The sequence below is a fragment of the Paludibacillus litoralis genome (genome assembly GCF_037646705.1).
Classification (GTDB): domain Bacteria; phylum Pseudomonadota; class Alphaproteobacteria; order Rhodobacterales; family Rhodobacteraceae; genus Pikeienuella; species Pikeienuella litoralis.
In genome coordinates, this window is sequence record NZ_JBBHER010000007.1 from 247,685 (window position 1) to 332,342 (window position 84,658).

Sequence of the window (84,658 nt, forward strand, 5' to 3'; positions counted from 1 at the left end):
CGGGACCAGATTCACTTCAGCCGGGTGACGGCGTCGAATCTGCTGCTGCTGGACGCCAACGACCCGGATGTGATGAAGGGGCCCGACGCGCCCGACCCCACGGCGTGGGGGCTCCATGGCGCGCTTCATCGGCGGGTGCCGCACGCGCGCGTCGCGCTGCATGTTCATCCCAAATACGCCACCGTTCTCGCCAGTCTCGCGGATAGTTCGATGCCGCCGATCGATCAGAACACCGCGACGTTCTTCGATCGGGTGGTGATCGACGACGGCTACGCCGGACTGGCCTTCGAGGAGGAGGGCGAGCGCTGCGCGGCGCTGTTCGATGATCCGAAGAAGAAGGTCATGGTCATGGGCAACCATGGCGTCATGGTGATCGGCGACACGGTGCCCGACGCCTTCAACCGGCTCTACTATTTCGAGCGGGCGGCGGAGACCCTGATCACCGCCTACATGACTCAGCGTCCGCTGCGCCTGATGTCCGACGAGGTGGCCGCCGCCGTCGCGCGGGAGGTCGACGCCTATCCGGGGCAGTCGACCCGTCATTTCAATGAGATCAAACTGCTTCTCGACAGGGATGAGCCCGACTACGCGTCCTGACTGTGGCCGCGGTCCGTCGCGTCTATCCGGCGGGCCGCGGGCGGAAGAAGGCGAGCCATACGGTCATCACCGCCCAGACCAGGGCCAGCGCGCCCCATGTGACCGCATAATTGAAATGGTTGTTGGTGATGTTGACGGCCTTGATCGGCAGCGGGATCGGCCAGTCTCCGACCGCGGTTGAGGTCTCTGCGACGATCAGGACCGGCTCGGCGTCAAAAAGCCGCGCCATCACCGGAAGATCTCGCGCGGTCCATACATTGTCGTTTTCACCATATGGCTTCCCGCCGGCCTCCTCGTCCGGCCAACGGAGCGCGCCGACCAGAGTCACCGGCTCCTCCGGCGCGGGCGTGGGGCGGCTGGCGGCCCCGCGCTCGTTTTTCGCGGTGAGCGGGACGTAGCCCCGGTCGACCATCACGCGGCGATCATCGGAGGTCAGGAACGGCTGGATCACGCGATAGCCCGGCCCGAGCCCGGGGAGCGAGACCAGAAGCGGCGCGTCCGCGTATCCATGCGCGCCGACCGCGCCGTCGAAACTTCCGGTGACGCGGACGCGGGTGAACTCCTGCGAGGGCGGGTCGAAAACCGCAGGCAGCGGCGTCGGCGCCGTGGCGAGGCGCGCTTCGAGCGTGGCGATCACGCCCTCTTTCCATTCGAGCCGTTGAATCTGCCAGACGCAGAGTCCGCTCAGGACGGCCACGCCAAGGACCCCGGTGGCGATGGCGCCAAGCCGGCCCGAATGAGAAGGGCGGCTCCCGCCGCCCTTTGTCTTCGTTCCCCGCGTCATCGTCCGTCAGCTGCCCCAGACATAGATGACGAAGAAGAGGAACAGCCAGACGACGTCGACGAAGTGCCAGTACCAGACAGCCGCCTCGAAGCCGACATGCCTCTCCGGCGTGAAATGGCCCTTCAGCGCGCGGAAGAAGCACACGCCGAGGAAGATGGTGCCGATCACGACATGAAAGCCATGGAACCCGGTCGCCATGAAGAAGTTCGCGCCATAGATGTTGCCGCTGAACCCGAACGCGGCGTGCCCGTATTCATAGGCTTGGGTGATGGTGAAGAGGATGCCGAGGAGCGTCGCGATCAGCAGGCCCCATTTCAGGCCGTCGCGGTCGTTCTCCTGCACCGCGTGATGCGCCCATGTGGCGGCGCAGCCCGACGTCAACAGGATCAGCGTATTGATGAGAGGCAGGTGCCAGGGATCGAATGTCTCGATTCCCTCGGGCGGCCAGGGCGCGGGCAGGACCTCGACACCCTCGATCACGCCCATGGGGAAGAGCGCGTGGCTGAAGAAGGACCAGAACCATGCGGAGAAGAACATCACCTCGGAGGCGATGAACAGGATCATTCCATAGCGCAGGCCGATCAGGATCACGGGCGTGTGCTCGCCCGCCTGGGCCTCGGCGACGACATCGGACCACCAGGAAAACATCGTGTAGAGAACGCCGAGCAGGCCGATGTAGAAGACGTAATTCGTAATGTCCTTGAACATCAACACTGCGCCGAACAGCATGATGAAGCCGCTCACCGCGCCGACGAACGGCCAGATGCTGGGTGCAAGGATGTGATAATCGTGATTTTTTTCGTGAGCCATATTCTTCCCCTTGGCGGTCCGCGCCTTGTTCACCCGGCCGGGTCGGTTTCGTCAACGAGATCCAACGACGCGGCGTCTTTCGGCAGTTCAGTTTCGTGAAACGTGTAAGAGAGCGTGATCGTGTGGACCAGGCTCGCCTCGCTGTCGTCCACGATTTCGGGATCGACGTAGAAGGTGACCGGCATCTGCACCGTCTCGCCCGGTTGCAGGACCTGCTCGGTGAAGCAGAAGCAATCGATCTTGGTGAAATAGCCGCCGACCGAGAATGGCGCGACATTGTAGCTGGCGGTGCCGGCGACCACGCGGTCCGTCGGATTCGTCGCTTCGAAAAAGGCGAGGCCGGTCTCACCGATCCTCAGCGTCATCGTATTCTGCACCGGCTTGAACCGCCACGGCATGTCGCGGTCGAGCGAGGCGTCGAAACGGACGATGACATCGCGATCCAGAATGGTGTCGGAGCCCTCCGTCGCCTCCGCGGTCGTGCCGGAATAGCCGGTGACCCGGCAGAAAAGATCGTAAAGCGGCACAGCCGCGAAACTCATGCCGAGCATGAAGACCGAGAGCCCGGCCAGCCCGAGAACCACGGCGCCGTTTCGTCCGAGTCGCCTCATTCCGATTCGCTCCAACTCATCTCAGGCTTGATCACGTTCGCCCCGAGTTTGACGATGGTGACTCCGAACAGCAGCAGGACGAACGCGAGCAATATCGCCCCGAGGGCGAGATTCCGGCCGCGGCGTCGGTGGTGAAGCTCATGTTCCTTGCGCCCGATCATGAGAATGCGCCGGGCGCGGCGATGGAGAGATCGGCGGCTCTCAAGCCGGCCTCGAGCGCCAGCACGCTGAAGATGAGAAACAGCCAGAGGATCGAAAACTTGAAAAGTCTCTTTTCGGCGCGGTGGCCATCCGCCTGCGCGGCGGCCTCGCTGCGGAAGCCGACGATCGTCGCAAGGCGCAGAAACTCGAGCGAGAGCGCGCTGGCGGCGATCAGATAGACCAGCCCGCCGATCGATGTGAAAGCCGGCGCGATGGCGACCGCGACGAGAAGCAGCGCATACCAGAACACCTGCCGCCGCGTCGCCTGAGGCCCGGCGACGACCGTCATCATCGGCACCGCGGCGCGCTCATAGTCGACGTTCCGATACAGCGCGAGCGCCCAGAAGTGCGGCGGAGTCCAGAAGAAGATGATCGCGAACATGAGCAGCGATTCGATCGAAACGCCGCCCGTCGCCACCGCCCAGCCGACCATCGGCGGAAAGGCGCCGGCGGCGCCGCCGATAACGATGTTCTGCGGAGTCGAACGCTTCAGCCACATCGAGTAGATCACGGCGTAGAAGAAGATCGTGAAGGCGAGGATCCCGGCGGCCAGCCAGTTCGCGAAGAGGCCGAGCATCGGAATCGCCAGAAGGGAAAGCCCGAGCCCAAGCGCCAGCGCCTCGCCCGCCTCGATCCGGCCGGTGGGGATGGGCCGGTTCCGGGTGCGGGCCATCTTCACGTCGATATCGGCGTCCCACCACATGTTGAGAGCGCCGGACGCGCCCGCTCCGACCGCGATGCAAAGAATCGACGCGAAGGCGACCAGCGGATGAACCGGGACCGGCGCGACCACCAGCCCGACCAGCGCGGTGAAGATCACCAGCGACATGACCCGCGGCTTCAGAAGCTCGAAATAGTCGCGGAACTCGGCGTCGCCGGGGATCGCCCTTCTGTCGATGTCAAGCGCGTTGGCCATGAGCGGGGATCACCTCTTTCCTTGGCGTCACTCGGCGGCGGCGATCTTGATGTCGGCGCGCGGCGGCAGGCCCTGAGCGAGGCGGGTCGTCTCCAGCCACGCCTGGTAATCCTCGGCGCTGACCACTTTCACGGTGATGGGCATGTAGGCGTGGTTCTCGCCGCAAAGTTCGGAGCACTGTCCGAAATAGGTGCCGATCGTGTCCGCGTTGAACCAGAACTCGTTGAGGCGGCCCGGCACCGCGTCCATCTTGACGCCGAAGGCCGGCATCGCCCAGGAGTGAATCACGTCGGAAGCGGTCACCAGAACATGAACGTTGGTGTCGACCGGCACGACCACGGCGGTATCGGCGGCCAGAAGGTACTCGTCGGCGGCGTATCCGTTCTCTTCGAGCTCGTCCTTCTGCAACATCAGCGCGTCGAAGCTGATTTCCTCGTCCGGATAGTCGTAGGACCAATACCACTGGTTGCCCGTCGCCTTGAGGGTGACTTCAGCGTCCGGAATCGTCAGCTGGTTGTAGAGAACCGGCAGGGAAAACGCGCCGATCACCATCAGAATGGCGATCGGGATGCCGGTCCAGGCGATCTCCAGCGCCGCATGATGCGTGAATCGCGCCGGCACCGGATTCCGCTTCGCGCTGAACCGGAAGATCACGATGGCCAGCAGCGTGACGACCAGGATCACGATCCCGCCGATGATCCAGTTCACGAGCGAATCGAGAAAGTGCACGTCCCGCGCGAGGCTCGTCGCCGCTGGCTGGAGCGCCATCCCGCCGTGAATCGGCTTGCCGATGCTCTCCGCGAGGGCGGGCGCGGCGAAAAAGGCCGCGGCGGCGGCGGCGGAAATAAAGGGCGTGATCTTGTTCGACATGGACATCCGCTGAAGCTCCCGACGTTGATCGGCGTGACGACGGTGTCGCTTTCCCCGACTTTTCAACTATCGTCCAGTCTCTTTCCACAGCGCTCGGCGAAGGGCAAGCTGGACGCTTGCGTCATTCAGCCGCTAAACGTTCCTTCCGCGCCGGCTTCGGAGACCTGACTTGACCGATGAGATGACCGAGGATGAGACGCCGTTTCGCCCGTTCGAGACCGATCTGGACCGGGCGGACGCCCTCTCCACCCTTCGGGCCGCGGTCGCGAAGGCGGATGATGGCGAGCTGTTTCTGGAGCGCAGGCGCTCCGAATCGCTGACTTTCGACGACGGCCGGCTGCGTGGCGCCGGATATGACAGCGCGAAGGGATTCGGGCTTCGCGCCGTCGCCGGACCTGTCGCGGGTTACGGACATTCGACGGAGCTGACCGCGGCGGCGCTTCGCCGGGCTGCGGAGACGGCGCGCCTCGCCGCCGCGGAGACCGCGCCCCGCCCCGCCGCCGCGCCGGCGCCGACGAACCAGCGGCTTTATCCGCAGGAGAGCCCGCTCACGGCGTTGAGCTTCTCCGCGAAGGTCGATCTTCTGCGGGAGATCGACGATTTTCTCCGCGCTCGGGATCGGCGCGTCGTTCAGGTTTCGGCCAGCCTTTCAGGCGAATTGCAGGAAGTGGAGATCCTTCGCCCCGAAGGCGAATCGGTCGCGGAAGCGCGGCCGCTGGCGCGGCTGTCGGTCTCGGTGATCGTCGAGAAGGACGGGCGCCGGGAAAGCGGCTCCGCCGGGGGCGGCGGGCGCATGGGATACGAGACGCTGATCGCGCCCGCCGCGTGGAAGGCGACGGCGGTGGAGGCGCTCCGCATCGCGCTGGTCAATCTCGAGGCGCGCGAGGCGCCCGCCGGCGTGATGGAGGTCGCGCTCGGCGCGGGGTGGCCCGGCATTCTGCTTCATGAGGCGATCGGCCATGGGCTGGAAGGCGATTTCAACCGGAAGAAAACCTCGGCCTTTTCCGGGCTGATGGGGAAGCGCGTCGCGGCGCCGGGCGTCACCGTCGTTGACGACGGGACGATTCCGGGGCGGCGCGGCTCGCTCTCCTTCGACGATGAAGGGACGCCGACCGGGCGCACCGTGCTGATCGAGGACGGCATTCTCACCGGCTATATGCAGGACCGGCAGAACGCGCGGCTGATGGGGATGCGCCCGACCGGAAACGGCCGCCGCCAGAGCTTCGCGCACATGCCGATGCCGCGGATGACCAATACGGTGATGCTCGGAGGCGACGCCGATCCCGGCGATGTGCTGGCGGCGGTCAGGGACGGGATCTACGCGGTCGGGTTCGGCGGCGGGCAGGTCGATATCGTCAACGGCAAGTTCGTGTTTTCCTGCACCGAGGCGTATCGCGTGAAGAATGGGAAGGTGCTGCATCCGGTGAAAGGCGCGACGCTGATCGGCGACGGCCCGACCGCGCTCGGCCGGGTCCGGATGATCGGGAACGACATGGCGCTCGATCCCGGCGTCGGCACATGCGGCAAGAACGGACAAGGCGTGCCGGTCGGCGTCGGCCAGCCGACCCTTCTGATCGACGGGCTCACGGTTGGGGGCGTCGCGGCCTGACGGCCGGACGCGTCGGGTTGGACCATCCCGGGCCGCCTGTGTTAACCTTGAATTTATAATCGGGCCAGCGGCCGGGGCGTATATCAAGGGATTGGAAAGATGGCGGATTTTTCGAATATTCCGCTTCTCGAAGGGTTGCCTGCCGACCTCGCCGCGCGGACGGCGCCTCGGTGTCGGTGGAAAACCTTCGAAGCGCACGAACTGATCGTCGACTACGGCGATGAATCGAACGACGTGATCTTCATCATCTCGGGCGAGGTGCGGGTGCTGATGTCGTCGGCCTATGGACGCCATGTGATTCTCACCCATTTGGACAAGGGCGAGTTTTTCGGCGAAATGTCGGCGATCGACGGGCGAAGCCGCTCCGCTTCGGTGATCGCGCTCTATAATTCCGAAGTCTGCGTCATGCCCGGGGACGTGTTCATGGAGATCGTGACGGGAACGCCCGTCATCGCGCGCCGCACGCTGGAGATGCTGACGAAGCGGGTCCGGACGATCAACGAGCGCCTCGCCGAACAGGCGTTTCTGACCGCGCGCCAGCGCCTGTGCGCGGAACTCCTCCGCCAGTCCCGGCCGCGTTCGGGGCATCCGGGGCAGCGAATCGTCTCGCCGCCTCCGATTCAGGAGGATCTGGCGAACCTCATCTCTTCGCGCCGCGAGGTCGTCAGCCGGGAGATGTCCGCGTTGAGCCGGGACGGCGTTCTGGAGCGGAGCCGCGGCGGCCTGATCCTGACCGATGTGGATGAGCTCAGCCGGCGGGTGGAGGAGGCGATGGGGCCGATCCGGTCCTGAGCGCTCCGGCGCGCGCCGGAAGTGATTCTCTGGCGGCGTTCCGGAAACCGTGGAAACCGGGCGGAGAAGCCGCCGATCGGGCCAGATCAACGGCGATTCCGGCGCGCGAAATTTTCAATGTGAACGCTGTTTCCGAAGACGCGCGAAAAACATTACGATTCAACGCGCATTAAGGCGGGAATGCGGCGTGCGTTGAAATGGTAGGAACACGAAACAATTCTTGGTGTGACACCGCCGCCGCCGGCCCTATCTTGGGTTGTGCGGCGCGTTCACACTCACGCGTCGCCACCCTGTCGGCCGCGCGTTCCGGTCGAGACACACTGGCGGGCGGCGTACTCGCCCGCACTCCGAGGAGGACGTGTAGGCCCCCACCACACGCCTTCCGAGACCCTCTTCGGCGAATCCCCCTTGCCGGAGAGGGTTTTTCATCTCGGCGTGGATGGCCTCAGGCTCATCATCGGGCTAAGCATTCGCAAGGCTCCGGTCGAGACAGGGAGGATCCGCGGATGACGAAAACGGCGCTGATCATCATCGATGTGCAGAACGACTTCTGTCCGGGAGGCGCGCTGGCGGTCGCGGATGGGGACGCCGTCATCGCGCCGGCGAACGCGCTGGCGTCGAAATACCCGGTTCGCGTGCTCACCCAGGACTGGCACCCCGCCGACCATTTTTCCTTCGCCGACAATCATCCGGGCGCCGCGCCGTTTTCGGCGATCGAAGCCGCCTACGGCCCGCAGGTGCTCTGGCCGCGCCATTGCGTGCAGGAAACGGCGGGCGCCGCGTTTCGCGACGGCCTCAGAACGGACGCCGATCTCATCCTCCGCAAGGGGTTCCGGCCCGATATCGACAGCTATTCGGCCTTTTTCGAGAATGACCATGTGACGCCCACCGGCCTCGCCGGGTATTTGCGCGAACGCGGCGTCGGCGCGGTTGTTCTCTGCGGGCTCGCCACGGATTTCTGCGTTCGGTTCTCCGCTGTGGACGCCATCAGGCAAGGATTTGCGGCGACCGTGGCGGAGGACGCCTGCCGCGCGATCGATCTCGACGGCTCGCTGGCGGCGGCGTGGGCGGAGATGGACGCGAGCGGGGTCCGCCGCGCAAGCGTCGCGGAACTTGGCTGATGGTCGACATCGCCACCCGCGTCCACGACCACAACTGGAAGATCGACCCGGTCGTCCGCTCGCTCCTCGATACGGATTTCTACAAGATCCTGATGGCGCAGACCGTGTTTCGGCGGCACCGGGACGTCGTGGTGGAGTTCAGTCTGATCAACCGCTCGGCGGATGTGCCGATGGCGCGGCTGATCGACGAGGGGGAGCTCCGCGAGCAGCTCGATCATATCCGTTCGCTCTCGCTTTCGCGGGGGGAGAGCACCTGGCTTCGCGGCAACACCTTCTACGGCAAGCGCTGGATGTTCGACCCGGAATTCATGCGCTGGTTCGAGAAGCTGCGCCTGCCGCCCTATCATCTGGAGAGGCGCGGCGACCAATATGAGCTGCGCTTCGAGGGCTCCTGGCCCGAGGTGATGATGTGGGAAGTGCCCGCGCTCGCGGTGCTGATGGAGCTTCGCGGCCGCGCGGTCCTGCGCGGAATGGGGCGGTTCGAGCTGCAGGTGCTCTACGCCCGCGCCATGGCCCGGGTCTGGGAGAAGATCGAGCGGTTGCGGCGGCTGGACCATCTCGCCATCGCCGATTTCGGGACCCGGCGCCGGCATTCCTTCCTCTGGCAGGACTGGTGCGTGCAGGCGATGATCGAGGGGTTGGGCGATCGCTTCACCGGCACCTCCAATTGCCTGATCGCGCTCCGCCGCGAAGTGGAGGCGATCGGGACCAACGCGCATGAGCTGCCGATGGTCTACGCGGCGCTGGCCGGGCGTGGCGGGGATGACGACGCGCTTCGCGACGCTCCCTATCGGGTGCTGGAGGACTGGAGCCGCGATTACGACGGCAACCTGCTGATCGCCCTGCCGGACACGTTCTCCTCCAAGAGCTTCTATGAGCGCGCGCCCGACTGGCTCGCCGGCTGGACCGGCGTGCGCATCGACAGCGGAGATCCGTTTGTTCAGGCGGAGGCCGTGATCGACTGGTGGCGCCGGCGCGGCGAGGACCCGAAGAAGAAACTGGTGATCTTCTCCGACGGGCTCGATGTGAACGAGATCGAGAAGCTTCACGCCGCTTTCGCCGGCCGCGTCCAGATCGGCTTCGGCTGGGGCACGAATCTCACCAACGATTTCCGGGGACTCGCGGGGGAGCGGCTGGCGCCCTTCTCCCTGGTCTGCAAGGCGGTCAGCGCCGGCGGGGAGCCGACGGTGAAGCTTTCGGACAATCCGATGAAGGCGATGGGTCCGGAAAGCGAGATCGAGCGGTATCGGCGGGTTTTCGATGTCGGCGCGCAGGTCCCGCGGGCGGTGTCGGTCTGACGAAAAAAAGGCGCGCCCGGTTTTGGGCGCGCCAGTATCACGTTAACGCGGGACAGTGAGCGGCACGTTGGGGACGGTTTTCGGCCTCTTCATGGCCGGAATTGGGCGAAACCAAGAAGATGCGGGAGGCCGGGCCCCGCGCGGCCGGCCCGAGCTTTTCCCAACGGCCGCGCCTCAACGCCGGTCTCTCCGGGCAAGCCGCGCGGCCGGGAACGGTCGGTCTGTTCGAATGGCGAAGCACGAGGATCCACTGACGCGCCATCATCGGATCGGGCGACGGGGCGCGTCGGCGCCGCTTCCCTTCCGGCTTCGCCGCGAGAGCGCCCTCCTCTGTTGAGGCGGGCGCCCGCTCATGCATGGGGGGCGGATCAGGGAGCCAGCGTGAACGCAACCAACATGGGGGTTCCGCCGACCTCGTAGCGCGCTTCGATCTGATGGTTCGGCGAGGCCCGGTGCAATTTGCCGAGCGAGCCGAGCGAGATCACCATGCCCGGCGCGAGGTCGACCCCGTCCTGCCGGACGAGCCAGAGCACCACGTCCAGCGGGTGGCCGAGCAGCATGTCGCCGACGCCGGAGCCGACGATGGCGCCATCCGAGATCAGGTCCACCGTAAGGGCGCCGAGATTGGCCACAGGATCGGGAAGATCGGCGATCCGGATCCCGTCGCCCATGACGCCGCGCCAGGGAATCACGCCATAAGCGGTCATCAACGCGCCGGTGGGTTTGATCCCGTCGGCGAAGGCGAGGTCGGGCAACTCGACGAACGGGCGAACCTCGTCCAGCGCGGCGGCGGCCTCTTCGCGGGTCGTCGCCCGCATGATCGCGGCGTCGCCGACGGTGACGATCAGGTCAGCCTCGAAGAACGGCGTCCGGGCGTCCGCCAGCGAAACCTCGGCGCCGTTTCTCAGCAGCATCGGCGCGAAGAGCGCGCCCGCGACCGGGCCCGGCACGCCGAACGCCTCCTGCGCAGGCTTCGAGGTGAAACCGACCTTGAACCCGACCGGCGGGCCGAGCGCTTCGGTCAGCGCCGCGCGGTATTCGGCGTAGGCGCAAACGGCGTCCTCCGGGCCGGCGAGGCCGGGATCGGGCAGGCGCGCGCCCTGAAGCCAGCCGGACGCGGCGGCCTGCATCGTTTCGGGCGAGGGACAGGCGGCCATTGCGGGCGCCGCCAGCATGACGGCGGCGAGCGCGGCGGCGGCGCGTGCGAGATGGAGGCGGGACATTGGCGACCCTTCCGGAAGCTGGCTGGCGAGCCGGATGAGCTTGGACCTCCGGCGGCCCGATTCGCAACAGGTTCGCGGCCGGGCCCTATTCGGCGGGGCGCAGGCGCTTCATGATCGCGGCGTGAAGCGCCGTCGGGCCGACCACGACGCCGGGCATGCGCGGATCCGGCGCGTTATAGACCCAGGGCGCGCCCTCCGCGGTGGTGACCGCCGCCCCGGCCTCGGCGGCGATCAGCGCGCCGGCGGCCACGTCCCATTCCCATGCGGGCCGGAGGGTGAAGGCGAGGTCGAACCGCCCCGAGGCCGTCAGGCAATGCCGCCAGACCAGCGAATTCAGGAACTGCCGCCGGACCGGCGGCGCCCCGCCGGGCCAGCTCTCCGGCTTCATCTGGCCCGCGCCCGCGAGAGCGGCGGCGCCGTCGAGCTCCATCCGCGTGGAGGCGCGGAGCGGCGCGCCGTCGAGAAAGGCGCCGCCGCCCTTCACCGCCCAGTACATTTCGTCCCGGATCGGGAAATAGGCGCAGGCGACGGTGATCTCCCCTCGCTCGGCGATGGCGAGCGCATGGCAAAAGCCCTCTTCGCCGCGCATGAAGGCGCGGGTGCCGTCGATCGGGTCGACGATGAACACTTTCTCATGCTTCGTGCGGGCGGGGGTGTCCTCGGTCTCCTCCGACAGCCAGCCGAAATCCGGGCGCGCGCGGGTCAGATCCGCCTTCAGCATCCGATCGATGGCGATGTCGGCTTCGGTCACCGGCCCCGCGCCGCCCGCCTTCTCCCATGTCGCGATATCGGCGCGGTGGTGCCGGCGCGCGATCTCGCCGGCGGCGCGCGCCTCATCGAGCAGCAGCGCGAGATCGGCCGCGCGGTCCGGGTCAGGCGGAGGCAATGGTCAATCCCTCCACCAGCAGGCTGGGAACGATCAGCGCCTTGCTGTGGTCGGCGTCGTTCGCCGCCCGCATCCGGCGCATGAAATCGGGGAGCGAGCCCGCGATGGTCAGCTCGTTCACCGGCCAGGCGATCGCGCCGCCCTCCACCCAGAAGCCGGAGGCCCCGCGGCTGTACGCGCCCGTCGTCGGCGAGACGGAGGAGCCGATCAGCGACGTGACGAGCAGGCCCTCGCCCATCTCCGCGAGCAGCGCCTCGACCGAGTCCCCGCCTTCGCTCAACGCCAGATTCGAGGTTCCCGGCGCCGGCGGGCCGCCCACCCCGCGCCGCGCGCCGCCGGGCGCGGGAAGGCCGAGCCGCCGCGCCGAGGCGCTGTCCAGCGTCCAGCCGCGAAGCACGCCGTCCTCGACGAGCCTGCGGGGCGAAAGCGCCATCCCCTCCCCGTCGAACGGGCGCGAGCCCGGGCCGCGGCGCCGGTGCGGATCGTCGTCGAGCGCGAAGCCCGCCGGCAGGACCGGCTCGTCCATCCGGTCCTTCAGCCAGCTCGCGCCGCGGGCGACGGCGGCGCCGTTGATCGCGCCGAGAAGGTGGCCGACCAGCGAGCCCGCGACGCGGCGGTCGAACATCACCGGCCAGGCGCCGGATTTCGCCCGGCGAGGATTCAACCGCGCCGCCGCGCGCGCGCCGGCGGTCGCGCCAATCTCCTCCGGGGCCGGCAGATCGGCGAGATGGGTGCGGGAGGCGAAATCGTAATCCGTCTCCATCTTCAGCCCGTCGCCCGCGACGGCGGAAACCGAAAGCGATACGCCGGTGCGGGAATAGGCGCCGGCGAAGCCGTTGGTCGCGGCGTAGGCGATGACGGAGCGCCGCCGCCCGGCGCCGGCGCTCTCGACCTGCGAGACGCCTTCTTGCGCCAGCGCGGCGGCCTCCGCGCGCTCGGCCATCTCGCGGAGCGCGGCGGGCGCCGGCGCGGGCGCCGGATCATCCAGATCGAGCGCGGGAAGCGCCGCAGGATCGGCGAGAAGCCCTGGCTCCGGCAGGCCGCACCACGGGTCCTCCGGCGCGGCGCGGGCCATGGCGACCGCGCGCGCCGCAAGCTCCGCCAGCACGTCCGGCGCGGGGTCCGAGGCGGAGACGGTGGCCTGCCTCCGGCCGATCAGGACGCGGAGGCCGTAATCGAGGCTCTCCGCGCTCTCGGCCTCTTCCAGCGCGCCCTCCCGGACTGAAACCGAGACATCGCGGCTTTTGACCGCCAGGGCGTCGGCGGTTTCCGCGCCGGCGTTTCGGGCGGCGTCGATCAGCGCGGCGGCGAGCGTATCGGGCGCCATCAGAAGATCCGCCCGGCGGCGAGGATGAGAAGCCCGATCGCGAGGATGATCATCGTCAGCAGAGTCGCGCCCATGCCGGCGCCCCGGAAGGCGGCGGGCGCGCGGCCGGTGAAGTGCAGTCCGTGGAGGAGCCGCCCGCCCGTCAGCGCGATCCCGAGGATATGGAGCGCCAGCGCCGGCGCGCCGAGCATTTCGGTCAACACCAGAAGGATCAGCGCGATCGGGATCGTCTCCACCGCGTTGCCATGGCCGCGAATCGCGCGATTCAACGCCTCGTCGCCGCCGTCGCCGAGGCCGACCCCGCTTCTGCGGCGCTGGTTGATCACCTCGATCGCAAGCCAGATCAGGATCAGCGCGTTCAGGCCGGCGTAAAAGGCGGCGATGGCGGGTGGCGACATGAAAGGTTCTCCGGCGATTTGGTCTTCGAACCCTAAACCGCCGGACGGGAGGCGCAAGCCCGGGCGCCGCGGGCCTCTCGCGCCGCGCCCGGCTCCATGCTAGCAGGCGCCCGATTGAGACGAGGAGCATGTATGGAGTTTCGGGACGATCTCGAATGGATCGACTATGATCCGATAGGGTTCAACATTCATGTCGGGCCGTTTTTCATCGCGTCGGTCGGCGGGGGCGTCTACCGCATGCATCTGATGATCGAGCCGCGGCATCTCAACCAGGGCGGCGTCGTGCATGGCGGCGTGTCGATGACGCTGGCCGACAACGCGATGGGCATGTCGGCGCGTTTCGAAGCGGGCGGGACGCCGGCGTCGACCATCGAATTCGGGATGAAGTTCATCGCCGCGGCGAAGGCGGGCGGCCCGCTCTACGGCGCCGCGCGGGTCGAGCGGCGGACGCCGGATGTCTGTTTCATGACGGGGGAGCTCTGGTCCGACGGCCGCAAGACCGCGACCGCCTCGGGCGTCTGGAAATATCTCAAGTCTAACGTGGCCTGAGAGGCGGCGGCGCCGGCCCGATCAGCCGCGGGCGGAGGCCTCCAGCGCCGGATAGCGAAGCCCGAGGGTGACGCCGCGCGCCGCGAAGAAAAACAGGAACGCCGCCCAGAGCCCCGGCGCGCCGAAGAGCGGCGCGAGGGTGAAGATCAGGACGAGATAGAGCGCGAGCGAGACGGCCATCGCGTTCCGCATGTCCCGGGTGCGCGTCGCTCCGATGAATATCCCGTCGAGCATGAAGGCCGGCATCCCGATCAGCGGCGCCGCGATCAGCCATGGCAGGAGCGCCTCCGCCGCCGCCCGGATTTCGGGCGCCGTGGTCATCAACGCGATGATCGACGGCCCGAAGACGATGAAAATGACGGCGACGACGAGAACCAGGGTCCCCGCCCACTGGCTGGAGAGGATCGCGGCGCGGCGCAGCGCGGCCGGCGCGCGGGCGCCCATCGCCCGCCCGACCAGCGCCTCCGCGGCGAAGGCGAACCCGTCGAGCACATAACTGGCGATCATGACGAATTGCAAAAGCACCTGGTTCGCGGCCAGCCCCACATCGCCAAGCGCGGCGGAGCGGAAGACGAAAACGGCCATGCCGATCTCCAGCAGGATCGAGCGGATCATGATGTCGCCGTTGACCAGCGCCATCCGGCGGAGCCGGTCCGCCTGGAGGATCAGCGCCGGCGTTCGCCAGGCCGCGCCATGGAACGCCTTTCGGCAGATCCAGAGCCCGAGCGCCGCGCCGGACCATTCGGCGATGATCGTCGCCACCGCGACTCCTTCGACGCCCCAGCCGAGGCCGAGCACGAACCAGAGGTCGAGCGCGATGTTCAGCCCGTTGATCCAGAGCTGCAGGAAGAGGACGGCGCGCGTGCGCTCCGCCGCGATCAGCCAGCCGGTGACGGCGTAGGCGGCGATGGCGGCGGGGGCGCCAAAGGCGCGGATCGCGAGATAATCGCGCGTCAGCGTCTCGACATCGGGCGAGGCGGGCGCGAATTGGAGCGCGAGCGCGAAAAGCGGGGCGCGGAGCAGAATGATCACGGCGCCCGCCGCGGCGGCGATCAGAAGGCCGCGGATCAACAGCGCGACCGCCTCCCGGTCGTCGCCGGCGCCGAGCGCCTGCGCGGTCAGCCCGGCGGTGCCCATGCGCAGAAAGCCGAACGCCCAATAGACGAAGCTGATGACGATCGCGCCAAGCCCGACCGCGCCGATCGGCGCCGCCAGCCCGAGTTGGCCGACGACCCCGGTGTCGACGACGCCGAGGAGCGGCACCGTCGCGTTGGCGATGACGATCGGCGCCGCGATACGCAGGACCCGCCGGTGAGTGAGCGCGCCAGCCCCCGCCTCAGCCGCCATCAGGCATCAGGAAATGGCCGTGCGCCGCGGCGATCGGCCGGTCGCGCGAGTCCTGCCAGGCCTCGACGCGCACATTCGCCACCCGTCGCCCGGCCTTGCATACCGTGGCGCGCGCGTAGGTGTCGCGCGGGCGGCCGGAGCGGAGATAATCGATGGTGATGTCGATGGTCTTGGGCAGTTTCGGCAGCTGGCCCCGCCGCATCATCGCCGTCGGATCCTCGCCCGCCTCCATCCGTCGCCAGAGTTGGTCCCAGGCGAGCTGGGTCAGCGCCGTGATCTCCAGCAGCGCGCCGGTGACGCCGCCGTGCAGCGCGGGGATCGCCGGATTTCCGATCAGATGCTCCGAATAGGCCAGCCGGCCGGTCAGCTCGTCTCCCATCCGCTGAAAGCTGACGCCGATGAACCGATGATAGGGCGAGGTCTGCGTCAAACGCTCGAGCGCGGCGTCCCGCAGGGTTTTCTCCTCCTGCGTCGCGGCGGCGTTCATGACGCGGCCTCGAGCGGGGTGATCATGAAGGCGGCGGCGGCGGTCGCCACCGGATCGTCCCGGCTTTCATCATAGGCGACGCCGCGGCAGAACGCGACCGAGCGGGTCAGGCGATAGCACTCGCAGGCGCCGTGAATCGCGTGGCCGGGTTTTGACGGGCGCATGTAGTCGATTCGAAGATCGAGCGTCGCGACTGAGGCCTCGCCGCGAAGCCGCAGGATCGCCGCCATGCCGCAGCCGGTGTCGAGCAGCGTGGTCACCACGCCGCCATGGATCACGCCGGTGGCCGGATCGCCGATCAACCGCTCGTCGTAGGGAACGGTGACCTGGAGCGCGCCTTCTTCATCCTGATGCAGCCGGAGGCCCAGCGCGCGGGCGTGCGGAAACCCGTCGAGCGGGTAGCCGGCCTTGGCCGCAAGCTGATCCAAGAGCGTGTTCATCGGCATGTCCTTTCGCAGCGCGCGATTCTAGCTGCGCGCCCTGGTTCTGTCGACGCGCCGGGGCGAAGAAATATCCGGGCCCGCTTTGTTTGATGTTTACGTTAACGTCACATATAGCGGACGGGAACCCATACCTGAGAGAGCCGAATCCATGACCGACCAGACCTACACCATCGGCGAGCTGTGCGCCGAGTTCGGCGTGACCCCGCGAACCTTGCGTTTCTATGAGCAGCGGGAGCTGCTGAAGCCGATCCGGGAGGGGCAGCGCCGCATTTTCACGCTCCGGGACCGCGCCCGGCTGAAGCTTATCCTGCGCGGCAAGCGCTTCGGCTTTTCACTGGAATCCATTCGGCAATGGCTTAACCTCTATGATCTCGGCGATGGCGGAGTCACGCAGATGACGACCTGGGTGAACAACGCGCGCGAGCAGATGGAAAGGCTCCGCGCGCAGCGCGACGAGCTGGAGGACGCGATGCGCGAACTGCAGGTTCTGATCGACGAGACTGAAACCGAACTGGCCGGACGCAGCGCCAGACACGCCGCCGAATGAACCCTGAATGAACTCTGGGGGGGACCCGCCGCCATGCCGACCTACACGCCGCCGACCAGCGATCATCTCTTCATTCTGCACGAGGTCCTGAAGGTTCAGGATAACGCCGACATCGAAGGCTACGCCGAGTTGACGCCCGATCTCACCTCGCCGGTTCTGGAGGAGGCGGGAAAGCTCGGCGCGGAGGTTCTGGCGCCCCTGAACGCCGTCGGCGACCGCGGCTGCACTCTGGAGAACGGCGTGGTCCGAACGCCCGAGGGATTCAGCGCGGCGTTCGATCTCCTGCGGGAGGGCGGCTGGACCTCGCTGGCGTGCGATCCGGATTTTGGCGGCCAGGGCCTGCCAGGCGTCCTTCATGCGGCGGCGGGCGAGTATCACTCCGCCGCCAACATGGCGTTCATGATGTTCTCCGGCCTCACGCTCGGCGCTTACCGCGCGATCCAGACGCATGGAACCGATGCGCAGAAGAAGACCTATCTGACGAAGCTGGCGACCTGCGAATGGACCGGAACCATGAACCTGACGGAGCCCCATTGCGGCACTGATCTCGGGTTGCTCCGCACCAGGGCGAGCCCGGAGAAGGACGGCTCCTACAAGATCTCCGGCCAGAAGATCTTCATCTCCTCCGGCGAGCATGATCTCGCCGACAATATCGTCCATCTGGTTCTGGCCCGCATCGCCGGCGCGCCGGAGGGCGTGAAGGGGATCTCGCTCTTCATCTGCCCGAAATTCTTGCCGAAAGAGGACGGGACGCCGGGCGAGCGAAACGGCGTCTCCTGCGGCCATCTCGAAGAGAAGATGGGCATTCACGGAAATCCGACCTGCGTCATGAATTACGATGGCGCGACCGGATATCTTCTCGGAGAGGCGAACCGCGGGCTGCAGGCGATGTTCACGATGATGAATCACGCCCGGCTCGATGTGGCGGGGCAAGGCGTCTTTCAGGCGGCCGCCGCCTACCAGGCCGCCGCCGCCTACGCCAAGGAGCGCCTTCAGGGCCGCGCCGTCACCGGAGCGGAGGCGCCGGATCAGCCGGCGGACCCGTTGATCGTTCATCCGGACGTGCGCCGGATGCTGCTCGACCAGAAGAGCTTCGTCGAGGGCGCGCGGGCCGCGCTCCTGATCGCGACGGAGATCAACGACGCGGTCCACCGTCACAAGGACGAGGCGAAGCGCGCCGAAGCGGATGCGCTGCTCAGCCTGCTGACCCCGGTCCTGAAAGGGTTCTGCACCGACAAGGGCTTCGAGATGACGGTCGCGGCCCAGCAGGTCTTCGGCGGCCATGGCTACATCCGCGAGACCGGCGTGGAGCAATTCGTCCGCGACGCCCGGATCGCGATGATCTACGAGGGCGCGAACGGCGTCCAGGCGCTGGATCTCGTCGGCCGCAAGCTCGGGCTCAACGGCGGACAGGCGCTGATGGGCTTTTTCGAGACGATCAAGAATTTCGCCAAGGCGCACAAGGATGACGAAGACCTTGCGCGCGATTTTCTCGAACCGCTGAAGGCCGCGTCCAAGGATCTTCAGGCCGCCGCGATGTATTTCGTCGCTGAGGGGATGAAGAATCCGAACGCCGCGCTGGCCGGGTCCTCCGACTTCATGCATCTCTTCGGCCATGTGATCATGGGCTGGGCGTGGGCGCGCATGGCGGTCGCGGCGCGGGCGGGCCTCGCCTCCGGCGCGGGGGACGCGGAATTCTATGAGAACAAGATCCGCACCGGCCGGTATTACATGGCGCGGGCGCTGCCGGAGACGGGATTGCGGCTCGCGCGGATCAAATCCGGGGCGGCGCCGGTGATGGATCCGCCGGCGGCGGCGTTCTGACCGGCCGGCGCGGCGTGAAAAACAGGCGCGGGCGATTGCGCTTCGCGGGCGTATCTGGAGAATTGCGGCGAAGCGGCGAACCAGGGGAGCCGCTCCAGCGAAAATAAGGGCGCGCCCGCTCCGGGCGCCGTGAAAAAGGAACCCGGCGGCGATGCAATTCGAGAACCTGAAATCCGACTGGATGAACGAAGACCATGTGATGTTTCAGGACGCCGCGACGCGGTTCCTGACGGAAAAATGGCTCCCGCGCGCCGAAGGCTGGCGCAAGGCCGGCATCATGGAGCGCGAAATCTGGAACGAGGCCGGCGACAACGGGCTTCTCTGCGCGTCGATCCCCGAGGAATACGGCGGGGCCGGCGGCGATTTCGGCCATGAGGCGGTGCTCTCGCTGATCCAGAACCGCGTCAATCTCGCGTCGTGGGGCCAGTCGATCCACTCCGGCATCGTCGCGCATTACATTCTGAACTGCGGCACTGAAGAGCAGAAGAAGCGGTGGCTGCCGAAAATGGCCACCGGCGAGATCGTCGGCGCGCTGGCGATGACGGAACCCTCGGCCGGCTCCGACGTGCAGAGCATCAAGACCCGCGCGGTGAAGGACGGCAACGGCTATCGGCTCTCGGGGCAGAAGACCTTCATCACCAGCGGCCAGCACGCGAACCTGATCCTCGTCGCCGCCAAGACCGACCCGAACGAGGGCGCGCGCGGCACGTCGCTCATCGCCGTCGAAACCGAGAATGCGGAGGGCTTCAGCCGCGGGCGCAATCTCGACAAGGTCGGGATGAAGGCGGCGGACACGTCCGAGCTTTTCTTCGACAATGTGCCGGTTCCGCCGGAGAATGTTCTTGGCGGCGAAGAGAACAAGGGCTTTTACCAGATGATGGGCCAGCTTCCGCAGGAGCGGCTCCTGATCGCCTGCTGCGCCGTCGGCGCGATGGAGGGCGCGGTCCACAAGACCATCGCTTATTGCAAGGAGCGCGAAGCCTTCGGCCAGCCGATCATCGGCTTCCAGAACACCAAGTTCAAACTGGCCGAATGCAAGACCGGAACCGTCGTCGCGCGCGCATTCCTCGATCGATGCATCGAGGCTCACCTGAAGGGGGAGCTTTCGGTCGAGACCGCGGCGATGGCGAAATACTGGACCACCGATCTGCAGAACCGCATCCTTGACGACTGCGTCCAGCTTCATGGCGGCTACGGCTTCATGATGGAGTACGACGTGGCGGAGATGTGGACCGACGCGCGCGTGCAGCGCATCTATGGCGGCACCAACGAGATCATGAAAGAGTTGATCTCGCGCAAGCTTTGACGCGCCTGTCGCATGAAAGCCCGGCCGCGCGCCGGGCGCAGACCTGAACATGAGGGGACCGGGAATGGCGATGAAGCTCTACTGCTTCGGAGAAAGCGGCAACTGCTACAAGGCGGCGCTGCCGCTTGAGTTGTCGGGGCTGGCGTGGGAGCCGATCTTCGTCGACTTCTTCAAGGGCGCGACGCGGGCGCCGGAATACCGGGCCGAGATCAACGACATGGGCGAGGCGCCGGTGCTGGTCGACGGCGATGTGAAGCTCACCCAGTCCGGCGTGATTCAGGATTATATCTCGGAGCGGTCCGGAAAGTTTTGCGGCGAGACGCCCGAAGAGCGGCGCGACGTGCTGCGCTGGGTGCTCTGGGACAATCACAAGATGTCCTCGATGACGGGGGTCGCGCGCTTTCTGATGAATTTCCTGCCTGAGGAGAAACGCTCGGCGGATGTCATCGCCTTCCTGCAGGGCCGTCTCAAGGGGGCCTACGCCACGCTCGACACGGCGCTGGCGACCCGCGGCTGGCTGGTCGGCGACAGGCCGACCAACGCCGATTTCTCCTGCTGCGGCTATCTCTTCTACCCGGAGCCTTTCGGGTTCGAGCGCAAGGACTGGCCGCATATCGACGCCTGGCTGAGCCGTATCGAGGCGCTGCCCGGCTGGAAACACCCCTATGATCTGATGCCGCGCGAATAGCGCGGCCATCCTCTTTGAAGGAGCCGCCATGACCGACGCTTATATCTTCGACGCCGTCCGGAGCCCGAGAGGCAAGGGCAAGGGCGGCGCCCTTCACGAGGTCACCGCCGTTCGCCTCGCCGCGGAGACGCTGAACGAGTTGAAGGCGCGGACCAATCTCGACGACAGCCTCGTCGAGGACGTGATCTTCGGCTGCGTCACCGGGGTCGGCGAGCAGGGCGCGTGCCTCGCGCGCTCCGCCGTGCTTTACGCCGGCTGGAGCCATGAGGTTCCGGGGCTGCACATCAACCGGTTCTGCGCGTCGGGCATGGAGGCGGTGAACCTCGCCGCCAATCAGGTGAAGGGCGGCGCGGGCGAGCTTTACGTCGCCGGCGGCGTCGAGATGATGAGCCGGGTGCCGATGGGCTCCGACGGCGGCGCGCTGGCGGTCGATCCCTATCTGGCGATGAAGGCCTATTTCGCGCCGCAGGGCGTCTCCGCCGACCTGATCGCGACGAAATACGGCTTTTCGCGCGAGGATGTGGACGCTTACGCGGTCGAGAGCCAGAAACGGGCGGCGAAGGCGCGGGCGGACGGCCGGTTCGCGAAATCGGTCTTCGCGGTGAAGGACCAGAACGGGCTCGTCATTCTCGATCAGGACGAGGCCATCCGGCCGGAGACGGACATGCAGGCGCTCGGCGCGCTGAGACCGTCTTTCAAGGATATGGGCGAGGTGATGCCCGGCTTCGACAAGGTGATGATGCTGCGCTACCCGGAGATCGAGCGGGTGAACCACGTTCATCACGCCGGCAACTCCTCCGGCATCGTCGACGGGGCCGCCGCGGTTCTGGTCGGCTCGAAGGAGGCGGGCGAGAGGCTGGGTCTGAAACCGCGCGCGCGGATCCGCGCGACGGCGCGGATCGGCTCGGAGCCGGCGATCATGCTGACCGGGCCGGTTCCGGTGACGGAGAAGATCCTGAAATCCTCCGGCATGGCGATCACGGATATCGATCTTTTCGAAGTGAACGAGGCCTTCGCCGCGGTGCCGCTTCTTTTCATGCGGCATTTCGGGCTGGATGATGGCGTGGTGAACGTGAACGGCGGCGCCATCGCCATGGGGCATCCGCTCGGCGCGACCGGCGCGATGCTCATCGGAACCGCGCTTGATGAGATGGAGCGCGCCGACAAGGCGACCGCGCTCGCCACGCTTTGCGTCGCGGGCGGCATGGGCGCCGCCACCATCATCGAGCGGGTGTAAGGAGAGCGACCATGGCCATTTTCAAATATGATGTGGATGCGGACGGCGTCGCCACCATCGCCTGGGACCTTCCCGGCGCGTCGATGAACGTGCTGACCGAAGCCGGGATCGAGGAGCTTGACGCGGCCTTCGACGCGGCGCTGGGCGATGACGCGGTGAAGGGGATCGTCCTCACGTCCGCCAAGGCCGATTTCGCCGGCGGCATGGATCTCAATCTGCTCGGCGAGGCCCGGGCCGCCGCCGAGGCGGCGGGGCGCGCGCCGGCGGAGGCGATCTTCGGGATGGTGATGCGGATTCATCGCCTCCTGCGAAAGATCGAACTGGCGGGGATGGACCTCAAGACGAAAAAGGGCGGCAAGCCGGTCGCCTGGGCGGCGCCGGGCACGGCGGCGGGGATCGGGCTTGAGCTCGGGCTCGCCTGCCATCGCCGGTTCGCCGCCGACAATCCGAAGGCGAAGATCGGCCTGCCGGAGATTCAGGTCGGCGTCTTTCCGGGCGCCGGCGGCGCGACGCGGCTGTTCCGGATGCTTGGGCTGATGGCCGCCTCGCCCTTTCTCATCGAGGGAAAGATGATGGCGCCGAAGGCGGTGAAATCCGCCGGCGTGATCGACGAGGTCACCGCGCCGGACGCGCTTCTCGCCGAGGCGAAGGCCTGGGTCCTCGCCGCGAAACCGGCCGATCTCGTGAAGCCCTGGGATGCGAAGGGCTACAAGATGCCGGGCGGCGGCCCCTATCATCCGGCCGGGTACCCCCTCATGGCGGGCGGCGTCGCGATGATCCATGGCCGGACGCAGGGCGCGTATCCCGCGCCGAAGGCGCTGATCAGCGCGATCTACGAGGGCGCGCAGGTCGATTTCGACACCGCGCTTCGGATCGAGGCGCGGTGGATGACCAAAGTCATGCTCGACCCGACCTCGGCGGCGATGATCCGCTCGCTTTTCGTGAACAAGCAGGCGCTGGAGAAAGGCGCGGTGCGCCCGAAAGGCGTGCCGGACATGAAGGTGAAGAAGCTCGGCGTGCTCGGCGCCGGGATGATGGGCGCCGGCATCGCCTATGTCTCGCTCCGCGCGGGGATCGACGTCGTGCTGATGGACCGCGATCAGGCGGCCGCCGACAAGGGCCGCGCCACGATCGAAGGGCTTCTGGACGACGACGTGAAGAAGAAGCGGCTGACTTTGGACGCGCGGGAGGAGATCCTCTCGCGCCTCGCGGCGACGCCGGATTACGCGGCGCTGGCGGGCGCCGATCTGGTCGTCGAAGCGGTGTTCGAGGACGCCGGCGTCAAGGCGGAGGTCACGAAACTGGCCGAAGCCGAGATCCCTTCGAGCGCGATTTTCGCCACGAATACGTCAACCCTGCCGATCACCGAACTGGCGAAGGCGAGCCGCGACGCCGCGCGCTTCATCGGCATCCATTTCTTCAGCCCGGTTCACCGGATGATGCTGGTCGAGATCATAAAGGGCGAGAAGACCGGCGACGAGGCCGTGGCGAAGGCGCTGGATTTCGTCCGCCAGCTCCGGAAGACGCCGATCGTCGTCAACGACGCGCGCTTTTTCTACGCCAATCGCTGCATCATTCCTTATGGCGGCGAGGCGGCGCGGATGGTCGCGGAGGGGATCGAACCCGCGCTGATCGAGAACGCGGCGAAGCAGCTCGGCTTCCCGCTCGGCCCGCTCCAGCTTGGCGACGAAACCTCGATCGATCTCGCCGAGAAGATCATGCGCGCGACCAAGGCGGCGATGGGCGCGGCCTATCCCGAGAATCCCGGCGATGACGTGGTGCAGATGCTGTTCGACGCCGGCCGGCTCGGCCGGAAGGCGAAGGCGGGCTATTACGACTATGACGAAGCCGGCAAACGCACCGGGCTCTGGCGCGGCGTGCAGGAGCGGTTTCCGCGCGCGGAGGTTCAGCCGGATGTGACCGAGGTCAAGCATCGGCTGATGCTCTCGCAGGCTCTGGAGGCGGTGAAGGCGTTGGAGGAAGGCGTGCTCGAGGATATCCGCGAGGGCGATGTCGGCGCGATTCTCGGCTGGGGGTTCGCGCCGTGGTCCGGCGGGCCGTTCTCCTGGATCGACATGCTTGGAGCCAAGGAGGTTGTTCGGATCTGCGACGCCCTCGCGCAAAAGCACGGGCCGCGGTTCAACGCGCCGAAGCTTCTGCGCGAAATCGCGGATCGGGGCGAGAGCTTCTATGGGCGCTTCGGCGCGGCGCAGGCCGCCTGAACATCGACCGCCCGCGCCGCGCTTGACGCGGCGCGGGCTCCCATGGCAACCGGTCCCGGCCCTCAGCCCGGAGCTCTTGATCCAGAATGTCAGAGAAGACGCCTCCGGGCGCGCACCCCTCCTCCGTTTCGGTGGTGATCCCGTTCTACAGGGATGAAGCCTATCTCGAGGACGCGCTCCGCTCGGCGCGGCGCCAGCCGATCGACGATCTGGAGATCATCGTCGTCAACGACAACCCGGGCGAGGAGAGCGACGCCTTCCTCGCCGACGTCTCGGCCCGCCACTCGATCCGTGTGGCGCGCCACGCCGTCAATCGCGGGCTTTCGGCGGCGCGGAACACCGGCATGGATCTGGCGACGAAGGCGTTCATCGCGTTTCTCGACGCGGATGACGTCTTCATCGAGGGCGGGCTGGCGGCGAACCTGAGCCGGGCGGCGGCGGCGGGCTCTGACATCACCCATGCGCCGACGATGATCCTGCAGGTCGATCAGACGCATCCGAGGCTTCTCCGCCGTGATGCGCTCCTGTTTTCCCGCGATGTCGTGAACACGACTCTGAAGCGCGCGCCGGAGGCGCAGTATATCGTCTCCTCCTGGTGTTCGCTCTATCGCCGGGAGTTCCTCCGCGACCGGGCGGTGCGCTTCGATGAGGCGCAACGCATGTATGAGGACCGCCTGTTCGTGCTGGAGGCGGTGACGAAGGCGGAGACGATCAGTTTCACCAGCGCGCCGGCGCGGATCTGGCGGCGGCGCATGGGCTCGATCACCACGAGCGCGAAGCGGCTCGAAAGCGTCGCGCTGCAATGCGAGCTTGTGGTGAAATGCATGGCGCTGGCGAAGGCGCATGTCGCCGCGGGCGGCGATGCGATGTTCCTGCTGCGCGAGGCGGCCCATTCGATCGACCGGCTGATCTGGGACGTGAACCTCTATGCGCGCGATCCGGCGGAGACGCCTGAGCTCGACGGGGCGCGGGCGCGGCTGCAGGCCGCCTTTCAGGATGTGCGGTTTTCCCGCCGGATCTTCGCGGACCGGATCTCGATCCCGTTCTCGCGCGTCGGCAAGGCTCTGCGCGGCCGCCGTCCGGTCACGCGGGCCATGTTCGCCGAGACGTTCGCGGCGACGCAGGCCGGCCGCTGGGCCGATCTGCACAGGTGGCGAAAATCGCTCGACATCGCCCCGGACTACTGGGCGGCGCCGAAGCCGGCCCCGCTGGCGGCGGAGCTTGTCCTGCATGTCGGGCTCCACAAGACTGGCACCACCCATATCCAGCGCGCGTTGGAGCGCGACCGGGAGAGGCTTCGCGGCGAAGGCGTCCTTTTCCCGGAAACCGGGTTTCTGGCGCGCGTGCGCGACAATCCGCGCGGCGACGCGACGCCGGGCCATGTCGGGCTTTACGCCGCGCTTCGGCGCGGCGATCTCTCTCCTTTCGCGGCGCTTCGGGCGGAATGCGCGGCGTCCGGCTGCGGGCGGGTGATCGTCAGCAGCGAGAACCTGAGCTTCCCTCTGGGCGAGAACAATGAGCGCGCGGGCTTTTTCGCCGCGGCCCGCGAGGCGGCCACGCTCTTCTCGAAAGTGTCGGTCCTCGCGGTGATCCGGCGGCCGGACGCCTATATCGACCGATATTACCGGGAGCTCGTCTTTCTCGCCAAGCATTGGGCGCGGCGGAGCCCCGAGCAGTTCGCATTCGAGACGGCGCCCTCGCTGACGGATCTCGAAGCGCTCCTCGGCGGCTGGACGGAGATCGCGCGCGGAGATCTTCGGCTGATCCCCTATGACGCGGCGCGCGAGAGCGGCCTCGCCGCGGCGTTTTATCGGGAGCTTGGGCTGACGCCGCCCGCCGGCGCCGATGTCGACGGCGGCGCGACCTACGCATCGCCCGGCGCGGCGCAGACGATCGTCGCGCGCGCCATCGCCTGCTCGACGCTGCCGCGCGGCCAGAAGATGCGCGCGCTCGGCGTGTTTCTCCGGGAATCCTCCGAGCTTGGCGCCGAAAGCGGCGGCTCGCTGCTGTCTTTCGCGACGCGCCGGGCCCTGATCCGGAAATTCGAGACGGCGTCATCGGGCTTTCTGGCGGCGCACGGCTGCGCGCCGATGGCGGAGCGGTGGCGCGCCGATCTGGACCGGGAGGAGGCGGGCGCCGCGCGCGACGCGACCATCGACCCTCGGCTCGTGGACTGCGCGGTGTCCGCGATGGAGATGGCGGCGGCGGCGAAGGCGGCGCCGGAGACGCCTTCAACGGCTCTCCGCGTTTACAGGCGGGTGAAAGGCGGAATCGCGCGCTTCCGGTGAGCGCCGACATAAGGCCGCATTGGTGGAGCGCGCCCCACGCCGTGATTGACCCATACCCGCCCCGGAACCTAGAACAAACACCTGACCTGAAGCCGCAAAAGTGACCAAGGGGCGCATTCAATGAGCGAGATCAGCCGCGAATCGATGGAATATGACGTTGTCATCGTCGGCGCAGGGCCCGCTGGCCTCGCGGCGGCGATCCGTCTGAAGCAACTTGGCGGCGACGATATCTCCGTCGTGGTTCTGGAGAAGGGGTCCGAGGTCGGCGCGCACACCCTTTCCGGCGCGGTGCTGGACCCGACCGGCCTCGACGCGCTGATCCCCGACTGGAAGGAGCGCGGCGCGCCGCTGAACGTGCCGGTGACCGAAGACCGGTTCTATATCCTTGGCGAAGCCGGCGGATTCCGCGTGCCGAACTTTCCGATGCCGCCGCTGATGAGCAATCACGGCAATTTCGTCGTCTCGATGGGCAATGTCTGCCGCTGGATGGCGGAACACGCCGAAGAGCTGGGCGTGGAGGTTTTCCCGGGGATGGCGTGCTCCGCGCTCGTCTATGGCGAGGCGGGAGAAGTGAGGGGCGTCGTCGCGGGCGAGTTCGGCATCGAGAAGGACGGAACCAAGGGCGACAGCTACGAGCCGGGCATGGAGCTGCTCGGGAAATACGTGATGCTGGCGGAGGGCGTGCATGGCTCGCTCTCGAAGCAGGTGATCTCGAAATTCGGCCTCTCCAATGGCCACGAGCCGCAGAAATACGGGCTCGGCATGAAGGAGATCTGGGAGGTGAAGCCTGAGCATCACCGCCCGGGGCAGGTCACGCACACGATGGGCTGGCCGCTTGGCGGCGCCGCCGGCGGCGGCTCCTTCATGTATCATATGGACGATAATCAGGTTCTCGTCGGCTTCGTCGTCCACCTGAATTACAAGAACCCGTATCTCTTCCCGTATATGGAGTTTCAGCGCTTCAAGCATCACGCGATGATCGCGCGGGTTCTGGAGGGCGGCAAACGCACCGCCTACGGCGCCCGCGCGATCAGCGAGGGCGGCTGGCAGTCGCTGCCGAAGCTGGTCTTCCCGGGCGGGGCGCTTCTCGGCTGCGCGGCGGGGATGGTCAACGTGCCGCGCATCAAGGGCAACCATAACGCCATGCTGTCCGGCAAGGCGGCGGCGGAGGCGGCTTTCGCCGCGATCGGCGCCGGGCGCGCATCCGATGAGCTGACCGAATATGAGGCCGACGTCCGCAGCGGCCCGATCGCGAAGGATCTGAAACGGGTCCGGAACGTGAAGCCGCTCTGGTCGAAATTCGGGCTGGTCGCGTCGCTGGTCGGCGGCGGGCTGGACATGTGGACGGCGAACCTCTTCGGGCTGAACGTGTTCGGGACGCTTCGCCATGGCGGAACCGACGCCGCCGCGACGGAGGAGGCGGCGAAGCACAAGCCGATCGACTATCCGAAACCGGATGGAAAGCTCAGCTTCGACAGGCTGACCAATGTCGCCTTCTCCGGCACGAACCACGAGGAGAACCAGCCCTGCCATCTGCATCTGGTGGACCCGTCGATCCCGATCGGCGTGAATCTCCCGAAATTCGCCGAACCCGCGCAGCGCTATTGCCCGGCCGGGGTCTATGAGGTGATCGAGAGCGAGGACGGCTCCGGCCCGAGATTCCAGATCAACGCGCAGAACTGCGTCCACTGCAAGACCTGCGATATCAAGGATCCGAGCCAGAACATCGAATGGCGGACGCCGCAGGGCGGCGACGGGCCGAACTACCCGAACATGTAGGCGCGCGCGGGGGCGCCTATTTCAGCAGCGCCTCGAACCGGTCCCACGCCGCGAACTCGAGCACCACATGGTCGGGCTCCTCGACCATGTGCTTGCGATAGAAAGCCCGCGCGCGCGCGTTGGTCCGATGGGCGGTGAGCCAGATGAACTCGCCGCCTTCGGCCTTGACCGCCCGCGCGACGGCGCGGAGCAGCGTCCCGGCGAGGCCGGAGCCGCGTTTCGCCGCGACGACGTGGAAATCGCTGATATAGCCGCCGCGCATCGCATAGGCGCTTTCATAGGCGACATGCCAGAACGCGAACCCGATGAGCGCCCCGGCCTCCTCCGCGACCAGCGCCGAGAGCGGCGCGCCGGGCGCGATCACGTCCCTCAGCGCCTTTTCGGCGGTGAAATTCCCGGTCGGGTCCCCCTCGGCGCGGTGCAGGTCCTCGGCGAGCGCGGCCAGCGCGGCGGCGTCGGCGGGGGTCGGCGCGCGAAACACCGTCATCTCCGCCACCGCTTCAGCCCGTGGATCGCCGCGCCGGCGAGGAGACCCCAGAACGCGCCGGAGACGCCGTAGATGCTGAGCCCGGAGGCGGTCGCGAGCAGGGTTGTCGCCGAGGCCTCGCGGTCCTCCGGGTCGGCGAACGCGGCGTAGGCCGCGCCGGCGAACGCGGTGAGCAGCGCGAGCCCCGCGACAGCCTCGATCAGGATCGTCGGCGCCAGCGTGACGAAGCCGGTGGCGAACCCTGCGAAGACGCCAAGACCGATATAACATGCGCCGGAGACGATGGCCGCCCAGTAGCGCCGCGCGCGGTCGGGGTGCGCTTCCTCCCCCATGCACATCGCCGCTGTGATCGCGGCGTAATTGAAGGCGTGGGCGCCGAAAGGCGCCGCGAGCGCGGTGGCGAGCCCCGAAACGGACAGAGTCAGCGGAACATGCGCGGGGTAGTCGTGCGCCTTCAGGACGCCCGCCCCCGGCAGGTTCTGCCCCGCCATGGTGACGACATAGAGCGGCAGCGCGACGCCGATCAGGCCGGCGAACGTGAAGACGGGCGCGGTGAAAACCGGCGACTGGATCGCGGCGGCCCCGACCGCGGCGAAGGCGCCCGCCTCCGGGCGCACGCCGAAGATCACAACCAGAACGAACCCCGCCAGAGCGCCGGGCGCGGACCAGACCCGGCCGATCCGCCCGCCGACCGCCCAGCCGACGAGGATCGCCGCGCCCCAGGCCGGGTTGAAGGCGACGGCCTGAAACGGCGCGAGGCAGAGCGTGAGCAGAACCCCGGCGAGAAGCGCCGAGGCGAGGGATGCGGGAATCCGTTCGATCAGGCGCGCGAGCGGCCGGAAGAGCCCCGTCGCCGCCAGAAGAAGTCCGCAGATCAGAAACGCGCCCACGGCTTCGGCGAATCCGCCGGGGAGCGCGCCGGTGGTCGCGAGGAGCGCGGCGCCCGGCGTCGACCAGACGATCGAGATCGGGACCCGGGTCTTCGCGCAAAGCAGGATCGTCGCGACCCCCATCGCCACCGAAAGCGCCATCAGCCCCGACGCCGCCTCGGCCTCGGTCGCGCCGGCGGCGCGGAGACCCTGCAGCACAACGGCGAAAGAGGATGCGAATCCGACGAAGGCGGCGAGGGCGCCCATGAACAGGGCGGAGGCGGAAACGTCGCGGATCATCGGGAATTTATGGGCGAAGCGGAGTCGAGGCGCCAGTGGGTGAGGCCCGCTGCGCGCGAAAATTTCGAACGTGTTTCGACCGAATTCGTTCCTGGGCGAGCGAAAAATATCCTTGCGGAGAAACAGGAACCAGCACCGGCGCGCCCCGTTCCACCACCCAGGACGGCGGCGCCGGGCCGCCTCTGGTTTTTGAAAGGAAAGCGATATGAAACGCATACTCGCAACCACCGCCCTCGTTGGTCTGCTGAGCGCGCCCGCCTTCGCGCCGGCCGTCGCACAGACCGGCTCCGCCACAGAGTCGAACGCGGCCGCCATGACGGTGATCGGCGGCGGCGAGATCACGGCGACCGATCTCGTCGGCCGGACGGTCTATGTCGGTCAGACCACGACCGAAGAGGCGATGGCCGACGCTGACGCCGAATGGGAGGATATCGGCGAAGTCGACGATGTGGTCCTGTCCAAGGATGGCGGCGTCGAGGCCGTGCTCGTCGATGTCGGCGGCTTCCTCGGGATGGGCGAACACACTGTCGCGGTGGACATGGATACGCTCCGCTTCATCCAGGACGCTGACGATCAGGATGATGTTTTCGTCGTCTCCGCGCTGACCCGCGAGGAGCTGGAGGCGCTCCCTGAATATGACAAGACCGCGGCGACCGGGACGGAGAGCTCCGCCGCGCGCATGACGACCGATGACGCCGCGACCAAGGACGGAGTCAAAGGCGCCGCGGTGGGCGCGGCGGCCGGTGCGGCCGCAGGCGGCGCCGTCGGCGGCGCTGCGGTCGCCTCCGCCGCGGACGCTCCCGCCGTAAAACAGGCGAGATGGGTCGACGCCGACATGACGACGGTGACGGTGGAGGAGTTGAGGAGCGCGGCGGCCTATAGCGCCGATGACCAGAATGTCGGCGAGATCGACGATCTCATCGTCAACAATGACGGCAGGATCAAGGACGTCATCGTCGACGTGGGCGGATTTCTCGGCATGGGCGAGAAGGCGGTGCTCCTGCCGTTCGACGACGTGAAGGTGATGCAGATGGAGGGCGGCGACGATCTTCGCGTCATCGTCAGCAAGACCCGCGAAGAGCTCGACGCGATGCCCATCTACGAGAAGAAGAGCTGATCGCGTCTTTCAGTCGACGAAAGAATGGAAAGGCCCCTTCGGGGGCCTTTTCGTATCGCCCTGCGCTTTCATGCGCAAAGCCGCCCGGCGTCATCGGCTCGCCATCATGGCTCGCGCCTCGTTTTGTTTGCGCGAGGTCATGCTGATGGACCGGAAGGAAGCGTCGTGATGGAGATCGTGAAGGAGCTTCCGGCGCCCAGGCGGCCCATGCGGATCAGAAATTCTGACCCACGGAAATATAGAGGATTCTTTCGCCCATCTGATTGAGCGAAACGTCGACGGCGTAATCCAGCGGAAACTGGCTTGAAAGCCGGATGCGGGCGCCAATCCCGCCAGCCACCATGTAATCAGACGTCAGCGCATTGACGAAATCATCATCGACGGACCCGGCGCCGACAAAGGCCACATAGCCAAATCGACGGTTGATCCTGCCACGGTATTCCGCCTGCGCCGAAAAGAGCGCGTCATCCAGAAATTCCGTGGGTGAAAAGCCGCGGAGGCTGTCCGTCCCGCCGAGCGCGCAGGCGTCAAAAAACGGAGCTTCATCCGAGACGGCGCACCCCACCGCCTGCCAGGCGAAAACGCCATCGCCGAAGACCGTTGAATACCGGGATATCTTGGCGACGCCCTTGACGTAATTTCGCCCATACCCGTGGAATATTCCGTCGGGGATGGCGCCGAAGGAAAGATCTCCGGAGGCGAGAAGTCCGGATGTGGGGTAAAAGGAGTCGTCGCGCCGGTCGAATTCGCCATTCAGGCTGGCCTTCAGCAGCTCCAGATCGATATCCGGCGTGAGAGACGGCGGCAGGATCGCGCCGCCGTCACCCTGGATCGTTGATTTCGCATAAGCGAGCGCCGCGCCGAACCACAGATCCGGCGCAACCCCATACAGAACTTTCGCCGACACGCCCCTGGCGGATTGATTGAGTGGAACGGGGACCCCTCCGACAAACAGGTCGTAATTCAGATCCAGATCGCCCAGCAGAAACGTGGTCTTCCATCGGTTTGAATCGAGATTCAGATTGAACCCGGCGGCCAGCCCCCTGCTGCCGTTCAAGGACCTGAAGCCCCCGGCGCCGACGGCCGACGTATCGGATTCGGCGTCGCTCTCGAAAAGATACGCGCCGCCGAGCGCCAATCCGGAATCGAGCGCCGGATTATGGAACGGGACCGGGGCGAGGACAAAGGATCCATTCCTGAATCCGGGCTCGCTCGCCGACTCCGACGCCGACTCCGGCGCGGACCCCGGCTCCGACGGAGCCTCCTGAGCGAAGGTCGCGCAGGAAAGCAGCGCCCATGAGGCGATGGCGAGCAGGGCGCGCAGCGGCATCCTTGACGAGACGTCACGGCGTGGAGGGCCTGCGATCACCGCAGTCAACGTCGATGCCTCAATCACGTCGCGTCCCTTTTCCTCCGCCGCGGAGCGTCCTACACCGAACGAAAGGCCTGCGCACGCCGGTCCGCGCGGTGAAGGAACCTGATGCGGGACGTGGGCGCTTGAATTCAAGTCAAACCAACCGGATCAGGCCATCCCTTTTCCTGGCGCGCCGCCGCTTTGCTGGGGCTGTCCATGTCACTTCGGCAATAGAAACGTCATCTGAAACCTCAGGCCGAAATCGTCCGCGCCGCCGGCTGGCGATTCCGCCCAATATCGGGCGCCGGCGCTCAACTGGACATGTTGACCACCGATCTTGAAGACCTGACCCACCAGGACATTGATCGGCACGGACCATTCCTTCGCGTTCCACTCATAGGTCGCCTCGGCGTTCAGCGTGAACGACGTGGCTTCCGGCGTGCTGTAGCTGATGAAGGGCTGCATGTAGGTGGCCTCGAACTGATCCCCGAAGCCGCCGCCGGACGCCGATTCGAGATGACTGGCCAGCCCGCCAAACGTCAGTCCACCCGTCTGTTTGAGCACGACGCCGGTGACCCCGACGCCCCAATCCGACGGAGCGATACGCTCCGCCGCCGTGGGGATCTGGAATATCGGCCCGACGCCCCAGATCACACCGCCTGCGGTCGGGGCCTTGGGGGAGAAGAACAGGCTTTGGGTGATATTTCCAAAGCCGCTCTGGTGGCCGGCCCCGGGAACGATGTCGTCCTGAAAGACGATCGGCGCGATGGTTCTGGAAATCACGTTCCAGTTTTCGCTGATCGAAAACGGGATGACAGGTTGGACGGTCATCACCGTCTGGTCGCCGTTATCGGCTCCAAATCCTGAATTGTAGTCCAGTTTGATCGGCACGCTGATCAGGCTGGCGAGCGGATTCGACAATTGCTTGGACAGTTTGGCGGCGTCGGTCGATTGCGCCATAGCCTCTGATGCAAGGCCTGCTGTAAATAAAATGGCTGTAAATAGCGCGGTGTGCTTCACGAATTGATCCTTATTAAGGGTATATCTGATGTCGAGCCGGCTGTGTCGTTTTCGTATTGATCGTATTCAAGTTTGATGTGGGCATGAAATCCACGACGAACGCTGTCAGAAGAGTCTCGTCGCGCCCTCCCGTTATCCGGGTGTTCGAGCGCGCTCCGGTCCTCTGATTCCAGCGGCGCGCATGGGCTCCATTCCGAAGCGCATCATGACAGTGATAAAAACGGGCCGTCAAACGCCATTTTTCGGCTGGGGGGGGGGAATCCGGCTCCCGAGCCGACCCGAAAGGAGCGGTTCATGCGCGGGATCGTGGCGCGACCCTGTCGAGACAGGCGGGCGCGGGGCTGCGCATGACCGGGATGAGCGCGCCGCCTACCGCCCCCGCCGTCACTTTCAGCGCCAAGGCCCTGCGTCCGCCCGCGGCGTCGACACCCGGTTCAGACCGCAACGGAGTGACGCGCCGCGCCGGCGGGCAGATAAGCGTCGAAGGCCGCGGCGGCCACGCGCACCAGCGGTCGGCCCCGCGCCGTCATGCGCACCCGCCCCCCAGACAGCACGGCGAGGCCGTCGGCCTCCATTTCCCCGAGCGCGGCGAGGGGGGCCGCCGCCCATCCGTCCGGGGCGCCATGGGCCCGGCCGATGGCGGCGGTGTCGACCTCGCCGGCGCACATCAGCCGCTCGATCACGTCGGCGCGCAATCTGTCGTCGTCGCTGAGCGTCAGGCCCTTGGCCACCGGCAGGCTCCCCCGCGTCACCGCGCGCCCCCACGCGCCGGTTTCGGCGATATTCTGCGCGTAGCCCGATGGCGTGCGCCCGATCGACGTGACGCCCATGCCGATCAGCGTGGTTGCGCGATCGGCCGTGTATCCTTGGAAATTTCGGCGCAGCGTCCCGGTCCGCGCCGCAATCGCGAGTGAATCCTCAGGCAGCGCGAAATGGTCCAGACCGATCGCGACATATCCCTCCGCCACAAGCGCGGCCGCCGCCGCCTCGGCCTGGGCGGCGCGCGCGGCCGGGCCCGGCAGGACGGTCTCGTCGATCATGCGTTGATTCTTGGCGATCCAGGGAACGTGCGCGTATCCGAACAGCGCCACGCGATCCGGCCGCATCGTCGCGCATATGCGCACGGTGTTCACCAGGCTCTCCACTGTCTGGTGCGGCAAGCCGTAGATCAGATCGAAGTTCACGCCCGCGACGCCTCCGGCGCGCAACTGATCCACTGATCTTCGCACCATGTCCGGGGGCTGCACGCGATTGACCGCGTCCTGAACGATCGGATCGAACTCCTGCACGCCGAAGCTGGCGCGGGTGAAGCCCAGCGCGCCGATCCGGGCGGCCATCTCGGCGGTCAGCGTGCGCGGGTCGCTCTCGATGGCGATTTCCGCATCCGCCGCGAACGTCCACCGTGTGTAAATCTCGTCCATGACCCGCGCCAGATCGTCAGGATCGAGCGCCGTGGGCGTGCCGCCGCCCCAGTGCAGATGCCCCACCGTCATCCGCCCGGGAAGCGCCTCGGCGGTCAACGCCGCTTCCCTTCGCAGCACGTCCGCGTATTCGCCCACCGGTTCATACCGGGCGGCCAGCTTCATGTTGCAGCCGCAATACCAGCACATCTTTCGGCAGAACGGGACATGCAGGTACAGCGAAACGGGGTCTGCGGGGGCCAGCCGCGCGAGCCAGTCGCGATAGGTTGCTTCGGGGAAATCCTTCCGGAAGTGCGGCGCCGCCGGATAGCTGGTGTAGCGCGGAACGGCGCGGCGCGCGTAGCGGTCGAAGACGGAGTCCATCGGTGGGCCTTTCGGATCGGGATGGTCGTGAATCCGCAGGCGGGTGCGCCCGCCACGCCCTGAACCTACACCCGAAACGCCAGCGACGCCCGACGCGGCGCAAAGCGTTTTGTCGCATATGTTTCGGTGGCCCCCGCAAGGCGCGCCGGTTGATTTCGTGGCTTCTCGCGTCACGGCGAACGGTCGAGACCGCCCTTCGACGCTGGCCGGGGGCGGGGCGGGCGCTGTTGAACCGGCAGGGCGATGAGGCCCGATGGTCTCAATGCGGACAATAGCGCCGCGCGTCTTGCGCCGATGGCCCGCCCGACCGGGCCTTCGGATGTCAGCGACCCGACGAAGACGGGCATGCCTTCCGTCCGATAGCCGGTCCGCCAGAACCGGGCGTGAAGCGGCGGGCCGCCGCCGGCCCCGCCGTCCGGGGCCGTGAACCCAAGCTCGCTGGGGCGGTCGTTCCAGAACGTCGGAATGACGCGCGGTCCTGGCGGCGGCGCGCCGGTCCATTCGGCCCAGAAGGCGCGGGACAAAACGCCGAGCCCGAGTTTTGGCGCGGGAATCCAGCCCGCGCCCTGCATGGCGGCGCTGATGGCCTGCGCATCCGGCGCGGCGACGACAAGACCGATCGGTTCGCGTGGATCGCCGGTCAGCGTCTCGGTGGCCGTTGGCGCCGCCTCCGACGTGAAGATGGCCATCGGGCCGCTGACTGTGATCGCCGGAGCCGCCGCGCCCGCGTTCAACGGCCGCGAATGGGTCGACGCCAGATAGAGCGCGACGGTGATTGTCAGCGAGAGGACGCCGAGCGCCGCAAGGCGCCGTCGGCGTGGGACTCCGACGTGTATGGTTGTCCGCCGCCATTCGCAAAATGCGATTCCGGCGATCAACCACATGCCCCCGACAAGGTAGCCGTTGAGCACGTCCGAGATGTAGTGTTCGATCAGATAGATACGGCTGACGCCAATCAGGAGGGCCATCGTGATCGCCGCCAGCCCCGCTAGGGCGGCCGGCGCCAGCCGCGCCCGCCACGCGGCGTAGAACAGCATTCCCCAGATCGCGACGGCGGCCGCCGCATGCCCGCTCGGAAAGCTGCCCGACGTCTCGGCGAGGTAGCCGAGCGTGGAGCGCGGCCGGGCGAAGAAGCCCTTGAGAAGCGTCACGGAGAGCTGGTTCCCCGCCGCGACGAGCCAGAGCCCGATGGCGAGGCGATCGCGGCGCAGAAGTCGGAGCGCGGCGGCCGCGCCCGCCAGCATCGCGACGACGACCTCCCACGCGCCCAGAGACGTGATCCATTCAAAGACCGCGATGAGCCGTTCGTCCCGAAGCGCGTAGAGCAGATTGGCGATGCGCATGTCGGCGGATGTGACGCCGGGCGCGCTCAGAAAGGCGTGAACCGAATGGAGATAGAGCCCGAGGACGCAGAGAAAGAGCCCCGCGAGGAGAGTCGAGGGAAGACCCGCAAACTGCGCGGTGTCGAGACGCGCCGCCATGAAAGCGGACATCTTCGGACGCCGCTCGATCACCCGCCGCGCGAGGGCGTTCAGGATTTCGGTCAGCATCGGCGCCGCGCGGCGCGACAGGCGCGCAGTTCGTCGGCGCTCGCCGCCCAAGTCCCCGGCGCCGGAACGCTGGCGAAGACGGCGGCCTCCGGCAGGGCGAGGAGGGCCCGCGCCCAGAAAACCCGGGTCCCGAACGATTGGAGCGATGGCGGCGACTGGTCGAGGGAGTCGGGCACTGAAACCCCTGCCTGAACACGATGCGCGCGCCTGATGCTGGGGCGGCGGCCTCGGCGACGCCGGTCTTCTGCGGGCCAGATAACCGGATGGCGCGCGCCTTTGCAATCTGGCCGTCGGAGACGGCGCGGCGGCGTTGGCGAAGGGCCTAACCCGCGCTGGCGAGTCTTCGCTTTTTCTCACGCCGGACCGGCGCGAACCCCATACGCTGATAGAGCGGCAGCGCGCGGGGGCTGTCGAGCGAGCAGGTCTCCACCGTCATCCGGCGCACGCCTTCCCGCTCCCATCCGGCGCGGAGCGCCTCCGCCAGAAGCCAGCGGCCGAGCCCGAGGCCGCGCGCCTCCGGCGCGAGGCCGAAATAGGAAAGCTCGCAGACGCCGGCCCGCCGCCAGTCGAGCATGAAAAATCCGGCCGACCAGCCCTTGAGCATCATGGTGAAGAGCGCGACGTCGGGGTCGGAGATGAAGGCGCGGAGGTCCGCCTCCGGCCGTCGCCGCCAGTCCGTCCATTCGAACTCGGCGCCGACGCTGTCGTAGAGATGGAGAAACCAGCGCGGCGGCGGATCCTCAGCGCGGATCAGCGCGAGCCCGTGGAGCGAGGGCGCCGGCGGCTGCGGCCCCTGGGGCGGCGCGCGCATCTCGAGATAGGTGACCGTGTAGTCCAGCCAGCGTTGCTCCCTGGCGCTCATCCCCGCGCGACCGGCAGGTCCTGATAGGCGCCCCATTCCGACCAGGAGCCGTCATAAAGCGCGGTCTTCCGATGGCCGAGCCGGGCGAGGGCGAGCGAGAGAATCGCGGCCGTGACGCCGGAGCCGCAGGTGGTGATCACCGGACGGGCGAGATCGACGCCCGCCGCCTCGAAAAGCGCGCGCGTCTCCTCGACCGACTTCATGGTCGAGTCAGGATTGAGAAGGGCCGCGTAATGAAGATTCTTCGCGCCCGGCATGTGCCCGGCGCGGAGGCCCGCGCGGGGTTCGGGCTCGTCGCCGCGGAACCGGCCGGGGGCGCGCGCGTCGAGCACTTGCGCCTCGTCCAGCTTCAGGGCCGCGGCGACCTGCGTCACGTCGCGGACGAGAGAGGCGTCCTTTCGGCCGGTGAAGTGGCGTTCACGCGGCGGCGGCGGCATGTCGTCCACCGGCCGCCCCTCCGCCAGCCATTTTTTCAACCCGCCATCCAGCACCAGAACGTCCGAGTGCCCGAAGACGCGGAACATCCACCAGACCCGCGCGGCGGAAAACAGCCCGTCCTGATCGTAGACGATGACGCGGTGACCGTCCCCGATCCCCATCGCGCGGACGCGGGCGACGAATTTCTCCACCGGCGGCAGCATATGCGGAAGGGGCGAGCTTTGATCGGAGATCTCGTCGATATCGAAAAAGCGCGCCTCGGGGATATGCGCGGCTTCGTAATCGGCGCGCGGATCTCCCCCCTGCCCCGGCAATCGCAAGGTTCCGTCCAGAATCTTCACATCAGGCGCGTTCAGATGGTCCGCGAGCCAAGCTGTGCTGACCAGAACCTGCGGGTCGCTTTCCGGCATCCGATCCTCCCTTGCGTCATTCAGGGTTTAAGCGTGGCGGACGATGGGATCAATCCGAAAGGCCCGGACGCCGGCGCCCGGGTCTTTCGGAAGGCGCGCCCGCCTCAATTCGGCAGGGCGCCCTCGATCCCCTCGACATAGAAGTTCATGCCGAGAAGCTCCTCATCGGTCGCGGTCTGGCCTTCCGCGAGCCAGGGCGTTCCGTCCTGTTTGTTGATCGGGCCGGTGAAGGGGCGAATCTTGCCAAGCTGGATGCCGAGCCTCGCGTATTCGGCGAGCGCGACCACCTCCTTCGGCATCTCCTTGTTGTAAGGCGCGAGGGCGACCATGCCCTGGGCGAAGCCGTCCCAGGTGTCCTGGCTCTCCCAGGTTCCGTCCAGGACCGCCTGCGTCCGCGAGATGTAATAGGGCGCCCAGCGGTCGATGATCGCGGTGAGCTGCGCGTTCGGGCCGAATTCGGACATGTCCGAGGCCTGGCCGAACGCCTTGATCCCCTTCTCTTCCGCGATGGTCATCGGCGCGGCGCTGTCGGTGTGCTGCATGATGATGTCCGCGCCCTGTTCGATCAGCGTGTTGGCGGCGTTCGCCTCCTTGCCCGGATCGATCCAGGTGTTGGCCCAGACGATCTTGAATTTGACATCCGGATTGACCGACTTGGCGGCGAGATAGGCGGCGTTGATGCCGCGCACCACCTCCGGAATCGGGAATGAGGCGATGTAGCCGATCGTGTTGGTCTTGGTCATCTTGCCGGCGATCAGGCCGATGACGTAACGCCCCTCGTAGAAACGGGCCGAATAGGTGGAGATGTTGTCGGCGCGCTTGAAGCCGGTGGCGTGCTCGAATTTCACATCCTGGAACTGCTTGGCGACCTTCACCGTCGGGTTCATGAAGCCGAAGGACGTGGTGAAGATCAGGTCGTGGCCCGACTGCGCGAGCTGCCGGATCACGCGTTCCGCATCCGGGCCCTCCTTCACGCTCTCGACATAGGTCGTCTCGACCTTGCCGTCGAAATGCGCCTCCATCGCCTTGCGGGCGACGTCGTGTTCATGGGTGTAGCCGAAATCGCCGGTCGGCCCGACATAGACGAAGCCGACCTTCAGCGGGTCCTGCGCCGACGCGCCGGTTCCGAACGCCGCGAGCGCCGCCGCCCCCGCCAGCGCCTGTATGATCTTCATCAGTTTCATTCCACTCTCCTCCCTGTGGCGCACCCCGTCTCCCCCTTCGGATCAGGATGTCGCAAAGAACGATTTTCCGAGGCAGGCCGGCGCGTTCAGGCGCGCCCGCGCTCCGTCTGCAGATATCACGACCAGAACCACGATGGTGACCAGATATGGCGCCATCGACAAGTACTGGCTTTCGACCGGAATGCCGAGAGCCTGCAAATTCAACTGGATGATCGTCACCCCGCCGAAAAGATAGGCCCCGAGCAGCGCGCGCCAGGGCCGCCACGCCGCGAAAACGACGATGGCGAGCGCGATCCAGCCACGCCCGACCGTCATGCCCTCGGCCCAGAGCGGCGTCTGCACCACCGCGAGATAGGCGCCGCCGACGCCGGCCATCGCGCCGCCGAACAGGATCGCAGCGACGCGGATCCGGCGCACGGCGTGGCCTATGGCGTGCGCCGCGTCGTGATTCTCGCCGACCGCGCGAAGGATGAGCCCCGCCCGGGACCGGTTCAGAAACCACCAGACCGCGAAAACCATCGCGAGCGACGCGTAGACCAGCGGGTCCTGCCCGAAAATCAGCCGCCCGACCACCGGAAGGTCGGTGAGGCCAGGCGCCTCCAGCCGGACCGAAACCGCGAGCGTCTTCCCCGCGTAGCCCTGCCCGAGCAGCGCCGCGATGCCGAGCCCGAACAAGGTGAGCGCCAGTCCCGTCGCGACCTGATTGGACATGAGATATTGGGTCATCAGCGCGAAGATCAGCGCCAGCGCCGCCCCGGCCGCGGCCCCGGCGACGACCGCCAGGATGAACGATCCGGTGGCGTCTGCGGCGGCGAATCCGCCGATCGCGCCGACGATCATCATCCCCTCGACGCCGAGGTTGAGAACGCCGGATTTCTCCACGACCAGCTCGCCGATCGCGGCGAAAAGCAGGGGCGTCGCGGCGACGATCAGGCTCATCATGATCTCGACCGGGCTCAGGGCGGACAGGTCCATCACGCCGCCCCCCTGCGCCGGATTCTGAAATTCACGAGGATATCCACGCCGAGAAGGAAAAAGAGCAGCATTCCCTGAAAGACGCTGATCGCCGCCGCCGGCAGGTTCATCGCGATCTGCGCGGATTCGCCGCCGATATAGGTGAGCGCCATCACGCCGCTGGCGAGGACGACGCCGATGGGATGGAGGCGGCCGAGAAACGCGACGATGATGGCGGTGAACCCGTAGCCGGACGGCAACCCCGGAACCAGCTGGCCGACCGGCCCGGCGGCGTCGAACATCCCGGCGAGCCCGGCCAGCGCGCCGGAGAGGCCGAGGCAGGCGGCGACCAGCCGCCCTTCGCGGAAGCCGGCGAAGCGCGCCGCGCGCGGCGCCTGACCGAAGAGCTTGATCTGAAAGCCGAAGACGTGCCGCTGCAGCAGGATGTAACCGAGCGCCGCCACGCCAAGCGCGACCAGCGCGCCGACATGGGCGCGGCTGCCCGTGATGAGGAGCGGCAACGTCGCGCTGTCATGGAACATCCGGCTTTCCGGGAAATTGAATCCGTCGGGGTCGCGGAGCGGGCCGGAGACCAGCGCGGAGAGGAGCAGCTCCGCGACATAGACCAGCATCAGGGAGGTGAGGATCTCGTTCGCGTTGAAACGAATCCGGAGGATCGCCGGGATCAGCGCCCAGGCGGCGCCGCCAGCCGCCCCCGCCAGCGCCATCAGCGGCAGAAGCCACACGCCTTCCGTCTCGTAGAAGGCGAGCGCGACCATTCCGGCGGCGAGCGCGCCGATGATGAACTGCCCCTCAGCCCCGATATTCCAGACGCCGGCGCGAAATCCGAAGCTGAGCCCGATGGCGATGAGCGCCAGCGGCGTTCCTTTCACCAGAAGCTCGGTGCGGCTGTACGGGTCGAAAAACGGCTGGATGAAAATCAGCCGCACGGCTTCGACCGGGTCCTTTCCGAGAAGGGCGAAAAGCGCGAGCCCGGCGAGCATGGTCAGCGCCACCGCGAAGACCGGCGTCAGCCAGACCATGGCGCGGGACGCCTCCTTTCGCGCCTGAAGCTCAAACATGGAGATCCGCCGGCTCGGCGCTCCGCGCGCCGCCGCCCATCATCAGGCCGATCTGCTCCACGGTGAGGTCGGCGACCGGCACCGGAAACGAGAGCCGCCCCGCCGCGATCACCGAAAGCAGGGTGGAGATCTCCGTCAGCTCGTCAAGGTCCTGGCTGATCACCATCACCGCCGCCCCAGCCCGCGCCAGCGCGCGGATCGCGTCATGGATGACCTCCGCCGAGCCGGCGTCGACGCCCCAGGTCGGCTGCGCGGCGATGAACACATCCGGCCGCTGCGCGATCTCGCGGCCGACGACGAATTTCTGCAGATTGCCGCCGGAAAGGGATTTCGCGGCGTGCTCGACGCCAGCGGCGCGGACGCCGTATTCCGCGACCACCCGCCGCGCGAAAGCGGCGGCGGCGGGGTATCTGATGAACCCGCCCCGGGTCAGATCGGCGCGGGCGCGCGCGGTCAGCACGGTATTTTCGGTCAGGGACATGTCCGGCGCGGCGGCGTGGCCGAGACGCTCCTCCGGCGCGACGGAGAGCCCCCGCTTGCGGCGCGCGTTCGGGCCAAGATGGCCGATCGGCTCGCCGGAGAGGCGGATCGCCGCCGACGGCGCCTTCGTCTCGCCCGAAAGCGCGGCCAGAAGCTCATCCTGCCCGTTCCCCGCGACGCCGCCGACGCCGAGGATGTCGCCGGCCCGGAGGCTGAGGCTCAACTCCTTCAGATCGACGCCGAAGGGCGGCGCGCCGGGGAGAGTCAGCTTCTCGATCGTGAGGCGCGCGGCGCCGGGTTTCCAATCCGCCGGCCGGGGAGGCTTGAGGCTTCGTCCGATCATCAATTCGGCGAGGCTGCGCGCGGTCTCCTCGCGCGGGTCGCGCGTTCCCGCCACCTTGCCGCCCCTCAGGATCGTCGCGCCATGGCAGAGCGTGCGGATCTCGTCCAGCTTGTGGCTGATATAGAGGATCGCGACGCCTTCCGCGCTGAGCTTGCGCAATGTCGAGAACAGCCGGTCGATCTCCTGAGGAGACAGAACCGATGTCGGCTCGTCCATGATCAGAAGCCGTGGATTCTGCAGGAGCGCGCGAACGATCTCGATTCTCTGCCGCGCGCCCACGGAAAGCTCTCCGACCAGCCGGCCCGGATCGAGCGGCAGGCCGTAGGCCTCGCTTATCTCGCGAATCCGGGCGTTCAGCGCGCGTGTCTTCGGCGCGTCGTTCATGCCGAGCGCGACATTCTCGGCGACGCTCAGCGCCTCGAACAGCGAAAAATGCTGAAAGACCATGCCGACGCCGGCGGCGCGCGCCTCGCTTGGCCGCATCGGGGCGTAGGGCGCGCCAGCCATTCGCATATCGCCGGTATCCGGGCGCAGAACGCCATAGATCATCTTCACCAGAGTCGATTTTCCAGCGCCGTTCTCACCGAGTATGGCGTGGATCTCGCCCGGCCGGACGCTGAAGGCGACCCCGTCATTCGCCGTGACGCCGGGGAAGGATTTCGTCAGCCCGCGCGCCTCGAACAGCGGCGGGCCGTCTCGTCTCCCGTGTGTCGTCTCCAGCGTCAAGCGCGCCCCGATTCTTTCCATCTTCACGCATCAGGAAGGTGCGAAGCCAATATGGCCTTTCGCGGCGAGCGTAAAGCGCGCGTGTGGAGCGGGCCGGAAAACCGATGCCGCGCCGTCCGCATCCGGGCCTTGTCTCCCGACATGAATTCGCGGGCCGAAGGCGCGCGGCTCACGATAAATGCGCACGCCGCCGGTGCGGCGAGATTACATGCTGGACGCCGCCTCAACCCTTTGCTACACGCGCTGCCACGGTTCTGATCCGGCGTAGCTCAGTGGTAGAGCATCGGACTGTTAATCCGCTGGTCGTAGGTTCGAATCCTACCGCCGGAGCCAGAGCCGAAATAAATCCCTTGAAAACAGTGAATTAGGCGAACGGACCCGTCCGGTTTCGCGCTCGTCTCCCGTCTGCGCCCGCGGCTGCGGCTCAAGGCTCCGCGCTCCAGAGTCGGGGCTGCGAATGGGAGCGGCCTCTTTTCCGACACGGCGCGGCCGCGTCTGTTGGTTTCGCCAGCGCCCGTGGGCGGCGCGGCGGCCGGCCATTGATCCCGCGCCTCGGGCTCGTATACCGGACTTGAGGCGAGACGGGCGGGCGGAGAGGGCGGGGAATGGCGATCCTTCTGGGGGTGGACACGGGCGGCACGTTCACTGACGCGGTGGTCTATGACGAAGCGGCGGCGCGGATTCTCGGCAAGGCGAAGGCGCTGACCACGCATCAGGATCTCGGGCGCGGCGTCGCGGCGGCGGCGGCGGCGGCGCTGGCGGCGGCGGAGGTGGGCGCGGAGCGGATCGCGCTGGTCTCGCTCTCGACCACGCTGGCGACCAATGCGCTGGTCGAGGGGCTGGGCGACCCGGCGGCGCTGGTGATGATCGGCTTCGGACGGGAGGATCTTCAGCGGGCGGGCCTCGCCAAGGCGTTGGGCTCGGACCCGGCGCTCCTGATCGCGGGGGGGCACCGGAGCGACGGCGCCGAGGCGGCGCCGCTCGACGAGGGCGCGCTTCGCGAGGGCGCGCGCGCCGCCGCGTCGCGCGTCGCGGGGTTCGCGGTCGCGGCGGTGTTCGGGGTGCGCAACCCGGAGCACGAGGCGCGGGCGGCGGAGATCGTGCGGGAGGAGACCGGCCGCCCCGCGACATGCAGCCACGCGCTTTCCGCCCGGCTCGGCGGGCCGCGCCGGGCGCTCACCACGCTGTTGAACGCCCGGCTCGTCGGCATGATCGATCGGCTGATCGAGGGGGCGGAGACGCGGCTGGCGGGCCTGGGCGTCTCGGCGCCCCTGATGGTGGTGAAGGGCGACGGCGCGCTGATGAGCGCCGCCATCGCCCGCGCGCGGCCGATCGAGACGATCCTCTCCGGCCCGGCGGCGAGTCTCGTCGGCGCCGCGCATCTCACCGGGCTCACCCGCGCCATCGTCGCGGATATCGGCGGCACGACCACGGATATCGCGGTGCTGGCGGGGGGCCGGCCGCGGCTCGATCCGGCGGGGGCGCGGGTCGGCGGCTGGCGCACCATGGTCGAAGCGGTGGCGATGCGCACCCACGGGCTCGGCGGGGACAGCGAGGTGACGCTGGACGAGGCCAGTCTCGAGGCGCGGCTTGTGCTGGGGCCGCGCCGGGCGGTTCCGATCAGCCTCTTCGCGCGGGAATGGGCGGGGGCGCATGACGCGCTCGACCGGCAATTGCGGCGGGAGCAGGCGGACCCGGCGGACGGGGTTTTCGTGCGGCCCGGCGCGCGGCGCGCGGGGCTGGAGAGCCTGGGCGCGCGTGCGGCGGATCTGATGGGCCGGATCGGCGCGGGCGCGGCGCTGGAGACCCTTGATCTCGCGCCGCGCGGGCGGCTCGCGCTGAAGCGGCTGCTGGCGGACGGGTATCTCCGGCGGGTCGCCTTCACGCCGACCGACGCCGCGCATGTTCTCGGCCTGCATGACGAATGGGACCGCGAGGCGGCGGGAAAGGCGGCGGCGCTTTTCGCGCGCCGCAAGGCCGCGAATGGCGAGCGGGCGGCGCCGGACGGCGCGGCGCTGGCCCGGATGACCATCGACGCGCTGACCCGCCGCTCGGCGGAGCTGGCGCTGGAGGCGGCGCTGGCGGAGGACGGGTTCGAGGCGGACGGCATGGCGCGCGCGCCGCTGGCCGCGGCGGCGCTGGACCGGCGGCGGGGGTTTGCGGCCGCGGAACTCTCCCTCACCGCGCCGCTGATCGGGCTCGGGGCCTCCGCGCCGGTCTATTATCCGGCGGTCGGGCGGCTGGCCGGGGCGGAGACCACGATCCCCGAGGACGCCGGGGTCGCCAACGCGGTCGGCGCGGTGGTCGGCCGGGTCGAGGCGAAGGCGGAGGCGCTGATCCTCTCCGCCGAAGACGAGGAGGGCTACGAGGTGCTGGCCGGCGGCCCGCCTGCGCGGGTGGAGACCCTCGGCGCGGCGAAGGCGATGGCGGAGACCTGGGCGCGCGGCGCGGCGCTGGCGCGGGCGGTGGAGGCGGGAGCCGACGCGCCGGAGGTCGCCGCGAGCTGGGAGGAGAAACGCGCCACGGTGCGGGGCCGCGCGACGCTGGCCGAAGCGCGGGTGACCGCGGTGGCGAGCGGGCGGCCAAGGTTTTGACAGGGGCGGCGCGCCTCTCCGCCGAACGCCTCCCTCCTCCGCCGGCCGGGCTTCGAGCGTCTGGCGGCGCCGCGACCACTGGTGGACGCCGCCGAATTTCTTGAGGAAGAAGGGCGCGATCTTGAATGGCGGATTGCGAAGGAGTAATTTGCGGCGTGGCTTGGAGATCCTGGTCGCGTAGAGAAAAGCCTTCGCGGCGCCATGGCTCTGAACGGAGCCAAGTGGGGCTCGCCATGGCCGATTTCGACATAGACAGGAGCGGTTTGGCCCCGGGCCGCGCCGCCGGCATGATCGACGCGCCACTCGGTCTTGTCCGGGATCGGACGATCCCGATTGCCGATTGGCCGCAATGGAGCAACGCTGTCATCAGGACCGATGCGTCTGGGCCGACCGGGAGCGGCGGCGGCTTTCGTTGAGCGGCCGACGATCCGTCGATCCAGTCTCGCATCGAGAGCTTCGACATTGGTCGCCATGTCGGCTGATCCGGGGACGCGCCGCTGATCCGCGCACGCCCCGCCTGGCGATGCTCAGAGATGGACGGGAGGGCGCATGCCGAGACGGAAGAGCCTCTCCGCGGTCCCTCGGCGCGGCCGCCTCCGACCCTCCGTTCCGGCATGATCGTTTCGGCGCCGATGCAAGGTTGCGAAACGCGGGCCGGCGAGCCGGTCGCGTGATCGCGCAAATCATCTTTCACAATCAACCCTCTGTCGGAGGTCGGCAATGACCCTTGCTCCGCTCATGGCGGCGCCCGCCGTCGTTTTCGCCCATGCCGTTGCGGCGATGCTCGCTCTTCTTCTCGGGGCGGCGCAGCTCGCGTTGCCGAAGGGGACGACGCCGCACCGGCTCATGGGGTGGGTCTGGGTGTTCCTGATCGCCGCAGTGGCGGCGTCGTCCTTCATGATCCACACGATCTGCCGGTTCGGGCCGTTCAGCCTCATTCACGGGCTGTCGATCCTGACCCTGATCCTGTTGCCGGTCGCAGTCATGCACGCCCGTGGTCATCGCGTCGCCAAGCATCGGCGCGCCATGATCCTGCTCTTTATGGGCGCGTTGGTCGTCGCGGGGGTGTTTACTCTGTCGCCGGGTCGCATCATGCACGACGTGGTCTTCGGAACCATCACCCATCACGGCGCTTGCTTTTGATCGGCAGGCTTGTTGCGTCTTTTCGCAACCGAAATCGTTCCGGTTTGAGCGCCGCCACGGAGGCCGACATTCATACGTGTCGCACCGTCGCGCGCTCTGCGCTCAACTCCGCCTTCCGCCGCGCTCATTTGCGGCGACGAACCGTCCGCATCGCCCCAAACCCTATTTCCGTTTGCGGCAATACAGCTCCAGCCGGTGGTGGACCACTTCGTAGCCGAGTTCCTCCGCGATCAGGGATTGCAGGGCTTCGATCTTGTCGGAGTGGAATTCGATCACGTCGCCAGTCTCGACATCGATGATGTGGTCGTGATGCGGGGCGTCCGCGGTCTCGAAGCGGGCGGGGGCGCCTTCGAATTCGAGGCGATGGACGACGCCTTGCGCCTCCAGCGCCGAGAGGGTCCGGTAGACCGTGGCGAGGGAGACGGCGCCGTCGATCTCGCGTACGCGGCGGTGAAGCTCGTTTGCGTCGGGGTGGTCGGTGGCGCGGGCGAGAACCTTCAACAGCGCGGCGCGCTGACGCGTGATTCGCACCCCGTCGGCGCGAAGCGCCCGCTCCAAATCTTTCGCCGTCGCGGCCATCTTGTTCATGCCCCTTATATACCTCTCTGTTCCGGGCGGGCAAATGGGAACCGACAGTTCCGCATTGACAAGATGCAAATCATTCTCATAATCATCTGAGGCGTCCGGATCTGGACCCGTTCGCATTCAAGGAGTCGTTCATGGTCTTTCGCTTCGCCGCTTTCTGCGCCGCGGTCTGCCTCGCATCTCTCACGCTCGCAGCCCCGGCGTCGGCCAAGAAGCTGCGGGCGGTGACCACGTTCACGGTGATCGCGGATATCGCGGCGAACGTCGCCGGGGATGCGGCGGAGGTCGCCTCGATCACCCGGCCCGGGGCGGAGATCCACAATTATCAGCCGACGCCGCGCGATATCCTGAAGGCGCAGGACGCCGATCTGGTGATCTGGAACGGGCTCAATCTCGAAAGATGGTTCGAGAAGTTCTTCCGCCGGCTGAAGGGCGTGCCCGAGGTCGTCGCGTCCGCGGGGGTGGACCCGATCGGGATCGGCGACGGCCCCTATGCGGGCAAGCCGAACCCGCACGCGTGGATGTCGCCGGAGGCGGGAAAGATCTATGTGCGCAACATCCGCGACGCCTTCACCAGCCTCGATCCCGCGAACGAGGCGGTCTACCGCGCCAACGCGGACGCCTACATGGCCGAGATCGACAAGGTGGCGGCGCCGATCCGCGCGGAGCTGGCCGCGCTGCCGCCGGAACGCCGCTGGCTGGCGACGGGCGAGGGCGCGTTCAGCTATCTCGCGCGGGATTTCGGGCTGAAGGAGCTGTTCCTCTGGCCGATCAACGCCGATCAGCAGGGCGCGCCGAGCCAAGTGCGCCGGGTGATCGACGTGATGCGCGCGGAGAACATTCCGGTGATCTTCTCGGAAAGCACGGTCTCCTCCAAGCCCTCGGAGCAGGTCGCGCGGGAGACCGGGGCGCGCTATGGCGGGGTTCTCTATGTCGACAGCCTGAGCGAGCCGGACGGGCCGGCGCCGACCTATCTCGATCTGCTGCGGGTCACGACGGACACCATCGCCAAGGGATTGTCGCAATGACCGCGGCGGGGATGAGCGGCGCGGCGGACGACGCGGGCGAGGGGCTCTCGGTCAGCCATGTCACGGTCGCCTATCGGAACGGGGTGACGGCGCTCCGCGACGCCAGCTTCACCGCGCCGGCCGGGTCGATCACCGCGCTGGTCGGGGTCAACGGCTCCGGCAAGTCGACGATGTTCAAGGCGATCATGGGGTTTCTCAAGGCGGCGAAGGGCGAGGTGCGCATTCTCGGCCTCACGGTGCAGACGGCGATCCGGCGCAATCTCGTGGCCTATGTTCCGCAGGCGGAGGAGGTGGACTGGACCTTCCCGGTGCTGGTCGAGGATGTGGTGATGATGGGGCGCTACGGACGGATGGGCTTCACCCGCCGCGCCCGCGCCGAGGATCGGGAGGCGGTGGCGGACGCGCTCGCCCGCGTCGGCATGACCGATTTCCGGGGCCGGCAGATCGGCGAGCTTTCAGGCGGGCAGCGAAAGCGCGTCTTCCTCGCGCGGGCGCTGGCGCAGGATGCGCGCGTCGTCCTTCTCGACGAGCCGTTCACCGGGGTGGACGTGAAGACCGAGGAGGCGATCATCGCGCTCCTGCGGGAGATGCGCGACGAGGGGCGGGTGATGCTGGTCTCGACGCACAATCTCGGCTCGGTGCCGGAATTCTGCGACCGGACGGTGCTGCTCAAGGGCACGGTCCTCGCCTACGGGCCGACGGAGCAGATCTTCACGCAGACGAATCTGGAGCGCGCGTTCGGCGGGGTGTTGCGGCATTTCGTGCTTGGCGGCGCCGATCTCCATCATGACGGCGAGGACGAGCGGCAGGTCACGGTCCTTTCGGACGACGAGCGGCCCTTCGTGCTTTATCACGAGAAAAGCGAATGAGCGCGCTTCTGGAGCCGCTCGCCTATGAGTACATGCTGAACGCGATGTGGGTCAGCGCGATGGTCGGGGCGGTCTGCGGGTTTCTCTCCTCCTTCCTGATGCTGAAGGGCTGGTCGCTGATCGGGGACGCGCTCTCCCATTCGATCGTGCCAGGGGTGGCGGGCGCGTTCATGCTCGGGCTGCCGTTCTCGCTCGGCGCGTTTTTCGCCGGGGGGCTCGCGGCCTCGGCGATGCTGTTCCTGAACCAGCGGACCGGGCTGAAGGAGGACACCATCATCGGCCTGATCTTCACCTCGTTCTTCGGGCTCGGGCTGTTCATGGTCTCGCTCTCGCCCGCTTCCGTGAACATCCAGACCATCATCATGGGCAATGTGCTGGCGATCACGCCGGCGGACACGCTGCAGCTCGCGATCATCGGCGTCGTCTCGCTCACCGTTCTGACGCTGAAATGGCGCGACCTGATGGCGGTGTTCTTCGACGAGACCCATGCGCAGGCGATCGGGCTCCGGGTCGGGCTGCTGCGCGGGGTGTTCTTCACCCTGCTCGCGGCGGCGACGGTGGCGGCGATGCAGACCGTGGGCGCGTTCCTCGTGATCGCGCTGGTGGTGACGCCGGGGGCGACGGCGTATCTGCTGACCGATCGGTTCCCGAGGCTGATCATGCTTTCGATCGCGCTTGGCGCGGGGACGTGTCTCGTCGGGGCGTATCTCAGCTATTTCGTCGATGGCGCGACGGGGGGCGTGATCGTGGTGATGCAGACGCTGCTGTTCCTGCTCGCGTTCTTTTTCGCGCCGAAGCACGGGCGCATCGCGGCGATCCGGCGGCGGGCGGCGACGCTGGCCGGGCTGGAGGCGGCGGAATGACCGGAATGCTCGACACGCTCCTCCTGCCGTTTTCGCTGCCGTTCATGGTCGACGCGATGGTGATCGCGGTCGTGGTCTCGGTCCCGGCGGCGCTGCTCTCCTGCTTCCTCGTCCTCAAGGGCTGGTCGCTGATGGGCGACGCGATCTCGCATGCGGTGCTGCCGGGGGTGGTCGGCGCTTATATCATCGGCTTGCCCGTCGCGGTCGGGGCGTTCGCCGCCGGCATGGTCTGCGCGCTCGCCACCGGGTATCTTCAGGAAAACAGCCGCGTGAAGCAGGACACGGTGATGGGCGTCGTGTTCTCCGGCATGTTCGGGCTCGGCGTGGTGATGTACACGAAGATCACCTCGGACGTGCATCTCGACCTCATTCTCTTTGGCGACATTCTCGGCATCGGGCCGGACGATCTTCTGGAGGCGGGGCTGATCTCCGCCGTGGTCTCGGCCGCGATCATCCTGAAGCGGCGCGATTTCATGGTCCATGCGTTCGATCCGGCGCAGGCGCAGGCGATGGGGCTCCGGGTGCGGTTTCTGCATTACGGGCTCCTGGTGCTGCTCTCGCTCACGGTCGTCGCCAGCCTGAAGGCGGTGGGGATCATCCTCGCCATCGCGCTGATGATCGCGCCGGGGGCGACCGCGTTCCTGCTGACGAAGCGGTTCTCGACCATGCTTCTGATCGCGGTCTGCATGGCGGTGGCGTCGGCTGGCGTGGGGGTCTGGCTCAGCTTCTTCCTCGACAGCGCGCCGGCGCCGACCATCGTGCTGCTGATGACGGCCGCGTTCATCGCCGCCTTCATCGGCGCGACGCTGAAGGCGAAAGGGGCGACGACGGCGGAGGCGCGCGCGCCGCTGAAGATGTGACGGCGCGCGAAGGCTCTCGTCAGGCGCGCGCGCCGCGGAACCCAGCCAGCCAGGCCTCCATCGCCGCGCCGGCGATCCGGAGGGAGCGGGCGGCGGCCGGGATCTCGCCGGAGGCGCGCGCCCATGCGGCGATGGCGGGCGGCGGCGCGATCTTGCGGCCGAATTCGGCGGTCAGCATCCCGATCATCTGGATCGTCACCGGATAGGAGAGGTCGGCGATGGTCGGCGCGGCGCCGAGATGGAAGGGCGCGCGGGTGACGAGGGGGGCGAGGCGGGCGTAGGCCGCCTCGATCCCTTCGAGGCCGGCGGCGACACGCTCCGGCTCCCGCCGCCAGTCGCGCTTGATCAGCGGAAACATCGCGCTCGCCGCGGGCTCGAGCCTTGTGTCGTGAAAGCCGAGGAGGGCCCGCGCGAGCGCGCGCTCATAGGGGGCTTTCGGGAGCAGCGCGGGCTCGGGCGCGATCTCCTCCAGATATTCGATGATGGCGTTCGAATCATGGAGCGGCGCGCCGTCGATCGTCAGGCCGGGGATCGAGCCGGCCGGAATCAGCGCCCGGTATTCGGGCGCGCCATGGCCGCCCGGCGCCGGCGCCTCGCGATAGGGGAGGCCCTTGAAATCGAGCGCGATGCGCGCCTTCGCGACGAAGGCCGAGACCGCGTTTCCGTATAGTGTGATTTCGGGCATCGCTCCCCCTCGCTATGGCGGGCGTCTCAGCGGGCGGAAGCGTTCTTGGGCGGCTTCACCCGAATGCGGATCGCGCGGCCGGCGCTGCGGTCCAGCTCGAAGCGGCCGGATTTCTCGACCAGATCGCTGAGCTTGGCGCAGCCATAGCTTCGCGGGTCGAAATCCGAAGCGAGATTGGAGAGCTGCTGGCCGACCGGGCCGAGCCCGACCCAGCCGTCCTCGTCGTCGTCGAGCGCGTCGATCGCGCGGGCGATGAGCGGAACCGCGCCGGCGGGCGCGAGCCGGGTCGCCTTCGCCTCGGGCGGAACCGCGACGCCGTCCGCCTCCGCCGCCTCAAGCGCGAGATTCTCGGTGTAGATGAAGCGCTGGCAGGCCTGCACGAAGCTTTTCGGGGTCTTCTTCTCGCCGAAGCCGTAGACGGCGACGCCCTGCTCGCGGATGCGCGAGGCGAGGCGGGTGAAGTCGCTGTCGGAGGAGACGAGGCAGAAGCCGTCGAAACGCTCCGAATGCAGGAGATCCATCGCGTCGATCACCAGCGCGATGTCGGAGGCGTTCTTTCCGCTGGTGGTGGCGAGGTTCATCTGGGGCAGGATCGCATGCTCCGGCATCACCTTGAGCCAGGAGGCCATCCGGCTGGAGGAGAAGTCGCCATAGCTTCTGCGGACGCTGGCTTCGCCGATCTTCGCGATCTCCTTGAAGAGATCGCCGGCGAGCTTGGGGCTGGCGTTGTCGGCGTCGATCAGGACTGCGAGGCGCGGCGTGCGGGTATGGTCAGGCATGGGAATCCTTGCGCGGCGTCTGGTTCAGCCGCCGGTGGTGCTCATGTTGCGGTTCACCCGGCCGGAGACATGCTGGCGCGAGTAGTCGAAATCATGGCCCTTGGGCTTGCGGGAGATCGCCTCCGTGATGGTGGCGCGGAGCGGGTCGTCATCCTCGGGGCTGACGCGCATCGGGGTGCGGAGATCCGCGTCCTCGTCCTGGCCGAGGCAGAGGAAAAGCTGCCCGGTGCAGGTCAGCCGCACGCGGTTGCAGCCTTCGCAGAAATTATGGCTGAGCGGGGTGATGAAGCCGATCCGCCCGCCCGTCTCCTCGCAGCGGAGGTAGCGCGCAGGGCCGCCGGTATCCAGCGGCAGCGGCGTCAGGCGCCAGCGCCGGCCGAGATCCTCGCGAAGCTGGCGGAGCGAATAATACTGGTCGAGCCGGTCTTCGTTGCCGATATCGCCCATCGGCATCACCTCGATGAAGGTGAGATCGAAGCCGCGCCCGCCGCACCATTCGACCAGATCGTGAATCTCGTCGTCGTTCACGCCTTTCAGCGCGACGGTGTTGATCTTGATCGCGAGCCCGGCCTTGTCGGCGGCGTCGATCCCCTCCATCACCTGATCGAGGCGGCCGCGGCGGGTGATGTCGGCGAATTTCTGCGGGTTGAGCGAATCGAGCGAGACGTTGACCCGGCGGACCCCGCAATCGACGAGCTCCGAAGCGAAGCGGCCGAGCTGGGAGCCGTTGGTGGTCAGCGTCAACTCGTCGAGCCCGGCGCCGAGCCGCCGCCCCATCGCCCGGAAGAAGGACATGATGTCCCGGCGCACCAGCGGCTCGCCGCCGGTGATCCGGAGCTTGCGCACGCCCATGTCGACGAAGGTCCCGCAGACGCGTTCCAGCTCCTCCAGCGTCAGAAGCTCCTTCTTCGGCAGAAAGGTCATGTGCTCCGACATGCAGTAGACGCAGCGGAAATCGCAGCGGTCCGTGACGGACACGCGGAGATAGGTGATCGCGCGGTCGTAAGGGTCGATCAGCGGCGCGCGCCGGCGCGCGCTGGCGGCGGCCCGGTCGGCGTCGGTCATGGCGGTGGTCATCGGGATATCCTCCATCGCTCGAAGCTAGGCGCGCCGGCGACGGGATGCAATCCGCCTGTCGGGGCGCCAACCCTTTCGCCGCGGAGGATATCGCTTATGATCGCGCCCGCGCTCACGCCGCCTCATCCGCGCGGCGGGGTCCGGCGGAAGACGAGGCGCGGCGAATGACAAACGGAAACTTGATCTGGTCGCCCGCGATTTTCGGGGCCCTTCTGCTCTCCGCCTGCGTCGAATACGGGCTGATGGAGCCGATCGGGCCGATTGCGGCGGCGCCCTCTCCGGCCGACGCGTCGCCCGCGCCGCCAGAGGCGTCGCCGCCGCCGACGGCCTCCGCCGCGCCGACCGGGGCAGGGGCGCCGGTTTTCCGCATCGCGGATCTGCCGGCGGAATGGGACGGGGAGGAGACGGCGGGCGGGCTCTGGGTCGCGCTGCCGTATCTGCCGGCCTATCGGCGGGTTCTGGTGACCGATCCGCGGACGGGGCGCGCCGTGGTCGCGAAGCTCTACTGGCGCGACCCCGGCGCCAATGCGGCGGAGGCCGTGGTCTCGAGCGGGGCGGCGGCGGCGCTGGGCATGAAGCCGGGGCGCGAGACGCGCGTTGATGCGGTGGTGATGGATGATGAGTGAGCCGATCTCCTTTCCGGAATTGCCGGCGGCGCCGACATGGGCCGACGCGCGGGCGGGTTTCACCTGGCGGGCGCCGGCGCGCTACAATATCGCCGATCTGATCTGCGAGCGCTGGGCCCGCGCGGCGCCGGAGCGGTGCGCGGTGATCGAACTCGACGCGGCGGGGGCGGCGCGCAACTGGACGTACGGCGCGCTCTCGCGGCGCGCGTCGAAGCTCGCCAACGCGCTGGCGGCGCGGGGCGTGGCGCGGGGCGACCGGGTCGGCGTGCTGCTACCGCAATCGGCGGAGACGGTGGCGGCGTGGTTGGCGGCGCTGAAGCTCGGCGCGGTGGTGACGCCGCTTTTCACGCTGTTCGGGGAAGACGCGCTGGAATACCGGCTGCGGGACAGCGGCGCGGCGGCGCTGATCACGGATCGGGCGGACATGCCCAAGATCGCCGCCATTCGGGGGCGGCTGCCGGAGCTGCGGACGGTGGTCTGCGTCGAAGGGCGGGACGAGGGCGCGGAGGGGTTGGACGACCTGCTGGACACGGCGCGGGACCGGATCGAGACCGCGCCGACCGGGCCGGACGATCCGGCGCTTCTGTCCTACACCTCGGGCACCACGGGGCAGGCGAAGGGCGCGCTCCACGGCCAGCGGGTTCTGGCGGCGCATGTCGTCGGCGCGCGGCTGGTCTATGATTTCACGCCGGCGCCCGGCGATCTGATGTGGACGCCGGCCGACTGGGCGTGGATGGGCGGCTCGATGAACGCGATGGCGCCGGCGCTCTTTCACGGGGTTCCGCTGCTCGCGCACAGGATGGCGAAATTCGATCCCGAGCGCGCGTTCGACCTGATGGCGCGCCACGAGGTGCGCTGCGCGTTCTTCCCGCCGACGGCGCTGAAGCTGATGCGGCGGGTCGAGCGGCCGGCGCGGTTCGGCCATGCGCTCCGGGCGGCGGCCTCCGCCGGCGAGGCGATGGGCGCGGAGCTCCTCGCCTGGGGGCGGGAGGCGCTCGGCGCGCCGCTCAATGAATTCTACGGCCAGACCGAGTGCAACATGGTGATCGGCAACAACGCCCGGCTGATGACGCCGAAGCCCGGCGCGATGGGGCTGGCGATGCCGGGGCATGAGGCGGCGGTGCTCGACGCGGAGATGCGGGAGGCGGCGCCGGGCGAGATGGGCGAGCTTGCGATCCGGGCCCCGGATTTCGGGCTTTTCCTCCGCTATTGGCGGAAGCCCGAGCAAACGGCCGAGAAGATGCGCGAAGGCCCGGACGGACGGCGCTGGGTGATGACCGGCGATGAGGCGAGCCGCGACGAAGACGGCTATTTCCGCTTCAAGGCGCGCACCGACGACGTGATCACCTCGTCCAGCTACCGGGTCGGGCCGACGGAGATCGAGGAATGCCTGACCGGGCATGAGGCCGTCGCCGTGGCGGCGGTGATCGGGGCGCCGGACCCGGTGCGGACCGAGGTGATCCGCGCCTTCGTCACGCTGGCGCCGGGCTGGGCGCGCTCGGACGAGACCGAAGCGGCGCTGATCGGGCATGTGCGCGCGCGGCTCAGCCCGCATCTCGCGCCGGTTTCGGTCACGTTTCTCGATGAGATGCCGATGACGACGACGAGCAAGATCATGCGGCGCGCGCTTCGCGCCCGCTTTGAAAAAGGAGACGGGAGATGAACCGGAAGAGCGGCGCGCTCATGGGAGCGCTGGTGGCGGACGCGGCGGCGCTCGGGCTGCATTGGCTCTACGATCAGGAGCGGATCGCGGAGATCGGGGGCAGGTCGCCCGAATTCCGGGCGCCGAATCGGCCGGATTATCGGGATTCGACCGGCAAGGGGCTCGGCTATTACGCGCATGGCGGCAAGCGGCCGGGCGAGCCCTCCCAGTACGGGGCGCAGATGCTGGCGATGGCGGAATCGCTCGGCGGCGAGGACGGCGGCGGCTATCAGGCGGTCGAATACGCGCGCTGCTTTCGCGCCCGGTTCGGCTATGGCGGAACCTGGGTCGGCTATATCGACCGCCCGACCCGGGCGACGCTGGACGCGATGGCGCGGGCCGAGGCGGCGGACGAGAATGCGCCGCTCACCGATTGCGGGGCGGATGACGCGCAGCTTCCCGCCGTCTCCAAGCTGCCGCCGCTGGTGGTGCGCCATCACGGCGAGGGGGCGCTGCCGGCGATGGTCGAGAGCGCGGTCCGCGTCACCAACGACCGCGACGACGCGGTCGCCTGGGGCGCGGCGGTGGCGGCGATGATCGGCGCCGCGCTGGACGGCGCCGAGCCGGAGGCGGCGGTGCTGGCGGCGCGCGGAAGCTCGGGCGAGATCGACGCCCAGATCGCCGCGGCGCTGGAGATGCGCGGCGCTTCGGCGGAAGAGGCGGCGCGCGCCTTCGCGCTGCATTGCCAGCTGGAGGCGGCGTTTCCGGTGATCGTCCATCTCATCGTCGCCGCGTCCAGCTTCAAGGAGGCCGCGCGGGCGAATATCCGCGCGGGCGGGGACAGTTGCGGGCGCGCGATTCCGATGGGGGCGGTGCTCGGCGCCTGCTTCGCCGGGGACGCGGCGCGCGGCATCCCGGCGGACTGGGCGGCGCGGGTGCAGGTTCCGGGCGCGCTGGCGGCGCTTTTCTGAACTGATCGCCTCGCCGCCGCCCGCGATTCGCGGCTGGTCCGCCTTGGGCCGGCGGCGGAGGACCAGCCGCGAGGCGCGCCGCGGGGGCGTTTGAGCGCGTCGCCATATGTCGGCCGGCGCCGCGATCCCGTTCGCGGAGATCCGGGGCTGCGCCGGCCTCTCCGGGCGTCTGGACCCGGCTGCGGCGAGCGGGACGCGGCGCGGATACGCCCGACCATTTTCCGCTTCGCGGCGATTCCTGAAATATTTCACGCCCCGGGGCGACGGAACGGCACATCTGCGTGAAGCGGCGCGGCGGCGCTTTGAGCCGGGCCGCCGGCGTGCTTTCTTCATCCCGGACGCAGCAGGGATGAAAGGCTTCGCCATGACCGCCGCGGCTTTCGAACAGCTCTCCACCGACCGGCCCCGCCCCGGGGCGCTCGATGTTCTCGTCGCCGGGGCGCTCGCCACGGTCGCGTTCGATCTTTTCGGGCAGGGCGTCTCGCCGGCGCTCGGCTTCGCCAATCTCTCCCCGGTCGGGCTGGCGAATTCGACGCTTCAGGCGCTTTTCGGCGCGCCGTGGACCCCGGGCGCGCAGATGATGCATTATTTCGCCGGGCTCGCGGCCTATCCGCTCGGCTGGCTGCTCGTCGCGCGGCCGCTCTGGCGGCGCTTTGCGCCCGGGCTTCACTGGGCGCTCGCCGCCGCGGCTTACGGCGTGGGGCTCTGGATCTTCGCGCTGTTCGTGATGGCGTATCTCGTCGCCGGGTTGCCGGCGTTTCTCAACTTCACCGGGATCACATGGGTCGCGCTGGTCGGCCATGTCCTGTTCGCGCTGGTCGCGGCGTGGGCGCTGGAGGCGCGGCGGCTGAACCCTAGGCGAGATGCCGGGCGGATTCGGGGCGCGCGGTCAGCTCCGCCGCCTGCCGGGCGGTGAAGCGGGCGAGCCGCGCGGCGTCGAAGCCGAGCAGGGAGAGCCCGGCGGCGGCGTTGGCGACTTCCGCGTAATCGGAGATCAGCCCGTCTTCGAGGCGGCAGTGCGCGACGCCCTCGAACAGCACGCGCCGGCCTTCGCGCCCCGGCAGGAGCGAGCGGTAGCTGAAGAGATAGCGCGCATAGCCCCGCCCGGAGGCGGCGATCGGGTCGATCATGTCCCAACGGAAATCGGCGCCGTCCCGGTGGAAGAAACGGGTGAGCATCTCCGAGATCTTCTCCCGCCCGCGGAAGGTTCCGTAGAAGACGTCGTGATAGGCGCCGTTTTCGGTGAAGCAGGCGGCGAAGGCGGCGCCGTCGCCGGCCTCGGCCGCGGCGGTGAACTTCCTGAGCAGCGTGGAGAAGGTCATGGTCATGTTGGCTCCAGGCATGATTCGAGACGTTCGCGGATATTGGCGGAGAACGGGCGCGAGCGCCGTGTCGCGGGGTCGAAGAACACGTTCACGCTGATCGAGGTGGCGTGGCAGACGCCATCGAGGAACGCGCCATAGGCGGTGGTGACGGATTTGCCGCCCACTCTCAGCACGCGCCCGCCGACCTGGACCTCGCCGGGGAACCGCATCTCCTGCAGGTAGTCGATGGCGAGATGGGCGAGCACGAAATTGAAGTGCTGCTCGCCCATGCCGTCGAACAGGTCGATGAAAAGGCCGAGCCGGCCAGCCTCGAACAGCGCGGCGTAGGCGACGTTGTTCACATGGCCCATGGCGTCCTGATCCGAAAACCGGAGCGTCACGGGTTCGAAAAACCGGTAGCCGCCGATATCGGTGAGATCTGGCGTCGTGGTCTGCGCCGGGGAAACGGGCTGGGTCATGGGCGGTTCTGTCCTCTTGCTCTTTCCGTCCCGGCGCCGCTCTCTCCGCGGATCGGAGACATGAGGCGCGGAATGGCTTTCGAACACTCTTTCTATTTCCTTCGCCACGGCGAGACCACATGGAACGCGGAGGGCCGCACGCAAGGGCAGCTTGACGCGCCCCTCTCCGAGCGCGGCCGCGCGCAGGCGCTGGCGGCGGCGGCGATTCTGGCGAAGGAGCCGGTGACGCGGATCGTCTCCAGCCCGCTCTCTCGCGCGCGGGACACGGCCGAGGCCGCCGCCGCCGCGACCGGCGCGCCGCTCAGCTTCGACGCGGAGCTGATGGAGTTTCACGCCGGGGAGTTGCAGGGCCAGCCGCGCGGCGAGCATGTGCAGGAATATTTCGAGCGCAGCTGGGAGCCGCAAGGCGGCGAAAGCTTCACGGTCTTCGCCGCGCGGGCCTGGGGGGCGCTGAGGCGCGCGGCGAGCGCGCCGGGGACGCTGATCGTCTGCCATGGCGGGCTTTGGCGCGCGGCGCAGGAATATGTCGCGGTGGCGCCCCGGCTCTGGCCGATGCCGAACGCGCTGCCGATCCATGTGATCCCGGGCGAAGCGGGCTGGACCGCGCGCGTGCTCGAGGACTGAGGCTCGCCCGGCGTCAGTCGCCGACGAGGCGGGTCAGGTAGCGGCCGTATTCGGTCTTGGTCAGGGGGGCCGCGAGATCGCGGAGCTGGGCGGCGTCGATCCAGCCTTGTTCGAAGGCGATCTCCTCCGGGCAGCCGATCTTGAGCCCCTGCCGGCGTTCGATGGTGCGGACGAACTCCGCCGCCTCGATCAGGCTGTCATGGGTGCCGGTGTCGAGCCAGGCGTAGCCGCGGCCCATCCGCTCGACCGTGAGCGCGCCCTCCCGCAGATAGGTCTCGAGAAGGGTGGTGATCTCCATCTCCCCCCGCGCGGAAGGTTTTACCTCGCGGGCGCGGGCGGGGGCGTCGCCATCGAGGAAATAAAGTCCGGTGACGGCGTAGCGCGAGCGCGGTTTCTCCGGCTTCTCGACGATGGAGATGGCGTTGCCGCCAGCGTCGAACTCGACGACGCCGTAGCGCTCCGGGTCCGCGACGCGGTAGCCGAAGACGGCGCCGCCGGTCTCGCGCGCGTCGGCGCGGGCGAGAAGCTTCATCATGTCGTGGCCGTAGAAGATGTTGTCGCCGAGGATCATCACCGAGGGCGCCCCGGCGAGGAAATCCTCCGCGAGGACATAGGCTTGCGCCAGCCCGTCCGGGTTTGGCTGGGTGATGTATTCGAACGACATGCCCCAGCGCGCGCCATCGCCGAGGAGGCGCTGGAACTGCGCCTGATCGTGGGGTGTGGTGATGATCGCGATCTCGCGCACGCCCGCCAGCATCAGGACGGAGAGCGGGTAATAGATCATCGGCTTGTCATAGATCGGCAGAAGCTGCTTCGAGACGCTGAGCGTCAGCGGATGAAGCCGCGTGCCGGAGCCGCCGGCCAGAATGATTCCCTTGCGCGTCATGCCCGCACCTCCTTCACCACGGCGTTCAGTTCGGCGCGCCAGTCCGGCGGCGCGAGGCCGTAGGCGGCGCCGATGGCCCGGCAGTCCAGCCGGGAGTTCAGGGGCCGGCGCGCCGGCGTCGGCCAGTCCGCCGTCGCGATGGGCCGGACGGCGACCTCCATGCCGGCTGCGGCGAAGATCGCCTCGGCGAACCCGCGCCAGGAGACGGCGGGCGCGCCGGCGAAATGAAAGACTCCGTCCGCGCCCGCGGCCTTCATCCGGGCGATGGCGAGGCAGGCGTCGGCGATGGCGGCGGCGGGGGTCGGCCCGCCGATCTGGTCGTCGACGACATCGAGGCTGGCGCGGCTCTCGCCGAGGCGAAGCATCGTCTTCACGAAGTTCTTCCCGTGGGCCGAGAAAACCCAGGAGGTGCGCAGGATGACATGAGAGCCGCCCGCCGCCGCGACGGCGCGCTCCCCCGCCAGCTTCGTGCGCCCATAGGCGCCGAGCGGCGCGGGGAGGTCGGTCTCGACGCGGGGCGCGGCGCCGGCGCCGTCGAAGACGTAATCCGTCGAGATATGGATGAAGGGGATCCCGCGCGCCGCCGCCGCCCGCGCCATCGCGCCGGGCGCGGCGGCGTTCACGATCGCGGCCGCAGGCTCCGCCGCCTCGGCGCCGTCGACATCGGTCCAGGCGGCGGCGTTCAGGACGGCGTCGGCCTCCGCGCCGCGCACCGCCTCCGCGCACGACTCCGGGTCGGAAAGGTCGGCGTCCTCGCGGCCGAGCGCGGTCAGCTCCACATCGCCCGCGCGACGGAGCGCCTCGCGGGCGACCTGCCCGGTCCGGCCGAACATCAGCAGCTTCACGTCAGTCCCCGGCGCGTCCGGGCGTCGCCCCGCGCGAGGATCGCGCGCCACCAGGTCTCGTTTTCGAGATACCATTCGACGGTGCGCCGGAGCCCCTCCTCCAGCGTGACCGACGCGCGCCAGCCGAGTTCGCGCTGGATCTTGGAGGCGTCGATCGCGTAGCGGAAATCATGGCCGGGCCGGTCGGCGACGAATTCGATCAGCCGCTCATGCGGCGCGCCTTCGGGGCGCAGATCGTCGAGAACCCGGCAGATGGCGCGAACGATGTCGATATTCCGGGCTTCGGCGTCGCCGCCGATATTGTAGGTCTCGCCGATCCTGCCCTTTGTGGCGACGAGCAGAAGCGCCTTCGCGTGATCCTCGACATAGAGCCAGTCGCGGATGTTCTCCCCCGCGCCGTAGACCGGCAGCGGCGTCCCAGAAAGCGCGTTCAGGATCATCAGCGGGATCAGCTTTTCAGGAAAGTGATACGGCCCGTAATTGTTGGAGCAGTTGCTGACGAGCACCGGCAGGCCGTATGTCTCCCCCCAGGCGCGGACCAGATGGTCCGAGCCCGCCTTGGAGGCGGAATAGGGCGAGTTCGGGGCGTAGGGCGTCGTCTCGGTGAATTTCCCGCTTGGGCCGAGCGCGCCGTAGACCTCGTCGGTCGAGATATGGTGGAAGCGGAACGTCTCCGCGCGCGCGCCGGCCGGCCCCGCGACCCAGGCGCGCGCCGCCTCCAGCAGGGTGAACGTGCCGACGAGATTGGTCTGGATGAACTCCCCCGGCCCGTCGATCGAGCGGTCCACATGGCTCTCCGCCGCCAGATGCATGACGAGATCGGGCCGGTGCGCGGCGAAGATGGCGTCGAGCGCGGCGCGGTCGCAGATGTCGACCTTCGCAAAGGCGTAGGCGGGGTTCGCCTCCGCGCCGGGCAGATTGGCGGGGTTGGCGGCGTAGGTCAGCTTGTCGACGTTGACGACCTCATGTCCTTCGGCCAACGCATGACGGATGACGGCGGAGCCGATGAAGCCGCAGCCGCCGGTGACGAGAATTTTCACGGCAGATTTCCGAATGGGTTTGTCCAGTCCTTGAGCAGCGGCGCGGCGGCGTCCTTCTCGGACAGGGTGATCTGGTCCGTCTCGACGCCCCAGTCGACGCCGATCTCGGGGTCGTCGAAGCGGATGGCGCGGTCGGCGTCGCGCGAATAGGGCGCATCGACCTTGTACATGACCTCGGTCTCCGGCTCCAATGTCAGGAACCCGTGAAGGAACCCCTGCGGGATCAGCAGCTGCTCGCCGACCGCCGCGGTCAGCTCCACCGCGACCCATTCGAGATAGGTGGGCGAGCGGGGCCGGATGTCGACCGCGACGTCGAGCACCCGGCCCCGCGGGGCCCGGACCAGCTTGGTCTGGGCGAAGGGCGGCGCCTGGCAATGGAGACCGCGAAGCGTGTAGGCGCGCGCGGAGAGCGAGTGATTGTCCTGCATGAAGGCGTGGTCGAGCCCCGCCTCCGCCATCCGCGCCGCATTCCATGTTTCGGAGAACCAGCCGCGCTCATCGCCGAAGCGCTGCGGAATGATCAGCTTCACGTCGGGAATCCGGGTTGGTTCGACCTTCATGTCAGGCCTCGTCGCTGATGGTGTTCCGGCAGATTCCGATCCCCTCGATTTCGCATTCGATGGTGTCGCCGGGCGTGAGAAAGACCGGGGGTCTGCGGGCGTGGCCGACGCCGGGCGGGGTGCCGGTGGCGATCAGGTCGCCGGGCTCCAGCGTCGTGAATTCGCTCATCACCTCGATGATGGCGGGAACCGACCACATCATGTCCTTGGTCGTCGCGCTTTGCATCACGGCGCCGTTGAGGCGGCTTTCGATCCGGAGGTCGCCGGCGGCCCCGAGGTCGCCCGCGTCCGTCACCACCGGGCCGACCGGGCCGGTCAGATCGAAATTCTTGCCCGGCGTCCATTGGTGCGAGCGGCGCTGATAGTCGCGGAGCGAGCCGTCGTTGAAGACGGTGTAGCCGAAGATATGGTCGAGCGCGTCGGCCTGGGCGACGCCGCGCCCGGCCTTGCCGATCACGATCATCAGCTCGACCTCGTAATCGAATTTCTGCGAGGCGCGGGGCCGCACCATCGGCCCCTCCGCCGTGGTCATCGAGGTCAGCGTGCGGATGAAGATCGCCGGATGCTCCGGGATCTCGTAGCCGCCCTCCTTGATGTGATCGACGTAATTGTGGCCGAGGCAGAGGATCTTCCCCGGCCGCGCCACCGGCAGGTCTGGCGGAAGATCAGCGAGGGGGACGCGGTCCGCGCCCTCCATCAGCGCGGCGGCGCGCCTTGCGGCCTCTTCGCGGCCAAGGCCGATCGGGCCCATCATGTCGGCGCCGAACGCGGGGTCGCGCGCGGTGAGATTGACCGCGCCGGCGCCATCGGCCGACACCGCCCATACGGCGCCGCCGCTTACGAGATATTTCATACGCCCGCTCCTCCATGAACTGATCACGGCGGGAGCAATAAAGCCTTGAACGGTTTCGTTCCAGTGAAGAGACGCACATTGATCCGGCGGGCGGTTGGCGGTAGGTCCGGCGAAACCGTGGAGCGAGAGCCATGCTGTCCGATCTTCAACCCTCCCCCGCCGATCCGATCCTGCAGATGGCGGCGGATTTCCGCGCCGATCCGCGGGCGGGCAAGCTCGATCTCGGCGTCGGCGTCTACCGGAACGAGGCCGGGCTCACCATCATTCCGAAAGCGGTGAAGCTGGCGGAGGAGCGGCTTCTGGCCGCGCAGGACACCAAGACCTATCTCGGCCTTCTCGGCGACGTGGAGTTCTCGGCGGCGATGGCGGATCTGGTGCTGGCGGAGTCCGCGCCGGCGGAGCGGCGGGCGCTGATCCAGACTCCGGGCGGGAGCGGCGCGCTCTGGATCCTGATGAGCCTCGCGAAGCTGGCGGCACCCGACGCGACGCTCTGGATACCGGAGCCGGGCTGGCCGAACCACCGCGCGATCGCCGAAGGCGTCGGCCTCAGGGTGCGGAGCTACGGGTGTTTCGACGCGGAGACGCGGGCGGTGGATTTCGGCGCCATGCGCGCCGATCTCGCGGCGGCGGGGCCGCGCGACGTCGTGCTGCTGCACGCCTGCTGCCACAATCCGAGCGGCGCCGACCTGGCGGCGGAGGATTGGGCGGCGCTGACAGGAATGGCGCTGGCGCAGGGGTTCACGCCGCTTGTCGACATCGCCTATCAGGGGTTCGGCGACGGGCTGGCGGCGGACGCGGCCGGGCTGCGGCATATGGCGGCGCGGGTTCCCGAGCTTCTGGTCGCGGCGTCCTGCTCGAAGAATTTCGGCCTTTACCGGGAGCGGACCGGCGCGGCGATGGCGCTGGCGGCGACCCCGAAGGCGGCGGCGACGGTCGAGGCCAACCTCAAGACGCTGATGCGGATCTCGATCTCGATGCCGCCGGACCATGGCGCGGCCGTGGTGCGGACGATCCTCGGCGATGCGCGGCTCCGGGCGGTCTGGGAGGAGGAGCTGGCGCAGATGCGCGCGCGCATGCTCGCGCTCCGCTCGGCGCTGGCGGAGGCGCTCCGGGCGCGGACCAATTCGGCGCGGTTCGATTTCATCGCCGGGCATCGCGGCATGTTCAGCCTCATCGGCGCCGACCCGGCGCAGGTCGCGGCGCTCCGCGAGACCCACGGGATCTATCTGGTCGGCGACAGCCGCATGAACGTGGCGGGGCTGAAGGAGGACCGGATCGACGAGGTCGCGGCGGCGTTCTGCGCGGTCGGACTTTAGAGCAGGTCTCGACCCCGGCCGAATGTCGGGCCGCGCCCCTAGGCGCCGCCGGGCGGCGGGGGTAGTTTCACCCGGATTTCCGAATTTGGGAGAATGAGATGTCCGACAGCCCCGTATCCGTGACGATCGAAGGCGACCTCGCGCTGGTTTTGGTCGACAATCCGCCGGTCAACGCGCTGGCGCAAGCGGTGCGAATCGGCCTCGCCGAAGCGGTGAAGACCGTCGAAGCCTCCGACGCGCGAGCGGCGGTCCTGCACTGCGCGGGGCGGACCTTCATCGCCGGCGCGGATATCCGCGAGTTCGACATGGGGCCGCTTGAGCCGCACCTGACCGAGGTGATCGCCGCCATCGAGATGTGCTCGAAGCCCTGGATCGCGGCGATCCACGGGACCGCGCTCGGCGGCGGGCTCGAGGTCGCGCTCGGCTGCCATTACCGGGTGGCGGCGCCGTCGGCGCGGATGGGCCTGCCGGAAGTGACGCTCGGCATCCTGCCCGGCGCCGGCGGCACGCAGCGGCTGCCGCGGATCGTCGGCGCGAAGACCGCGGTCGAGATGATCACGTCGGGAAAGCCGGTCTCCGCGACCAAGGCGAAGGCGATGGGGCTGATCGCCGAGATCATCGAGGGGGATCTGACGGAGGGCGCGAAGACGTTCGCGCGCTCGGTCGCCGGCGAGGCGCCGCCCCGGATCGACCGCGCCCCGGCGCGCCCGGCGCCCACTGACGCGGAATGGGCGGAGATGCGCGCGAAGGTGGAGAAGGCGGCGAAGGGCCAGATCTCTCCGCTCGGCTGTTTCGACTCGATCCGCAACGCCTTCCGGCTCGACCTCGACAAGGGGCTTGAGGCGGAGCGCGAAGGCTTCATGACGCTGAAGAACTCCGACCAGTCCAAGGCGCTTCGCCATGCGTTCTTCGCGGAGCGGGCGGTGGCGAAACCCGCCGCGATCAAGGGCGCGGCCCCGCGCGAGATCAACCGCGTCGCGGTGGTCGGCGGCGGGCTGATGGGCTCCGGCATCACCACGTCGCTGCTGCAGGCCGGGATACCGGTCGCCATGATCGAGATGAACGAGGAGGCCGCGGCGTCCGGGCGCGCGCGGGTGGAGGTCAATCTCGCCTCCGCGGTGAAGCGCGGCCGGCTCGACGAGGAATCGAAGACGAAGATGATGGCGACGCTGAAGACCGGCGTCGATTACGAGGCGGCCGCGAACGCCGATCTCGCGATCGAGGCGGTGTTCGAGGACATGGAGGTGAAGCGGAAGGTCTTCGCCAACCTCGCCAAGGTGATGGGGCCGAACGCGATCATCGCGTCGAACACGTCCTATCTCGACCCGAGCCAGATCGCGAAGGGGATCGAGAATCCGGGGCGGATCATCGGCCTGCATTTCTTCTCTCCGGCGCATATCATGCGGCTGGTGGAGGTCGTGCGGACGGACGAGACCGCGGCCGACGTGATCGCCACCGGATTCGCGCTGGCGAAGCGGATGGGCAAGGTCGCGGCGCTGTCCGGCGTCTGCGACGGCTTCATCGGCAACCGGATGCTCGCCTCCTATCGGCGGGTCTGCGACTACATGATGGAGGACATGCGCGCGATCGAGCCGATCGACGAGGCGATTCGCGCCTTCGGGATGCCGATGGGGCCGTTCCAGCTCATGGATCTCGCCGGACTTCAGATCGGCTGGGCGACGCGCAAGCGGCTCGCGCCGACGCGGGATCCGAAGGTGCGCTATGTCACCGTCTCCGACACGCTCTGCGAGGCCGGGCGCTTCGGGCAGAAGACCGGCGCGGGCTGGTATCGTTACGAGGAGGGGAGCCGGACGCCGATCTCCGACCCCTGGGTCGCGGAGGTGATCGAGAAGGCCGCCGACGCCGCAGGGCGCGAGAAGCGCACCTTCTCCGAGGACGAGATCCAGCGAAGGGCGATGGCCGCGCTGATCAACGAGGGCGCGAAAATCCTCGACGAGGGGATCGCGGCGCGCCCGCTCGACATCGATATGGTCAAGATCTTCGGCTACGGCTATCCGCGCTGGCGGGGCGGGCCGATGATGCATGCGGATCTCGTCGGCGTCGACACGGTGCTGGCGGATATGGAGCGGGTGGCGGCGGACGATCCGGGCTCCTGGACCATCTCGCCGCTGCTGAAGCGGGTGGCGGAGAGCGGCGAAGGCTTCGCCAAGCTCAACAAGTGACGCGCGCGCGGCTCCGGACCTGATCCGGGGCCGCGCTCCGCCGGGGCGCTCTCAGCCGAGCGTCTCCGGGCAATTCTTCTCAAGCTCCGCGATCCAGGGCGCGGCGACGCCGTCGGACGGCGCGCGCCAGTCCCCGCGCGGGCTGAGCGAGCCGCCGGAGGCGACCTTGGGGCCGTTGGGCGCGGCGCTGCGCTTGAACTGGCTGGTCTGGAAAAACCGCCAGAGAAAGACGCGGAGCCATTTCCGGATCGTCGCGAGATCGTATTCGTTGCGCTTTTCCGCCGCCAGGTGCGGCGGCCAGGGGCCGACCCGCCGGTCGCCCCATGCGCGCCAGGCGAGAAAGGCGATCTTCGAGGGGCGAAGCCCGTAACGGGTGGTCCAGTAGAGGTTGAAATCCTGCAATTCGTAGGGGCCGACGATCTCCTCGGTCTTCTGACCGGGCGTCTCGCCGTCGCCCGGCACCAGTTCGGGCGAGATTTCGGCGGCGAGAATGCGGTGGAGGACGGAGGACGCGTCCTCCCCGAAGCGGTCCGAGGCGGCGACCCAGCGGATCAGGTGCTGGATCAGGGTCTTCGAGACCGAGCCGTTGACGTTGTAATGGCTCATGTGGTCGCCGACGCCATAGGTGCACCAGCCGAGCGCCAATTCGGAGAGATCGCCGGTGCCGAGCACCAACCCGCCCTTCAGGTTGGCCAGCCGGAAAAGCAGCGAGGTGCGGCCCCCGGCCTGCACGTTCTCGTAGGTGACGTCGTGCACCGGGGCGTCGGCGCGGTGCGGATGGCCGATATCGGCCAGCATCTGGAGCGAGGCGGCGTCGATGGAGATCTCCTCCGCCGTCACGCCGAGCGCGCGCATCAGGTCCCAGGCGGCGGATTTCGTGGTTCGGGAGGTGGCGAAACCCGGCAGGGTGTAGGCGAGCACATCGCTCCGCTCCCGGCCGAGCCGGTCCATCGCCTGCGCGGCGACGAGCAGCGCCTGAGTCGAATCGAGGCCGCCGGAGACGCCGATCACCACCTTTTCGATCCCCGACGCCTCGAGCCGCTTCACCAGCCCGGAGACCTGAATGTTGTAGGCCTCGAAGCAGAGTTCATCGAGCTTCGCGTCGTCGCTCGGCACATAGGGGAAGCGGGCCACTTTGCGGCGGAAGCCGAGATCGCCGGCGGGCGGCGCGAGGCGGAACGAAATGACGCGATGCGCCCGCCCCTCGATCGCGGCGCAATCGGCGAAGACGCCGTGGCGGAGCCGCTCCTGCGCCAGCACGTCGAGGTCGATATCGACGGCGAGAAGCTGCGGAGCGCTGGCGAAGCGCCGCGTCTCGCCCATCAGCGCGCCATTCTCGTAAATCATCGCGTGGCCGTCCCAGGCGAGATCGGTGGTCGACTCGCCATGCCCGGCGGCGGCGTAGAGATAGGCGGAAAAGCAGCGCGCCGATTGCACTCGGCAGAGCGCATGCCGGTAGTCGGACTTGCCGACGGTGACGTTAGAGGCGGAAAGATTGGCGATCACCGTCGCCCCGGCCATCGCGGCGGCGGAGGAAGGCGGGGTCGGAACCCAGACATCCTCGCAGATCTCGGCGGCGACGGCGAAGCCGGCGAGATTCTCCGCGGCGAAGATGAGGTCGGTCCCGAACGGGGCCTCATGGCCGGCGATTCGCGCGTGGTCCGCGCCGGCGTCGGCGCCGGAGGCGAAATGCCGGCGCTCATAGAATTCGCGGTAGGTCGGCAGATAGGTCTTCGGGACGAGCCCGAGCAGGCGCCCGGCGTGAACCGCAGCCGCGACATTGTAAAGCCGCCCCTCCAGCCGGAGCGGCAGCCCGACCATGAGAAGCGGCGTCCAGCGCGCGGAGGCGGCGATCAGCGCAGCCAGCGCCTCCTCCGCAGCGTAGAGAACCACGTCCTGTTGCAGGAGATCGTCGATCGCGTACCCGGTGAGGCCGAGTTCGGGAAAGACGATGAGCGCGGCGCCGGCCTCATGCGCCTTCTCCGCCATCTCGACGGTCGCGGCCAAATTGGCGGCCGGGTCGCCGACATGGACCCGCGGGGTCGCGGCCGCGACCCGCGCGAAGCCCTGCTTGTAGATGTTGAGGAAGTCCGCCGCCTCGGGCATCGCCGCGCCTTTCATGCTCTCCCAGATGCGTAGCCGAGACCCGGCGGCTGGTCCACCTCGCCGATCGGCGGCGTCTTGCGCCGGATGATCGGCCCGCTCAGCCCTCCATCGCCTCCAACTCGTCGATCATCCCCGAGATGACGCCGAGCCCCCGGCTCCAGAACGCGGGATCGGAGGCGTCGAGGCCGAAGGGCGCGAGAAGCGCCTTGTGATGCTTCGCGCCGCCGGCGGACAGCATGTCGAAATATTTCTGCTGGAATCCCTCCGGCGCCTCTTCGTAGACGGCGTAGAGCGCGTTCACCAGCCCGTCGCCGAAGGCGTAGGCGTAGACGTAGAACGGCGAATGGATGAAGTGCGGAATATAGGTCCAGTAGGTCTCGTAGCCCTCGGCGAATTCGAAGACCGGGCCGAGGCTTTCACGCTGAACCGCCATCCAGATCTCGCAGAGCCGCTCCCGCGTCAACTCGCCCTCGCGGCGGGCGGCGTGGACCCGAAGCTCGAATTCGTAGAACGCGATCTGGCGGACCACGGTGTTGATCATGTCCTCGACCTTGCTGGCGAGGAGCGCGCGGCGCTTTTCCGGGCCGGCCGCGGCCAGAAGCCGCTTGAAGGTCAGCATCTCGCCGAAGACGGAGGCGGTCTCGGCCAGGGTCAGGGGAGTCTGCGAGAGAAGCTCGCCCTGCTTGGCGGCCAGCACCTGATGGACGCCGTGGCCAAGCTCATGCGCCAGGGTCATCACGTCCCGCGTCTTGCCGAGATAATTCAGCATCACATAGGGATGGACCTCCGGCACCGTCGGGTGGGCGAAGGCGCCGGGGGCCTTGCCGGGCTTGACCGCGGCGTCGATCCAGCCCTTCTCGAAGAAGGGCGCGGCGATCTCCGCCATTTTCGGGGCGAAGCCGGCATAGGCGGCGAGCACGGTCTCCTTCGCCTCCTCCCAGCCGATCTTCCTGTCGTCGGCCTCGGGGAGCGGGGCGTTCCGGTCCCAGTGCTGGAGCTTGTCGAGGCCGAGCCATTTCGCCTTCAGCGCGTAATAGCGATGGCTGATCGAGGGATAGGCGGCGGTGACGGCGGCGCGAAGCGCGTCGACCACCTCCGGCTCGACATGGTTGGCGAGGTGGCGCGAGTATTCCGGGGTCGGCAGCTTGCGCCAGCGATCCTCGATCTCCTTCTCCTTGGTCAGCGTATTGGTGATCCGGGCGAAGAGGCCGATATTGCTGCGAAAGACCTTGGAGAGCGCGGCGGCGCCGGCCGCCCGGCGCTCGCGTTCGGGGTCCGAGAGCAGGTTGAGGGTGGCTTCGAGATTCAGCGTCTCGCCGTCGACATCGAATTCGAGCGCGGCCATGGTCTCGTCGAACAGCCTGTTCCAGGCGGAGGCGCCGACGACGCTCATGTCGTGCTGATAGGTCTCCAGCTCATCCGAAAGCTGGTGCGGGCGGAAGGCGCGCAGCCGCTCCAGCCAGGGCCGGTAGCGGGCGAAGGCCGGGCTCTCGGCCAGTTTGGCCTCCAGCGCGGCGTCATCGATGCGGTTCAGCTCCAGCGTGAAGAAGACCAGCGGGTTGGAGAGTTCGGTCAGCTTCGCTTCGCTGTCGGCGTAGAACGTGCCCCGCGCCTCGTCGGCGGTGTTCTGCTGATAGAGGAGGCCGGCGTAGGACATGATCCGGCCGGCCTTCGACTGGATCACCTCGTAGCGCCGGAGGATCGCCGCCAGCTCATCGCCGCTCATCGCCGCCATTCGGCCTTTCGCGGCGGCCTCGAACGCGGGGATCTCGGTGGCGAGCCAGTCGAAATCCGCCTTCAGCGCCGGGCTCTCCATGCCGGGATAAAGATCGTCGAGGCGCCATTCGGGAAGATCGCCGAGGGGCGCGCCGCCGGAAGGTTCGCCGGAATCCGCGACGAGGGGCCGGAAATCCCGGTTCGATGAAGCTGCGCGCATGGTCTGTCCTTCGGGTCTCATTGTCGTTTCAGGGGATAGCCGAGCCGGGCGGGCGGTGAAAGCCCGCGCTCAGAGCGTGATGCCGCCCTCGGGGACCGGAGGGGGCGCCGGCGCGTCGCGGAGCGGCGGCGCGTCCGGTTTGCGCCTGATGATGATGTCGCCGTTCGGCAGCATCTCGGGCGCGGCGTAGGCGTCGAGATTGTCGATCAGCGCGCCGAGACGGTCCGCGAGCGGCGCCATCCTCTCAGCGAAGCGGCGGAGCGTCTCCTGGGCGAGGTCGCCAAGGTCGCGAAGCTCCTGCTCGTCGAGGAAAAGCGCGCCGCCGTCCTCGTTCCGCGCGCCGCCATCCGCGAGAGGGGCGGCGCCGGGCGCTGCGGCGAGGATGAGCGCAAGGGCGTATGCGGGCGCGTATTTCATCCCTCAAGAGATAGGCGCCGAGGTGGGGAATGTCATCGGGCCGCGGCGGTCGGGCGGCGGGAAAACGAAAAACCGCCCCGCATTTCTGCGGGGCGGTTCCTGTTTCGTCGCAGGCGTCCTTTCAAGGACGACTCAGTTGCCGATCGTGATCTCGACGCGGCGGTTGCGCGGCTCACGGACGCCGTCGCCCGTCTGGACGGCCGGCTCGGATTCGCCGCGCGCGGCGCGCGTGACGCCACCCTGCGGGATGCCGGCGCTGGCCAGGGCCTGAGCGACGGTGTTAACGCGGCGCTGCGAGAGGCCGACGTTGTAGGACGCCGGGCCCGACGTGTCGGTGTGGCCGACGAGCGAGACGATCGGGTTTGCGACACCGCTCAGCGCGGCGACGACGTCCGAGACGACGCCCTGTGCGGCGGCGGTCAGGTTCGAGCGGTCGAAGCCGAAGTAGACGATGTAGTTCGCCGGCGAGACGCCGATGCACGCCGCGTAGGCGGAGTCGAATTTCGCCTTCACTTCGTCGGCGTCAAGGCAGCCGCCCGGGGCCTGATACTGCGCCTCGAGCCACTGATCCCAGAGCGCCTGAGCTTCGGCGCAAGCGGCGGGATTGGTCGCCGAATTCGCGGCGATGTTGGCCGAAACCTCGGAATGCATCGCGGCCGCTTCGCCGCCGATGCCGAGCGCGCTCGGATCCCAGGGCGTCACGCCGCCGGCCGCGGCCGCGTTCGAGCGGTCCATGTAGCCGGCCGCATCCATCCAGTTCACTTCCTGGGATGCGTTGTAAGCCGCGAGGCTCTGGTACTGCTTCGCAAGTTCGGCGTTGAAGTCGCCGCCCGGCATATCCTGCGCCAGGAAATCTTCCGCGCCGAACGTCCCGCCGAGATTGGCTCCGGGAATGTTGGTGCACCCGGCGGCGACAAGCGCAAAGCCCGCCAGGACTGTATGGGAAATCTTCATCATCCCTCTCTCCGTCTCGTTAACGGGCCGCGTTATGTGGCGCGCCCAATTTGACAACCCTCGTTAAGCTGACACCAGCTCGACCGCGTTTTGGCACGTCGACCGCGCAAAAACAACAATCGAAGCACGATAAAAGCTTCCGATGAGACAAGATCGCAACTCCGTATCCATTTGGCAACAATGGAGTGACGGCCGGCGCGGCGAAGGGAGAAAACGTGATGGCGCGCGCCGGAATCGGCTGAATTTATCACGAGGGTTTGTCACAAATCGAGGGAGAAAGCGCCCGCAGCGCCGCGCGGAACGAATCGGGAAGCGGAGTCGGCTTGCGGGTCTTGGCGTCGACATAGACGTGGACGTAGCGGCAGAGGGCGGCCGGCGTCTCCGCCCCGGCTCGAAAGAGCGCAAGGCCATAGACGACGCTGCTGGTCCCGACGCGGAGGGTCGAAAGACCGACCTCCAGATCGTCGGGAAAGCCGATGCTGGAGAGATACCGGCAGGAGGTCTCCGCGACGAGACCGACGACAGGCCCGTGCGGCACATCGAGCGCGCCGCTCCGGATCAGCCAGCGGTTGACGACGGTGTCGAAATACTCGCTGTAGACCACGTTGTTCATGTGGCCGTAGACGTCGTTGTCGTTCCAGCGCGTGGACATCGCCTGCATCACCGGAAAAGCATGGCGCGCGGGCTCGGGATATGTCTCCATATTCTTCTCCATCTGCTCTCATGTTGCGCGCCGCGGCCGGGGCGCCTATGCGGGTGGGGCGTTCGCGGGGCGGCGTGAAACGGAGAGGGCATGAAGGGGCGGAATTTGACACGGATCAAGGGCGCGCTTTTCGACAAGGACGGGACGCTGATCGACTTCACCGCCACTTGGCGCGGGCTGGTTGAGGGCATGATCGCCACCTGCGCGGGGGAGGACGCGGCGCTGGCGGCGGATCTGGGCGCGGCGATCGGGTTCGATCCGGCGACCGGGCTCTTTCTGCCGGGCTCTCCCGTCGTCGCCGGCAGCACGGGCGAGGTCGCCGCGCTGATGGCGGCGCTTCTGCCGGGGACGCATGCGGACGAGATCGAGCGGGAGGCGAACCGCCGGGCCGCCGCCGCCGCCGGGGTCTCGCCGACGCCGGGGCTGATGGCGGCGCTTGCGCGGCTCGCCGAAATGGGGCTGACGCTTGGCGTCGCGACGCATGATTCGGAGGCGGCGGCGCACGCCCATACGCGGGCGCTCGGCCTCGACGGGCGATTCGCGTTCATCGCCGGCTATGACAGCGGCTGCGGGCTGAAGCCGGGGCCGGGGATGGTGCGGGCGTTCTGCCGCGCGACCGGGCTCTCGCCATCCGACGTGGTCATGGTGGGGGACAGCGTCCACGATCTCGGGGCGGGGCGCGCGGCGGGCGCGGCCGCCGCCATCGGGGTGCTCACCGGGCCGGCGCCGGAGGCGGAGCTGGCGCCCTTTGCGGACGCGATCCTCGATGCGGTCGCGGATCTGCCCGATTTCCTGATCCGCCAGTTTCCTGCGGGCGCTCCGGGCTGAAACGGCCGGCGGCGCGCCCGCGCGTCGCTCAGCGCGTCTCGCCGTCGCCTGCGGCCTCATCTTCCTCCGCGTCCGTCTCGGGCGCATTCTTCGGCAGATTGAAGAGGCTGTCCGCGTCGACATGGGCGTTCTTGTTCTCTTCGCCGCCGAGGATCGAGAAATTGTCGAGCCCGCCGAAGCTCTTTTGCGGCCGCTGCGGCTCGACATGCGCGTGCAGGCTGGCCTCCGTCGACATCAGCGCCTTTTTCTCCTCGTCGCTCATCGCGTCGCCTTCCAGCTTCGCCTTGCGCGCGGCGGCGCGGCTGACCGCCGCGTCCAGCTCCACCTGCTTGCAGAGACCGAGGGCGACCGGATCGACCGGGCGGATGTTCGGCATGTTCCAGTGGCTCTTGTCGCGGACGGAGAGGATGGTGGGCTTGGTGGTGCCGACCAGCTTCGCGATCTGGCTGTCCGCCAGTTCGGGGTGGTAGCGCACCAGCCAGGCGATGGCGGCCGGGCGATCCTGCCGTTTGGAGAGCGGCGTGTAGCGCGGCGCCTTGCGCTTCTGCTCCGGAGCGAGCTTCTTCTTGTGGAGCTTGAGGCGCGCCTTCGGATCCGCTTCGCAGCGCGCGATCTCCTCGCGGGTCAGCTGGCCGCCGGCCACCGGATCGAGCCCCTTGATGCCGATCGCCACCTCGCCATCGGCGATGCCGCCGATCTCGAGCTCGTGCATGCCGGTGAATTCTGCGATCTGAGCGAAGCTGAGGGCGGTGTTGTCCACCAGCCAGACGGCGGTGGCCTTCGGCAACAGCGGCAGGTCGTTCATTGCGGGCTCCTCAAATACAAATCTTTCACGCGGTGCGAAGACCGGCGCCTGAGCGTTTTACGGTGTTCGGAGGAAAGTCTGTCGTTATATAGGCGATCAACCGCCACAGTTAAAGACGTTTTCGACATGCGCATTCCTTACTGTCTCCGCCTCCGGCTCGCTCTCGCTCTCGCGCTTCTCGCGGTCGGGGCCCTGATCGCGTGGGGCGCATCCGCCGACGGGCCCCGGGAGGACGGCCGGGCGGGCGCGTTCGACTATTACGTTCTCGCGCTGTCGTGGAACGCGTCCTGGTGCGCGCGCGAAGGAGACGCGCGGGATGCGGAGCAGTGCGATCCGAAACATGATTTCGGCTTCACGCTTCATGGGCTCTGGCCGCAAAACGAGGCTGGCTGGCCGGAATATTGCAGGACGCGGGCGCAGGATCCCGCGCGGCGCGAGAGCGACGCGATGGCGGACATCATGGGCTCGGGCGGGCTCGCCTGGCATCAGTGGAAGAAGCATGGGCGCTGTTCGGGCCTTTCGGGGCCGGCGTATTACGCGCTGTCGCGGCGCGCCTATGAAAGCGTCGCGCGGCCGGAGATCTTCCGGCGCCTGCCGCGCGACATGGCGCTGACGCCCGCTGTCGTCGAGGCCGCGTTCCTGGAGGCGAATCCGGACATGACGCCGGACGGCGTCACGATCACGTGCCAGGACGGCTATGTGCAGGAGGCGCGAATCTGCCTCGCCAAGGACCTGACGCCGCGGGCCTGCGCGCCCGATACGGCGCGCGATTGCCGGGCGCCGAGCGTGAAGATGCCGAAAATGCGCTAGGCGGCGCCAGAAATTGATGTCGAGCGCGGATCGGGGTGGATTGCATTCGCCCGATGGCTCGGGATGATCCTGGATGATGGAAGGAAAGGAGCAGCGGATGACCCAGTCGCCTTATGAGATCGGTCTCGACCGGAGCCCGGCGAATTTCCAACCGCTTTCGCCGCTGTCGTTCCTCGCCCGCGCGGCGGAGGTGAGCCCGGAGCGAATCGCGATCATCCACGGCGCGCTCCGGCGCGATTACGCGGAGTTTTACGCGCGCGCCCGGCGCCTCGGCTCGGCGCTCAAGAGAGCGGGGATCGGCCGCAACGACACGGTCGCCGCGCTGCTGCTGAACACCCCGGCGATGCTGGAGGCGCATTACGGCGCGCCGATGGCCGGGGCGGTGCTGAACGCGATGAACACGCGGCTCGACGCCGCGACCGTCGCCTTCATCCTCGACCATGGAGAGGCGAAGGCGTTCATCGTCGACAGCGAGTTGGCGCCGGTGGCGGCGGAGGCGCTGAAGCTGGCGAAATCGTCGCCGCTCCTGATCGAATACGCGGACCCCGAAAGCGGGGTTCCGCCCGCGCTCGGCGCGACGGATTATGAGGCGTTTCTGGCGGGCGGCGACCCGGAATTCGCCTGGGCCCCGCCCGAGGATGAATGGGACGCGATCTCGCTGAACTACACCTCCGGCACCACGGGCGACCCGAAAGGCGTGGTCTATCATCACCGGGGCGCCGCGCTGCTGGCGCTGAGCAACGCGCTCCACGGCCGGATGGGGGCGGAGAGCGTCTATCTCTGGACGCTGCCGATGTTCCATTGCAACGGCTGGTGCTTCCCCTGGACCGTGTCGGCGGTGATGGGGGCGCATGTCTGCCTCCGCGCGGTGCGGGCCGGGGCGATGTACGCCGCCATCGCGGAGCATGGCGTCACCCATCTTTGCGGCGCGCCGATCGTGATGCAGACGCTTCTCGCCGCGCCGGCGGCGGAGCGGCGGGCGTTCTCGCAGAAGGTCTCCTTCCTCACCGCCGGCGCGCCGCCGCCGGAGACGGTTCTGGCGGCGATGGCGGACGAAGGCTTCGGGGTGACCCATCTCTACGGGCTGACCGAAAGTTACGGCCCCTCCGTCGTCAACGAATGGAAACCGGAATGGGATGCGCTGGCGCCGGCCGCGCGCGCCGCGAAAAAGGCGCGCCAGGGGGTGCGCTGCATCGGGCTCGACGGGCTGACGGTGATGGACCCGGAGACGATGACGGAGGTTCCCGCCGATGGGGAGACCCTCGGCGAGGTGATGATGCGCGGCAATGTCGTGATGAAGGGCTATCTGAAGAACCCCGCCGCGACGGAGGCGGCGCTGGCGGGCGGCTGGTTCCACACCGGCGATCTCGGCGTCCTGCATCCCGACGGATATGTGCAGCTGAAGGACCGGGCGAAGGACATCATCATCTCGGGCGGGGAGAACATCTCCTCGATCGAGGTCGAGGAGGCGATTTTCCACCATCCCGCCGTGGCCGCCTGCGCGGTGGTCGCGCGCCCGGACCCGAAATGGGGCGAGACGCCCTGCGCCTTCGTCGAGCTGAAGCCCGGCGCGTCGGCGACCGAGGCGGAGCTGATCGCCTTCGCCCGCACGCGCCTCGCCGCGTTCAAGGCGCCGAAGACGGTGGTGTTCGAGGAACTGGAGCGAACCTCCACCGGGAAGGTGCGGAAATTCGCGCTGAGAGAGCGGGCGAGAGCGCTTTGAGCGCGGGGGAGTTGATCCGGCGCCCGCCGGTCTCTAGGAGCGGAGATGGATCGCTCGGGAGGAACGGATGAACGGCGCAGAATCACTTGTCAAAACCCTGCTTGGGGCGGGGGTCGATCATTGCTTCGCCAATCCCGGCACCTCGGAGATGCATTTCGTCGCGGCGCTGGACGGCGCGGCGGAGATGCGCTCGGTCCTCGTGCTGCAGGAAAACGTCGCGACCGGCGCGGCGGATGGATTCTGGCGGATGGCGGGGCGCCCCGCCGCGACTCTTCTGCATCTTGGCCCCGGGCTCGCCAACGGGCTCTCCAATCTGCACAACGCGCGGAAGGCGCATTCCGGCGTCGTCAACATCGTCGGCGAGCACGCGATTCCGCATATCGCGCTCGACGCGCCGCTGACCTCGGACATCGAGGGGATCGCGCGCCCGGTCTCGGAATGGGTGCGGACCAGCCGCTCCGCCGCCGATGTGGGCCGCGACGCCGCCGAGGCGGTGGCCGCCGCCAGCGGCGCGCCGGCGAAGGTCGCGACGCTGATTCTGCCGGGGGACACGGCCTGGGATTCGGGCGGGGTCGTGGCGGCGCCGATCAGCCCGGCGGCGCCGAAGGAGATCTCCGGCGCGGCGATCGACGCGGCGGCGGCGGCGCTCCGCCAGCCGGGCGCGCTTCTGCTGCTCGGCCCCGGCGCGCTCGATGAGGCGTCGCTCGTCTCGGCGGGCCGCATCGCCGCCGCGACCGGCTGCGCGCTGCTGACCGAATGGTCGAACGCGCGGCTGGAGCGCGGCGCGGGGCGGGTCTCGGTCGGCCGGGTGCCTTATCCGGTGGACAAGGCGCTGGCGGTGCTCGCGCCCTATTCGCGGATCGTTCTCGCGGGCGCGCGCGCGCCGGTCGCGTTCTTCGCCTATCCCGACAAGCCCGGCGTCCTGACGGCGGAGGGGACCGAGTTCGCGACGTTGGGCGGCCCGGGCGACGATCTTCCCGCCGCGCTGAAGGCGCTGGCGGAGGCGCTGGGCGCCGGGCGCGCCGCGCCATTCGGAGTCGCGGAGGCGATGCGCCCCGCGATCCCTCAAGGGCCGGCGACGGCGGAGAGCATCGCCGCCGTTCTCGGCGCGGTCCTGCCCGAAGGCGCGGTGGTGGTTGACGAGAGCGTCACCGTCGGGCGGAATTTCTTCGGCGCGACGGCGGGCGCGCCGCCGCATTCCTGGCTGAACAACCGCGGCGGCTCGATCGGCTACGGGATGCCGCTCGCCGTCGGCGCGGCGATGGGCGCGCCGGGGCGCAAGGTGGTCGCGCTGGTCGGCGACGGGAGCGCGATGTACACGCCGCAGGCGCTCTGGACCATGGCGCGGGAGGGGCTCGACGTCACCGTCCTGATCTTCGCCAACCGCGATTACGCGATCCTGAAGGGCGAGCTGACCAATGTCGGCGTCGCCAACGCCGGGCCGCGCGCCATGTCCATGCTCACCCTCGATCAGCCGGTGCTGGAATGGACCGCGCTCGCCCGGGGAATGGGCGTGGAGGCGGAGAAGGTCGAGGACGCGCCTTCGCTCGCGGCGGCGCTGAAGGCGGGACTGGACGCCGAAGGACCGTATCTGATCGAGGTGATGATCTGAGGCGCCCAACCTGATGCGCCCCGCCCGCTCCGGCGGGCGCGGGCGGGGCATCGCCGGGCGTGAAAGCGCGGATGCGCCTGCGCCCGAGATTGCCGACGGGAACGGCTTCGCCTATTGCCGTAACCCATGACTCACGAATCCTTGAAGAACCCCGAGGCCGCCGTCGCGGCGCTCCGCCGCCTCTACGAGACGGAGGCGGGGCGCATTCGCGACAGTTTCGCCGCCTTTGCGCGCGGCGAACGGGTGGCCGGGCCGGTTCATGGCTATTACCCGCGCCTCGCGATCAATGTGGAGACGGATCCGCCGATGCCGCCGTCGCAATCCTTCGGGTTTTGCGACGCGCACGGACGATTCGAGACGACGATCACCCGGCCCGATCTGTTCGAGGCCTATCTTCTCAGGCAGTTGAACGAACTGGCGTCGAATCACGGGTGCGGGTTCGAGGTCGGCCTGTCGACGACGAAGATCCCGGTGCATTTCGCATTCCCGGACGGGATCTTCGTCGATGGCGAAATCGGCCCCGAGCGCCTCGCGGAGTTCAGCCGGCTGTTTGATTCGCCCGATCTCCGGACGATGGACGACCAGCATGTGAACGGCGAGATCGATTATATCGGGGCCGCGGTTCGGCCGCTTTCCCTCTTCTCCGCGCCGCGGGTCGACTACTCCCTGCAAAGGCTCAGCCATTACACCGGCACCGGGGCGGAGCATTTCCAGAATTTCGTGCTGTTCACGAACTACCAGTTTTATATCGATGGGTTCCGGAGGCTGGCCGAGGCCAGCATCGCCGATCCGGCGAACGGCTACGATGAATTCGTCGAGCCGCGCTCCTCGGCGCATGCGCCGCAGATGCCGGCCTATCATCTGAAGCGCCCGGACCATCTGGGCGTGACCATGATCAATATCGGCGTCGGCCCGTCGAACGCCAAGACCATGACCGACCATGTCGCGGTGCTCCGGCCTTCGGCCTGGGTCATGCTCGGCCATTGCGCCGGGCTGCGGCGGACGCAGCGGCTCGGCGATTATGTGCTCGCGCATGGCTATGTGCGCGACGATCATGTGCTGGACGCGGATCTGCCGCTCTGGGCGCCGGTTCCGGCGCTGGCGGAGGTGCAGCAATCGCTGGAGGGGGCGGTGGCGGAGGTCGCCGGGGTCTCGATGGCGAATCTGAAGCGGGTGATGCGCACCGGCACCGTCGCCTCGGTCGACAACCGGAACTGGGAGATCCGCCATCAGGCCGAACTGATTCGCCGGTTCAACCAGTCCCGCGCCATCGCGCTGGACATGGAGAGCGCGACGATCGCCGCGAACGGCTTTCGCTTCCGGGTGCCCTACGGCACGCTCCTGGTCGTCTCCGACCGGCCGATGCATGGCGAGTTGAAGCTGCCGGGCATGGCGTCGGACTTTTATCAGAAGCAGGTCGACCGGCATCTCGCGGTCGGCGTGCGGGCGATGGAGATGATGCGGGAGATGCCGTCGGCGCGGCTCCACAGCCGCAAGCTCCGGAGCTTCAACGAAGTGCCGTTCCAATAGGCGGGGCGGGGCGCGATGTCTGACCGCCGGCCGCTGACGCTGCATCTTGGCGCGCACCGAACCGGGAGCACCTCGGCGCAGCGCGCGATCGAGGCCTGGGCGGCGCGCGAGGCCGATATCGCCTTCGCGGGGCCGGACGCCTTCCGGCCGGCGCTGCCGCTGGTCCTCGGCGCGCTTGGCGCGGCGCCGGCGCTCTGGCGGGCGGCGACGCCGCTGCTTCTGGCCATGGCGGCGCCGGCGGTGCGGCGCGTGGTGACGAGCGGCGCCGGCCCGCGTGTGCTTTCGGAAGAATGCATTCTCGGCCCGATGAGCTCCTGCTTGCTCGACCGGCGCGGGGTCTATCCGGGCGCGCCCCGCCGGTTGCGCGCGGTTCGGCGGATGATCGGCCGGCGGCCGGTGCGGCCGGTCCTGACGGTGCGCGCTTACGATGAGTGGTTCGTCAGCATGTATTCATGGACCATGCTGCTCCGGCCGTTGCCGGAGGCGGCGGCGCTGGCCGAGGAATGGGCCGGGCGCGCGCGCGGCTGGCCCGAGGTCGTAAGCGAGATCGTCGAGGTTTTTGGCGGATGCGAGGTGATCGAGTTCGGCGCCGTGCGGCGCGACCCCGGCGCCGTGCTCACGGCGCTGATCGGCGAATCGGGCGCGGAGATTCCGGTCGAGCGGGCCGGCGCCTCTCTTTCCGCGGCCGGATTGGCGGAAGTGGCGGAGCGCCGGCGCGCGGGCGAGGCCGTTGGAATCGCCGATCTCGGTCCGATCCGGGCCCGCCATAGGGGCGGCCCGCCGCTCCAGCCGTTCAGCGCGCCGACGCTGGCGGCGCTGGAGGCGCGCTACCGACGGGATCTCGCCCGGATCGAAGCGAGCGGCGCGACGATGACGCGGGCGCGGCCCGCCGCTTCGGATCACTCCGGCAGCGCCGTGAGCACGTAGAGAAAGGCCGCAAGCTCCGAAATCTGGAACTCGCCGAACGCGGCTTCGATGTCGTCATAGACGGTCTGGTCGAGGTAGATGGCCGAGAGCGCGCGGTCGACCTCCAGCCGCAGCCGGTGCTCGCCCGCCTTCATCGCCAGCGAATAGGGCTCATAGGAGAACTGGTCCGCGATCACCCGGATCGGGATCGCCCGGTCTTCCCGCTTCAATTCGCCGAGTTGATGCAGGATGAGGCCCTGATCGCCGAAATAGACGTCGATCTCGCCGCGGCCGAGCGCCTCCAGCCCGGCGCGGTGCGAGTCGAATTCGAGGACCTTCGAGCCGCCGGCCGCGCCCATATCCTCCGCCATGTCGACGGAGGTGGTGCCGGTGAGCGCGCCGACCGGCTGGCCGGAGAGATCGTCCACGGATTGCACGCCGTCGCGGCGGAGCGCGGCGCCGATGCCGTCCATGAAATAGGGGATCGAGAAATCCAGTGTCTCGCGCCGGGAGAGCGACGAGGTCATCGGCCCGCAGTGAAGGTCGACGAGGCCCTCGCGGAGCGCGGTGAACCGGGTTTCGGAATCCACCGTCACATAGGCGACCTCGAGCGGGCGGCCGAGACGGTCCGCGATCGCGGCGACGACCCGGCGGCAGAGCGCGACGGCGAACCCGGCGGGGGCGCCGGTCTCATCGCGGTAGGAGAACGGGGCGGAGGCGGGCCTGACGCCGAGGCGGATCTCCCCGTTTTCGGCGATGCGGTCCAGAGCGTCCGCGACGGCGGGCGGCGCCGCGAGGAGGACGAGAAGGCAGGCGGCGGCGAGATGGCGCATGGGGCGAGGGTCCCGTTCCAGAAGTGCTCGCATCCAGCATATCGGATTTTCGTTTCGCCGCGGAAAATGGTTTCATGAGGGCTCGCGGCTCGCCGCGGCGACGGGGGGAATGTCCGCCGCCCCCTTCGCGCGCATCTCCCGAACGGTGATATACCAGGCGGAGCTGACGATCACCGCCGCGCCGAAAAGGATGAAGAGGTCCACCGGCTCGCCGAAGGCGACGACGCCGAGGGCGGTCGCCCAGACGATCTGAAGGAAGGTCACCGGCTGGGTCACGGAGATTGGCGCGCATCGGTAGGCGAGGGTCAGCGTGTAGTGCCCTGCGGTGGCGATCGCGGCGGCGAGGGCGAGCCAGCCGACCTCGGCCCAGGTCGGGTCGCGCCAGTCGGACAGCGCGGCGGGCAGGAGCACGAGGGTGCACGCCAGCGAAAGCATGGCCACGATCTCGACCGGGGCCGCGTCCCGGGTCAGGCGTTTGGCGAGGATGAAGGAGGCGGCGAAGAACGGCGTCGCGCAGATCTGCGCGAGCTGGCCGGCGCCGATCTCGTGAAAGCCGGGGCGCAGAATGATCGCGACGCCGATGATCCCCACGATGATGGCCGCGATCCGCCGGGCCTGAAGGCGCTCTCCAAGAAAGATCGCGGCGAGGATCGTGATGAAGATCGGCGTCGCGTAGTTGAGCGCGGTCACTTCGGCGATGGGAATTCTCGCCATGGCGTAGAACCAGAGGATGACGCCGAACCCGTGCAGGAGGCCCCGGCCGCCATAAAGCGCCCAGATCTTCAACGCCGGCGGCCGGCGGATCACGCCGATGAGCGCCGGCGAGACGAAGAGAAGGCCGAACGCGTAGCGGAAGAAGGCCCCCTCGGCCGGCGGCAGGCTCGAACCGAGATGGCGCACGATCCCGGTCATGAGGACGAAAAGCAGCCCGGTGATGAGCGTCCAGCCGATGCCGGCCGCGATGTTTTCGGCGCGCGCAAGCGGAGCGCGGCGCGCTGCAAGCCGGAGCGCCATGTGGTTCCTTCGAAAATTTTCATGGGCAGACTAGCGGCGGCGCGCCCCGGGCGCCATGGTCGGCGCGACATTGGAGGGATGCTTATGACGCATGACTACACCGGGCCCGCGCTGTGCGCGCTGACGGCGACTGAAACGGTGGATCTTCTCGACAAGAAGGAGGTCTCGCCGCTTGAGGTCCTGGACGCGGCGCTGGAGCGGATCGCCGCCGTCGAACCCGCGATCAACGCGATGCCGACGATCTGCGCGGACCGCGCGCGGGAGCGGGCGAAGACCCTGAAGAAGGGCGATGAAGCGGTCTGGCTCGCCGGGCTGCCGATCGCGATCAAGGATCTGATGGCGGTCGAGGGCGTCAGGAGCACCTGGGGGACCAAGGCGCTCGCGGATTTCATCCCCGACGCGAGCGACCCGCTGGTCGAGCGGCTGGAGGCGCGCGGCGGCGTCGTGATCGGCAAGTCGAACACGCCGGAGATGGGCGCCGGCGGCAACACCTTCAACGAGGTGTTCGGCCGGACCCGAAATCCGTGGAACACCGCTCTGAACCCCGCCGGCTCTTCGGGCGGCGCGGCGGCGGCGCTGGCGACGGGGGAGGTCTGGCTCGCGCATGGGTCGGATCTCGGCGGAAGCCTTCGCACGCCCGCCGCCTATTGCGGCGTCGTCGGGCTCCGCCCGTCGCCGGGGCGGGCCGGGGGCGGCGGCGCGACCAACGCTTACAGCCATCTCGGCTCGCAGGGGCCGATGGCGCGGACGGCGGAGGATTGCGCGCTCTTTCTCGACGCGATGACCGGGTTCGAGCGGCGCCAGCCGCTGACCTTCGACGCGCCGGCGGTGAGCTTTCGCGAGGCGCTCCGCCGCTCGGAGCCGCCGAAGCGCGTGGCGTTCGCGCCCGATCTCGGCGGATATGCGCCGGTGGAGGCGGAGGTGCGCGACCTGCTCGCCGCGGCGATGACCCGGCTTCAGGGGCTTGGAACCGACGTCGTCGAAGCGGCGCCGCCGACGGACAAGCTGAACGAAAGCTATCTCACCCTGCGCGCGCAGGCGCACGCGACCGGGCCGATGCAGTATCCCGAGAGCGTGACCCGCCATTACAAGAAGACGCTGCGCGAGAACGCGCAGGTCGGCCTCGCGCTGACGATCCAGCAAATCATCGACGCGGAGCGGAACCGCTCGGCGCTGATGCTGAAGGTGGAGCGTTTTCTGCGCGATTACGACGCCATCGCCTGCCCGGTCGTCGGCATCGCGGCGCAGGCTTCGGAAATCGAGTTTCCGACCTCCGTCGCCGGCGTGCCGACGCCGCATTACATGGACTGGCTGCGCTTCGCCTCCTTCGCGTCGGTGCTTGGCCTGCCGGCGATCTCGGTTCCGATCGGGATCACCGCGAACGGCTCGCCGATGGGGATCCAGTTCATCGGCCAGCCGCGCGGCGAGGCGGGGCTTCTCGCCATCGCGAAGGCGATGGAAAGTGTGACCGAGGGCTTTGGCAAGCCGATCGACCCGGTGACCCCCTCCTGAGGGAGCCGGCGCCCCCCGGCGGCCAGGCGCCGCCGAG

At 68.3% G+C, this 84,658-nt stretch carries 80 protein-coding genes and 1 tRNA gene (1 of these 81 only partly in view); 37 read left to right on the top strand and 44 right to left on the bottom strand.

Annotated features, from left to right (window positions below; all coding sequences use genetic code 11):
* Positions 1 to 597: the 3' portion of a class II aldolase and adducin N-terminal domain-containing protein gene (locus tag WG921_RS14020; protein WP_340109868.1), read on the top strand. 171 nt of this gene lie to the left of the window's left edge; 597 of the gene's 768 nt are visible here — the last part of the coding sequence; the start codon falls outside the window, past its left edge; its stop codon occupies positions 595 to 597.
* Positions 598 to 619: 22 nt separating this feature from the next.
* Here WG921_RS14020 and WG921_RS14025 read toward each other — a convergent pair whose 3' ends face one another.
* From WG921_RS14025 to coxB, 6 genes are read right to left on the bottom strand one after another with little or no spacing between them, the layout of a single operon-like run.
* Positions 620 to 1,381 carry an SURF1 family protein gene (locus WG921_RS14025; protein WP_340109869.1) on the bottom strand — a complete coding sequence of 254 codons (762 nt, stop codon included), beginning with the start codon at positions 1,379 to 1,381 and terminating at the stop codon, positions 620 to 622.
* Positions 1,382 to 1,387: 6 nt separating this feature from the next.
* Positions 1,388 to 2,191, bottom strand: a complete 804-nt coding sequence (locus WG921_RS14030) for a cytochrome c oxidase subunit 3 (protein WP_340109870.1) — start codon at positions 2,189 to 2,191, stop codon at positions 1,388 to 1,390.
* 29 nt (positions 2,192 to 2,220) lie between these two features.
* Positions 2,221 to 2,802, bottom strand: a complete 582-nt coding sequence (locus WG921_RS14035) for a cytochrome c oxidase assembly protein (RefSeq protein WP_340109871.1) — start codon at positions 2,800 to 2,802, stop codon at positions 2,221 to 2,223.
* On the bottom strand, positions 2,799 to 2,963 hold the full coding sequence (locus WG921_RS14040; protein ID WP_340109872.1) for a hypothetical protein: 165 nt from the start codon (positions 2,961 to 2,963) through the stop codon (positions 2,799 to 2,801). The genes WG921_RS14035 and WG921_RS14040 overlap by 4 nt, the downstream gene beginning before the upstream one ends.
* A complete protein-coding gene (locus tag WG921_RS14045; protein ID WP_340109873.1) occupies positions 2,960 to 3,919 on the bottom strand; it encodes a heme o synthase in 960 nt (319 codons plus the stop codon). The genes WG921_RS14040 and WG921_RS14045 overlap by 4 nt, the downstream gene beginning before the upstream one ends.
* Positions 3,920 to 3,946: 27 nt before the next feature.
* Positions 3,947 to 4,789 (bottom strand): cytochrome c oxidase subunit II, encoded by an 843-nt coding sequence (gene coxB / locus WG921_RS14050; RefSeq protein ID WP_413788597.1) that lies wholly within the window; start codon positions 4,787 to 4,789, stop codon positions 3,947 to 3,949.
* 181 nt (positions 4,790 to 4,970) lie between these two features.
* Between coxB and tldD the strand changes: the two genes are divergently transcribed.
* The 4 genes from tldD (at position 4,971) to pncB (ending at position 9,609) form a co-directional block, all read left to right on the top strand.
* Positions 4,971 to 6,398, top strand: a complete 1,428-nt coding sequence (gene tldD / locus WG921_RS14055) for a metalloprotease TldD (protein WP_340109949.1) — start codon at positions 4,971 to 4,973, stop codon at positions 6,396 to 6,398.
* 99 nt (positions 6,399 to 6,497) lie between these two features.
* The gene (locus WG921_RS14060) at positions 6,498 to 7,190 is read left to right on the top strand and encodes a Crp/Fnr family transcriptional regulator (RefSeq protein WP_340109875.1); all 693 of its coding nucleotides are present in this window, start codon (positions 6,498 to 6,500) and stop codon (positions 7,188 to 7,190) included.
* 506 nt (positions 7,191 to 7,696) lie between these two features.
* Positions 7,697 to 8,311, top strand: a complete 615-nt coding sequence (pncA, locus tag WG921_RS14065; RefSeq protein WP_340109876.1) for a bifunctional nicotinamidase/pyrazinamidase — start codon at positions 7,697 to 7,699, stop codon at positions 8,309 to 8,311.
* The gene (gene pncB, locus WG921_RS14070) at positions 8,311 to 9,609 is read left to right on the top strand and encodes a nicotinate phosphoribosyltransferase (protein ID WP_340109877.1); all 1,299 of its coding nucleotides are present in this window, start codon (positions 8,311 to 8,313) and stop codon (positions 9,607 to 9,609) included. Before pncA ends, pncB begins: the two co-directional genes overlap by 1 nt.
* 368 nt (positions 9,610 to 9,977) lie before the next feature.
* On the opposite strand, the gene WG921_RS14075 is transcribed toward pncB, so the two are convergent.
* From WG921_RS14075 to WG921_RS14090, 4 genes are all read right to left on the bottom strand, one after another.
* A complete protein-coding gene (locus tag WG921_RS14075) occupies positions 9,978 to 10,832 on the bottom strand; it encodes a 2-keto-4-pentenoate hydratase (protein WP_340109878.1) in 855 nt (284 codons plus the stop codon).
* 85 nt (positions 10,833 to 10,917) lie between these two features.
* The gene (locus WG921_RS14080; RefSeq protein ID WP_340109880.1) at positions 10,918 to 11,718 is read right to left on the bottom strand and encodes an inositol monophosphatase family protein; all 801 of its coding nucleotides are present in this window, start codon (positions 11,716 to 11,718) and stop codon (positions 10,918 to 10,920) included.
* On the bottom strand, positions 11,705 to 13,045 hold the full coding sequence (locus WG921_RS14085; RefSeq protein ID WP_340109881.1) for a TldD/PmbA family protein: 1,341 nt from the start codon (positions 13,043 to 13,045) through the stop codon (positions 11,705 to 11,707). Before WG921_RS14085 ends, WG921_RS14080 begins: the two co-directional genes overlap by 14 nt.
* Positions 13,045 to 13,443, bottom strand: a complete 399-nt coding sequence (locus WG921_RS14090; RefSeq protein ID WP_340109882.1) for an MAPEG family protein — start codon at positions 13,441 to 13,443, stop codon at positions 13,045 to 13,047. Before WG921_RS14090 ends, WG921_RS14085 begins: the two co-directional genes overlap by 1 nt.
* Before the next feature lie 132 nt (positions 13,444 to 13,575).
* Here WG921_RS14090 and WG921_RS14095 point away from each other — a divergent pair, with 132 nt between their 5' ends.
* Positions 13,576 to 13,992: a PaaI family thioesterase gene (locus tag WG921_RS14095; protein ID WP_340109883.1), complete on the top strand. Its 417-nt coding sequence runs from the start codon at positions 13,576 to 13,578 to the stop codon at positions 13,990 to 13,992.
* 21 nt (positions 13,993 to 14,013) lie between these two features.
* Here the strand turns inward: WG921_RS14095 and WG921_RS14100 are convergent, their stop codons facing one another.
* The 3 genes from WG921_RS14100 to WG921_RS14110 are packed head-to-tail and all read right to left on the bottom strand — an operon-like array spanning position 14,014 to position 16,266.
* On the bottom strand, positions 14,014 to 15,339 hold the full coding sequence (locus tag WG921_RS14100) for an MATE family efflux transporter (RefSeq protein WP_340109884.1): 1,326 nt from the start codon (positions 15,337 to 15,339) through the stop codon (positions 14,014 to 14,016).
* Entirely contained in the window at positions 15,329 to 15,826 is a 498-nt protein-coding gene (locus tag WG921_RS14105; RefSeq protein ID WP_340109885.1) for a PaaI family thioesterase, read from the bottom strand. The genes WG921_RS14100 and WG921_RS14105 overlap by 11 nt, the downstream gene beginning before the upstream one ends.
* A complete protein-coding gene (locus tag WG921_RS14110) occupies positions 15,823 to 16,266 on the bottom strand; it encodes a PaaI family thioesterase (RefSeq protein ID WP_340109886.1) in 444 nt (147 codons plus the stop codon). Before WG921_RS14110 ends, WG921_RS14105 begins: the two co-directional genes overlap by 4 nt.
* Positions 16,267 to 16,417: 151 nt before the next feature.
* Here WG921_RS14110 and WG921_RS14115 point away from each other — a divergent pair, with 151 nt between their 5' ends.
* The 8 genes from WG921_RS14115 to WG921_RS14150 all read left to right on the top strand — a co-directional run bounded on the left by WG921_RS14115 (position 16,418) and on the right by WG921_RS14150 (position 28,160).
* Positions 16,418 to 16,816, top strand: coding sequence for a MerR family transcriptional regulator (locus WG921_RS14115; RefSeq protein WP_340109887.1), 399 nt, complete (start codon positions 16,418 to 16,420; stop codon positions 16,814 to 16,816).
* A gap of 33 nt (positions 16,817 to 16,849) precedes the next feature.
* Positions 16,850 to 18,640 carry an acyl-CoA dehydrogenase C-terminal domain-containing protein gene (locus WG921_RS14120; protein ID WP_340109888.1) on the top strand — a complete coding sequence of 597 codons (1,791 nt, stop codon included), beginning with the start codon at positions 16,850 to 16,852 and terminating at the stop codon, positions 18,638 to 18,640.
* 151 nt (positions 18,641 to 18,791) lie between these two features.
* Positions 18,792 to 19,946, top strand: coding sequence for an acyl-CoA dehydrogenase family protein (locus tag WG921_RS14125; protein WP_340109889.1), 1,155 nt, complete (start codon positions 18,792 to 18,794; stop codon positions 19,944 to 19,946).
* Between the two features lie 64 nt (positions 19,947 to 20,010).
* The gene (locus WG921_RS14130) at positions 20,011 to 20,634 is read left to right on the top strand and encodes a glutathione S-transferase family protein (protein WP_340109890.1); all 624 of its coding nucleotides are present in this window, start codon (positions 20,011 to 20,013) and stop codon (positions 20,632 to 20,634) included.
* Between the two features lie 28 nt (positions 20,635 to 20,662).
* Positions 20,663 to 21,871, top strand: a complete 1,209-nt coding sequence (locus tag WG921_RS14135; RefSeq protein WP_340109891.1) for an acetyl-CoA C-acetyltransferase — start codon at positions 20,663 to 20,665, stop codon at positions 21,869 to 21,871.
* 11 nt (positions 21,872 to 21,882) lie between these two features.
* Complete coding sequence (locus tag WG921_RS14140; protein ID WP_340109892.1) at positions 21,883 to 24,093, top strand: 3-hydroxyacyl-CoA dehydrogenase NAD-binding domain-containing protein; 2,211 nt, start codon at positions 21,883 to 21,885, stop codon at positions 24,091 to 24,093.
* An 86-nt stretch (positions 24,094 to 24,179) separates the two neighbouring features.
* Positions 24,180 to 26,381, top strand: coding sequence for a glycosyltransferase family 2 protein (locus WG921_RS14145; protein WP_340109893.1), 2,202 nt, complete (start codon positions 24,180 to 24,182; stop codon positions 26,379 to 26,381).
* A gap of 120 nt (positions 26,382 to 26,501) precedes the next feature.
* On the top strand, positions 26,502 to 28,160 hold the full coding sequence (locus WG921_RS14150) for an electron transfer flavoprotein-ubiquinone oxidoreductase (protein WP_340109894.1): 1,659 nt from the start codon (positions 26,502 to 26,504) through the stop codon (positions 28,158 to 28,160).
* A gap of 16 nt (positions 28,161 to 28,176) precedes the next feature.
* Here the strand turns inward: WG921_RS14150 and WG921_RS14155 are convergent, their stop codons facing one another.
* Entirely contained in the window at positions 28,177 to 28,647 is a 471-nt protein-coding gene (locus tag WG921_RS14155) for a GNAT family N-acetyltransferase (RefSeq protein ID WP_340109950.1), read from the bottom strand.
* Positions 28,644 to 29,816, bottom strand: coding sequence for a benzoate/H(+) symporter BenE family transporter (locus WG921_RS14160; RefSeq protein ID WP_340109895.1), 1,173 nt, complete (start codon positions 29,814 to 29,816; stop codon positions 28,644 to 28,646). Before WG921_RS14160 ends, WG921_RS14155 begins: the two co-directional genes overlap by 4 nt.
* Before the next feature lie 205 nt (positions 29,817 to 30,021).
* On the opposite strand from WG921_RS14160, the gene WG921_RS14165 reads away from it, so the two are divergent.
* Entirely contained in the window at positions 30,022 to 30,933 is a 912-nt protein-coding gene (locus WG921_RS14165) for a PRC-barrel domain-containing protein (RefSeq protein ID WP_340109896.1), read from the top strand.
* 214 nt (positions 30,934 to 31,147) lie between these two features.
* Here the strand turns inward: WG921_RS14165 and WG921_RS14170 are convergent, their stop codons facing one another.
* From WG921_RS14170 to WG921_RS14215, 10 genes are all read right to left on the bottom strand, one after another.
* Positions 31,148 to 32,329, bottom strand: a complete 1,182-nt coding sequence (locus WG921_RS14170; protein WP_340109897.1) for a BamA/TamA family outer membrane protein — start codon at positions 32,327 to 32,329, stop codon at positions 31,148 to 31,150.
* Between the two features lie 177 nt (positions 32,330 to 32,506).
* Complete coding sequence (locus WG921_RS14175; RefSeq protein ID WP_340109898.1) at positions 32,507 to 33,307, bottom strand: transporter; 801 nt, start codon at positions 33,305 to 33,307, stop codon at positions 32,507 to 32,509.
* 434 nt (positions 33,308 to 33,741) lie between these two features.
* A complete protein-coding gene (hemN, locus tag WG921_RS14180; protein ID WP_340109899.1) occupies positions 33,742 to 35,091 on the bottom strand; it encodes an oxygen-independent coproporphyrinogen III oxidase in 1,350 nt (449 codons plus the stop codon).
* A gap of 170 nt (positions 35,092 to 35,261) precedes the next feature.
* The gene (locus tag WG921_RS14185) at positions 35,262 to 36,641 is read right to left on the bottom strand and encodes a phosphatase PAP2 family protein (RefSeq protein WP_340109900.1); all 1,380 of its coding nucleotides are present in this window, start codon (positions 36,639 to 36,641) and stop codon (positions 35,262 to 35,264) included.
* A gap of 322 nt (positions 36,642 to 36,963) precedes the next feature.
* On the bottom strand, positions 36,964 to 37,503 hold the full coding sequence (locus WG921_RS14190) for a GNAT family N-acetyltransferase (protein ID WP_340109901.1): 540 nt from the start codon (positions 37,501 to 37,503) through the stop codon (positions 36,964 to 36,966).
* The gene (gene sseA, locus WG921_RS14195; protein WP_340109902.1) at positions 37,500 to 38,351 is read right to left on the bottom strand and encodes a 3-mercaptopyruvate sulfurtransferase; all 852 of its coding nucleotides are present in this window, start codon (positions 38,349 to 38,351) and stop codon (positions 37,500 to 37,502) included. Before sseA ends, WG921_RS14190 begins: the two co-directional genes overlap by 4 nt.
* A gap of 104 nt (positions 38,352 to 38,455) precedes the next feature.
* Entirely contained in the window at positions 38,456 to 39,526 is a 1,071-nt protein-coding gene (locus WG921_RS14200; RefSeq protein ID WP_340109951.1) for a BMP family ABC transporter substrate-binding protein, read from the bottom strand.
* A 51-nt stretch (positions 39,527 to 39,577) separates the two neighbouring features.
* Positions 39,578 to 40,510 (bottom strand): ABC transporter permease, encoded by a 933-nt coding sequence (locus WG921_RS14205; protein ID WP_340109903.1) that lies wholly within the window; start codon positions 40,508 to 40,510, stop codon positions 39,578 to 39,580.
* A complete protein-coding gene (locus WG921_RS14210; RefSeq protein ID WP_340109904.1) occupies positions 40,510 to 41,571 on the bottom strand; it encodes an ABC transporter permease in 1,062 nt (353 codons plus the stop codon). The genes WG921_RS14205 and WG921_RS14210 overlap by 1 nt, the downstream gene beginning before the upstream one ends.
* Positions 41,564 to 43,141, bottom strand: coding sequence for an ABC transporter ATP-binding protein (locus WG921_RS14215; protein WP_340109905.1), 1,578 nt, complete (start codon positions 43,139 to 43,141; stop codon positions 41,564 to 41,566). The genes WG921_RS14210 and WG921_RS14215 overlap by 8 nt, the downstream gene beginning before the upstream one ends.
* A 237-nt stretch (positions 43,142 to 43,378) precedes the next feature.
* Here WG921_RS14215 and WG921_RS14220 point away from each other — a divergent pair.
* The 4 genes from WG921_RS14220 to WG921_RS14235 all read left to right on the top strand — a co-directional run bounded on the left by WG921_RS14220 (position 43,379) and on the right by WG921_RS14235 (position 46,857).
* Positions 43,379 to 43,453, top strand: a tRNA-Asn gene (locus WG921_RS14220).
* 272 nt (positions 43,454 to 43,725) lie between these two features.
* Entirely contained in the window at positions 43,726 to 45,714 is a 1,989-nt protein-coding gene (locus WG921_RS14225) for a hydantoinase/oxoprolinase family protein (RefSeq protein WP_340109906.1), read from the top strand.
* Positions 45,715 to 45,947: 233 nt separating this feature from the next.
* Complete coding sequence (locus WG921_RS14230) at positions 45,948 to 46,130, top strand: hypothetical protein (protein ID WP_340109907.1); 183 nt, start codon at positions 45,948 to 45,950, stop codon at positions 46,128 to 46,130.
* 304 nt (positions 46,131 to 46,434) lie between these two features.
* Positions 46,435 to 46,857, top strand: a complete 423-nt coding sequence (locus WG921_RS14235) for a DUF2306 domain-containing protein (RefSeq protein ID WP_340109908.1) — start codon at positions 46,435 to 46,437, stop codon at positions 46,855 to 46,857.
* A gap of 162 nt (positions 46,858 to 47,019) precedes the next feature.
* Here the strand turns inward: WG921_RS14235 and WG921_RS14240 are convergent, their stop codons facing one another.
* Entirely contained in the window at positions 47,020 to 47,445 is a 426-nt protein-coding gene (locus tag WG921_RS14240; RefSeq protein ID WP_340109909.1) for a Fur family transcriptional regulator, read from the bottom strand.
* Between the two features lie 131 nt (positions 47,446 to 47,576).
* Here WG921_RS14240 and WG921_RS14245 point away from each other — a divergent pair, with 131 nt between their 5' ends.
* From WG921_RS14245 to WG921_RS14260, 4 genes are read left to right on the top strand one after another with little or no spacing between them, the layout of a single operon-like run.
* On the top strand, positions 47,577 to 48,470 hold the full coding sequence (locus WG921_RS14245; protein ID WP_340109910.1) for a metal ABC transporter substrate-binding protein: 894 nt from the start codon (positions 47,577 to 47,579) through the stop codon (positions 48,468 to 48,470).
* Positions 48,467 to 49,339, top strand: a complete 873-nt coding sequence (locus tag WG921_RS14250) for a manganese/iron ABC transporter ATP-binding protein (protein WP_413788593.1) — start codon at positions 48,467 to 48,469, stop codon at positions 49,337 to 49,339. Before WG921_RS14245 ends, WG921_RS14250 begins: the two co-directional genes overlap by 4 nt.
* Entirely contained in the window at positions 49,336 to 50,202 is an 867-nt protein-coding gene (locus WG921_RS14255) for a metal ABC transporter permease (RefSeq protein ID WP_340109911.1), read from the top strand. Before WG921_RS14250 ends, WG921_RS14255 begins: the two co-directional genes overlap by 4 nt.
* Positions 50,203 to 50,207: 5 nt before the next feature.
* The gene (locus tag WG921_RS14260; RefSeq protein ID WP_340109953.1) at positions 50,208 to 51,062 is read left to right on the top strand and encodes a metal ABC transporter permease; all 855 of its coding nucleotides are present in this window, start codon (positions 50,208 to 50,210) and stop codon (positions 51,060 to 51,062) included.
* Positions 51,063 to 51,081: 19 nt separating this feature from the next.
* Here the strand turns inward: WG921_RS14260 and WG921_RS14265 are convergent, their stop codons facing one another.
* From WG921_RS14265 to moaA, 3 genes are read right to left on the bottom strand one after another with little or no spacing between them, the layout of a single operon-like run.
* On the bottom strand, positions 51,082 to 51,747 hold the full coding sequence (locus WG921_RS14265) for a glutathione S-transferase family protein (RefSeq protein ID WP_340109912.1): 666 nt from the start codon (positions 51,745 to 51,747) through the stop codon (positions 51,082 to 51,084).
* Positions 51,748 to 51,773: 26 nt separating this feature from the next.
* A complete protein-coding gene (locus WG921_RS14270) occupies positions 51,774 to 52,526 on the bottom strand; it encodes an NYN domain-containing protein (RefSeq protein WP_340109913.1) in 753 nt (250 codons plus the stop codon).
* Positions 52,527 to 52,550: 24 nt separating this feature from the next.
* Positions 52,551 to 53,603: a GTP 3',8-cyclase MoaA gene (gene moaA / locus WG921_RS14275; protein WP_340109914.1), complete on the bottom strand. Its 1,053-nt coding sequence runs from the start codon at positions 53,601 to 53,603 to the stop codon at positions 52,551 to 52,553.
* 164 nt (positions 53,604 to 53,767) lie between these two features.
* Here moaA and WG921_RS14280 point away from each other — a divergent pair, with 164 nt between their 5' ends.
* The 4 genes from WG921_RS14280 to WG921_RS14295 all read left to right on the top strand — a co-directional run bounded on the left by WG921_RS14280 (position 53,768) and on the right by WG921_RS14295 (position 57,758).
* Positions 53,768 to 54,229 (top strand): hypothetical protein, encoded by a 462-nt coding sequence (locus WG921_RS14280; protein WP_340109915.1) that lies wholly within the window; start codon positions 53,768 to 53,770, stop codon positions 54,227 to 54,229.
* On the top strand, positions 54,222 to 55,892 hold the full coding sequence (locus tag WG921_RS14285) for an acyl-CoA synthetase (RefSeq protein WP_340109916.1): 1,671 nt from the start codon (positions 54,222 to 54,224) through the stop codon (positions 55,890 to 55,892). Before WG921_RS14280 ends, WG921_RS14285 begins: the two co-directional genes overlap by 8 nt.
* On the top strand, positions 55,889 to 56,842 hold the full coding sequence (locus WG921_RS14290; RefSeq protein WP_340109917.1) for an ADP-ribosylglycohydrolase family protein: 954 nt from the start codon (positions 55,889 to 55,891) through the stop codon (positions 56,840 to 56,842). Before WG921_RS14285 ends, WG921_RS14290 begins: the two co-directional genes overlap by 4 nt.
* A gap of 364 nt (positions 56,843 to 57,206) precedes the next feature.
* Entirely contained in the window at positions 57,207 to 57,758 is a 552-nt protein-coding gene (locus WG921_RS14295) for a hypothetical protein (RefSeq protein WP_340109918.1), read from the top strand.
* Here WG921_RS14295 and WG921_RS14300 read toward each other — a convergent pair.
* Entirely contained in the window at positions 57,697 to 58,170 is a 474-nt protein-coding gene (locus WG921_RS14300; RefSeq protein ID WP_340109919.1) for a nuclear transport factor 2 family protein, read from the bottom strand. The two genes, WG921_RS14295 and WG921_RS14300, sit on opposite strands and share 62 nt — an antisense overlap.
* Positions 58,167 to 58,625 (bottom strand): acyl-CoA thioesterase, encoded by a 459-nt coding sequence (locus tag WG921_RS14305; RefSeq protein WP_340109920.1) that lies wholly within the window; start codon positions 58,623 to 58,625, stop codon positions 58,167 to 58,169. The genes WG921_RS14300 and WG921_RS14305 overlap by 4 nt, the downstream gene beginning before the upstream one ends.
* A 72-nt stretch (positions 58,626 to 58,697) precedes the next feature.
* On the opposite strand from WG921_RS14305, the gene WG921_RS14310 reads away from it, so the two are divergent.
* Positions 58,698 to 59,249: a histidine phosphatase family protein gene (locus WG921_RS14310; protein ID WP_340109921.1), complete on the top strand. Its 552-nt coding sequence runs from the start codon at positions 58,698 to 58,700 to the stop codon at positions 59,247 to 59,249.
* 13 nt (positions 59,250 to 59,262) lie between these two features.
* On the opposite strand, the gene rfbA is transcribed toward WG921_RS14310, so the two are convergent.
* The 5 genes from rfbA to WG921_RS14335 are packed head-to-tail and all read right to left on the bottom strand — an operon-like array spanning position 59,263 to position 63,433.
* On the bottom strand, positions 59,263 to 60,135 hold the full coding sequence (gene rfbA / locus WG921_RS14315; RefSeq protein ID WP_340109922.1) for a glucose-1-phosphate thymidylyltransferase RfbA: 873 nt from the start codon (positions 60,133 to 60,135) through the stop codon (positions 59,263 to 59,265).
* On the bottom strand, positions 60,132 to 60,980 hold the full coding sequence (gene rfbD, locus WG921_RS14320; protein ID WP_340109923.1) for a dTDP-4-dehydrorhamnose reductase: 849 nt from the start codon (positions 60,978 to 60,980) through the stop codon (positions 60,132 to 60,134). Before rfbD ends, rfbA begins: the two co-directional genes overlap by 4 nt.
* Positions 60,977 to 62,020, bottom strand: a complete 1,044-nt coding sequence (rfbB, locus tag WG921_RS14325; RefSeq protein WP_340109924.1) for a dTDP-glucose 4,6-dehydratase — start codon at positions 62,018 to 62,020, stop codon at positions 60,977 to 60,979. The genes rfbD and rfbB overlap by 4 nt, the downstream gene beginning before the upstream one ends.
* Positions 62,017 to 62,580: a dTDP-4-dehydrorhamnose 3,5-epimerase gene (gene rfbC, locus WG921_RS14330; RefSeq protein WP_340109925.1), complete on the bottom strand. Its 564-nt coding sequence runs from the start codon at positions 62,578 to 62,580 to the stop codon at positions 62,017 to 62,019. The genes rfbB and rfbC overlap by 4 nt, the downstream gene beginning before the upstream one ends.
* A gap of 1 nt (position 62,581) precedes the next feature.
* Positions 62,582 to 63,433, bottom strand: coding sequence for a fumarylacetoacetate hydrolase family protein (locus WG921_RS14335; RefSeq protein ID WP_340109926.1), 852 nt, complete (start codon positions 63,431 to 63,433; stop codon positions 62,582 to 62,584).
* Positions 63,434 to 63,564: 131 nt separating this feature from the next.
* Between WG921_RS14335 and WG921_RS14340 the strand changes: the two genes are divergently transcribed.
* Positions 63,565 to 64,749 carry an amino acid aminotransferase gene (locus WG921_RS14340; RefSeq protein ID WP_340109927.1) on the top strand — a complete coding sequence of 395 codons (1,185 nt, stop codon included), beginning with the start codon at positions 63,565 to 63,567 and terminating at the stop codon, positions 64,747 to 64,749.
* Positions 64,750 to 64,847: 98 nt separating this feature from the next.
* Positions 64,848 to 66,932, top strand: coding sequence for a 3-hydroxyacyl-CoA dehydrogenase NAD-binding domain-containing protein (locus tag WG921_RS14345; protein ID WP_340109928.1), 2,085 nt, complete (start codon positions 64,848 to 64,850; stop codon positions 66,930 to 66,932).
* A 51-nt stretch (positions 66,933 to 66,983) separates the two neighbouring features.
* Here WG921_RS14345 and WG921_RS14350 read toward each other — a convergent pair whose 3' ends face one another.
* The 5 genes from WG921_RS14350 to WG921_RS14370 all read right to left on the bottom strand — a co-directional run bounded on the left by WG921_RS14350 (position 66,984) and on the right by WG921_RS14370 (position 73,048).
* Positions 66,984 to 69,038, bottom strand: coding sequence for an NAD(+) synthase (locus WG921_RS14350; RefSeq protein ID WP_340109929.1), 2,055 nt, complete (start codon positions 69,036 to 69,038; stop codon positions 66,984 to 66,986).
* A 97-nt stretch (positions 69,039 to 69,135) separates the two neighbouring features.
* On the bottom strand, positions 69,136 to 70,974 hold the full coding sequence (locus WG921_RS14355; protein ID WP_340109930.1) for a M3 family oligoendopeptidase: 1,839 nt from the start codon (positions 70,972 to 70,974) through the stop codon (positions 69,136 to 69,138).
* 69 nt (positions 70,975 to 71,043) lie between these two features.
* Positions 71,044 to 71,391 carry a hypothetical protein gene (locus WG921_RS14360; protein ID WP_340109931.1) on the bottom strand — a complete coding sequence of 116 codons (348 nt, stop codon included), beginning with the start codon at positions 71,389 to 71,391 and terminating at the stop codon, positions 71,044 to 71,046.
* Between the two features lie 132 nt (positions 71,392 to 71,523).
* Complete coding sequence (locus tag WG921_RS14365) at positions 71,524 to 72,348, bottom strand: OmpA family protein (RefSeq protein ID WP_340109932.1); 825 nt, start codon at positions 72,346 to 72,348, stop codon at positions 71,524 to 71,526.
* 244 nt (positions 72,349 to 72,592) lie between these two features.
* The gene (locus WG921_RS14370; RefSeq protein ID WP_340109933.1) at positions 72,593 to 73,048 is read right to left on the bottom strand and encodes an acyl-CoA thioesterase; all 456 of its coding nucleotides are present in this window, start codon (positions 73,046 to 73,048) and stop codon (positions 72,593 to 72,595) included.
* A 90-nt stretch (positions 73,049 to 73,138) separates the two neighbouring features.
* On the opposite strand from WG921_RS14370, the gene WG921_RS14375 reads away from it, so the two are divergent.
* Complete coding sequence (locus WG921_RS14375) at positions 73,139 to 73,876, top strand: HAD family hydrolase (RefSeq protein WP_340109934.1); 738 nt, start codon at positions 73,139 to 73,141, stop codon at positions 73,874 to 73,876.
* 28 nt (positions 73,877 to 73,904) lie between these two features.
* Here the strand turns inward: WG921_RS14375 and WG921_RS14380 are convergent, their stop codons facing one another.
* Positions 73,905 to 74,681: a DUF1013 domain-containing protein gene (locus tag WG921_RS14380; RefSeq protein ID WP_340109935.1), complete on the bottom strand. Its 777-nt coding sequence runs from the start codon at positions 74,679 to 74,681 to the stop codon at positions 73,905 to 73,907.
* A 126-nt stretch (positions 74,682 to 74,807) separates the two neighbouring features.
* Between WG921_RS14380 and WG921_RS14385 the strand changes: the two genes are divergently transcribed.
* The 5 genes from WG921_RS14385 to WG921_RS14405 all read left to right on the top strand — a co-directional run bounded on the left by WG921_RS14385 (position 74,808) and on the right by WG921_RS14405 (position 81,283).
* A complete protein-coding gene (locus WG921_RS14385; RefSeq protein ID WP_340109936.1) occupies positions 74,808 to 75,491 on the top strand; it encodes a ribonuclease T2 in 684 nt (227 codons plus the stop codon).
* 97 nt (positions 75,492 to 75,588) lie between these two features.
* The gene (locus WG921_RS14390) at positions 75,589 to 77,214 is read left to right on the top strand and encodes an acyl-CoA synthetase (RefSeq protein WP_340109937.1); all 1,626 of its coding nucleotides are present in this window, start codon (positions 75,589 to 75,591) and stop codon (positions 77,212 to 77,214) included.
* A 67-nt stretch (positions 77,215 to 77,281) separates the two neighbouring features.
* The gene (locus WG921_RS14395; RefSeq protein WP_340109938.1) at positions 77,282 to 78,826 is read left to right on the top strand and encodes an acetolactate synthase large subunit; all 1,545 of its coding nucleotides are present in this window, start codon (positions 77,282 to 77,284) and stop codon (positions 78,824 to 78,826) included.
* A gap of 126 nt (positions 78,827 to 78,952) precedes the next feature.
* The gene (locus WG921_RS14400) at positions 78,953 to 80,356 is read left to right on the top strand and encodes an AMP nucleosidase (protein WP_340109939.1); all 1,404 of its coding nucleotides are present in this window, start codon (positions 78,953 to 78,955) and stop codon (positions 80,354 to 80,356) included.
* Positions 80,357 to 80,371: 15 nt separating this feature from the next.
* On the top strand, positions 80,372 to 81,283 hold the full coding sequence (locus WG921_RS14405) for a hypothetical protein (RefSeq protein ID WP_340109940.1): 912 nt from the start codon (positions 80,372 to 80,374) through the stop codon (positions 81,281 to 81,283).
* Here the strand turns inward: WG921_RS14405 and WG921_RS14410 are convergent.
* Positions 81,256 to 82,095, bottom strand: a complete 840-nt coding sequence (locus tag WG921_RS14410; RefSeq protein ID WP_340109941.1) for an amino acid ABC transporter substrate-binding protein — start codon at positions 82,093 to 82,095, stop codon at positions 81,256 to 81,258. The two genes, WG921_RS14405 and WG921_RS14410, sit on opposite strands and share 28 nt — an antisense overlap.
* Before the next feature lie 72 nt (positions 82,096 to 82,167).
* A complete protein-coding gene (locus WG921_RS14415; protein WP_340109942.1) occupies positions 82,168 to 83,109 on the bottom strand; it encodes a DMT family transporter in 942 nt (313 codons plus the stop codon).
* A gap of 84 nt (positions 83,110 to 83,193) precedes the next feature.
* On the opposite strand from WG921_RS14415, the gene WG921_RS14420 reads away from it, so the two are divergent.
* The gene (locus WG921_RS14420) at positions 83,194 to 84,621 is read left to right on the top strand and encodes an amidase (protein ID WP_340109943.1); all 1,428 of its coding nucleotides are present in this window, start codon (positions 83,194 to 83,196) and stop codon (positions 84,619 to 84,621) included.
* Positions 84,622 to 84,658 lie beyond the last annotated feature (37 nt).

Bases quoted from the DNA above. Each gene is read 5' to 3' on its own strand.
- WG921_RS14025 (WP_340109869.1), bottom strand. From the start codon at position 1,381: ATGACGCGGGGAACGAAGACAAAGGGCGGCGGGAGCCGCCCTTCTCAT.
- WG921_RS14030 (WP_340109870.1), bottom strand. From the start codon at position 2,191: ATGGCTCACGAAAAAAATCACGATTATCACATCCTTGCACCCAGCATC.
- WG921_RS14035 (WP_340109871.1), bottom strand. From the start codon at position 2,802: ATGAGGCGACTCGGACGAAACGGCGCCGTGGTTCTCGGGCTGGCCGGG.
- WG921_RS14040 (WP_340109872.1), bottom strand. From the start codon at position 2,963: ATGATCGGGCGCAAGGAACATGAGCTTCACCACCGACGCCGCGGCCGG.
- WG921_RS14045 (WP_340109873.1), bottom strand. From the start codon at position 3,919: ATGGCCAACGCGCTTGACATCGACAGAAGGGCGATCCCCGGCGACGCC.
- coxB (WP_413788597.1), bottom strand. From the start codon at position 4,789: ATGTCGAACAAGATCACGCCCTTTATTTCCGCCGCCGCCGCCGCGGCC.
- tldD (WP_340109949.1), top strand. From the start codon at position 4,971: ATGACCGAGGATGAGACGCCGTTTCGCCCGTTCGAGACCGATCTGGAC.
- WG921_RS14060 (WP_340109875.1), top strand. From the start codon at position 6,498: ATGGCGGATTTTTCGAATATTCCGCTTCTCGAAGGGTTGCCTGCCGAC.
- pncA (WP_340109876.1), top strand. From the start codon at position 7,697: ATGACGAAAACGGCGCTGATCATCATCGATGTGCAGAACGACTTCTGT.
- pncB (WP_340109877.1), top strand. From the start codon at position 8,311: ATGGTCGACATCGCCACCCGCGTCCACGACCACAACTGGAAGATCGAC.
- WG921_RS14075 (WP_340109878.1), bottom strand. From the start codon at position 10,832: ATGTCCCGCCTCCATCTCGCACGCGCCGCCGCCGCGCTCGCCGCCGTC.
- WG921_RS14085 (WP_340109881.1), bottom strand. From the start codon at position 13,045: ATGGCGCCCGATACGCTCGCCGCCGCGCTGATCGACGCCGCCCGAAAC.
- WG921_RS14090 (WP_340109882.1), bottom strand. From the start codon at position 13,443: ATGTCGCCACCCGCCATCGCCGCCTTTTACGCCGGCCTGAACGCGCTG.
- WG921_RS14095 (WP_340109883.1), top strand. From the start codon at position 13,576: ATGGAGTTTCGGGACGATCTCGAATGGATCGACTATGATCCGATAGGG.
- WG921_RS14100 (WP_340109884.1), bottom strand. From the start codon at position 15,339: ATGGCGGCTGAGGCGGGGGCTGGCGCGCTCACTCACCGGCGGGTCCTG.
- WG921_RS14105 (WP_340109885.1), bottom strand. From the start codon at position 15,826: ATGAACGCCGCCGCGACGCAGGAGGAGAAAACCCTGCGGGACGCCGCG.
- WG921_RS14110 (WP_340109886.1), bottom strand. From the start codon at position 16,266: ATGAACACGCTCTTGGATCAGCTTGCGGCCAAGGCCGGCTACCCGCTC.
- WG921_RS14115 (WP_340109887.1), top strand. From the start codon at position 16,418: ATGACCGACCAGACCTACACCATCGGCGAGCTGTGCGCCGAGTTCGGC.
- WG921_RS14120 (WP_340109888.1), top strand. From the start codon at position 16,850: ATGCCGACCTACACGCCGCCGACCAGCGATCATCTCTTCATTCTGCAC.
- WG921_RS14125 (WP_340109889.1), top strand. From the start codon at position 18,792: ATGCAATTCGAGAACCTGAAATCCGACTGGATGAACGAAGACCATGTG.
- WG921_RS14130 (WP_340109890.1), top strand. From the start codon at position 20,011: ATGGCGATGAAGCTCTACTGCTTCGGAGAAAGCGGCAACTGCTACAAG.
- WG921_RS14135 (WP_340109891.1), top strand. From the start codon at position 20,663: ATGACCGACGCTTATATCTTCGACGCCGTCCGGAGCCCGAGAGGCAAG.
- WG921_RS14140 (WP_340109892.1), top strand. From the start codon at position 21,883: ATGGCCATTTTCAAATATGATGTGGATGCGGACGGCGTCGCCACCATC.
- WG921_RS14145 (WP_340109893.1), top strand. From the start codon at position 24,180: ATGTCAGAGAAGACGCCTCCGGGCGCGCACCCCTCCTCCGTTTCGGTG.
- WG921_RS14150 (WP_340109894.1), top strand. From the start codon at position 26,502: ATGAGCGAGATCAGCCGCGAATCGATGGAATATGACGTTGTCATCGTC.
- WG921_RS14155 (WP_340109950.1), bottom strand. From the start codon at position 28,647: ATGACGGTGTTTCGCGCGCCGACCCCCGCCGACGCCGCCGCGCTGGCC.
- WG921_RS14160 (WP_340109895.1), bottom strand. From the start codon at position 29,816: ATGATCCGCGACGTTTCCGCCTCCGCCCTGTTCATGGGCGCCCTCGCC.
- WG921_RS14165 (WP_340109896.1), top strand. From the start codon at position 30,022: ATGAAACGCATACTCGCAACCACCGCCCTCGTTGGTCTGCTGAGCGCG.
- hemN (WP_340109899.1), bottom strand. From the start codon at position 35,091: ATGGACTCCGTCTTCGACCGCTACGCGCGCCGCGCCGTTCCGCGCTAC.
- WG921_RS14185 (WP_340109900.1), bottom strand. From the start codon at position 36,641: ATGCTGACCGAAATCCTGAACGCCCTCGCGCGGCGGGTGATCGAGCGG.
- WG921_RS14190 (WP_340109901.1), bottom strand. From the start codon at position 37,503: ATGAGCGCCAGGGAGCAACGCTGGCTGGACTACACGGTCACCTATCTC.
- sseA (WP_340109902.1), bottom strand. From the start codon at position 38,351: ATGCCGGAAAGCGACCCGCAGGTTCTGGTCAGCACAGCTTGGCTCGCG.
- WG921_RS14200 (WP_340109951.1), bottom strand. From the start codon at position 39,526: ATGAAGATCATACAGGCGCTGGCGGGGGCGGCGGCGCTCGCGGCGTTC.
- WG921_RS14205 (WP_340109903.1), bottom strand. From the start codon at position 40,510: ATGGACCTGTCCGCCCTGAGCCCGGTCGAGATCATGATGAGCCTGATC.
- WG921_RS14210 (WP_340109904.1), bottom strand. From the start codon at position 41,571: ATGTTTGAGCTTCAGGCGCGAAAGGAGGCGTCCCGCGCCATGGTCTGG.
- WG921_RS14215 (WP_340109905.1), bottom strand. From the start codon at position 43,141: ATGGAAAGAATCGGGGCGCGCTTGACGCTGGAGACGACACACGGGAGA.
- WG921_RS14225 (WP_340109906.1), top strand. From the start codon at position 43,726: ATGGCGATCCTTCTGGGGGTGGACACGGGCGGCACGTTCACTGACGCG.
- WG921_RS14230 (WP_340109907.1), top strand. From the start codon at position 45,948: ATGGCCGATTTCGACATAGACAGGAGCGGTTTGGCCCCGGGCCGCGCC.
- WG921_RS14235 (WP_340109908.1), top strand. From the start codon at position 46,435: ATGACCCTTGCTCCGCTCATGGCGGCGCCCGCCGTCGTTTTCGCCCAT.
- WG921_RS14240 (WP_340109909.1), bottom strand. From the start codon at position 47,445: ATGAACAAGATGGCCGCGACGGCGAAAGATTTGGAGCGGGCGCTTCGC.
- WG921_RS14245 (WP_340109910.1), top strand. From the start codon at position 47,577: ATGGTCTTTCGCTTCGCCGCTTTCTGCGCCGCGGTCTGCCTCGCATCT.
- WG921_RS14250 (WP_413788593.1), top strand. From the start codon at position 48,467: ATGACCGCGGCGGGGATGAGCGGCGCGGCGGACGACGCGGGCGAGGGG.
- WG921_RS14255 (WP_340109911.1), top strand. From the start codon at position 49,336: ATGAGCGCGCTTCTGGAGCCGCTCGCCTATGAGTACATGCTGAACGCG.
- WG921_RS14260 (WP_340109953.1), top strand. From the start codon at position 50,208: ATGCTCGACACGCTCCTCCTGCCGTTTTCGCTGCCGTTCATGGTCGAC.
- WG921_RS14265 (WP_340109912.1), bottom strand. From the start codon at position 51,747: ATGCCCGAAATCACACTATACGGAAACGCGGTCTCGGCCTTCGTCGCG.
- WG921_RS14270 (WP_340109913.1), bottom strand. From the start codon at position 52,526: ATGCCTGACCATACCCGCACGCCGCGCCTCGCAGTCCTGATCGACGCC.
- moaA (WP_340109914.1), bottom strand. From the start codon at position 53,603: ATGACCACCGCCATGACCGACGCCGACCGGGCCGCCGCCAGCGCGCGC.
- WG921_RS14280 (WP_340109915.1), top strand. From the start codon at position 53,768: ATGACAAACGGAAACTTGATCTGGTCGCCCGCGATTTTCGGGGCCCTT.
- WG921_RS14285 (WP_340109916.1), top strand. From the start codon at position 54,222: ATGAGTGAGCCGATCTCCTTTCCGGAATTGCCGGCGGCGCCGACATGG.
- WG921_RS14290 (WP_340109917.1), top strand. From the start codon at position 55,889: ATGAACCGGAAGAGCGGCGCGCTCATGGGAGCGCTGGTGGCGGACGCG.
- WG921_RS14295 (WP_340109918.1), top strand. From the start codon at position 57,207: ATGACCGCCGCGGCTTTCGAACAGCTCTCCACCGACCGGCCCCGCCCC.
- WG921_RS14300 (WP_340109919.1), bottom strand. From the start codon at position 58,170: ATGACCATGACCTTCTCCACGCTGCTCAGGAAGTTCACCGCCGCGGCC.
- WG921_RS14305 (WP_340109920.1), bottom strand. From the start codon at position 58,625: ATGACCCAGCCCGTTTCCCCGGCGCAGACCACGACGCCAGATCTCACC.
- WG921_RS14310 (WP_340109921.1), top strand. From the start codon at position 58,698: ATGGCTTTCGAACACTCTTTCTATTTCCTTCGCCACGGCGAGACCACA.
- rfbA (WP_340109922.1), bottom strand. From the start codon at position 60,135: ATGACGCGCAAGGGAATCATTCTGGCCGGCGGCTCCGGCACGCGGCTT.
- rfbC (WP_340109925.1), bottom strand. From the start codon at position 62,580: ATGAAGGTCGAACCAACCCGGATTCCCGACGTGAAGCTGATCATTCCG.
- WG921_RS14335 (WP_340109926.1), bottom strand. From the start codon at position 63,433: ATGAAATATCTCGTAAGCGGCGGCGCCGTATGGGCGGTGTCGGCCGAT.
- WG921_RS14340 (WP_340109927.1), top strand. From the start codon at position 63,565: ATGCTGTCCGATCTTCAACCCTCCCCCGCCGATCCGATCCTGCAGATG.
- WG921_RS14345 (WP_340109928.1), top strand. From the start codon at position 64,848: ATGTCCGACAGCCCCGTATCCGTGACGATCGAAGGCGACCTCGCGCTG.
- WG921_RS14350 (WP_340109929.1), bottom strand. From the start codon at position 69,038: ATGCCCGAGGCGGCGGACTTCCTCAACATCTACAAGCAGGGCTTCGCG.
- WG921_RS14355 (WP_340109930.1), bottom strand. From the start codon at position 70,974: ATGCGCGCAGCTTCATCGAACCGGGATTTCCGGCCCCTCGTCGCGGAT.
- WG921_RS14360 (WP_340109931.1), bottom strand. From the start codon at position 71,391: ATGAAATACGCGCCCGCATACGCCCTTGCGCTCATCCTCGCCGCAGCG.
- WG921_RS14365 (WP_340109932.1), bottom strand. From the start codon at position 72,348: ATGATGAAGATTTCCCATACAGTCCTGGCGGGCTTTGCGCTTGTCGCC.
- WG921_RS14370 (WP_340109933.1), bottom strand. From the start codon at position 73,048: ATGGAGACATATCCCGAGCCCGCGCGCCATGCTTTTCCGGTGATGCAG.
- WG921_RS14375 (WP_340109934.1), top strand. From the start codon at position 73,139: ATGAAGGGGCGGAATTTGACACGGATCAAGGGCGCGCTTTTCGACAAG.
- WG921_RS14380 (WP_340109935.1), bottom strand. From the start codon at position 74,681: ATGAACGACCTGCCGCTGTTGCCGAAGGCCACCGCCGTCTGGCTGGTG.
- WG921_RS14385 (WP_340109936.1), top strand. From the start codon at position 74,808: ATGCGCATTCCTTACTGTCTCCGCCTCCGGCTCGCTCTCGCTCTCGCG.
- WG921_RS14390 (WP_340109937.1), top strand. From the start codon at position 75,589: ATGACCCAGTCGCCTTATGAGATCGGTCTCGACCGGAGCCCGGCGAAT.
- WG921_RS14395 (WP_340109938.1), top strand. From the start codon at position 77,282: ATGAACGGCGCAGAATCACTTGTCAAAACCCTGCTTGGGGCGGGGGTC.
- WG921_RS14400 (WP_340109939.1), top strand. From the start codon at position 78,953: ATGACTCACGAATCCTTGAAGAACCCCGAGGCCGCCGTCGCGGCGCTC.
- WG921_RS14405 (WP_340109940.1), top strand. From the start codon at position 80,372: ATGTCTGACCGCCGGCCGCTGACGCTGCATCTTGGCGCGCACCGAACC.
- WG921_RS14410 (WP_340109941.1), bottom strand. From the start codon at position 82,095: ATGCGCCATCTCGCCGCCGCCTGCCTTCTCGTCCTCCTCGCGGCGCCG.
- WG921_RS14415 (WP_340109942.1), bottom strand. From the start codon at position 83,109: ATGGCGCTCCGGCTTGCAGCGCGCCGCGCTCCGCTTGCGCGCGCCGAA.
- WG921_RS14420 (WP_340109943.1), top strand. From the start codon at position 83,194: ATGACGCATGACTACACCGGGCCCGCGCTGTGCGCGCTGACGGCGACT.